Origin of the sequence: Sphingomonas sp. BK345, from assembly GCF_014193845.1 — a bacterium.
In the GTDB taxonomy this organism is placed as follows: domain Bacteria; phylum Pseudomonadota; class Alphaproteobacteria; order Sphingomonadales; family Sphingomonadaceae; genus Sphingomonas.
Window position 1 is genome coordinate 1 of the sequence record NZ_JACHZX010000003.1, and the last position, 115343, is coordinate 115343.

A 115343-nucleotide genomic window follows, 5' to 3' on the forward strand; every position below is an offset into this window, starting at 1 on the left:
GTCTGCTAACGACCCTCGTGCACCTTGCATGCACAAGACCCGCAGACCACCGTCCACATGTCCCTTCATCTCAACCTACAATGTCAAAGAGCCGCCGACGAAGAAACCGGACAACCGAACCTCCCCCACCCTTCGATCGGGGAGACCGCTGTCCTTCCTATCTGGCGACCGACCCAGAAGCGCCGCCTCAGCAGCACCCCCCGTCCGGTGAAGCGGCATATATGGAGGGCGTTCCCACCGGTCAAACACTTTTTGCAATTTTGTGTCGCCAGCCACCGATAACGGCAGAAAACCTCGCCTTCTCAGATACGGTGCAGGAGTGAAGCCGCGGCGAATCACCGTGGGTGGCGACGCCGCCCGACCGTCCTGCCGCGCCATTCAGGCCTGTTGAATGTAGTCGCGCATCGCGGCCGCCTCGGCCTCAATTCTTTCGATCCGATATTTAACCAGGTCGCCGATCGAGACGATGCCGCGCAGTTCGGCGCCGTCTACCACGGGAAGATGGCGGATACGCCGCTGCGTCATCAGCGAGAGAGCCGCAAGCACCGCGTCTTCCGGCGCCGCGGTGACCGCGGGCGCCGTCATCACCTCCCCCACGCGCGCCTGCAATACACCGCTGTCGCCACCGGCGAGCAACCGCACGACATCGCGCTCGGAGAACATGCCGCGCACCAGATCGTCCGCGATCACCGGCAGCGCGCCGATCCGGTGCTCCGCGAGCAGCGCGATCGCGCCCGCGACCGTCGTCTCCGGGCTGACCGCGACGAGCGTGGCGCCCTTGTCGCGCAGGATGGCTGCGATCGTCATGACCTCTCCTTCGTCGGGCGGCCCCGACGCGGGTGACCGCTCCTCACCGCATCATCCTCTCTTCCGAGGGCAATGCAAGCGGCTGGGTCGGGTGTGGCGAACCCGGCCGCGCGGCGAGCCGGACCGCGACGCCGCGGCGCAGAAACGAAGAAGGGGCCGGCATCCCTTTGGATACCGACCCCTTCCCATCACCTGGCGCAGGCGGCCATCACTCGGCCGGCGAGGCCTCCGCCGCGGCGCGAACACGCCGACGGCGCGGCTTGGCGACCGGCTCGTCACTGTCGACCGGCTCGACTGCGGCACCGAGCGCGGGCGGCAGCCGGTCGATGCCGAGCTCGGGCTCACGCTCCGCTTCTGCCGCGGCGCCGTTCACAGCGGTGCCCTCGGCCATGGCTTCCTCGCGCGGCTTGCGCCCGCGGCGACGGCGCGGTGCGCCCTCATCGCTCTCGCTCGCAGCCACGTCGTTCACCGATACGCCGGTCTCACGCGGCGCGGCGTCGGCGTTCTCAGCGACCTCGCGCTGCGGGCGACGCTCGTCGCGCCTGCCCTCCCGGCGCGGCTCCCCCTGATCGCGTGCCTCGCGGCGCCCCTCGTCGCGCCGACTTTCGTCGCGACGCCCTTCCTCGCGGCGCCCTTCGTCGCGGCGGTTGCCATCGCGCTCGCGCCGCGGCTCCGCCTCGCTGACGCGCTGCTGCTCGTCGGCGCGGACTGGCTCGCCCTCGTCGCCGAAATCGTCACCGTCGTCGAAGCTGTCGAAATCGTCGCGCTGGCGCCGCTGATACGGCTGGTCGTCGGAACGGCCGCGCTGATCGGCCAGCACCCGGAAATAATGGTCCGCGAACTGGAGGTAGTATTCAGTGTTGACGCGGTCGCCGGCCATCTGCGCGTCGCGCGCCATGTTGCGGTACTTCTCCAGCAACTGAGCCGCGTTGCCGCGGGCTCGGCTGTCGATCCGATTACCGCTGTCACGCTGCCCCTGGCCACCGCCACCCTGACGCTGCTGGCCACCACCACGGCCGCGACGGCGACCGTTCTGACGGTTGTTGATCAAATCACTGTCCTCGTCCTGGAACCAAAACCGGCACTTGCTCCCGATGCAACGGGTTGCAGTCGTTCCCCGGCGCCGCGCGTGCCGGGCACCGCAGGCCTGCCATGCCGCCGGACTGCAGCGGCTGATGACGAAGGGAGGGCCGTGCGCCCATCCAACACAACAAATGTCGTTGAGTTCGCGTGCCCCGACGCAGTCTGTAACGGCTCAGGATGCGTTCTCAAAGCGAAATGTGGTGGCGCCGCGCCCCGAATCAAGCCGTGACGACGAGGCAGCGGTCACGGCCGGCGAGGTCAGGCCGCATTGCGACACTCAGCCCGACGGCGCGGAACAGCGCGGCGGCGCTCTCGCCCTGATCGGCCCCGATCTCGACGCAGGCGACACCGCCGGGCGCGAGCAGCGGCGGCAGCTGCGGTGCGATCGCACGATAGTCGTCGAGCCCGTCGGCCCCCGCGAACAGCGCGGCCGCCGGCTCATGGTCGCGCACTTCGTCGGGAAGATCCGCCCCGGCGGCGACATAGGGCGGGTTGGCGAGGACGAGGTCGAAGCGCTCGGCGATTCCGGCGGCCCAGTCACCCTGTCCGAACGCCGCGCGATCCCCGAGCCCGAGCGCGGCGGCGTTGGCACGGGCCTGGTCGAGCGCGGCAGCGGAACGGTCGATGCCGAGCCCGGTCGCACCTGGCCACTCGGCGAGCGCGGCGAGCAACAGCGTGCCGGGGCCGGTGCCGAGGTCGAGCACGCGCGCGGGTGATCGGTCGGCGAAATGCGCCAGCGCAGCCTCGATCAGTGTCTCGCTGTCGGCACGCGGGATCAGCGCGCCGGGGCCGACCGCCAGCTCGATCGTCCAGAAGGCGCGCGTGCCGGTGATATAGGCGACCGGTTCGTGGCGCGCACGGCGCTCGACCAGCGCGGCGAAGCCGGGCGGGGCGGTCCAGTCGTCGAGCGTGAGCAGCAGCCGCTCGCGCGTGATGCCGAGCGCATGCGCCAGCAGCAGCTCGGCGTCGAGCCGCGCGGTGTCGGAGAAAGCGAAGCGCGCCGCGGCGTCGCGCAGCGCCTGGCGGGCGGCGGTCATGGGCGCCTTCTTGCCGTAACGTGCTCCTGCGAACGCAGGAGCCCACATCCACGGGGTACGGCGCACGTGACCCTGGGTTCCTGCGTGCGCAGGAACACGGAGATGGGTTCACGCGCGGGCGCGAAGACGCGAAGCGAGAGGCAGATGTTCACGCGGAGGCGCGGAGGCGCAGAGCGGGAGCGTCCGGCTGCGCGGACGGCGCTTCCACCACGATCCGGGTACGTAGCGCGTGCGCCACCCCGCCCGCCCCTGCTCCGCGACTCCGCGCCTCCGCGTGCGATCATCGTCGCGTCTTCGCGTCTTCGCGTGACCATCAGCTCGGGGTGCCGCGCGCCGGACGGCCCGACGCCACGCTTGCCCAGGCCCAGGATCGGCGAGCGCGTGTCGCGCCGAGCCGCGCTACGCCGCATCCAGCGTCGCCAGCCGCTCGGCCTCGTCCTCCGCCACCAGCGCGCCGATCAGCTCGTCCATGTCGCCCTGCAGGATCTCGGGCAGGCGATGGAGGGTCAGGTTGATGCGGTGATCGGTCACGCGCCCCTGCGGAAAATTGTACGTGCGGATCCGCTCGGAGCGATCGCCAGAGCCGACCATCGCCTTGCGCGTGCCCGAGCGCTCGCTCGCCAGCCGCTCGCGCTCGGCCTCGTACAGCCGCGTGCGCAGCACCTTGAGCGCCTTGGCCTTGTTCTTGTGCTGCGACTTCTCGTCCTGCTGGATCACCACCAGCCCGGTCGGCAGGTGGGTGATCCGCACCGCGCTGTCGGTGGTGTTGACCGACTGGCCGCCCGGGCCCGACGAGCGATAGACGTCGATGCGCAGGTCCTTGGCCTCGTCGATCTGGACGTCGACCTCCTCCGCCTCGGGCAGCACCGCCACCGTCGCCGCCGAGGTATGAATCCGTCCGCCGCTCTCGGTGACGGGGACGCGCTGGACGCGGTGCACCCCGCTCTCGAACTTGAGCCGCGCGAACACACCCGCGCCGGTGACGCTGGCGACCACCTCCTTGTAGCCGCCCGCGTCGCTGTCGGAGGCGGAGATCAGCTCGACACGCCAGCCCTGCCGCTCGGCGTAGCGCTGGTACATGCGGAACAGGTCGCCCGCGAACAGCGCCGCCTCGTCGCCGCCGGTTCCGGCGCGCACCTCGAGCATCGCCGAGCGCTGGTCGGCGGCGTCGCGCGGCAGCAGCGCGAGTGCGAGCCGGCGGTCGGCGTCCGCCAGCGCGGCGCGGTTGTCGCGCAACTCCTCCTCCGCCATCGCGCGCAGCTCGGCGTCTGCGTCCTCTGTCATGTAGGAGAGGCTCTCGGCTTCCTGCCGCAGCCGGCGCACCTCGCCCGCGGCGAGCGCGACCGGCTCGAGCTCGGCATATTCCTTCGAGACCTGGACGAAGCGGTCGCCGTCGAGCGCGCCGCTCGCCATCATCGCGGCGAGCTCGTCGCGCCGCGCCTCGATCTGCCGGATACGGTCGAGCGAGATCGCGGTCACAGAGGAGAGGCCCCCTCCCCTTCAAATTCACCTAGGATGGGGAGCAACTTATCCCTGACGTACTCATCACGGTCGAAACGGGCGCTAAGCTGTTGTAAGTAGTATCGCGAGACGCCCTGCCTAATAAAGAGAACTCCATCCAGACCACGCTTCTTCGCAGTTTCCGTCTGCTTCTTCGCATTGCCGCGAAACGAGCGATCAGTCACGATATCTGCGCTACGTAAGAGACGCGCCACCCTCGTCGCCTCTTTCTCGAGATCGGCGACATCAGCCACGACAGCGATGCGGACGGGGAGCTCGTCAGCGTCCTCCAGCAGCATCGCCAGCCGCTCCACGCCCGCGGCCCAGCCCACGCCCGCGGTCGCCGGACCGCCGAGGCTCTCGACCAGCCCGTCGTAGCGTCCGCCCGCCAGCACCGTGCCCTGCGCGCCGAGCCGGTCGGTGACGAACTCGAACGCGGTGTGGCGATAATAATCGAGCCCGCGCACCAGCCGCGCGTCGCGCTCCCACTTCACCCCCGCGGCGTCGAGCCCCGCGGTCACCGCGTCGAAGAAGGCGCGCGCCTCCGCGGTCAGATACGCGTCGATGTCGGGCGCGCTGTCGGCGATCGGGCGGTCACGCGGGTCCTTCGAGTCGAGGATCCGCAGCGGGTTCTTCTCCAGCCGCGTCAGGCTGTCCTCGCTCAGCTCGCCGCGGTGCGCGTCGAAGTGCGCCACCAGCGCGGCGCGCCACGCCTCGCGCGTCTCGGCATCGCCGAGCGTGTTGAGCTTGAGCGTCACGCCCTCGGCGATGCCGAGCTCGTGGAGCAGCTGGTCGGCGAGCGTCAGCAGCTCGACGTCGGCGGCGGGCTCGGGCGCGCCGAGGATCTCGGCGTCGATCTGGTGGAACTGGCGGTAGCGGCCTTTCTGCGGCCGCTCGTAGCGGAACACCGCGCCCGAGGTGACCAGCTTGAGCGGCGCATATTGCTGCCAGCCGTTGCTGATATAGGCGCGCGCGATCCCGGCGGTGAACTCGGGGCGCAGCGTCAGCATGTCGCCGCCCTTGTCGGGGAAGGAATACATCTCCTTCGACACCACGTCGGTGGTCTCGCCGATCGAGCGCGCGAACACCTGCGTGTCCTCGAACACGGGGATCTCGATACGCTCGAAACAGTAGAGGCGGCGCACGCGATCGAACGCGTCGAGCACGCGCGCGAAGCGGCGCTGCTCGCCGCGGAAGATGTCCTGGGTGCCGCGGACACGGGCGGGTGGCTGGATACGGCTCATGATGGGTCGGCGTATCTAGGCGAGCGGCCGCGCGAGCGCTAGCCAATCGTCGCATGAGCACCGACCCGTCGCGCGACTCCGCCGCCCACCCGCTCCCGCCGCGCTGGTGGGGGATCGGCCGCAAGCTGGCGCCGCCGCGGTTCGTGCTGTTCGTGCTGGTCTTCGCGGGCGCGCTCGCCGCGGCGATCCCGCACCTGGGCAAGGGACGCGGGGTGATGGCGGCGTTCGACATCGCCGCCTTCACCTTCCTGGTCTCGCTGGTGCCGCTGTTCCGCCACGACACGCCCGCGCAGATGCGTCGCGCCTCGCGCGCCAACGACGCCAATCGCGCGCTGCTGCTCGCGGTGACCGGCGCGGTGTCGCTGGCGATCCTCGTCGCGGTCGACTCGGAGCTGAAGGGCAATGAGAGCGGCGCGGGCAAGCTGCTGGTGATCGGCACGCTCGTGCTGGCGTGGCTGTTCTCGAACATGATCTACGCGCTGCATTATGCGCATCTGTTCTACATGCCGGCAAAGGCGGGCGGCGACTCGAAAGGGATCGACTTTCCCGGGACGAGCGCGCCCGATTACTGGGACTTTCTCTACTTCAGCTACACGCTGGGCATGACCTTCCAGACCTCGGACGTGACGATCGCCTCGGCGCCCGTTCGTCGCGTGGTGCTGGGACAGTGCCTCGCCGGCTTCGTCTTCAACCTCGGGGTGATCGCTTTCAGCATCAACGTCTTGGGCTCCAGCTGAGTCGCCCGGCGGTTTGTGGTACCGCTACCGTTATCGCATTGACGTCGGCCCGCTGACGTGGAAACATCCGCCTCAACAACCTGATGGGGTGGGAGAGGATATGCGCGTCACTCACGGACGCCGCGCGCCCGGAGCGCGCGCATGATCGATCGTCGTCAGGCACTCGCCGGCGTGGTCGCGGTCTTCGGTGCGAACCTGTTCGCCCCGCTCGCCCGCGCCGCCGCCTACCAGCCCAACCCGGTGATCAACACCGGTCCGCCCGCGCCGGTGTTCACCGCCGCGCAGCGCGCGACCGTCGCGGCGCTCAGCGAGCGCGTGCTGCCCACCACCGATACGCCGGGCGCGATCGCGGCGGGCGTGCCGGAGTATATCGAGCATATGATGGGGGACTGGGCGGTCGACGACGATCGCGCCACGATCCTCGGCGGCCTCGCCGCGATCGACGCGCGCAGCATGGCCGACTATAAGGTGCCCGCCGCCAAGGCGACCGCGGCACAGCAGGACGCGCTGCTGACGCTGGCGATGAACGACCAGCTGACCGGCGGACTTCCCTTCTTCACCGCGTTTCGCCAGCTCGTCATCTCGGGCTATTATACTTCCGAGGTCGGGATCACGCAGGAGCGGCACTATCTCCCGGTCCCCGGCGACTATGACGGCGCGTACCCCTACGCCAAGGTCAAGCGCATCTTCTCGTCCTGAGCCGCTCGGCGGCCAGCGCCGCCCCGGCCTATCCGACCCTCGATACCGCGGACTAGAACATCATGGCAGCAACTGATCGCTTCGACGCCATCGTCATCGGCTCCGGCGTGAGCGGCGGCTGGGCCGCCAAGGAGCTCACCGAGAAGGGACTGCGCGTCCTGATGGTCGATCGCGGCCGCATGGTCGAGCATGGCGAGGATTACCCCTTCGACGGCAAGCCCGCCTATGAGGTGCCAGCGCGCGACAAGATGCCCGCCGCGCTCGCCAAGCGCGACTATTTCGCGCTCAACGGCTGGGTCTCGCCCGCCACCCAGCCCTTCTTCATCAACGATCGCCTCAACCCCTACGACTATGACGCGCCCAACAAGTTCAACTGGGTGCGCCCCTCGGTGGTGGGCGGCAAGTCGCTGACCTGGGGCCGCTGGAGCTTCCGCTGGAGCGACGCCGACTTCACCGCCAACAAGCGCGAGGGCGTCGGCACCGACTGGCCGATCCGCTACGACGACGTCGCGCCCTGGTACGAATATGTCGAGAAGTACATCGGCGTGTCGGGCGGGAAGGAGAACCTGCCCTATCTCCCCGACAGCGAGTTCATGCCGCCGTTCCCGATGAACGTCGCGGAGGTGTGGCTCAAGGAGCGGCTCGAGCGCGAGTTCCCGGGGCGCAAGCTGATCAACGCGCGGCTCAGCAACATCACCCAGGACAAGCCCGAGCAGAACCGCTCGCGCTGCCAGAAGCGCGCGCAGTGCAGCCACGGCTGCAGCTTCGGCGCCTATTTCTCGACGCAGGCGGTGACGCTCCCCGCGGCGCGCGCGACCGGGCGGCTGACGCTGCGCTCGGACACCTGGGCGACCAACCTCGAATATGACCCGCAGCGCAAGCGGGTGACCGGCGTGCGGCTGGTCGACGCCAACACCGGACGTGCCGAGGTGGTCAACGCGCGCATGGTGTTCCTCTGCGCCTCGGCGATGAGCTCGATGCACGTGCTGCTCAACTCGCGCCCGGCGGACAGCGAGCGCAGCTGGTTCCACTCCAACGGCGCGCTCGGCAGCGGCGTGATGGACCATATCTTCCGCGTCGGCGTCTCGGGCGAGATCCCGGGCATGACCGACCTGATCGAGTACGGGCGGCGCCCCGGCGGCGTCTATGTCCCGCGCTTCCGCAACCTCGTCGCCGAAGAGCTGCCGTTCAAGCGCGGCTACGGCTATCAGGGCCAGGCGTTCCGCCAGGCCGCCGCGCCCGAGGGCTTCGGCGCGGGGATGAAGCACGGCATGCGCGAGTACGGCCCGTGGCGCTTCTCGATGGGCGCGTTCGGCGAGTGCCTGCCGTACGACGACAATCGCGTGATGCTTAACTTCAGCAAGAAGGATCGCTTCGGCACCCCGCTGCTGCGCTTCGACGTGACGTTCCGCGACAATGAGATCAAGATGATGGACGACGCGCTCGAGCAGGGCCAGCTGATGCTCAAGAAGGCCGGGCTGACCAACGTCACCGGCGGCCGCGGCAAGCACGTCCCGGGCGAGGCGATCCACGAGATGGGCGGCGCGCGCATGGGGCGCGATCCCGGCACGTCGGTGCTCAACGGCTTCAACCAGGCGCATGACGCGCCCAACCTGTTCGTCACCGACGGATCGCAGATGGCGTCGGTGTCGTGCGTCAACCCGTCGCTGACCTTCATGGCGATGACCGCGCGCGCCGCCGACCATGCGGTCAAGCAGATGAAGGCCGGGATGATCTGATCGGCGCGGGGCGGCCGCGCGCCGCTCCGCCGCCCCGAACCGTCACCCTCGCTGACCTTTTTTCTGCCCCAGGGCTGGACGAGCGCCGCGCGTGCTCGCTACGCCCGATGTGACAACAGCACATCGGGACGCCGCCATGATCCGTCGCTATGCCGCAGCCGCGCTGCTGGCCTCCACCGTCCTCTCGCCGCTCGGTGCCGCCGCGCAGGTACCCGCCGGCAACAGCGCGCCGCAGCCCGTGCCCTTCGAGGACACGATCCCCGCGCCGCGCGACACGCCCTATCCCGGCACGATCCGCCTCGCCGTCGACGCCACCGACACCACGCGCGGTATCCTCAGCGTGACCGAGACGATCCCGGTGGCGCAGCCGGGCCATCTTGTCCTGCTCTTCCCCAAGTGGCTGCCGGGTGCGCACAGCCCGCGCGGCGAGATCGAGAAGCTCGCCGGCCTGATCGTCACCGCGAACGGGAAGCGGATCGAGTGGACGCGCGACCCGGTCGACGTCTTCGCCTTCCACCTCGATGTCCCCGCCGGCGCACGCAGCGTCGAGGCCAAGTTCCAGTTCATCTCCGCCACTGCCGCCAACCAGGGCCGCATCGCGGTGACGCCGACGATGATCTCGCTCCAGCCCAACTCGGTCAGCCTCTATCCCGCGGGCTGGTTCACGCGGCAGATACCGATCCAGATGACAGTAAAGTACCCGGACGGCTGGACCGCCGCGGGGGCGCTCAAGGCCAAGGCGACCGGCTCGACCTACGCCTATGAGACCACCAACTACGAGGTGCTGGTCGACAGCCCGATTCTCGCCGGACGCTACGGCAAGAGCTGGCCGCTCTCCCCCAAGGTCAACCTCAACGTCTTCGCGGACGATCCCGCCGAGCTCGCCGCGACGCCCGAACAGATCGCGGGGCACCAGCGGCTCGTCGACCAGGCAGTCAAGACCTTCGGCGCGCAACATTACGATCACTACGAGTTCCTGCTCTCGATCACCGACCAGCTCGGCGGCATCGGGCTGGAGCACCATCGCTCGAGCGAGAACGGCGTGACACCTGGCTATTTCACCAAGTGGGACGAGGGCCCCGGTCGCCGCAACCTGCTGCCGCACGAGTTCACCCACAGCTGGGACGGCAAGTTCCGCCGTGGCGCGGACCTGTGGACGCCCGACTTCCGCACCCCGATGCGCGACTCGTTGTTGTGGGTGTACGAGGGCCAGACGCAATTCTGGGGCTATGTGCTCCAGGCCCGCTCGGGGCTGGTGAGCAAGCAGGACACGCTCGACCAATATGCCGCGATCATGGCGCTGTACGACAGCCAGCCGGCGCGACAGTGGCGCGACCTGGTCGACACCACCAACGATCCGATCATCTCGTCGCGCCGCCCCAAGGGCTGGACCAGCTGGCAGCGCAGCGAGGACTATTACAACGAGGGGCTGCTCGTCTGGATGGACGTCGACTCGCTGCTGCGCGAGAAGTCGGGCGGCGCCAAGTCGATCGACGATTTCGCCCGCGCCTTCTTCGGCGTGCGCGACGGTGACTGGGGCGAGCTGACCTACACGTTCGACGACGTCGCCAAGACGCTCAACGGCATCGTGCCGTGGGACTGGGCGGGCTATCTCCGGCGCCGCCTGACCGAGCATGCCAAGGGCGCGCCGATCGAGGGTTTCACGCGCAACGGCTACAAACTGACCTATAGCGAGACACCGACGCCCTCGTTCAAGGCCGCCGAGGCGAGCGCGCACAGCACCAACCTGACCTACTCGGGCGGGCTGGCGCTCGACGCTGCGGGCAATCTCACCGGCGTCACTTGGGGCAGCGCCGCCTTCGACGCGGGCCTCACCGTGGGCGATCAAGTCGTCGCGGTGAACGGCGACGCTTACTCGGCCGACAAGCTCAAGGCCGCGATCACCGCCGCCAAGACCAACGAAACGCCTATCCAGCTGATGGTTAAGGCCTCGGATAGATTCCGCAGTGCAGCGCTCGACTATCACGGCGGGCTGCGCTACCCGCGGTTGCAGAAGATCGGCACCGGCGACGGTGGCCTCGATCGTCTCCTGACGCCCCGCTGACCCGCGGGGCGTTGCCGCAAGTAAGGGGAAGCGCATGCGTATCGATCTCATTCCCGTCGGCAAGGATCCGCCCGACGATCTCAACGTCGTGATCGAGGTGCCCACCGGCGGCGAGCCGGTGAAGTACGAGTTTGACAAGGCGTCGGGCGCGCTGTTCGTCGACCGCATCCTGCACACGCCGATGCGCTACCCGGCCAATTACGGCTTCGTGCCGCACACGCTCTCGCCCGACGGCGACCCGCTCGACGCGCTGGTCGTGGCGCGCTCGCCGTTCATCCCGGGCTGCGTCGTGCGCGCGCGCCCGATCGCGGTGCTCAACCTCGAGGACGAGGCCGGCGGCGACGAGAAGCTGGTCTGCGTGCCGGTTGACTCGACCTTCCCTTATTACGCCAACGTCGGCGAGAAGGACGATCTGCCCGAGATCGTCTTCCAGCAGATCGAGCACTTCTTCACCCACTACAAGGACCTGGAGAAGAAGAAGTGGGTGCGCATCGGCACTTGGGGCGGCCGCGAGGAAGCGCGTCGCATCACGCTGGAGGCGATCGCGCGCTACAACGAGGCGAAGGCCGAGGGCGAGGAGCCGCACGACCACGACGTGCCCGGGCGCGACTGAGCGGCGGCGAGCAACAGGCGGGGGCGGGGGCTGAGCGGTCGCTCGGGTCCGCGCCGCTCTCGTCGGTTCTCTTTCTTCCGCTCGCTGCTCCTCCCGTCATCCCCGCGCAGGCGGATCCATAGCCGCTGACGCTGCGACTCCATCGAAGACCCGCGCGTCTGGATCCCCGCCTTCGCGGGGATGACGGTTCGGGTGCGAGGCGAGGAGGTATCGAGCATACGGCGTCGTCCCGCGAGACGATCGCTTCGCCCGAAGGTGACCTATCCCGCGGCGCGTCGTCCCGCCGCTGAACCTAGCATCGCCCACTGCCGCATCGCGTCCGCGTCGTCATGAACGTCCTCGGGCGCGCGGCGATAGTTGATCGACGCGCTCCTGCCCGCACGCGCGTAGCGGAAGCGCTCGCACCCGGCCGCGTCCCACGCGGCGTCGCTCGCGGCGTCGGCCTTGAACCACAGCGCGCCGTCTCCCGTGACCAGCGCGAAGATCACGCCGTCGAGGTAGAGCGCCGCCCCGCCCATCATCCACTGGTGCGTCACCTTACCGAGCGGCGACATCGCCTCCGCGACCCAGTCGACGAGGCCGCGGTCGAGCGTCACGCGCCCGATCCGAGCAGCTTCAACCCGGCGATGCACGACACCGCGCCGAGGATCAGCAGCAGCCGCAGCGGAGTCGCCGGCTCACCGTACCAGAGGATGCCGATCAGCACCGTGCCGAGCGCGCCGATACCGGTCCACACCGCATAGGCGGTGCCCATCGGGATCGTGCGCACCGCGCCTTCGAGCAGCAGCATCGACAGCGACACCGATACAAGGAAGCCGAGCGTCCAGCCGAGATGGCGGAAGCCGTCGACGTTGCGCAAGCACGTGGTGAAGCCGACCTCGAACAGACCGCCCGCGATCAACCAGATCCAGGCCATCTCAACCGCGCCCCGCGAGCCTCACCAGCGCCTCGCCCTCGACCCGCTGCGTCGTCCACTGGTCGAGCGGCACGGCACCCTTGGCACGGTAGAAGTCGATCGCCGGCGTGTTCCAGTCGAGCACGGTCCACTCGAAGCGCGCGCAGCCGCGATCGAGCGCCACGCCCGCGAGCGCGCGCAGCAGCGCCGCGCCCGCCCCGCTGCCGCGCGCCTCGGGCGTGACGTAGAGATCCTCGAGCCACAGCCCGCGCCGGCCGGTCCACGTCGAGTAGGTGAAGAAGTACAGAGCGAAGCCGATGGCCTCGCCCTCGCACTCGGCGATCAACGCTGCGGCCGCCGGATCGCTTCCGAACAGCGCCTCCGCCATCATCGGCTCGGTCGCCGCGACCGCGTCGGGCTCGCGCTCATAGGTGGCGAGCTCGCGCACGAAGCGCAGCATGGTCGGTACGTCGGCGGGCGTGGCGGGGCGGATCGAGACAGTCATGTCGCTCCCTCTAGCGCGCCGCGCGGCACCGCGCGACGCCTCGCGGCGTAGAGGCAGGCGCCGACGATCACCGCCGCGCCCGCCAGCGTGGCGGTCGCGACTCGCTCGCCGAACACCGCCCAGCCGAGCAGCGCGGCGTAGACGAAGGACGTGTACTCGGTCGTCGCTAGGAAGCCGGTCTCCCCGTGCGCATAGGCCCAGCCGAGCAGGAACAGCGAACCCGTCGCCAGTGCCGCCGCGACCGCGATGTGCCACCAGTGCGTCACCGGCGGCACCGTCGCCAGCCAGGGCGCGGCCAGCCCGAGCAGCGCCGCGAGCACCGCCGACTGGACGAAGGCGATCTCGCGCGCGTCGGCGGCCTGGCTCTGCAGCCGCGCGACCACGAGGTTACAGGCGTAGAGGACCGCCGACGCCAGTATCGCGCCGGCACCGTGCAGTCCGTCGGGGCCGAGCGCCAGCCGTGCGTGTCCCGCCAGGATCACGCCGACGCCGGCGAGCGCCACCAGCGAAGCCACGACCACGCGCGTGCCGACGCGCTCGTGCAGGAACAGCGCGCCGAGCAGCAGCGCGAGCAGCGGGGCGACGTAGGTGAGCGCGATCGCCTGTGCCATCGGCACCCGCGCCAGCCCCCAGAAGAACAGCAGCGCCATCGCGGTGGTGATCGCGCCGCGCAGCACGTGCAGCCGCAGCGCGCGCATCGTGGGCCGCCGCCCGCCGCCGAGCCGCCACACTGCGCCGCCCATCAGCGCGGCGACCAACGCGCGCCACAGCAGCGCGTTGTAGACGCCGAGCGCGAGCGTCAGCGCCTTCATGAAGGCGTCCATGATCGAAAACAGCCCGATCCCCGCCGCGGCCACCGCGAAGGCGAGCGCGGGCGAGAGCGCACGCGCCGCGGTCAACGGATCAGACGCACGTCGATGTCGCAATTGAGATCAGCCCATCGTCGGTCCGACGTCATCACCGGCAAGGCCAGCCTTTGTCCCAGCGCCAGACAGACGCGGTCGCCGAGTGACAGGCCGAGGTGGCGGCTGAGCGGTCGCAGTCTCGCCGCTCGGATCGCATCGTCCGATCCGTGCTCGACGAGCTCGATCGGCCGGTGACGTAGAATGCCGAGTACCATCTCGGGCGCGAGATCGTGCTCCGTCACCTTCGTTAACACCTCGGTGAGATTAACCGCGGAAAGGAGGAACGCTCCGTCGTCGTTCGCCAGAAGCTCGCAGCCCGGCTCGTCGAGAAGGTAAGCAAGGACACCGACGCGTCGACGACCAATCTCACTCGCCCCAGTCCTGCCGCCGCTCATTGAGAAATCGATCGACGCTATAGCCCTCCATCGCCTCGCGTAGCCGCGCGAGCGCTGTCTCCGGATCATCACGGCGCAGCGCGATCCGCTCGCCGTCGCTCTCCAACGCGACGGTGTCGCCGTCCTTGATCCCGAACTCTCGACGCAGATCCGCGGGGATAACGATCGTGCCGCCCGCGATCACCTTCGCATGATAGGTCATGTCAGGCCCTCCAGGACCTGACCTATAGCATCGGACCTATTCCGCCGCGAGCGCCGCCGCCGCGTTCGCCGCCTCGATCTCGGCGGCTTTGGCCTCGACCAGCCGAACGATATGCTCGACCATATCGGCATCCTGGACGTGATGGTCGGTCACGCCGGAGAGATACACCATGTGGCGCCCGTTGCCGCCGCCGGTGATCCCGATATCGGTCTCGCGCGCCTCGCCCGGGCCGTTGACGACGCAGCCGAGCACGCTCAGCGACATCGGCGTGCGGATATGCTGGAGCCGCTCCTCCAGCGTCTGCACCGTGCGGATCACGTCGAAGCCCTGACGCGCGCAGCTCGGGCAGCTGACCACGCGTACGCCGCGGTTGCGGATGCCGAGCGCCTTGAGGATCTCGAAACCGACGCGCACCTCTTCCTCGGGCTCGGCCGAGAGCGAGACGCGGATCGTGTCGCCGATCCCGAACCACAGCAGCGAGCCCATGCCGATCGACGACTTCACCGTGCCGCCGATCAGCCCGCCCGCCTCGGTGATGCCGAGATGGAGCGGGCAGTCGACCGCGTCCGCCAGCTGCTGATAGGCCGCCACCGCGAGAAACACGTCCGACGCCTTCACCGCCACCTTATATTCGTGAAAGTCGTGGTCTTGGAGCAGCTTGATATGATCGAGCGCGCTCTCGACGAGCGCCTCGGGGCAGGGCTCGCCGTATTTCTCGAGCAGGTCCTTCTCGAGGCTGCCCGCGTTGACGCCGATGCGGATCGCGCAGCCGTTGGCCTTGGCGGCGCGCACCACCTCCGCGACCCGCTCGGACGAGCCGATATTGCCCGGGTTGATCCGCAGGCACGCCGCGCCCGCGTCCGCCGCCTCGAGCGCGCGCTTGTAGTGGAAGTGGATGTCCGCGACGATGGGCACCGTGGCGGCGCGCACGATCTGGCGCAGCGCATTGGTCGAGGCGACGTCGGGGCAGCTGACGCGGACGATGTCGGCGCCGGCGTCCTCGCAGCGGCGGATCTGGTCGACCGTGGCGCGCACGTCCTCGGTGGGGGTGTTGGTCATCGTCTGCACGGTGACCGGCGCGCCGCCGCCGACGGGAACGTTGCCGACCATGATCTGGCGGCTCTCTCGGCGCATGATGTCGCGCCACGGACGAATGGACATGGCGCCTCATATACATGCGCGACGTGACGGTTGAAAGGCGGCGGCTCGTTACGGCGCGGTGTTCGAGGATCGCCGCGGCACGGCTGGACCACCCCGCCTCGCGTAACCGCCACGTTAATGCTAGTCGCGCCGCGATGCAGCGGCATTACGGCCTCGACTGGCTCCGCATCGGGGCGTTCGCGATCCTCATCCTCTACCATGTCGGGATGGTGTTCGTGCCATGGGACTTCCACGCCAAGCTGCCGGGGGCCTGGTGGGTGGCGGTGCCGATGATGGCGTCCAATCCGTGGCGGCTCGCGCTGCTGTTCCTCGTCTCGGGCTATGCCAGCCGTGCGCTCATGATCCGCAACAAGAAGCCGTGGCGGTTCGCGCGGCAGCGCTCGCTGCGGCTGCTGGTGCCGCTCGCCTTCGGGGTGGCCGTGATCGTGCCGGTACAGCCCTGGGTCGAGCTCGGCGAGAAGTTCGGCTATCCGCACGGATTCCTGTACTTCTACTGGCACGATTACTGGCGCTTCGGGATGGTCGGGCCGCTCCTGCTGCCAACCTGGAACCATCTGTGGTTCGTCGGCTATCTCTGGATTTACACGCTCGTGCTGGCACTTGCCGCCGGACTACTGCCCGCCGCCGTCACCGCGGCGGGGCAGCGCGGCTTCGCCTGGGTGATGCGCGGGCCCGCCCTGCTGGCGCTGCCGATCGCCTGGATGGTGCTGGTCAACTTCGTCCTCTTCCCGGGCGCACGCGAGACCCACGCGCTCGCCGACGACTGGGTCGCGCACGCGAGCTACTTTCCGGCCTTCCTGTTCGGCTACGCGCTCGCCTGCGCGCCGGCCACGCTGGCGGCCTTCGTGCGCCAGTGGAAGCCCGCGGCGGCGCTCGCACTGGCCGCCTACGCGCTCGTCGCGGGCATCGAGATCCGCTGGCCCGGCAACACCATGCCCGCGCCCTGGGGCAATATCTTCTCGATCGCGCGCGCGGTCGAAGGCTGGAGCGCGGTGACGGCGCTGATCGGCTATGCCGACTCGCACTGGAACCGCGACCAGCGCTGGCGCCCGATGCTGACCGAGGCGGTGTTCCCTTTCTACATCGTCCACCAGTCGATCATCGTGCTCGCCGCCGACGCGCTGCGCCCGCTGGCGCTGCCGGGTTGGGCCGAGTTCGCGCTGCTGGTGGTGGCGACGGTGGCGGGCTGCTGGGCCTTCTACCTGGTCGGCCGCGCGATCGGGCCGCTGCGCCCGCTGATCGGGCTGCGCCGGCACGCCTCGCGCCGCACCCATGTCGACCCTCGCCCCGCGCTGGTGTGAGCCGGGTCAGCAGCCGCGCGGCGGCGCGCGCAGCAGCACGCGCCCGGCGAGCGCACCCGTCGCCCTGCCGTTCAGCAGCGCCACGCGCCCGTTGACCAGCACCGCGGCAACGCCTGCGCTGGGCACGCGCGGATGGAGGTAATCGGCGCGAGGCGCGTAGCGGGCCGGATCGATCACCGCGACGTCCGCGGCATAGCCAGCGCGCAGATAGCCGCGTCCCGCCAGCCGGTAGATGTCGGCGGTCGCCCCGGTCGAGCGCCGCACGAAGTCGGCCAGGGTGATCACGCGGCGCTGGCGGACATAGGCCTGATATTTCCGCGGGAAGGTGGCGAACTGGCGCGGGTGGCCGTCCGACCCGTCCGAGCTGGTCACCACCCAGGGCTGGCGCATGATGAGGTCGACGTCGCGGTCGACCATGTTGAAGCTCGCCACCGCCGCTCCCGCGGGATCGGTGCGCGCGGCGTTGGGCACGCGCAGGATGCGGAGCGCGGCGTCGATCGGGTCGACCCGCCACGCCGCCGCCACCTGCGCGAGCGTCCGCCCGGTCCAAGGCTGGCCCGCGCTGGTCAGCAGCAGCGAGGCCGCGCCGCCGCGCCGGCGCAGGTTGGCCTGCATCTCGGGCCGGATCCGCGCCATCGCCGCGAGATCGGCGAGGCGCGCGATCATGGCGCGGTAGCCGCCGTCGAGCGCCCAGCCCGGCACCAGCGCGGCGTCCACCGCCGAGCCCGAGGCGAGCCACGGATATTGGTCCGCGGTGACGTCCTGCCCCGCGCGCCGCGCCGCCTCGATCAGCGCGACGAGCGCGGGCGCCTGGCCGTGGACCGCGACGCCGAGCGCCTTGAGATGCGCGATATGCACCGGCATCGCCGCCTCGCGCCCGATTCGCAGCGCCTCACGGGTCGAGGCCATCAGCCCGATCGAATAGTCCGATTCGTCGCGCTGGTGCGTGTCGTATAGGCCGCCGCGCGATCCCGCCTCGCGCGCCACCGCGATCACCTCCTCGGTGCTGGCGTAACGCTGCGGTGCGTAGAACAGCCCGGTCGAAAAGCCGGCCGCGCCCTGGCACATCGCGCCTGCCACCAGCGCGCGCATCTTGGCGAGCTCGTCGGCGTCGGGCGCGCGCGCCGACGCGCCCAGCACCCGGCGCCGCACCGCGCCGAAGCCGACGAAAGGCACGGTGTTGGTGCCGATCCCCTTGGCGGCGAGCGCGCGCGCGTCGGCGACGACGTCGGGCGTGCCATAGCCGTCAACCCCGGTGACGATCGTCGTCACGCCCTGCGCGAGCCAGGCGACGTTGGTACGGACCGCGGCGTCGGGCGAGCGCAGGTAGGTGTCCGGATGCGTGTGCGCGTCGATCAGCCCCGGCGTCACCAGTTTGCCGCGCGCGTCGATCACGCGCCGCGCCGCGCCACGCCGCGACGGGCCGACATAGCTGATCCGGTCACCGGTCACCTCGACGTCGCCGCGGAAGGGCGGCGCGTCGGCGCCGGTGTAGACCGTGCCACCGCGGATCGCGACGTCGGGCAGCGCCGGCGCCACCGCGGGTGCCGCGCCGACCAGCAGCAGCGCGAGCAGCGCGCGCCTCACCGCGCCCCCGCGGGCAGCAGCGTCCGCCGCGTGGCGACCTGCGCGTCGACCGCGGCACGCCCGAACAGCATCGGTAGCATGCGCGCCGCGATCCAGGGCGCGTACTGGTCGCGGTAGTGCGGCGAGGCCGGCGCGTTCGACTGGCCGGGCAGGTTCAGCATCAGCGAGCGGTCCCATCCCCCGACGTCGATCACCTGGAGATAGCTCGCCCCGCCACGCGTGCGCCAGTCCGGCCCGTCGCCGAGCCAGCGCGCCATCACGGTATAGCCGTCCCCGCCCGAACCGCCTCCCTCGATCACCGGGAAGGCCGCGGCGATCGCGGGGATGCGCGATAGCGGGTGGCGGATCGTCACGCGATGGAGCCGGTCCCAGCGCCACGTCCGCGCGTCGGGCCCCATCAGCACGACCGCCCGGTCCCAGGCGCTCGCCAGCGCGGCGGCGAGCAGTGCGTCGCGTGCCGCGACCGGGGCGGCACCGAGCCGCTGGTCGGGCCGCGCGAGCAGGTCGAGCAGCACCGAGGGCGCGATCTCGGTGACGAGATGGCGCGCGCGCGCGGGCACGAGCGCGGCGAGCAGGCGCTGGCCGAGCTCACGCCACAGGATCTCGAACAACGCCGCGGCGGCGCTGTCGCCGTCGACGCGCGCGTCCCAGCCGCGCAGCAGCGTCGCGGCCGGCGACCCTCCTGTGGGCAGCAGCGCGAGCAGCTGCCGTGCCGGCGCGGAGAGCGTGTCGTGCTGGAGCGCCACGCTGTCGGCGAGCGTGTGCCACGGCTGCGCGGCAAGCACCGCGGCGATGCGCTCGTAGCGATAGGGATCGCGGAAGGAGTGCGCGGGCACGCGGTCACGCGGCCAGCCGGCGGGGAGATTGTTTTGGTTGGCGGAGGCGAACCAGCCGGCGGGCGGGTTGTAGACGCTCGGCAGGACGCGATAATCGCGATAGCCGGTCCAGTCGTAGCGGCCGTCGCCCGGCACCGGCAGCAGCCCGTCGCCCCGCCGGCGCTGCGGCACGAAGCCGATCACCTGCCAGCCGTGGTTCCCTGCCACGTCGGCGTAGTGGAAGTTGGTCGGCGAGGGATGCAGCGTGAACGCCTCCTTGAGCCCCTGCCAGTCGCGCGCGAGATTGATCGCGATCATCGCGAAGGCGCCGCTCGCGCCCGGCTGCATCGCGATTGAGGCGAGCGCGGTGGCGCGGCGCTTCGCCGGATCGTGGCTCACTACCGGGCCGTGGACCGAGTGGCGCAGCGTCGCGCGGTGCGGCGGGGCGCCCTTGACCGGGATCGTCACTGCGCGCGTGTCGAACGCCTTCCACGCGCCGGCGTGGCGGTAGCGCTCGGGGTCGCTCGGGTGGAGCTCGAGGACGAACAGGTCCTCCTGATCGATGTGAAAGTTGGTGCGGCCAAAGGCGAATCGGTCGGTATGACCCTGCATGATCCCGGGCAGGCCGGGCGCGCCACCACCGATCACGTCGAGCCCGGGCGCGCTGAGATGCGCGACGTGGCGCGGGCCGAAGCCGCCGAGTCCGAGATGCGGGTCGTTGGCGAGGATCGCGCGTCCGGTGGCGCTGCGCGAGGGCGCGATCGTCCAGGCGTTGCTGCCCGCGTTGGCGGCGTCGAGCCGCTCGCCGCGCGTCGGCGTGTCAGGGCCGAAGGGCAGGCCGCCGAGATTGAGCGCGCTGAGATCGTCGTCGCTCACCGCGGCGACGTCGAGCCCCTCGGGCACGCGCAGCACCGCGGCGGGGCGAAGCGGCGCCATGATCGCGTCGAGATCGAGCCGACCGAGCGCGGCGAGCTGCGCGCGGCGCAGCTCGTCGTCGGTGTTGCCCGCCGACGCGCCGCGCGCGAGCACGAAGTCGCGCACGTCCCAGCGCAGCGGCGTGACGCCGAGGATCCCGTATTCGGGCGGCAGCAGCGCGAGGTCGTTGGTGACCTCGGCGATCCGCGCGTTGATGCCGGCGACATAGGCGCGCGCGCAGGCCAGCACCGCGGCGGGGATCCGGGCGAGCTCGGCGGCGAGGTCGCCGCGATAGTGGAACAGCCGCGCGGTGGCGTCGTGTGGCGCGAAGTCGGCGCCGAACGCCTCGGCGAGCCGGCCGAGCTCGCGGCGGTGCGCGAGATCGATCTGGAAGAGACGGTCGCGCGCGACGACATAGCCCTGGCCGAAGAAGGCGTCGGGGATGGTCTCAGCGCGGATATGCGGCACGCCGTAGACGTCGTCGACGATCTCGACCGGAGCGGTGAGACCCGCCGCGGGGGTGTGGGTCGACGATGGCGCGGCCTGCGCGCGCGTGCGCCACGCGGGGGCGAGCGCGAGCGTGGCGGCGCTGCCAAGCAGGAAGGAGCGACGGTCGAGCATTGGGTCTCCCTGTCGTGCCAGCGGCGAGCGGGCTGACGCTACACGCGCTGGGTAGGCAGCGCGACACGCGATCGATGGCGGGGGGCATAGGTCGCGGCTATGGCGTTTCGCGGCGCGGTAGCGCGTCTGGCCCGCGCAAGAAGCTGTCCGTGCTCCCGCGCATGCGGGAGCCCAGGAGCGTCTGGCGTCATGCGCCATTGTTCTGCTTGGCGCTGGGTTCCCGCGTTCGCGGGAACACGGTCGACGCGGAACGCCGCCCGATGTCCCACGCGCGCCCGAGCATGCCACAGCAGGCCCATGCCCCACGTCTATGCCACTCACAACGCTGCGAAAGGACGAGGCGCTTGACGCTTCCCGCCGCGCCGCTTCACCTTCGGCAGCGATACCCGACATGCCCGGCGCTCGAACGACCGCGGCCGCGGGGGTCGCGCAGGAGGCGACGGCGGGCCGCGCGGTCCGGCCGAACGCAGCGGCCCTTACGGGTCATAGGGGGCAGAGATGACAGTACGGCGGCACATCGGACGCGGCGCGCTCCTGGCGGGATGGGCCGGCGGCGCGCTGCTGGCGGCGCTCGCGCTCCCCGCGGCCGGGCAGACCGCGCCCGCGGAGCAGACGCCCCCCGCGGGCGAGCTCGCCACGGCGCAGACCGAGGCCGCCGCGCCGGAGGGCGGCGCCGACGTGGTCGTCACCGGCTCGCGCGTGCTGCGGAGCGGCTTCGAGGCGCCCACCCCGCTAACCGTGCTGAGCCAGGAGGAGATCCAGAACGGCTCGCCGAGCAACAACATCGCCGATTTCGTCAACCAGCTGCCCGCGCTCGCCGGCTCGACCCGCCCGGCCAACTCGCGACTCAACCTCAGCAGCGGCCAGGCCGGGATCAACGCGCTCAACCTGCGCAACCTCGGCGAGACGCGCACGCTGGTGCTGCTCGACGGTCGCCGCTCGGTCGCCTCGACCATCACCGGGCTGGTCGATGTCAACACCATCCCGCAGGCGCTCGTGAAGAGCGTCGAGGTCGTCACCGGCGGCGCCTCGGCGGCCTATGGCTCGGACGCGGTGGCGGGTGTCGTCAACTTCGTGCTCGACAAGGAGTACGAGGGGATCAAGGTCAGCGCCGACAGCGGCGTGACCGACAAGGGCGACGGCTATAATTACTCGCTCGCGGTCACCGGCGGGCTCAGCTTCGCGGGCGGGCGCGGGCACCTCGTCGTGAACGCCGAGCTGGCGCACCGCGACGGCATCTTCCAGGTCGACCGCGACTGGAACGCGACCGGCTATGTCCGCATCCAGGACCCGAGCTGGACCGCGACCAGCACCACCCCGCAATTCCTGATCCGCCGCCAGGTGGGGGCGGTCAACTCGACCCCGGGCGGAATCGTCACCGCCTCGTCAGGGGGCACCGCCAACAGCCTGCGCGGCTATTATTTCGGGGCCGGCGGCGCGGTGCAGCGGTATAATTACGGCGCGCTCACCTTCCCCGCGCCCGGCGGCAGCGCGGCGCCGACGCTGACGCAGGGCGGCGACTGGCAGGTCAACGACACCGGCCGCCGCATCGGGCTCGACCCGGAAGACGACCGTCACGGCGTGTTCGCGCGCGCCGGCTTCGAGGTGGCGGACGGCATCGAGCTGTTCGCCGAGGGCTCGTACAATCGCCAGCGCGTGTTCTTCAACGCCGGCCCGAACCTCTCGACCGGCATCACCTACCAGCGCGACAACGCCTTCCTCCAGAATACGCTCGGCCCAGCGCTGCTGAGCGGGATCAACACCGTCACGGTCGCGACCTCCTCGGCCGACCTGCCGTTCCGCGCAGTCGACAATCGCCGCGAGGTGCAGCGCTACGTCATCGGGGCGGAGGGCAAGACCGAGGCGTTCGGCCGCCCGGCGACCTGGAACGTCTACGGGCAGTACGGCCGCGCCGACCTGCGCGAGCAGTTGCGCAACGTCATGAACCTGGCGCGCATGAACGCCGCGACCGACGCGGTCTTCGCCGGCGGCACGATCGCCTGCCGCGTCAACACCGACGCCAACCCCGCCAACGACGCGCCGGGCTGCGTGCCGCTCAACCGGCTCGGCGTCGGCGTCGCCGATCCCGCGGCGGTGCGCTTCGTCCTCGGCGATCCCTATCGCGACGAGACGGTGGAGCAATGGGTCACCGGCGCCAACGTCGCGTTCAATCCGTTTGCCACCTGGGCGGGCGACGTCAGCCTCGCGCTCGGCGCTGAATATCGCCGCGAGAAGATCACCGGCTTCGTCCCGGCCGAGTTCCAGCCCGTGGTCACGCAGACCAGCACCGCCAATGCCTGGTCGGTCGGCAACTACCTGCCCACCAACGGCAGCTACGACGTGAAGGAGGCTTATCTCGAGACGGTGGTGCCGCTCGGGCTCGGCCTGGAGCTCAACGGCGCCGCGCGCGCGACGCGCTATTCCACCGCCGGGTACGTCACGACGTGGAAGGCGGGCGCGACGTGGCGGCCGATCGAGGACATCCGCTTCCGCGTCACGCGCTCGCGCGATATCCGCGCGCCCAACCTCAACGAACTGTTCCAGGCCGGCGCGGCCAACAGCGACTCGGTGCGCAACCCGGCCTACACCAGCGACGGCGCCAACGGCCCGGCCAGCTTCGGCTATTCCGCCACCGCCACCGGCAACCTCAACCTGCGCCCGGAGAAGGCCGATTCGTGGAACGCCGGGGTGGTGCTGACGCCGCGCTGGGTACCGGGCCTCAACCTGTCGGTCGACTATTTCCGCATCGACGTCGACGACGCGATCAGCAGCTTCAGCGCGCAGAACATCATCGACCTGTGCCAGCAGGGGCAGCAGCAGTTCTGCGGCGCCTTCGCGCAGGACCCGGTGCGCTCGACGCCGACGCAGCCGTACCTGCTGTTCCGCACGCAACCGTTCAACGCCGCCCGTCAGCTCGTCCGCGGGGTCGACATCGACGCCTCCTATCGCGTCGCGCTCGACTCGCTCGGCGTCTCCGCACCCGGCGCGGTAACGCTGCGCGGCGTGGCGACACGCTACATCGACAATCTGCTCGATACCGGCGTGCCGGGTCAGGTGGTGCTCAACTCGGTCGGCGTGAACGGCGGCCAGGCGAGCACGCCGACCTGGCTCTACCGTGTCAGCGCCGGCTATGACGGGCCGGGCTTCTCGATCACCGGGATCGGACGCGGGGTGAGTGCGGGCCGCTACGCCGCCAACGGGATCGAGTGCCAGACGACCTGCCCGCTCTCGACGACGCAGTTCCCGACCTATGATGACAACCACGTCTCCGGGCTGTTCTACGCCGACCTCAACCTCACCGCCAAGGTGCCGATGGCGGGCGCCGAGGCGCAGCTGTTCATCAACGTGACCAACGTTTTCGATCGCTGGCCGCTGCTGCTGCCCGAGACGGGCCTGGCAGCGAACAGCACCTACAGCGACCTGCTCGGCCGCGCCTTCCGGATCGGCATCCGGATGCAGACGCGCTGAGACGATACGGGGCCACTCGCGCATGGCCCCGCTGCCCCCGCCCCGCTAGGCTCGCGCCCGAGAAGCGACGAATCACGGGAGTGGGCGATGGACCGGAACGACCCTGGGTTGCGCGACGCCGCGGTGCGGCTGTACGACGACTTCACCCACGAGCATCGCGATCGCCGCACCTTGCTGCGCCAGATGACCGCGCTGGCCGGCTCGGCCGCGGCGGCGGAGGCGCTGATCCTTGGCATCGCCGCCAGCCCGGCCGCGGCCGCGCACGTCGATCCCGCGGACAAGCGGCTGATCACGCGCAAGGGCGGTTTCAAGCTCGCCGACGGCAGCAGCGTCACCGGTTACTTCGCCGCGCCGCGCAAGGCCGCGGGCAAGCTTGGCGCGGTGATGGTGATCCACGAGAACCGCGGGCTCCAGCCGCACATCGAGGACGTCGCGCGCCGCATCGCGCTCGCCGGCTTCTTCGCGCTCGCGCCCGATTTCCTGTCCAGCGCGGGCGGCACGCCGGCGGACGAGGACAAGGCGCGCGAGCTGATCGGCCGGCTCGACTATGACGCGACGATCACCACCGCGGTGGCGGTGGTGAAGCGGCTCGGCCAGCGCGCCAGCGGCAACGGCAAGGTCGGCACCGTCGGCTTCTGCTGGGGCGGCGCGCTGGTCGACCGGGTCGCGCTCGCCGCCGGGCCGGCGCTGGCGGCGGGGGTGAGCTACTACGGTCCTGCCCCGGACCCCGCCGAGGCGGCCAAGCTCCAGGTGCCGCTGCTGCTCCATTACGCCGGCAAGGACACACGCGTGGCGCAGACCGCCGAGCCCTGGGTCGCCGCGCTGCGCGCCGCCGGCAAGCCGTTCGAGGCCTTCACCTACCCTGGGGTCGACCATGCCTTCAACAACGACACCTCGGCGGAGCGCTACAACAAGGCCGCAGCCGATCTCGCCTGGCAGCGCACCACCGCCTTCCTCCACCAGCATCTGGACACCTGACCGATGACGCTCACCTTCTTCACCCACCCGCGGTCGCGCAGCCGCAGCGCGCGCTGGATGCTCGAGGAGATCGGCGCTCCCTATGATTCGGTGATGATCGACTTCGACAGGAAGCCCGCCGCGCTGCTCGAGGCCAACCCGCTCGGCAAGGTGCCGGTGATCGTCCATGACGGGCAGGTGGTGAGCGAGGCGGCGGCAATCTGCGCCTATCTCGCCGAGGCGTTTCCCGAAGCGGGGCTAGCGCCGCGCGGCGACGAGCGCGCGGCCTATTATCGCTGGCTGTTCTTCACCTCGGGGCCGCTCGAGGCGGCGATGGTCGACAAGGCGCTCGGCGTGCAGGTGCCGCCCGATCGTGAGGGGATGGTGGGCTATGCCAGCTTCGCGCGCGCGGTCGACGCGTTCGAGCGCGCGCTGGAAGGGCGCGACTATGTCGCGGGCGACCGCTTCACCGCGGCGGACGTGTTCGTGGGTAGCGCGGTAGGGTTCTTCACCGGCTTCGGCCTGCTCGAGCCGCGCGAGACCTTCATGGCCTATCTCGACCGCGTCCGCGCGCGTCCGGCGTGGCAGCGCGCCAACGACATCGACGACGCGCTGCTGAAGGGAAAGTAGGGCGGCGCGTTGCTTCCTGGGTGATCCCCAGCGAAGACCGGGGTGCAGGTGGGAAGACGCTCGTAGGAGTCGACAGCAGCCCCCAACCCCCGGCCTCGCGCCGGGATCCATGCCGCCGCATACCCACCGGCTGGGGCGAACGCGGAGAGATGGATTCCGGCTCAAGGCCGGGATGACGAGGAGTAGCGGAGAGTGTGAGAGGCCCTCCCCCTCATCGGGAAGCGGGCCTCTCATGCTCAGCGATAGTGGCGCCGGTCGTGCTTGTCGTAGCGCACCCGCGCGCTCAGCGCGTCGAAGCGGCGGTCGAGGTCGCGGCGCTCCGACGCCGACAACCCGTCGCGGCGATAGCGGCCCTCGAGCGCGGCGAGCTGGCGCGACTCCTGCCGCAGCCGGCGCGCCTCGTTGCGGTTGAGCGCGCCCGAGCGGATGCCCTGGTCGATGCGCTGGTCGAGCCGCGCCTGGCGCTGGTTGATCGACTGCCACGGCACCGCGCTGGCGATCCCCGGCACCACCACGGCGGCGAGCCCGAGCCCGGCGATCACGGTCTTGAGACGGTTCATGTCACGCTCCTTTTCACTCGGCCGCGGCGTCGCGGCCAGGTGATGAGAGAGATAGGCCGTCTCCTTCGCGAAAGTGTGCCAGCGCCCGCGTGAAGGTGTAACCGACTGTCGCGCCGGCACGCGCTCCGTTCAGTTTCGCGCCGCGATCTCCACCAGCGCGCGATCGATCGCGCGCGTCGCCGAGGCGTCGTCGGCCATGTCGTTGGCGAGCGCGGAGAAGATCAGCGTCCGCCCGCTCGCCGCGACGATGAAGCCGGAGAGCGCATTGGCCGCGTTGAGCGATCCCGTCTTGGCGAACACCTTACCTGCCAGCGGCGTGCCCGCGAAACGCCGCGCCAGCGTGCCGTCGACCGCGCCGACCGGCAGCGTGTCGCGGAACGCCGCGCCCCAGGGCTGCGCCTGCGTCCAGCGCAGCAGCGCCACCGCCGCGCGCGGGGTGATCCGGTCGTAATTGGACATGCCCGAGCCGTCGGCGAACTCGGCCGCGGCGCGCGCCACGCCGGCGCGGTCGAGCAAGGCGCGCACCGCGGCATGCCCGTCCGCCACCGAGCCGCTGCCGCGCACCGCGCCGACGCGGCGCAGCAGCAGCTCGGCGTGGAGGTTCTGGCTCGCCTTCATCGTCGCGCGCAGGTCCTCGGCGAGCGGCGGCGGTGTCAGCCGCGCGAGCACGGTGGGTTCGGACACTCGCGCGACGGGCGCGCCGCCGCGTCGTGCCGGATCGTCGGCGTCGGAGAGCGGACGATGCCGCACCACCACGCGCCCGGTGACGCGCACCCCTGCCGCACGCAGGAGCGCCGCGAGCCGCCACGCCGCGCGGTGCGCCGGATCGTCGACCGCGACCGACAGCGTCGTCGGCGCACCCGCGGGAACGGTGCCGACGACGCGGAGCAGGTCGCTGCCCGGCAGGCGGGTCGCGCCGAACGACGCCCGCGCACCGCCCGTGACGACGCGCGACTCGACTCGATAGTAACCGTCGCCGCTCACCGTCGCGGCGGCGCCGTCGCGCGCGCCCGGCGTCACCGTCACCGCGACGACATCGTCGTCCACCGTCAGCGCCGAGATCGCGGTGCCGTAGCGCCCCGCCATGTTGTTCCAGCTCATTCCCGCGGGCCAGCGCTCGTCCGGGAAGGCAGTGTCGTCGCCGATCACGTCATGCACGACGCGGGTGCGCGCCGCGACCGCCCGCGCCAAGTCGGCGAGGCAGTCGACGCGGCAGTCGGGTGCGCTCGACAACCGCGCGTCGCCGTGCCCCGCCAGCACGACGTCGTGCCCCTCGAGCCGGACCGTCGCGCCGCCCGCCATGTCGGGCGCAGCGGTGTCGAGCGTGGTGAAGGCCGCGGCGGCGGTGAAGAGCTTGGCGTTGGAGGCGGGGACGAAGCGCTCGTCGGCGCGCTCGGCGACCAGCTCGCGCCCGTCGGCGTCGACCACCAGCAGCCCCAGTCGCGTCCCCGGCGGCAGCTCGCCGGGTGCGGCGGCGAGCAGCGCCAGCGCGAGCAAAGCACGCCTCATCGCCCCTCGATCACGTCGGACAACAGCGCGAGAAACTCGCCCGCCAGTGCGCTGGGCGGTCGGTCGAGCAGGTGGATGGCATGGACGTCAAAGGTCAGCGGCGGCTTGAGCGAGCGCGTCGCCAGCCCCGGTTGCATGGCGGCGTCGGCGGTGAAATTGTCCACCACGGTCAGCCCCACGCCCGCGCGCACCAGCGCGGCGGCGATGTAGAAGGTGCGCGCGGAGGCGATGTCGTCGAGCTCAAGCCCGAGCCGCTCGAGCTCGTCGGTGAACAGCCGACCGATCGGCCCGCTCGCCGCCAGCGTGATGAAGGGATGGCCCGCGATCCGCGCCAGCTCGATCCGCGGCGGCGCGGCGGGCAGGTCGTGCTCGCGGTACAGCACCACCAGTTCGCCCTCGCCGAGCCAGCTCTGACCCAGCGGCGCGCCGCGCGGCACCTCGTTGGCGATCGCGATATCGCACTCGCGCTCGTAGAGCTTGCGCAGCAGGTCGTCGTGGTGGACGGTCTGGAGGTCGAAGCGCGCGCGCGGGTGGCGGCGCAGGAAGCGCGCCACCGCGATCGGCAGCACGCCCAGCGCGAGGCTCGGCAGCGCCGAGATCCGCAGCGTCGTCCCCGCGCCGGCGCGCAGGTTGCGCCCCGCCTCGCGCAACGCGCGGACGCGGTCCTGGATCTCCGCCACGTCACCGAACAACGCGTGCGCGTCCTCGGTCGGCACCAGCCGGCCGCTGACCCGCTGGAACAGCTCAAAGCCGAGCAGCGACTCGGCGTGGCGCAGCGTCTTCGACACCGACGGCTGCGACACCGCCAGCGCGCGCGCCGCGGCACTGACCGAGCCGTTGACATAGACCGCGTGGAAGATCTCGATATGCCGCAGATTCATCGACATGCCGTCTAGCCCGCGGGGGGCGGCGCGGCCAGCGCGGCGCGTTCCTCGGCGCGCGCGACCAAGGCGGTGACGGTGAGATTGGCCGAGGCGGAGGGCACCGTGCGCGTCATGTCGAGCAGCCGGTCGAACGGCAGCACCAGCCCGACCACCAGCGCGGTCTGCTCCGCGCTCACCCCTACCGCGGAGAGCATCGCGGCGAGCATGAACAATGACGCCGACGGCACCGGCGCGGTGCCGAAGGCGGCGAGCGCGCCGGTCAGCCACATCACGACCAGCATCGTCGTGTCGGGCACCACGCCGAGCGACTGGAGCGCGAACTGGCCGAGCAGCCCGACGTAGAGCGCGGTGCCGTCCTTGCCGACGCTCGCGCCGAGCGGCAGCACCGTGCCCGCGATCGCGCGCTCGATCCCGAGCCGGTCGGTGGCCACACGCAGCGCCACCGGCAGTGTGGCGGAGGAGGAGGCGGTGGAGAAAGCGACGACCAGCGCGTCGGCGCTGCCGCGGAAGAAGCGCGCCACGCCGCGCCGGGCGACGAGGCGGAGCAGCGCGGCGTGGACGGCGATCTGCACCAGCGAGCCGAGCACCACCGCGAGCGCGAGCCAGCCGACATGGACGAACACCGCCGCCCCGCCGCTCGCCACCGCATTGGCGACCAGCGCGGCGACACCGAAGGGGGTCAGCTCCATCACCCCGCGCACGACCTGGAGCAGCACCGCGGCGAGCCCCTGGAGCAAGGCGGTCACCGGCCGCCCCGCGTCGCCCGCGACGACGCTGCCGGTGCCGAGCAGCACCGCGACGAGGATGATCGCGAGCATGTCGCCGCGCGCCAGCGCCTCGACGATGTTGGTCGGCACGATCGCGAGCAGCTGCTCGGCCGGCGTCGGCGGCATGCCGAGCGCGTGCGGCGCCACACCGGCGAAACGCACACCCGCGCCGGGCCGCAGCAGCAGCCCGCAGGCCATGCCGAGCGCGACCGCCACCAGCGTCGTGACGGCGAACCAGCCGACGGCACGACCGCCGATCGGCCCGAGCCGACGCGGGTCGCCGAGCGCGGCGATCCCCGCGGCGATGGTGACGAGCACGACGGGCACCACGAGCATGCGGATGAGCCGCACGAACAGCTCGCCGACCAGCCGGATCGCGGCGGCGCCCTCGGGCCAGAGCGCGCCGAGCAGCACGCCGAGCGCCAGGCCGCCTAGGACGCGCTGCCACAGCGGGACGGCGAACCAGCGCGCGGTCATGGGCGAGGCTGGTCGGAAGCGCGTGCGACGCTCACGCGCGCGGGCGCTCTCGATCCCGGCCGCCGCTCCTCACGCGCCACCCCAGAACCCCGCCGCTGGCGGCGACAGGAGGCCGTCGGAGTCGCTCACCCCGTCGGGATAGTCCTTCGCCAGCCACAAGGGTCCGTCCAGGTCGACGAAGGCCGCGTCGCCGGCGAGCAGCAGCGCGGGCGCGATCCCAAGCGACGAGCATACCATGCAGCCCACCATCAGCCCGAAGCCGCGCGCCTCGGCCGCACGCGCCAGCGCCAGCGCGGCGGTGAGCCCCCCCGCCTTGTCGAGCTTGACGTTGACGTGGGTGTAGCGGCCGGCGAGCCGATCGAGATCGTCGATCGTGTGCAGCGACTCGTCGGCGCACACCGGCACGCTCGGCCGCCGCGCGGACAATGCCTCGTCCTCCCCCGCGGGGAGCGGCTGCTCGAGCAGGTCGACGCGCTGGGCCACCAGGAAGGCGTCGAGCCCGGCGAGGTCGGCGGCGCCCCAGCTCTCGTTGGGGTCGACGATCAGCCGCGCGTCGGGCGCGGCGGCGCGCACCGCGGCGATCTGCGCCTCGGGCGCGGCGCGGTCGACCTTGACCTTGAGCAGCGGCGCGCGCGCGTGCCGCGCCGCCACCGCCGCCATCGCCGCGGGTTCGTCGATCGCGATCGTGATCGCCGAGGCGACCGGCGCCGCCGTCGCGACCCCGGCGAGTGCCGCCACGCTGCTGCCCGCGACGCGCGCCTCCAGGTCCCACAGAGCGGCGTCGAGCGCGTTGCGCGCCGCGCCGGGCGGCAGCGTACGAGTCAGTTCGTCGCGGCCCGCACCGCCTTCTACCAGCGGCGCCGCCCGGGCCAGCGCGGCGAGCGAGTCCGCGATCGTCTCGCCGTAGCGCGCGTAGGGAACGCCCTCACCGCGGCCCACGTGCGCGCCCTGCGTCACCGTCACCGTCACCACCTCGGCCGCGTTCTTGCTGCCGCGCGCGATGCGGAACGGCGCGCGCAGCCGGTAGGAGTCGTGGCGGGCGGTCAGGGTGCGAAACATGCGAGCATCTCGTCGGCGATCGGCGAAGCGCCGAGACGATAGGGGTCGGTGCACGGCAAGGCCAGCCGCGCGGCAATGTCTTCGCAGAGCCGCTGCGCCGCCGCCTCGTCGAGCGCCGCAGTGTTGAGTGCGACCCCGACCGCGCGCACGTCAGGGCTGGTCAGCCGCGCCACCGCGAGATTGGCGGCGAGACACTCCTCGAGCGCCGGCAGCGCATAATGCGGCAGGCCGCGCATGTGCGCGCGCGACGGATCGTGACACAGCAGCAGCGCGGCGGGCTGCGCGCCGTGGAGCAGCCCGGTCGACACGCCGGCGAACGACGGGTGGAACAGCGAGCCCTGGCCCTCGATCAGGTCCCAGCCGTCGTCCGCGCGCGCGGGCGCCAGCGCCTCGATCGCGCCGCTGATGAAGTCCGCCACCACCGCGTCGACCGGCACGCCCTCACCCGCGATCAGGATGCCGGTCTGGCCGGTGGCGCGGAAGTCGGCCGTGATACCGCGCGCGCGCAGCTCGTCGCGCAGGCAGAGCGTGGCGTACATCTTGCCGACCGAGCAGTCGGTGCCAACGGTGAGCAGCCGCTTGCCGGCGCGGCGCTTGCCGTCGCCGACGCGCAGGTCGCGCGGCGGATCGCGCACGTCGTGCAGCTCGACCCTCGCCGCCGCCGCCGCCGCGACCAGCCGCGGGTGATCCCGCAGCCGCTGGTGGAGCCCCGCGGCGACGTGCAGCCCCGCCGCGATCGCGGCGAGCGCGTCCTCGATCAGCTCGGGCGCGAGCGTGCCGCCGGCATTTGCGATGCCCAGCACCAGCGTGCGCGCGCCCGCCGCACGGGCCGCTGCCGGGTCGAGCCGCGGCAGGCCGAGCGTCAGCGGGCAGTCGTCGTGGCGCCACTCGCCGACGCAATCGTCGCGGCGAAAGGCGGCGAGCCCGCGCGAGGTCTTGATCCCGACGGCGTCGTCGGAATGGCCGAGGTACAGCAGATAGGGGGCGGGGATCATCGCGCACCTGCTCGCGGGAAGGGAGCAGCGAGCCTAGCGGCGCCGTGCCGCGCCGCCAGTGTCGTGCGCGGCGCGGCCCATAACGCGCGGCTATGCGGCGAATCGGATACGCCCTCGCGCGCCTCAGTCGCCGAAGGTGCCGGCCCGATACAGCAAGGTGATCGCGACACGCCGGTTGCGCGGGTCCTGCGGGTTGTCCGCCACCATCGGCTCGCGATCGGCCACGCCCTCGATCCGGTTGAAACGTGCCTCAGGCAGCCCCGCCAGCGCGAGCCGGCGACGCGTCGCCTCGGCGCGACCCGATGACAGCATCCAGTTGTTCATCGCGCGCGGATCGCCCCAGGCGAGGCTGTCGGTATGACCGCGGATCATGATCGGGTTGGGCATGTCCTTGATGCCGCGCGCCACCAGCCCGATCAGCTCGGCCGCCTCGGGCTCGAGCGTGGTCGTGCCGAGCGCGAACATCGAGTAATCGGCGTCGTCGACCAGATCGATGCGCAGCCCCTGCGGCGTCATCGTGAAGCGGATGTGCTTGGCCAGCCGCGCCAGCTCCTTGGTCTCCGCGATGCGCTTCATCACCTCGTCGCGCAGCTTGGCGAAGTTCTTGGCATCCTCCTTGGTCGCCTGTGCGGCGCTGCGCAGCGAACCCTTCGGGCCGAAGCCCTTCACCTCGGCGTTCTGCGGCGTCGAGGTGACGATCGCCACCGCGCGGATGTCCGACATGCCCGCCTTGGGGCCCATCTTCATCTTGGAGGTGAGCGACTCGCCGCCGAACAGCCCGTTGCCGCCGATGCCGACGCGCTTCTTGTCGATCAGCGTCGGCGCGAAATAGTCGGCGATGCCCTTGCGCTGCTTCTCGGTGGTGGCGCCGAGCAGCCACAGCAGCAGGAAGAAGGCCATCATCGCGGTGACGAAATCGGCGTAGGCGACCTTCCACGCGCCGCCGTGGTGGCCACCGCCGCCCTCGATGTAGATCTTCTTGTAGATGATCTTCGGCGGGACGTTCGCGCCGTGCGGGGCCTTGGCCATGGCTCAGTCGCTCCCCGCCTTACTTGCCGCGCAGGCCGTCGAACACCTCGGCGAAGCCGGGCTGGTTCTTGTGGTCGATCCCTGAGCGCGCCGCCTCGATCACCAGCGGCTGCGGGTGGCCGTGCAGCGAGGCGATGATGATCTGCTTGACGACATGGTAGATCGCGCCGTCCGCCGCGATCACCTGCTGGAGCCGGCTGGCGAGCGGGTTGACGATGCCATAGGCCAGCAGCACGCCCATGAAGGTGCCGACCAGCGCCGAGCCGATCATCCCGCCGAGCACCGACGGCGGCTTGTCGATCGAGCCCATCGTCTTCACGATGCCGAGCACCGCGGCGACGATGCCGAGCGCCGGCAGCGCGTCGGCGAGGCTCTGCAGCGTATGGTGCGGGCCCTCGACCTCGTGGTGATGGGTCTTGATGGCGTTGTCCATCACGTCCTCGACCGCGTGGACGTCGAGCGTGCCCGACGACACCACGACCAGGCGCAGCGTGTCGGCGATCAGATTGACCAGCGTGTGGTCCTTGAGCAGCTTGGGATATTCCGCGAACACCGCCGACGACTTCGGGTCCTCGACGTGCGGCTCGAGCGCGATCGGGCCTTCCATGCGCAGCATCTTCATCAGCTTGGAGACGAGGAAGATGACGTCGAGATAGTCCTGCTTCTTGTACTTGGGACCCTTGAAGACCTTGGCGATCCCGCCGCCCATGGCCTTGAGCTCCTTGCCCGAGTTGCCGATGATCAGCGCGCCGGCGGCGGCACCGCCGATGATCAGCATCTCGTGCGGGATCGCCTCGAACACGGGGCCGAGCGCACCGCCGGTGATGGCGAAACCGCCGAACACCATGCCGAGAAGGATAACCAGGCCGATACCCGCGAACATGCGATTCCCCGAAGACAGCTAATGTCTGAGGTCGCTGGTTAACCGTGCAGCGGTGGAGAAGTGGTTACCATGCCAGCGCTTCGCGGCAGAGCGAGGGTCAGCGTGGCCGCGGAGACACGGGATGATGCGACCGGAGAAGCGAGGCTAATCGCTCAGGCCTTCTCGAGCGTGCACTGCAGCGGGTGCTGGTTCTGCCGGGCGAAATCGATCACCTGGCTGACCTTGGTCTCGGCGACCTCGTAGCTGAACACGCCGCAGACGCCGACGCCCTTCTGGTGGACGTGGAGCATCACCTGGGTGGCCTGCTCGGTCGACATGCGGAAGAAGCGTTGCAGGCAGAGAACGACGAACTCCATCGGCGTGTAATCGTCGTTGAGCATCAGCACGCGATAGGGCGTGGGCTTCTTGGTGCGCGCGCGCGTGCGAGTCGCGACGCCGAGACCGGTCCCGCCGTTCTCCGGGTCATTGTCCTCACCCACCATGCGCGGGTCGACCGTCATCGAAGAATCATGCTGCTGCATCGCCACGCGGCGGGATATGGCATCGACTCGGGCGAGGGCAAGCCCGCGGCGCAGGGAATCGCCGCCGCGGAGGTGACAGCCGAACGCGACCGGGCGGCCGCGTCGCCGCGACCGCCCGTCCGTACCGCTGAACGCGGGATCGTGCCGTGTCAGGCGACCGATTTGATCTTCTCGGCCGCGAGCGCGAAGCGGTTCTGCAGCGGCTTGGCGACGTCGCCCGCCAGCTTCAGCGTCGCCTCGGTCGAGCGCGAGGCCTCCTTGACCATCGCGTCGAACGCGCCGCGCCAGTAATCGGCCTGGAGCTGCATCAGCTCGGTCGGCGACTTCACCGAGGCGAAGGACTGGACCGTGGTGGCGGTGCTGTCGAAGCGCTCGCGCACGAACGCCGCGGCCTCATGACCCATCGCCTCGAGGCCCTGCGCCACGATCCGGCCCGACTCGAGCATCGCCTCGACGTTGCCCTTGCCGAAATCGGCCATGTCCTCGGCTACCTTGCGGCCCTTCTCGAAGGTCGAGCGGGCCTGCTCGCCCGTCTTGGCGAACGCCGAGCGGGTCTCTTCCTGTGCCTTGTCGGCGAACGACGTCATCGTGTCGGTCATCTCGCGTTCCTTCGCTGCGATCGGGGCCGCGGCTTCTGCCGGCGGCATCGGGCCGGCGGTCTGCTCCACCGGCGGCTGGGGCTGACCGGCGGTGTCGTCCGCCGGCAGGGTGGCCGCGTCGACCAGCGCCGGCGCGGATGACGCCGCCACGGCGAGCGCCGGTGCAGCCGTCGAGGAAGCCGCCGCGGCGGCAGGCTGGGAGCGCTTGGGCGCGCGCACGCGCCGGGCCGACGATGTCTCCGCCACGGCAGTCTCCGTCGCGGATGGGGTCTCATCCACCATCAGGATCGCTCCTCTTGTTGCGCTGCACAATAGTGTCGATCGTCACGACAATCAAGGATTTTGTGCGATGCGGCAGTGTCGGCGTCGATGCGGTTGATCGCGGCGGCAGCGAGGCGCACTAGCGTCCGCGATGAACCTCCTGCCACCGCTGCTCCGCCCACGCCGCCGCGGCATCGCCTCGGTCAACTCGGAGGTACGCGACGGCATCGTCCCGGCCGGCGACTCGGTGGCGACCACCGCCGACCATGACGGCGGCGAGCCGCACAACCCGCGCTACCGCACCGTCGCGCTGATCATCGCCTGCGCGATGTTCATGGAGAATCTCGACGCCACCGTGCTCGCCACCGCGCTGCCGACGATGGCGCGCGACTTCGCGGTGCGCGCGCCCGAGATGAGCGTCGCGCTCACCTCCTACCTCGTCGCGCTGGCGATGTTCATCCCCGCCTCGGGCATGGTGGCGGACCGGTTCGGCGCCAAGAACGTGTTCCGCGCCGCGATCGCCGTGTTCGTGCTCGGCTCGCTCGCCTGCGGGCTCGCGCCGACGCTGACGACGATGGCGCTGGCGCGCTTCGCGCAGGGGATCGGCGGCGCGATGATGATGCCGGTGGGGCGGCTGGTGCTGCTACGCTCGGTGGCGAAGCGCGACATGGTGTCGGCGATGTCGTGGCTGATCATGCCCGCGCTGATCGGCCCCATCATCGGCCCGCCGGTGGGCGGCTTCATCGTCGATTATCTCGACTGGCGCTGGATCTTCTGGCTCAACCTGCCGATCGGCGTCATCGGCATCCTGCTGGTCGGGCGCTTCATCGTCGACGTGCGCGAGCCCGCGGTGCATCGTTTCGACTGGCCGGGGTTCGTGCTCTCCGCGGTGGCGCTCGGCTGCCTGTTGTTCGGCTTCGAGCTGGCCAGCCGTCAGGGCGAGGGTTCGCTCGCCGCGACGCTGATCGCGGTCGGCGCGGGCGCGGCGTGGCTCTACTGGCGCCACGCGCGGCGGACGGACCATCCGATCCTCGACCTCTCGCTGATGCGCGTGCCGACCTTCCGCCTGTCGGTACTGGGCGGCTCGCTGACGCGGATCACCCAGGGCGCGCAGCCGTTCCTGCTGCCGCTGCTGCTGCAGCTCGCCTTCGGGCTAAGCGCGGCGCAGAGCGGCTCGATGACGCTCGCCACCGCGATCGGCTCGTTCGGGATGAAGGGCGTGGCGCCGCGGCTGCTGCGCCGCTTCGGCTTTCGCACCAGCCTCGTCTGCCTGGGGCTGCTCGCCACCGCCAGCTACGCCCTGTGCGGGCTGTTCCGCCCGGACTGGCCCCTGCCCGCGCTCTTCGCGGTGATGCTGGTATCGGGCTTCCTGATGTCGTTCCAGTTCACCGCCTACAACACGATCGCCTATGACGAGATCGCGAAGGAGCGGATGAGCGCGGCGACCAGCTTCTACTCGACCTTTCAGCAGCTGATGCTGTCGCTCGGCATCTGCGCGGGAGCGACCGCGCTGCACGTCTCGATGGCGGCGGCCGGGCGGACGCGGCCCGACTTCCCGGACTTCACCGCGGCCTTCTGGACGGTGACCGCAATCTCGTTCTGCGCGCTGTTCGTGAACCTGCGCTTCGATCCGAAAGCGGGGGCGGAGATCAGCGGGCGGAGGTGATGGGAGCGGTGCGCCGACCATCCCGAACCACCCCGGCGAACGCCGAGGTCTAGCTGGGATAGCGGTCGTGAGATCCACCTACCTCCCCCACCGGGACCACGGCGTCCGCTGGGCTGGTGCCTGGGGAAGCATCAGCATCTCGCCTTGCTTCCGGCGGCGGCTCACCAGCCTCAAGGCATGACCGTCAGTCCCACCGCCCTTATTCCACCTGGGCCCCGGCCTTCGCCGGGGAACAGAAGAGAAGCGGCGACCTCTTCACATGTCCGGCTCGATGCCCCGCTCCAGCCGCCCGCGCGCGTAACCCAAGCCCCGCCTGATGCCGTCGTCGAGCGCGATCGTCGGCCGCCAGCCCAGCTCGTCGCGGATGCGCGACGAGTCGCTGTAGCGCTCCGCCACGCCGACCGGCTTGCCGGTCGTGCCGATCACCGGCGCGTCATAGCCTTCGATCGCCACCATCCGCGCGGCGAGGTCGAGGAAGCGCGTCGGCGTGCCGGTGCCGATGTTGAACGCGCGCGCGTCGCTCACGCCGCGGCACACCAGCACGCAGGCGTCGCAGGCGTCGTCGATATGGACGAAGTCGCGCGTCTGCTCGCCCGAGCCCCAGACGCGGACCGGGTCGCGCCGCGCCGCCACCCGCAGCGCGATCGCGGGGAAGGGATAGACCACGTCCTGGTCCTCGCCATAGCCCGAGAACGGACGGACCACGCCGACGCTCAGCCCGTATTTCTCGTGCGCGATGCGGCCGAGATATTCGCCGGTCAGCTTGCTCCAGCCATAGGTGTAATCGGGCAGGCCGAGCCGCTTGTCGAAGGAGATGTCGTCCTCGCGCAGCGCGCGGCTCTCGCCGGCCTCTTGCAGGTCGATCGGATAGGCCGCGCTCGACGAGGCGTAAAGAATCCGCTCGGGACGCGCTTTCTTGGCCGCCCAGAGGAAGAAGCTGCTGTCGACCGCCAGGTCGATGCCGACCGCGAGCGGGTCGTTGTCGATCACGTTGCGCCCGCCGACCACCGAGGCGAGATGGTAGATCTCGTCGAAGCGCGGCAGCGGCGCGAGCCCGAGCGGCGGCGTCATCCCCAGCTCGGCCTGCGCCACCGCGACGAAATCGGCGCGGATCAGCCGCACCTGCTGGTCGAGCCCGACCAGCTCGTGGCGCTGCACCCCGCCCTCCTCGCCGAGCGCGCGGAGCCGCGGCACCTCCCACTCGGCCGGCGGCTTGCCGGTGGAGAGATCGTCGATGATCCACAGCTCATGCCCGCCCTCGCGCGCGAGCCGCGCGACCAGGTGCCGGCCGACGAAGCCGCAGCCGCCGGTCATGAGGATACGCGCCACGATGGTCTCCCGAGCTGTCGTTCACCACCCCGGCCGTTACCGGGATGGCAGCGATGTGGGGCGGACGTGCCACCCCGGCCCAGCTCCCGCAACCCACCCCCTTGTGTTGCCTGAAAGCCACACCATCTCTCGGGAAAGAACAACAGGGCGTCACGATGAACCTCGAGAAATTCACTGACCGCGCCAAGGGCTTCCTCCAGTCGGCGCAGACCGTCGCGATCCGCATGAGCCACCAGCAGATCGCGCCCGAACATCTCCTCAAGGCCTTGCTCGAGGACGAGCAGGGCATGGCCGCCGGCCTGATCAAGGCTGCCGGCGGCGACGCGCGCCGCGCGGTTGCCGAGACCGACCTCGCGCTGTCCAAGCTGCCGTCGGTCTCCGGCCCGGGGGCGCAGTCCTCGCCCGGCCTCTCCAACGACGCGGTGCGCGTGCTCGACCAGGCCGAGCAGATCGCGCAGAAGGCGGGCGACAGCTATGTCACCGTCGAGCGGCTGCTCGTCGCGCTGGCGCTGAGCCTCAACACCGCCGCGGGCAAGGCGCTCCAGGCCGCGGGAGCGAAACCCGAGGCGCTCAACCAGGCGATCAACGGCTTGCGCGGCGGCCGCACCGCCGACACCGCCGGCGCCGAGGACCGCTACGACGCGCTCAAGAAGTTCGCGCGCGACCTCACCGAGGCGGCGCGCGCGGGCAAGCTCGACCCCGTGATCGGGCGCGACGAGGAGATCCGCCGCACCATCCAGGTGCTCGCGCGCCGCACCAAGAACAACCCGGTGCTGATCGGCGAGCCCGGTGTCGGCAAGACCGCGATCGTGGAGGGGCTCGCACTGCGCATCGCCAACGGCGACGTGCCCGACGGGCTCAAGGACAAGACGCTGATGGCGCTCGACATGGGGTCGCTGATCGCGGGCGCGAAATATCGCGGCGAGTTCGAAGAGCGTCTCAAGGGCGTGATCGACGAGGTCAAGGCGGCCGAGGGCGCGATCATCCTCTTCATCGACGAGATGCACACGCTGATCGGCGCGGGCAAGTCCGAGGGCGCGATGGACGCGGGCAACCTGCTCAAGCCCGCGCTCGCGCGCGGCGAGCTCCACTGCGTCGGTGCCACCACGCTCGACGAATATCGCAAGCACGTCGAGAAGGACCCGGCGCTCCAGCGACGCTTCCAGCCCGTCTTCGTCGGCGAGCCCACGGTCGAGGACACGATCTCGATCCTGCGCGGGCTCAAGGAGAAATACGAGCTGCACCACGGCGTGCGCATCACCGACGGCGCGCTGGTCTCGGCGGCGACCCTGTCGAACCGCTACATCACCGATCGCTTCCTGCCCGACAAGGCGATCGACCTGATGGACGAGGCCGCCAGCCGCATCCGCATGGAGGTGGAGAGCAAGCCCGAGGAGATCGAGTCGCTCGATCGCCGCATCCTGCGGCTCAAGATCGAGCGCGAGGGGCTCAAGCGCGAGACCGACGCCGCCAGCCTCGACCGGCTCGAGACGCTGGAGGACGAGCTCGCCAACCTCGAGCAGCAGTCGGCCGAGCTGACCGCGCGCTGGCAGGCCGAGAAGGACAAGATCGCGGGCGAGGCCAAGCTCAAGGAACAGCTCGACGCCGCGCGGCTCGAGCTGGAGCAGGCGCAGCGCCAGGGCGATCTCGCCAAGGCGGGCGAGCTCTCCTACGGGCGCATCCCCGCGCTCGAGAAGCAGCTCGCCGAGGCGGCCGGGGCCACGCAAGGCGCGATGCTGCGCGAGGAGGTCACCGCCGACGACATCGCCGGCGTGGTCAGCCGCTGGACCGGCGTGCCGGTCGATCGCATGCTCGAGGGCGAGCGCGAGAAGCTGCTGCGCATGGAGGAGGTGCTCGGGAAGCGCGTGATCGGCCAGGCCGAGGCGGTTCGCGCGGTCTCGACCGCGGTCCGGCGCGCGCGCGCCGGCCTGCAGGACCCGAACCGGCCGCTCGGCTCGTTCCTGTTCCTCGGGCCGACCGGCGTCGGCAAGACCGAGCTGACCAAGGCGCTCGCCGAGTTCCTGTTCGACGATCCCAGCGCGATGGTGCGGATCGACATGAGCGAGTTCATGGAGAAGCACGCGGTGGCGCGGCTGATCGGCGCGCCGCCGGGCTATGTCGGCTATGAGGAGGGTGGCGTGCTCACCGAGGCGGTGCGGCGCCGGCCCTATCAGGTGGTGCTGTTCGACGAGGTGGAGAAGGCGCACGGCGACGTGTTCAACGTGCTGCTCCAGGTGCTCGACGACGGGCGGCTGACCGACGGGCAGGGCCGCACGGTCGACTTCTCGAACACGCTGATCATCCTCACCTCGAACCTCGGCAGCCAGTATCTGGCGAACCTCGACGAGGGCCAGGCGGTCGAGGCGGTCGAGCCGCAGGTGATGGAGGTGGTGCGCGCGCACTTCCGGCCCGAGTTCCTCAACCGGCTCGACGAGGTGATCCTGTTCCACCGGCTGGGCCAGGCGCACATGGGGCCGATCGTCGACATCCAGGTGGCCCGCGTCGGCAAGCTGCTGGCGGAGCGCAAGGTGGCGCTCGAGCTCACCGACGCGGCGCGGGCGTGGCTCGGGCGGGTCGGCTACGACCCGGTGTACGGCGCGCGCCCGCTCAAGCGCGCGGTGCAGCGCCACCTCCAGGATCCGCTCGCCGAGCTGATCCTGCGCGGCGAGGTCAAGGACGGCGCGACGGTGCGGGTCGACGAAGGCGACGGCAGGCTGGTGCTCGAGGTGGCGTGAGAGGCTGAGCCGGTCCTTGAGAGAAGGCGCAGATCCTCCCCGCTCGCGGGGAGGGGGACCGCCGCGCGTCAGCGCGGTGGTGGAGAGGGCTCTCCGCTCACGAACCGGCTCGTTCGCGAGGAGCCCCCTCCGTCAGCGCTACGCGCTGCCACCTCCCCGCGAGCGGGGAGGATCAGGGTGTGCCATCCTCCCACGTCTTCTCGCGCAGGTTGAGGTGGCTCAGCTTCCGTCGCGCCAGGCGCGGACCTAAGAAGCGGTAGAAATACCAGTCCTTCGCCGCCGCCGGGGTGAGATGGTAGAGCAGCCGCTCCGCCAGCGTCCAGCGCACGCGGCGGCGGTCGCCGCGGCGATCCGAGGGTATGCACCACAGGTCGTACGGATAGACCACGCGTCCCTGCTGCACCACGCGCTGCATGATCTCGTGGTCCATCAGCACATAGGGCCAGTGGCGCTCGGCATAGCCGCCGGCCGTGAGCAACGCGGCGGTGCGGAAGGTCTGGCCGAAGCCGCCGGTGTGGGTCTGCTTGGGCCACAGCCGGCTCACGATCTGGTTGTGCCGCCGCTTGCGGCGCGCCTTCGCCGGCTCGAGCGGCACGTCGGTCGCCATCGCGGCGACCACGCGCGGATCGGCGTGCAGCGCGGCCTCCGCCGTCGCGAGATAGTGCGGCGGGTAGAAGGTGTCGGCGTCGCCGAACGCGACGAACTCGGTGGTGATCGCCGTCATCGCGCGCTCCAGCGCCACGATCTTGCCCGGCCGCGGCTCGCTGAGATGGACGAGCTCGATGCCGTCACTCGCGAAGGCGCGCGCGATCGCCGCCGAGGCGTCGGTCGAGCCGTTGTCCACCAGCACCAGCCGGAACGGCCGGAGCGTCTGCGCCGCCAGACTGGCGAGCGTGTCGGCGAGATACGCTTCCTCGTTGTAGTAGGCGATCACGAAGGTCCAGCGCATCAGCGCGCCTCCGCCAGCCGCAGCAGCGTGCGGCACACCGGGGCGCTCGAGCGCGGCCCGTGGGTCGCCAGCACGTGCGCGCGCGCCGCCCTCCCCATCTCCGCCATGCGCCGTTCGTCGCGCAGCAGCGCCGCCACCAGCGGGCGATAGTCGCGCTCGGTCACCCGCAGCCCGCAGTCGTCGGGCAGCACGTCGGCGCCGATCCGGTCGGCGAAGGCCACCACCGGCCGCGCGCACGCCATCGCCTCCGGGATGGCGCGCGGGAAATAGTCGCGCCGCCCGGCGTGGAAGAACAATCCGGTCTGCGCCAGCAGGTCGGGGATGCGCGCGTGCGGCACGTGGCCGAGCCAGTCGATCGCAGGGTAGCGCCGCTTCATCACCGTCTCCTGCGGCCCCCCGCCCGCGACCGCGACGCGATGCTGGCGCGACAGCGCCCCCACCTCGGCGAAGCTCTTCCACCGCGTCACCCGGCTGACCGAGAACAGGTCCCAGGCGCGCTCGGCCGCCTGGGGCCGGAACAGCTCGGTGTCGATCGTCTTGGGCAGCCGCTCCATCCGCTCGCGCGGGATCGCGCGGCGCAGCCAGCCGCCCGCGGCCAGCGCCTCCTCCTGCACCGCGCTCTCGGTCAGCAGCAGGCTGGCGTGCGGCACCAGCCGGCTCCAATAATCGCCGCCGACGATCAACGCGAAGCGCCGCCGGTCGGGGCGAAGCGCGCGATCGTAGAGGCGATAGCCCGCGCCGCCGTTGGTGCCGATCAGAACGAACAGATCCGCCGGATCCGCGCGCGCCGCCGCCACCATCGCGTCGCTGTAATGATCGCGCGACTTCGCCCCGCCGCCGCTGCGCGCGAAGAGCCGGATCGTGTAGGGCAGCCCGATCGGCGCCGCCGGGCGATGCTCGGCGGTCGCCTCGGCCACGCCCCACAACTCGACATCCACCCCCATCGCGGCTAACAGCGCGGGCATCCGACGGTCGCGATTGTCCCATCGCAGCCACTCCGCCGGATCGGCGACGCCGTGGTAGGTCGGATAGGTGAGGACGAAGATGATGCGTGTCATGGGCCCGGGTCGCACGCCCGTACCAGCGCCGACGCGCGCTGCCTAGGTTGAGGCCCGTGAACGATTTTCCTTTTGCCGCCCGCCCCGTCGACCGGCCCTTCGACGACACTGGCCCGCGCGTCTCCTGCCTGATGGTCACCGCCGACCGTCGCCGCCTCACCGAACGCTCGGTCGACTGTTTCCTGGCGCAGACCTATCCCAACCGCGAGCTGGTGATCGTCGACGATGGCAGCGAGGACTATGCCCCGATCCTCGCGCGCGTGCCGGCCGACCGGCTGATCCACCACCGCCTCCCCAAGAACCCGGCGACGACGCTGGGCGAGCTGCGCAACCTCTCGCTCGATCTCGCGCGCGGCGCGCTGATGGCGCATTGGGACGACGACGATTGGTTCGCGCCGCAGCGGCTGGCGCGCTCGGTCGAGACGCTCGGCGACAAGGCCGCGGTATGGGCCGAGGCGACGCTGATGCATCTCGACGATCCCGCCTGGCTCGATCGACCCTATCTCAGCTGGTTCAAGGGCGGCGCGCCGAGCACGATCGTCCACCGCCGCCGCGACGACATCCGCTACCCCAAGGAGCGCAAGGGCGAGGACAGCACCTTCCGCGACGCCTGGCTTCGGCTCGGCACCGCGCTGATCCCGCGCGCCGAGGCGCATCTGCTGATCCGCTGCTTCCACGGCAGCAACACTTGGGACCGCGGCCACTTCGAGCGGCGGCTGGCGCTGCGCCCGGCGCAGATCGTCGAGTGGAAGCTGCGCCAGTGGACCGGCACCACCGCGGGCTATTCCGCCTTCCGGCTGACGGCCGAGCAGCGCGCCGCGTTCGACACCTATGTCGCGCAGTCGCGCGCGTTGGGGCTGTTTTGAGCGAGACGGACGCGCCGCCCGCCAGCGGGTGGCGGGCGTGGGGCGAGCGACCGTGGGTGCGCCGCCTTGGCTGGGTCGCACGGTTGCTGTTCTTCGCCGGCATGGTCACCTGGATGGTGCTCAAGGTGAACGCGATCGGCTGGAGTCAGGTCGCCCGCTCGCTGCCGACCAACCCGCTCTTCTACCTGCTGTTCGTCGTCACCTTCCTGGTGCTGCCCGCGTCCGAGATCGCGGTGTTCCGCACCATCTTCGCGCGCCCGCTGCCCGGCGCCTTCCCAGTACTGGTGCGCAAGCGCATCCTCAACAGCGCGCTGGTCGGTTACTCCGGCGAGCTCTACCTGTTCGTGTGGCTGCGGCGAGTCATCGGGCTGCGCAGCAAGACGATCGCGATCGGGCTCAAGGACAATGCGATCCTCTCGGCGGTGTCGTCGGGGCTGGTGACACTGCTGCTGCTGCTCGGCTTCGCCGCGGCGGGCAACGGGCGGCGCATCGCGGCGTGGCTCGACCCCGGCCCGGCGCTGCTGATCGCGGGCGGCGTCGGCGCGGTGTTCCTCGCGCCGCTGCTGTTCCGCCTGCGGCGCCAGCTGATCGCGATGCCGCTGGCGCTCGCCGCGCGCGTGCTGGCGATCCACGTCGCGCGGATCGCGGGCGTGGTGCTGCTCCAGGCGACGCAATGGGCCGTGGTGCTGCCGCAGGAGCCGTGGAGCGTGTGGCTGGTGTTCCTCACCGCGCAGATGGTGATCTCGCGGCTGCCGATCGTGCCCAATCGCGACCTGCTGTTCCTCAGCGCCGCGCTGGAGATGAGCGGCACGATCAACGGCCCGCGCGAGGCAATGGCGGGGCTGCTGCTCGCCGGCGGCGCGCTGACGCAGGGGAGCAACCTGGTCTTCTATCTGCTGACCGCGCTGTGGAAGCAGCCGGAGGTGGAGAGCCGCGAGGCGCTGGCGGCGGAGGAAGAGGAGGAGCGGACGGCCTAGCTCGCCGCGCCTGCCGTCGTCAGCGCCCCACCGCCGCCACCTCCGCCGGCGTCCAGCCGCCGCCCATCGCCTGGTACAAAGCGACATAGCTCGTCAGCCGGTCGGCGCGCGCCTGCACCAGCGATAGCTCGGTGGTGAGCAGGGTGCGCTGCGCGTCGAGCTGCTCCAGATACGCCGAATAGCCGGCGCGATAACGGTTGGTCGCATTCTCCAGCGCGCCGCGCGACGCTGCCGCCTGCGCCGCCAACGCGTCGGCCTGCTCTCCCGTGCGGCGCACCCCGACGAGCGAATCGTCCACCTCGCGGAACGCCACCAGCGCGGCGCGGCGATAGCCATAAGCAGCTTGGTCGCGCCGCGCGGTGGCGATGCGCTCCTGCGCGCGCAGCCGCCCGCCGTCGAAGATCGGCCCCAGCACACTCGCGCCGAGCGAGAAGATCACCTCGGGCTGCGCCAGCGCGGTCGAGAGGACGAGGTTGCCCGCGCCGGTCAACGACAGGTTGGGCAGCATCGCGGCGCGCTGGCTGTCGAGCGTGCGATCCGCCGCCACCAGCGTCTGCTCGGCCTGGTAGAGGTCGGGGCGGCGGCGCAGCAGCTGAGCGGGCAGCCCGCCCGGCAGCGGCGGCGTCGCAAGCTGGTCGAGCGCCAGCCCGCGCGCCACCGCGCGCGGCGAGTCGCCGGTGAGCAGCGCCAGGGCATTCTCCTGCCGCCCGATCGCCAGCTCGGCGGCAGGGACAAGCTGCTGCGTGCCCGCATATTCCGCCTGCGCCTGGCGGTACTCGAGCCGCGAGGCATAGCCGGTCTCGTACCGCCGCCGCGCGATCCGCAGCGCCTCGGCGCGCGCCGCCAGCGTCTCGCGCGCGATCGCCAGCCGCTGGTCGAGCGCGCGCAGCGTGACATAGCCCGAGGCGGCGGTGGCGGCGGTGGCGAGCCGCACCGTGTCGCGCGCCGCCGCGGTGGCGAGCAGCTGCGCGCGCGCGGCGCGGCTCGCCTGGCGCAGCCGCCCGAACAGGTCGAGATCGTAGCTGAGCTGGACGCCGGGCTGCACCGCGGTCGAGCGCGCGGTGGTGCCGAGCGCGCTGATCGACTGGCCCTGCGTCTCGGGCACGGTGCCGCCGAGCTGCGGCGTGAGCTGCGCGCGCGCGAGCGCCTCCGCCGCGCGCGCCTCCTCCACCCGCGCGGCGGCGGCGAGCACGTCGAGATTGTTCGCCAGCGCGCGCTCGACCAGCGCGGTAAGCACCGGGTCGCCGAAGCCCTGCCACCACGCCGCGTTCACCGTCGACGCGTCGGGCGCGGTCAGCGCGCTGCGCCACGCCGGCGGCGACGTGACGGTGGCGTCGGGCGGGGCGGCACGGCGCGGACCGGGCAGCGCGCAGTCGGCGAGGAGGAGCGGGAGGAGCAGCGCGCGGACGACGCTACGGGGGGATAGGCTGTATGCGGCTTGCCCCGCCCCCGTCGTCATCCCGGGCTCGACCGGGGATTCATGCCGCGGCGCGCGGTTGCACTGCCTCTCCTCCATCCTGCCGTCATCCCGGACCTGGTCCGGGATCCACCGGTCCGCGCGATCGCCGGCCGCCGAGTGCGCGGGACCGTGGATCCCGGACCACGTCCGGGATGACGGTGGAGCGCAAGGTGACGGCGGCGCCCAGCGACCAGCACCAACGCCCCCGCCATCGTCGGCCACGTCCGCACCGTCCTTATTCGGGCCACCGCCCCTCATCGCGGCGCCGGCGTGCCGGCGGTGTCAACGCGCGCCTGCACCGACATGCCCGGGCGCAGCCGCGCTGCCAGCACCTGCCCCGAATCGATCCGGATCCGCACCGCGATCCGCTGCGGCACCTTGGTGAAATTGCCCGTGGCATTGTCCGACTTGAGCACCGCGAACTCGCTCCCCGCCGCGGGCGAGATGCGCTCCACCCGGCCGGACAGCCGCGCATTGGCGAGCGCGTCGACGGTGAAGCTGGCACGCTGGCCCACCGCGATGCGCGCGGTCTGCGCCTCCTTGTAGTTGGCGATCACCCAGGTCTCCGCGGGCACCAGGAACATCAGCTGCGAGCCCGCGGTGACGTACTGGCCGACGCGCACCCCGACCTCGCTCAGCCGCCCCGCCTCGGGCGCGCGGATCACGGTGTTGGCCAGGTCGATCCGCGCCAGCCGCAGCGCCGCCTGCGCGCCCGACACGCCCGCCTCCTGCCCGCCGCGGCCGACCGCGACGGTGCGGATGTCCTGTCGCGCGATCTCGCGCGCGGCCTGCGCCTGCTGGAGCTGCGCCTGTGCCTGGCGCAGCGTGGCGAGCGTCTGGTCACGCTCGCGCAAGCTCACCGAGCCGTCGGTGACGAGGTCGTTGACGCGGTTCATGTCGGCCTGGGCGCGGAGCAGCTGCGCGCGCGCGTTGGCCAGCGCCGCCTCCTGCCCGCCGAAGCTCGCCTCGCGGCTGGCCGCGGCCTGGACGCTGTTGGCCAGCGTCGCCCGCGCGTTCTCGACCTGCGCCTGTGCCTGGTCGACGCGCTGCGCGTAGATGCGCTGGTCGACCACCACCAGCGGCTGTCCGGCGCGGACCGACTCGAAGTCGCGCACCAGCACCTGCGTGACATAGCCCGATACCTGCGGCGCGATCACCGTGGTACGGCCGCGGACATAGGCGTTGTCCGTCGACTCATAGTCGCTGGTGAACGGCCACATCCGCCACGCCGCGAGCACGGCCAGCACGCCCGCGACCGCGAGCAGCGTGATCAGCAGCGTCGCGGTGCGCGACAGCCGCGGCGGGCGCCAGCCCGAGCCCGACGGCACGGCCGCGGCAGGTGCCTCGGCGGCGCGCTCCTCCGTGACGGGGCTGGCAGCGACGGGCGAGCGGGGGTCGGTCATGCGATACTCACGCGGCGCGCGCGCCACTCGCGGCGCAGCAGGAGAAAGAGAAGGTACAGGAAGGTCAGCGCGGCGAGGACCGCGATCAGCCGGAACATGTCGTCATAAGCGAGGACGTTCGCCTCGCGCGTCGCCGCCTGCGCGAGCAGCGCGCCGCCCTCGGCCGAGCGCAGCCCCGTATCGCCGACCACGCGCGCCACCCCGCTTGCCCCGGCGGCGAGCCGCGCCTGGACTTGGGGGTCGGTCGGGTCGACCAACTGCACCAGTGCGGCGCTGTTCGCCTTCTCGCGGACGATCTGATAGGTGCCGAGGATCGCCGCTCCGGCCAGGCCGCCGATCGAGTTGAGCACGCCGAACAGCGCGATGAAGCTGATCACGTGCCCGGTCCCTTCCTTCAGCGCGCGGGTCATGCCGAACAGCAGCGATGGGCCGAGGAAGAAGGCGCCCGCGAAGGCGATCACCGCCTGGGTGAGGTACAGCTGCGGCGCGCGCGTCAGGCTGGTTGAGGAGGAATCGACCCAGGCCGCCACCGCCACCAGCCCGATCGCGAGCATCACCGGATGCGCCAATCGCTCGACGTCGAGCGTCACTGCGCTGACGATGAAGCCGGCCGCGGTGGCGAGGAAGATGATCGTGAAAAACGTTCCCAGCTGGTCGTTGTTCTGCCCCAGCACGGTGAGCAGCCCGACCGCGCCATAGGTCTGTTCGGACAGCACGATCCGCGCCATCAGCGTGACCACCGCGAAGCGCAGGATATCGGCGCTGCCGAGCCAGCGCGTGTTGATCAGCGGGTTGGCGCGGTGGTGCTCGATGACCAGCGCGGCGGCGAGCATCGGGATCGCGGCGAGCAGCGCCCAGCCGATCCAGCGCGCCTCGGTCCACCACACGTAGCGGCCCAGCCCGAGCACCGCGGCAAACAGCGCCATCGCCCCGGCGTAGAGCGCGAAGGTGACGAAATCGAGCTTCTCGAACGCGGGCTGACGCGTCGTTGGCGGCAGGCGGAACACCGTCACCGCGGCGAGGCTCAGCGCGGCGAGCCCGAGCTCGAACAGGTACAGCGTGCGCCATTGGCTCATCGCCAGCAGCTCGGGCGAGAACAGCCGCGCCAGCGGCGTCGCGCACTGCGGCGCGCCGATGCCGAGCACGATCGCGCGCAGCCGCCACTTCGCCGGGACCGCCTGCATGAAATAATACAGCGCGAAGGTGGAGAGCGGCGCCGCCGCCAGCCCGCTCGCCGCGCGCACCGCGATCGCCGAGGCGAAGCCGTGGACGAACAGGTGCGCGAAGGTAACCGCGACATAGATGCCGATGAACAGCATCGCGAACGGGCGGAGCCCGAACTGCTGGCGGAACTTGATCAGCAGCAGGTTGATGCTGACGTTGGTCATCACATAGACCGTCGGCAGCCAGGCGATCTCGGACGGGTCGAGCCCCAGCGCGCCCGCCAGCGTCGTCGTGTTGGCCGCCACCAGCGCATTGCCGAACCCCCCGGTGAGCCCCACCAGCATGCCGACCAGCGCATAGGTCAGCCGGCGGCGCAGCGGGTGCTCGGGCGAGCCGGGCGAGCCGGGCATCGCCGGGCGCTCGTGCGGGGCGAACTCCCAGCGTTCCTCGCTCACGAAGTCGCGCAGCCGCGTCAGCACCGCCATGGCGTCGTCCCGTGCACCCCCTTCACGGCCTGTGGCCGGCCGATGACGGGTAGGACGCATCGGGCGCCGGCAAGTTCATCCGAGGCGAAGACCTTGCTCCACTCTGTCCGTGATCCCGGACGTGTTCCGGGATGACGGCAGAAGAGGCGCGGACGGACCTGACCGCCGCCCGCGGCGCGCCTCACTCCACCCAGTCGAGCCCGATGTCGCGATAGACGCCGCGGTCCTCGTCCCAGCCCGGCTTCACCTTGACGTGGAGGTAGAGGTGCACCGGCCGGTCGAGCAGCACCGCCAGCTCCGCCCGGGCGCGCGCGCCGATCTCGCGGATGCGCGCGCCGCCCTTGCCCAGCACGATGGCGCGCTGGGTCACGCGCTCGACCAGGATCTGCTGGTGGATCTCGGCCGAGCCGTCCTCGCGCTCGCTGAACTTCTCGGTCTCGACCACGCTGGCATAAGGCAGCTCGGCGTGGAGCTGGAGGTAGAGCTGCTCGCGCGTCACCTCGGCCGCCAGCGCGCGCTCGGACGCGTCGGATACCTGGTCTTCGGGATAATGCCACGGCCCCGCGGGCATCGCCGCCGCCAATGCGCGCTTGAGCTGGGGCAGCCCGTCGCCGGTCTGCGCCGAGACGAAGAAGGTCTCGGCGAAGGGCAGGAGCGCGTTGAGCTTCTCCGCGTGGATCAGCAGCTTGGGCTTGTCGGCGAGGTCGACCTTGTTGAGCACGAGATAGATCGGCTCGCGCCGCTCCTTGAGCGACTCGACGATCTCGGTCACCTTGGGGCCGAGCCCGCCCTTGCCGTCCACCACCAAGGCGATCACGTCGGCGCCCTCGGCGCCGCCCCAGGCCGCCGCCACCATCGCGCGATCGAGCCGGCGGCGCGGCTCGAAGATGCCGGGCGTGTCGACCAGCAGCAGCTGCGTCTCGCCCTCCAGCGCCACGCCCATCAGCCGCGCGCGCGTGGTCTGCGCCTTGGGGCTGACGATCGCCACCTTCTGACCGACCAAGGCATTGACCAACGTCGACTTGCCGGCGTTGGGCGCGCCCACCACAGCGACCAGGCCGCAGCGCGTGGCGGGCGAATGTTGCGAATGTTGAGTCACCGGCGCGTTGTCGTCCACGCCGCTCACTCGCCCGCGATCGCGCTCTTGAGCCGCGAGAAGAAGCCCTGGCTCTGCGGGCATTCGTCACCCGTCTCGGTCTCGCGGAACTCCTCCAGCAGCGCGCGCTGGCGCGTGCTGAGCTTGGTCGGCGTCTCCACCTCGACCTGGATCACCAGGTCGCCGGTGCCGCGCCCCTGCAGCACGGGCATGCCCGCGCCGCGCTGGCGCAGCTGCTTGCCCGACTGGATGCCCGCGGGGATCTTGACCTCGTGGCGCTTGCCATCGAGCCCGGGGATCGACAGCGTCCCGCCCAGCGCCGCGGTGGTGAAGCTGATCGGCGCGCGCGCAAACAGCGTCGTCCCCTCGCGCTCGAAGATCGCGTGCCGCTTGACGTGGAGGAAGATGTAGAGGTCGCCCGGCGGTGCGCCGCGCGCGCCCGCCTCGCCCTCGCCGGTGAGCCGCACGCGCGTGCCCTCGTCGACACCGGGCGGCACGTTGACCGCGAGCGTCTTGGTCTTCTCGACCCGGCCCTCGCCGCGGCAGTCGGCACACGGGTCGGTGATCACCTCGCCCGAGCCGTGGCACAACGGGCAGGCCCGCTCGACCACGAAGAAGCCCTGCTGCGCGCGCACCTTGCCGTGGCCGTGGCAGTGCTGGCAGGTGTGCGCGTGGGTGCCCGGCTTGGAGCCGGTGCCGTTGCAGGTGTCGCACGCGGCGGAGATGTCGACGGTGATCTCCGTCTCCTTGCCGTGATACGCCTCCTCCAGCGTGATCTCCATGTCGTAGCGCAGGTCGGCACCGCGGCGCACCTGCCGCCCGCCGCCGCGCTGGCCGCCCATGAACTCGCCGAACACGCTCTCGAAGATGTCGGAGAAGCCGGAGAAATCCTGCGCGCCCGCGCCGCCGCCGCCGCCGTTCCTGAAGGCGGCGTGGCCGAAGCGATCATAGGCCGCGCGCTTCTGCGGGTCCTTGAGGCAGTCATAGGCCTCGCTGACCGCCTTGAACTTGGCCTCGCTGTCCTTGCACCCGGCGTTCTTGTCCGGATGGTATTTCATCGCGAGCTTGCGATACGACGATTTGATCGTCGCCGCGTCCGCGGTCCGCTCGCACTCGAGCAGCTCGTAATAGTCGATCTCGGTCATGCAACGCCCCCGCGCCCGTCGCCGTCACCCCGGCCCAGGCCGGGGTCCAGTGCCGCGCGCGGTCTCGTCTGCGGCGCTGGATACCGGCCTGCGCCGGTATGACGGGAAAGGTTCATGTCAGTTCACTCCGGCGCGGATCACGCCTTGTGATCGTCGACTTCCGAGAATTCGGCGTCGACCACGTCGTCCTTGGGCGCATCGGCCTGCGCGGTCTCGCCCTGCGGCGCGGCCTCGCCCTGCTGCTGCTTCTCGTAGATCGCCTGGCCCAGCTTCATCGCGACCTGCGCGAGTGCCTGGCTCTTCTCGTTCATCTGCTCGGGATCGTTCGACTCGACCGCCTTCTTGGCCGCGTCGACCGCCCCCTGGATCTCACCGCGGAGCGACTCATCGACCTTGTCGCCATTGTCGGCGAGCTGGCGCTCGGTGGTGTGGATCAGCGACTCGGCGTTGTTCTTCGCCTCGGCCGCGGCACGGCGCTTCTTGTCCTCCTCGGCGAAGGACTCGGCGTCGCGCACCATCTGGTCGATGTCGGCGTCGGAGAGACCGCCCGAGGCCTGGATGCGGATCTGGGTCTCCTTGCCGGTGCCCTTGTCCTTGGCCGAGACGTTGACGATGCCGTTGGCGTCGATGTCGAACGTCACCTCGATCTGCGGCACGCCGCGCGGCGCCGGCGGGATGCCGACCAGGTCGAACTGGCCGAGCAGCTTGTTGTCCGCCGCCATCTCGCGCTCGCCCTGGAACACCCGGATCGTCACCGCCTGCTGGTTGTCGTCGGCGGTCGAATAGACCTGGGTCTTCTTGGTCGGGATCGTGGTGTTGCGGTCGATCATGCGCGTGAACACGCCCCCCAGCGTCTCGATGCCGAGCGACAGCGGGGTGACGTCGAGCAGCAGCACGTCCTTGACGTCGCCCTGGAGCACGCCCGCCTGGATCGCCGCGCCCATCGCGACCACCTCGTCGGGGTTCACGCCGGTGTGCGGGTCCTTGCCGAAGAACTGCTTCACGATCTCGCGCACGCGCGGCATGCGCGTCATGCCGCCGACCAGCACCACTTCGCTGATCTCATTGGCGGAGACGCCCGCGTCGGCCAGCGCCTTCTTGCACGGGTCGAGCGTGCGCTTGATCAGGTCCTCGACCAGCCGCTCCAGGTCGGCGCGGGTGATCGTCTTGACCAGGTGCTTCGGGCCGTTCTGGTCGGCGGTGATGAAGGGCAGGTTGACCTCGGTCGACTGCGCCGACGACAACTCGATCTTCGCCTTCTCCGCAGCCTCCTTGAGGCGCTGCAGCGCGAGCTTGTCCTTGGTGAGGTCGATGCCCTCGTCCTTCTGGAAGCCCTGCGCGAGATAGTCGACGATCTTGTTGTCGAAATCCTCGCCGCCGAGGAAGGTGTCGCCGTTGGTGGCCTTCACCTCGAACACGCCGTCGCCGATCTCGAGCACCGACACGTCGAAGGTGCCGCCGCCGAGGTCATAGACCGCGATCGTCTTGCCGTCCTGCTTGTCGAGGCCATAGGCCAGCGCCGCCGCGGTCGGCTCGTTGATGATGCGCAGCACCTCGAGGCCCGCGATCTGGCCGGCGTCCTTGGTCGCCTGGCGCTGCGCGTCGTTGAAGTACGCGGGGACGGTGATCACCGCCTGGGTGACTGTCTCGCCGAGGTAGGACTCGGCGGTCTCCTTCATCTTCTGCAACGTGTAGGCGCTGATCTGCGACGGGCTGTAATCCTTGCCGCCGGCGTTGACCCACGCGTCACCGTTCGAGCCGCGCACGATCTTGTACGGGACCAGCTCGGTGTCCTTCTTGGTGACGGGATCGTCGAAGCGGCGGCCGATCAGGCGCTTCACCGCGAAGATCGTGTTGTCGCCGTTGGTCACGGCCTGGCGCTTGGCGGGCTGGCCGATCAGCCGCTCGCCGTCCTTGGCGAAGGCGACGATCGACGGCGTGGTGCGCGCGCCCTCCGCATTCTCGATGACCTTGGCCTTGCCGCCTTCCATCACGGCCACGCACGAGTTGGTGGTGCCGAGGTCGATCCCGATAACTTTTGCCATGAGTGCTTTGCCTAGCCCCTGCGTTGACGTGTAATGTTGCGGCGGCGCCCCGTTACGGCAGCGCAACCGCGATGACGAAGCGCGATATAGGTGCGCGGTCGCGCCCCGCAAGATTGCGGCGGCGGCGTGGCGGGCGGGGCCGGGAACGATTGCCTGACTCGCGCGTGTCACGTAGGGAGACCCGATCATGCAGACCGCCCGCATCTACCAGCGCCCGAAGAACGCCATGCAGTCGGGCAAGGCCCGCACCGATCACTGGCAGCTCGAGTTCGAGCCGGGCGAGCCCAAGAAGGCCGACGCGCTGACCGGCTGGGCCGGCAGCGGCGACACGCGCGACCAGATCAAGCTGGGCTTCCCGACCTGCGAGGCGGCGGTGGCCTATGCCGAGCAGCAGGGGCTGCGCTACGTGGTCATTCCGACGCCGACCAAGACGCTGAAGCTGCAGAGCTACGCGGACAACTTCCGGTAGGGTCGGGGGCTAGCTCTGCTTCGCTGCTCGCGCCCTCCCGCGACTGGGAAGTATCTAACGTCTAGTTCGATGCGGGCGGCCTCATCGTCGAAAGCGGCGCGCTTCTCTCTCCATCATCCTCGCTTCCCTGCCGCCCTCCTCCAACCGACCGTCATCCCCGCAAAGGCGGGGATCCAGACGCGCGGACTTCTCGATAGAGGCGCGACCTCAGCGTTTATGGATCCCCGCCTTCGCGGGGATGACGGAAAAGTTGGTTCCTTCGGCGCTTAGGAAGTGGTCGAGCACTAGGTCACCACCTGTCCCGTCGTGCCAGGCAAACGCGACCGCAACCTTCTTATTGCTCACCCAGCATCGCCTCGGGCCGCACCACCCGGTCGAACGTCGCTTCGTCCACCAGCCCCAGTTCCAGCCCCGCCTCGCGCAGCGTGAGCCCGCGCTCGTGCGCGTGCTTGGCGATCTTGGCGGCATTGTCGTAACCGATCTCCGGGGCGAGCGCGGTGACGAGCATCAGCGAGCGCTCGACCAGCTCGCCGATCCGCCCCTCGTTGGCGCGTAGCCCGTCGACGCAGCGCAGCGCGAAGCTCTCGCATCCGGTCGCCAGCAGGTCGATCGAGCGCAGCACCGCGGCACCCAGCATCGGCTTGAACACGTTGAGCTCGAGATGCCCCTGCGCGCCGCCGACGGTGACCGCGACGTGATTGCCGATCACCTGCGCCGCCACCATCGTCAGCATCTCGCACTGCGTCGGGTTGACCTTGCCCGGCATGATCGAGCTGCCCGGCTCGTTGGCGGGCAGGTCGAGCTCGCCGAGGCCACTGCGCGGCCCCGAGCCGAGCAGGCGGATGTCGTTGGCGATCTTGGTGCACGCCACCGCCAGCGTGTTGAGCGCGCCGGAGAGGTGGACGAGCGGGTCGTTGCTCGCCAGCGCCTCGAAGAAATTCTCCGCCGGCGCGAACGCCACCCCGGTGATCGCGGCGAGTTCGGCGGCCACGTCGCGCGCGAAGCCCTTGGGCGCGTTGAGCCCGGTGCCGACCGCGGTGCCGCCCTGCGCGAGGCGGTCGGTGCCCTGCTCCACCGCCGGCTCGATCCGCCGCAGGCAGCGGTGCAGCTGGTGCGCGTAGCCCGAGAACTCGTCGCCGAGTGTCAGCGGGGTGGCGTCCTGGAGATGGGTGCGACCGATCTTCACCAGCCCGGCCCATTCGCGCGCGCGCGCGTCGAGCGAGGCGTGCAGCTTCTCCAGCGCGGGGATCAGCCGCTGCCGCACCGCGAGCGAGCAGGCGACGTGGAGCGCGGTGGGGAAGCTGTCGTTCGAGGACTGCCCACGGTTGACGTCGTCATTGGGGTGGACTGGTGACTTGCCGCCGCGCTGTCCGGTGAGGATCTCGTTGGCGCGACCGGCGATCACCTCGTTGACGTTCATGTTGCTCTGCGTGCCGCTGCCGGTCTGCCAAATCACCAGCGGGAACTGGTCGTCGAGCAGCCCCTGCGCGATCTCCTGCGCCGCGGCCTCGATCGCGTCTGCCTTGTCCGCGGCGAGCCCGTGGCGGCGGTTCACCCGCGCCGCCGCCTGCTTCACCAGGGCGAGCGCGCGGACGATCTCGATCGGCATGCGCTCGCGCGCGCCGAACGGGAAGTTCTCCAGGCTGCGCTCGGTCTGCGCGCCCCAGTAAGCGGTGGCGGGCACCTCGATCGCGCCGATCGAGTCGGTCTCGGTGCGCATGGCGGCGGGTTCGTTGCGGGCGTCGGTCATGGCGGCTCAACTCGCCGGCGGCCGCGACGTTGCGCGACACGTCAGCGTCGCCGACCCGCTGCGACGCGCGAACTTCGGCACGGGCGGCCTCGCGCCGCCGCGGGAATCCGCACGCCGGGTCACCGTAATGTCATCGCCGAGAGCGTGATCCGCCAGCATTTCCGCGACTTTGAGGTCGGGCAGCCGCGACGCTGGCGCGATCCCCCGACGCGATTATCCTAGGATGACGAGACGTCCGACCGCCGGACGCAGGAGAGGCCCATGACCGTCATCCCCGCCGCCGCGCCGCCCGCCGCGCCGCGCCCTTTCTACCAGCATCTTTATGTCCAGGTGTTGATCGCGATCGTCGCGGGCGCGCTGCTCGGCCATTTCCACCCGACGCTCGGCGCCGCGCTCAAGCCGCTCGGCGACGCCTTCATCAAGCTGGTGAAGATGGTGATCGCGCCCGTCATCTTCCTCACCCTGGTGAGCGGCATCGCGGGACTGGGCGAGCTCCGCTCGGCCGGGCGGATCGCGCTCAAGGCGTTCGGCTACTTTCTCTTCTTCTCGACGTTGGCGCTGGTCGTCGGGCTGATCGTCGCGAATGTCGTCCAGCCCGGCGCGGGCATGAACGTCGATCCCGCCACGCTCGATACCGGCGCGGTGAAGGACTATGCCGCCAAGGCGCACGAGACCTCGCTGATCGGCTTCCTGCTCGCGATCATCCCCACCACGCTCGTCTCGGCGCTGGCGCAGGACAATATCCTGCAGGTGCTGCTGGTAGCGATCCTGTTCGGCGTATCGATCAGCCTCGTCGGCGAGCCGGCACGGCCGGTGCTCGACCTGGTCGAGCGGCTCAACCTCGTCGTCTTCAAGGTCGTCGCGATCCTGATGCGCGCGGCGCCGATCGGCGCGTTCGGCGCGATCGCCTTCACCGTCGGCAAATATGGCGCGGGCAGCCTGGTCAATCTCGGCGGGCTGGTGCTGACCTTCTACGCCACCTCGCTGATCTTCGTGCTGGGCGTGCTGGGCGTGGTGGCGCGGCTGCACGGCTTCTCGATCCTGCGGCTGATCGCCTATCTCAAGGGCGAGCTGCTGCTGGTGCTCGGCACCTCCTCGTCCGAGCCGGCGTTGCCGGGGCTGCTCACGAAATTGGAGGCGGCCGGGTGCGATCGCGGCGTGGTCGGGCTGGTGGTGCCGACGGGCTATTCGTTCAACCTTGACGGCACCAACATCTACATGACGCTGGCGGCGCTGTTCATCGCGCAGGCGTGCAACGTCGACCTCACGCTCGGCCAGCAGCTGCTGCTGCTCGCGGTGGCGATGCTCTCGTCCAAGGGCGCGGCCGGGGTGACCGGCGCCGGCTTCATCACGCTGGCGGCGACGCTGTCGATCGTGCCGAGCGTGCCGGTGGCGGGCATGGCGCTGATCCTCGGGGTCGACCGCTTCATGAGCGAGTGCCGCAGCCTGACCAACTTCGTCGGCAACGCGGTGGCCGCGATCGTGGTGGCGCGGTGGGAGAACAAGCTCGACCGCATGCGACTCGACTCGGCGTTGCGCGGGGACGGGGCGCTGTCAGGCACGGCGCCGCTCGCCGCCGAGTGATCGTGAGACCAATGTTTACCAACCACATCATTTAATCTGCATCATAAGCGAAGCAACATATTGTCTCTGATGAACCAGAGGGCGCAATGTGATTACCGTGCCAGGAATCTGCCGCTAAGCTGAACTCCAGGTGACGAAAAGATCAGCTACCAACCATATTGGGTAAAAGGCACCTGTGCGACAGTCGGACCTTACCGTATAATGTACTCATTCCGCTGAAAAAGGCCTTGCGGGGGTCGGTGGGTTGCGCGGGCTATGCAGGGAGCTCGTGCAACCATTGGGAAACGCCGACACCCGTCTGTCTTTTTCCGGGAATGATTGTCTTGACGGCGATGGTTACTGAAGGTGAAAGGACCAGCACGGTGCCGAATTACGCGACGGCCGCGCGACGTCAGACTGACATGCCCCCGGCTCATGCCAGCGTTCGTCTCTCGATGCCCATTCATCAGAAGGTGCGGCTGATCGCCGAGCTGCATACCGGCATCAATGTCGCCATGCTGCGGCCGCTGCGCGGCAACGTCGATCGTCTGCTCGTCCTGGCGCTGCTCATGCGCACCGCGCTGACCAAGCCAGAGCGCGACGGCGCGATCTCGATCCACTCGGCGGCGCTGTCGCTGGGGCGACCGTTCGAGACGGTGCGCCGCCACATCGCCGCGCTGATCGACTCGGGGCTGTGCCATCGGATCGATGCCGGCGTCACCATGTCGCCGCGCTTCTGGCGGAGCCGCTTCATCAAGGCCAAGCTGCGCTACGCGCACGATTGCTTCATCCGCTTCGTGGCCGATGCGACGGCTGCGGGCGCGATCGAGCTGCCGACGATGCGTTCGGTCGGCCATTTCACCGAGATCGACGGGGTGTGCGGGCTGCTCGACCTGGTGCTGGCGCTGGTCGATCAGAACCGCAACCTGTTCCCCGAGGCGGTCGACACCGCGATCTTCTCCGCGATCCTCCACGCCAACACGCAGCGCTTCGCCGCCGAGGGCGGCACGCTGGCGGCGCGCGGCGAGAGCGGCGCGAGCTTCCGCCAGAGCCATGCCGTGCGCGTCGCCGCGATCGCGCGCGCGCTGTCGCTGCCCGACACCACGGTACGCCGCCGCATCGCCGCGATGACGGGCCCGAGCGGGCCGCTCATGCGCACGCGCTCGGGCACCTTGGTCGACCCGGCCTGGCTCGAACGTGCCAGCGCGATGGCATGCGAGGCGCGTCACGGCTCGATGCAGCTGATCCTCAACCGCGTCGCCGCGGCGGGCTTTCCCTTCCACGCGCCCGCCTCGGCCTATCTGGGCGGACGACCGGAGAGCCCGCGGATCGACTGAGCGGCGCGCTCAGCCGCGCGGCGGACGCGGCGCCAGCGCGGAGAGCACGCCGCGCATCGTGCGGACCTCCTGGCTGTTCCAGCCGGGCTTGGTCAGCATCGTCCGCAGCGTGCGCCGCGACGCCGGCGCACGGTCGAGCGGGAAGAAGTAGCCCGCCTCATCGAGCAGCGCGTCGAGCTGCGCGATCATGCCGTCCAGCTCCTGTTGCGGCGCGGGCGGGGCGAGCTCGGTCTCGGGCGGGCTGGCGAGCGCCTGCCCTTTCGACCATTCATAGGCGACCAGGATCACCGCCTGGGCAAGATTGAGGCTGCCGAACCCGGGGTTGATCGGCACGGTGACGATCGTCCGCGCCACCGCGACGTCATCGGTCTCGAGCCCCGATCGTTCGGGGCCGAAGAGGATCGCCGACCGGCCCGCATCGGCGTGGATCGCGCGCGCTGCCACCTCCGGGGTCACGACGGGCTTGGTGACGCCGCGCTTGCGCACCGTGGTGGCATAGACATGGGCGCAGTCGGCGACCGCCTCGGCGACGCTATCATACACGAGCGCGCGCTCGAGCACGACGTCGGCGCCCGACGCGGCGGGGCCGGCTTGCGGATTGGGCCAGCCGTCGCGTGGGGCGACGAGGCGCAGCTCGGTCAGCCCGAAGTTGAGCATCGCGCGCGCGGCCTTGCCGATATTCTCGCCGAGCTGCGGGCGGACGAGGACGATGACGGGGGGCGGGGCGGAGGTCGAAAGCCTGTCCTCCTGGTTCATCGCCTGCTCCTCGTCCGTTCGATCCGAGCCAGCGTCGAGCGAAGTCGAGACGCGTGGTCGAGGACGCGCCGCCTCCGCGATCATTTCCCAGTCGGCGCGGAACAACGCTTCCTTCTTCTTCCGCGACCAGTCCTTTATCTGAAGTTCGCGCTCCAGCGCCTCCGCGCGTGTGGGGAAGTCCTGCGACCACATCAGCTCGACCGGCCGGCGGTCGTGCGTGTAGCCGGGGATCGTGCCCGCCTGATGCTCGGCGACGCGGCGCTCCAGATCCTCGGTATGGCCGGTGTAATAGGTGCGGTCGGCGCAGCGCAGTATGTAGACGTGGAAGCTCATCGCTGGCCTATGTTCTCGACGGACGCATCTCGGCAAGCTCGATGCTGCTCGAACCGAACGGAAAGGGGAAGCGGGCCGAGCAACGATCGCTCTCGGCCGCGGCGGCAGGCTCCCGACCTTACCCCTCGCGCCCCGCCTCCTCGACGCTGCCGGCGAACTCCTCGAAGTCGCGCGCCTCGCTGAAGTCGCGGTAGACACTGGCGAAGCGGATATAGGCGACCGAGTCGAGCCCCTTGAGCCCGTCCATCACCATCTCGCCGATGCGCTTGGCCGAGACCTCGGCGTCGCCGCTGGTCTCGAGCTGGCGCTGGATGCCGCTCACCAGTTTCTCGAGCTGGATCGGCTCAACCGGGCGCTTGCGCGCCGCGATCGCGACCGAGCGGAGCAGCTTCTCGCGGTCGAACGGCTCGCGGCGATGCTCGCTCTTCACCACGGTCAGCTCGCGCAGCTGGATCCGCTCGAAGGTGGTGAAGCGCGCGGCGCAACCCTCGCACTGACGCCGGCGCCGGATCGCCGCCCCGTCGTCGGTGGGGCGGCTGTCCTTCACCTGGCTCGCGTCATGGCCGCAGAACGGGCAGCGCATCTCAGTCCTTCACCCGTCCCGCTAGGCGGCGCTCACAGTCCGCTTTTCTTACCCTTGTGATAGGCATAGGCCGCGCCCGCGATCGCGCCGAACACCGGACCGATGAAGGGCACCGGGATCGCCACCACCGCGCCGAGCGCGCCCCATTTGGCCATGCTCTTGCCCAGCCCGGGCGTGCCCTGCACGTTGCTCTGCACCTCGCGGGCCTTCTCGTCGATCGACGCCATCGGCGAACCTCCTTATTGGTAGATCGGGAAGCGCGCGCACAGCGCACGCACGCGGTCCCGAACGCTCGCCTCGACCTGCGGGTCCCCCGCCTCGCCCTTCTGCGCCAGCCCGTCGAGCACGTCGGCCACCATGTTGCCGATCTCGCGGAACTCGCCCGTGCCGAAGCCGCGCGTGGTGCCCGCGGGCGAGCCGACCCGGATGCCGCTGGTCTTCACCGGGGGCAGCGGATCGTTGGGGATGCCGTTCTTGTTGCAGGTGATGCCCGCGCGCTCCAGCGCCTCGTCGGCGTCGCGGCCGGTGACGCCGAGCGGGGTGAGGTCGACCAGCGCCAGGTGCGTGTCGGTGCCGCCCGAGACCAGGTCGGCGCCGCGCTCCTTCAGCGTCGCCGCGAGCACCTTGGCGTTCTCCACCACCGCGGCGGCATAGCCGCGGAACTCGGGGCGCAGCGCCTCGCCGAACGCCACCGCCTTGGCGGCGATGACGTGCATCAGCGGGCCGCCCTGCAGCCCGGGGAACACCGCCGAGTTGATCTTCTTGGCGATCGCCTCGTCGTCGGTGAGGATCATGCCGCCGCGCGGGCCGCGCAGCGTCTTGTGCGTGGTGGTGGTGACGACGTGCGCGTGGCCGAACGGGGTCGGGTGGACACCGCCCGCGACCAGACCGGCGAAATGCGCCATGTCGACCATGAAGGTCGCGCCGACCTGGTCGGCGATCGCGCGGAAGCGCGCGAAATCGATGTGGCGCGGATAGGCTGAGCCGCCCGCGATGATGACGCGCGGCTTGTGCTCGGCGGCGAGCCGCTCGACCGCGTCATAGTCGATGAGATGCGTCTCGGCGTCGACGCCGTACTGCACCGCGTTGAACCACTTGCCGCTCAGCGCCGCGCGCGCGCCATGGGTGAGGTGGCCGCCGGCGTCGAGGCTGAGCCCCAGGATCGTGTCGCCCGGCTTGGCCAGCGCCAGCATCACCGCGCCGTTGGCCTGCGCGCCGGAGTGCGGCTGGACATTGACGAAGCCGCAGCCGAACAGCTGCTTGGCGCGATCGATCGCGAGCTGCTCGACCTCGTCCGACGGGTGGCAGCCCTGGTAATAGCGCTTGCCGGGATAGCCTTCGGCATATTTGTTGGTGAACACCGAGCCCTGCGCCTCGAGCACCGCGCGGCTGACGATATTCTCGCTCGCGATCAGCTCGATCTGGGTCTGCTCGCGGGTGAGCTCATGCTCCACGCCGGCGAACACCGCCGGATCGGCCTCGGCGAGGCCGCGATCGAAGAAACCGCTCGGCGCCGTGCTGAGCTGGTGGGCGGGGTTGGTGCTCATACGGGCTCCTTGAGCATGTCGACGCGGGCGGCGTGGCGCCCGCCGAGGAAATCGGTCGCGAGAAAGGTGGCGACGCACTGCTTGGCCATGTCGAGGCCGATCAGCCGCGCGCCCAGCGCGATGGCGTTGACGTCGTTGTGGCTGCGCGCGAGCGCGGCGGAGTAAGGCTCCGACACCAGGGCGCAGCGCACCGCCGGGTTGCGGTTCGCCGCGATCATGATGCCGATGCCGGAGCCGCACAGCGCGATGCCCCGCTCGACCCGGCCCGAAGCGAGCGCCTCGGCGAGCACCCGGCCATAGTCGGGATAATCGACGCTGGCGGTGCCGTCGGTGCCGAGGTCGGTGACGGCATGGCCCTGCTCGTTGAGCCAGGCCTTGAGCTCCTGCTTGAGCGCGAAGCCGGCATGGTCGGTGGCGATGGCGACTCGCACGGGATCACTCCTCCGGGCGCGGGCGGACGATCGCCCGCGATCCTCGCCGGGTGCCCCCCGGGCGCGGCGCAGTCAAGCGCGAATGGACCGGCGCGCGGCTTACCCCTTCTTCGCCGCGATATAGCGGTCGACCTGCTCCTCCAGCACGCCGAGCGGCAGCGCTCCCTGGCTCAGCACCGCCTCGTGGAAGTCGCGAATGTCGAACCTCGGCCCGAGTTCGCGCTCGGCGCGCGCGCGCAGCTCGGCGATCTTGAGCTGGCCGACCATGTAGCTGGTCGCCTGCCCCGGCCAGTTGAAATAACGGTCGACCTCGCGCGCGATATCGGTGTCCGAGACCGAGCTGTTGGTGCGGAAATAGGCGATCGCCTGATCGCGCGTCCACCGCTTGGCATGGATGCCGGTGTCGAGCACCAGGCGGATCGCGCGCCACACCTGCAGCGACAGCATGCCGAAGCGATCGTATGGCGTCTTGTACACGCCCATCTCGTCCGCCAGCCGCTCCGAATAGAGGCCCCAGCCCTCCATATACGCGCCATAGCCGCCGAACTTGCGGAACTTGGGCAGGTCGGTCAGCTCCTGCTGGCGCGCGATCTGGAAATGGTGCCCGGGCGCGCCCTCGTGCGCGGCGATGCCCGCGACCTGCACCTTCTGCGTCTGGTTCATGTCGACCAGGTTGACGTAATAGATGCCGGGCCGCGTGCCGTCCGCCGAGGGCGGGTTGTAGAAGGCGGTGGAGGCAGTGCCCTCGCGCCACTTCTCCACCGCGCGCACCTCCAGCGGCGCCCTGGGCAGCACGCGGAAATAGCGCGGTGCCGCCGTCATCACGCCGCCGATCACCGCGCGCGCGTCGCCGAGATACTGTTCGCGGCCGGCCGCGGTGTTGGGATATTTGAGCGACGGGTCGGTACGGACCTTGTCGAAGAACTGCTCCAGCGTGCCGGTGAAGCCGACCTGGCGCTTGACCGCCTCCATCTCGCCGCGGATCGCCGCCACCTGCTGGAGCCCAAGCTGGTGGATCTGCTCGGCGCTGAGATCGGTGGTGGTCGATTCGCGCAGCCGGTCGGCGTAATAGGCCGCGCCGTCGGGCAGGTGCCAGGCGCCGTAATTGCCCGTCGCCTTGGGCGCGATCTCGTCCAGCGCCGCGATCAGCACGGTATAGCCATGGCGGAACGGGCCCTTGAGCGCGGCGGTGGCGTCGGCGAGCAGCTGCGCCTTGGTCGCGGACGGGGCGTCGAGCGCGGCGACCTTCTTGCGGAAATCGGCCAGCAGCGTCGAGTCGGGGCCGGCGTCGAACGGCGCGCCGGTAACCACCTTGAGCGCGTCGGCGCGGGCCGGGGCGAAATTGACCTGGTTGGGGATGATGCCCTTGGCCGCCTGCGCGCGCATCGTTCCGGCGACCTCGCGCATCACGCGCTCGGTGTCGCGCAACCGGGCGACATAGGCCTGCGCGTCGGCGACGCTGTCGACCCGGTGATTGTTGATCAGCAGCACCGGGATCGCCCCCGCCGGGCTGCCGTTGGTCGAGACCGGGAAGCGCAGCTGGCGGAAGCGGAACGAGGCGCGATCGCGCGCTACCTGTTCCTCGAACAGCCGATAGCTGACCCGCGCCGACTCGCCGAGCTGCTCGGGGCGGAAGCGCCGGTGCAGCTCGGCGAGCTGGCGCTCCTCGAGCGCGCGCGCGCGCACCTGCGCGGCGTCGGTATAATCGTCGAGCCGGTCCTCGCCGGTCTTGAGCCCGAGCTGGGTCTGGCCCTCCGGGCTGAGCGCGAGCTGCTCGTCGAACTTCTGATCGAGGAAGGCGAGCAGCGCCCGGTCGGCTGCCTGTGTCGCAGCGGCGGGCGCCGCCGTCGGCGCCGTCTGCGGCACGGGCGCGGCGGCGACCAGCGCGAGGGTCGACGTCAACAACAGCGCGGCGTTCAGGCGCATTCACTCTCTCCCGGTGCGACACGCCCTCATGTCGCGCGCGCCCGGGCGGCGCAACGGTCGCGTGTCAGGGCTTCTTCGGCAGCAGCAGGTCGACCACCTGCTTGAGCGGGTCGAGCGGCCCCGGTAGCGGCTTCTTGGCGGCATCGTCCGCCGCCTTCTGCGCCGCCTTGGCCGCGTCGTCGGCGGCCTTCTGCGCGTCGCGTGCCGCCTTCTCCTGCTCCCTGGCGGCGTCGGCCGCGGCCTTGGCGGCCTTGTCGGCCGCGTCCTTCGCCGCCTTGTCCGCGTCCTTGGCCGCCTTGTCGGCGTCGCGGGCCGCCTTCTCCGCGTCCTTGGCGGCCTTGTCGGCGGCGGCCTTGGCGGCCTGATCGGCGGCCTTCTGCGCCTGATCGGCGGCCTTGGCGGCATCCTGCGCCGCCTTCTGTGCGGCGAGGTCGGAGAGGGCCTTGGCGGCGTCGCGCGCGGCCTTCTCGATCGCTGCCTGCAGCGCCGCGGCGGCGGCGTTGCCGGCGCCCTTGGCGGCGCTCTCCGCCTGCGCCTGTGCCTGTGCGGCCTGCGCCGCCGCCACGGCGGCGGCGGCCTGCGCCGCCTGCGCCTGGCTCGCCGCCGCCGCCTGGGCCGCGGCGTCGCCCGAGGCCTGTGCCGCGGCCTGCTGCGCCACCATCGCGGCCGCCTGGGTCGCCGCGTCGGCCGCCGCCTGCCGCGCGGCCTCGGCCGCGCGCGCGGTCGCCGCCGCGGTCGCCTCGGCCTGCACCTGCGCCGCCGCGGTCGCGGCCTGCTCGGCCACTGCCTTGGCCTGTGCCTCGGCCATCGCCGCCTGCTCCGCCGCGACCTGCTGCTGCGCGGCCAGTGCCGCCCGCGCCGCCTCCGCACTCGCCTCGGCCTGCGCGGCGGCGGCGGCGCGTGCCGCCGCGGCCTGCTCCTGTTCCACGCCGGCCTGGGCCGCCGCGAGCGCGGAGGACTGCGCCGCGGCCTCGGTCGCACGTGCCTGTGTCGCCGCCTCTACCGCGGCACGCTCGGCGCCGGCCTTGGCATCAGCCGCAGCGGCACTCTCCGCGGCGCTCTTCGCCGCCGCCGCGCTCGCACTCGCCTGTTCGGCACGCGCGCCGGCAACTTCGGTGGCCATCTCGACCGCCTTGACCGTGGTAGTGGACGCCTCGGTGGCGGTGCGGGTCGCGCTCGCCACCGCCGCCAGCGCCGCGCTGGCGCCGCCCGCCGCGGCGGTGGTGCCCTGGACGAGCCCGCCGGTGGTGTCCGCCAGCGCCACCGGGGCGGCATAGACCGTCTCGCTCACCGCGACGACCGTCGGCGCGTCCGCCGCCGGCGCGACGCTCGCGACGGCCGGCTCCGCCGTGATGGCGGGGGCGGCGGCGGCGAGCGCCGGTGGCGCCGCCTGGTCGACGGGGGCGGCCGCGGGCTCCGACGCCGCGGCGGTCTCGGCCGCGACCGGCAGCGCCGGTACGGGCGCTTCCTTCGGCCGCGCCGGCGACTCGATCACGCGGCGCACGCCGTCGCGCTCGATCGCCATGCGGAAGCGGTCGTCGGCGCCGACCTGCGCCACCGCTCCCGGGGTGAGCAGTTCGTGGGCGCCGCCGTCGCTGGTGGCAACCTCGACCGCGCCCTCGATCACCTGCAGCGCGCTGCCGGTGCCGCCGACGCTGACGCTGAAGGTCGTGCCCTTCACCACCGCGGCGAGGTACGGCGTCTGCACCTCGAAGTGCGGCGTCATCTTCTTCTTGATCATGAAGACGACGTTGCCGAACTCCTCGACGATCCGCGTCATCCCCTTGGCCTCGGTCGCGGCGGGCAGCGTCAGCCGCGAGCCCGGCGCGACCAGCATGAATTCGGTGCCGCGCACCAGCACCGCGCGCGCGCCCTTGGCGGTGGTGACGGTATCGCCGGCGGCGATCGCGCTGCCGCGCGTGGCGACCTTCGACACGCCCGCGCGCGTCACCTGCACGTCACCCATCGCCTCGCTGATCCGCCAGCCGGCGGGGCCGGCACTCGCGGGCATCGCGAGCCCAGCGGTGGAAGCGGCGAGCAGCGCCAGGATCGGCTTACGCATGTTATTCTCCCTCGGCCCGCCAGGCGCGCCGACTCAGCCGAGTAGAAGGAGAGCGTTGCGAACAACTTAGAGCAAATGGTTAGCGAAATGCCGCGGTCATCGTAACCAAATCGGAACCCGCCCCCGCCTAGGCCGCGCCGCGATAACAGGGGCGTCCGCATGCGAGCTACATCCACGATCCGCCTGGCGCTGCTGGGCAGCGCCGCACTGGCGGGCGCACCCGCCGCGGCGCAGACCGCGCTCGACCGCGCCGATCCGACGATCGCGGCGCGCGCGCTGCCGCGTCCCTCGCTCGAGCAGCCCGAGCGCGCGCGCCCGACCGAGGTCGACGCCGCCAGCCGCGCCGCCGCGGGCACGACGCTGACTCCGCCGGTGCGCGCGGTGCGCGTGCTCGGCGCGGAGAGCGTGCCCGAGTCGGCCTATGCCGCCGCGGTGGCGCCGGTGATCGGCCGCACGCTCGACCGCGCTGCGCTGGCGACGCTCGCGGGCCAGGTGGCGGGCGCGGTGCGCGCGCGCGGCTATCCCTTCGCCACCGCCTCGGTCGCGGCGCAGCCGATGACCGACGGCGTGCTCGCGGTGGAGGTCGAGCTCGGCCGCATCGATGCGGTGCGCGTGATCGGCGCGCGCAGTGCCGCCGCCGACACGCTGCTGGTCCACGCGCTCACCGGGCGCGGCGCGGTGACGCAGAAGATGCTGGAGCGCGCGCTGCTGCTGGTCGGCGACGTGCCCGGCGTGCGCGTGACCGACACGCGCTACGTCCGTCAGGACGGTTTCGGCATCCTGCTGGTGACGATCGCGAGCGACCGCGCCAGCGCCTATGCGCAGCTCGACAACCGCGGCAGCGCCGAGGTCGGCCCGGTGCGCTCCACCCTGCTCGCCAGCCTGCGCGGGCTCGCGGGGGACGGCGACGAGCTGTCGCTGATCGTCGCGCAGACGCCGTTCGAGCCGAGCGAGTTCGCCTTCCTGCGCGCGCGCTACGCCGCACCGGTCGACTCGGCCGGTTCGGTACTGGCGGTGGCCGGCTCCGTGGCGCGCTCCAACCCGGGGGCGGCGCTGGCACCGCTCGACGTGGTCGGGCGCAGCGGCGACCTGTCGGTGAGCTACACACGCGCGCTGGTGCGCACCCGCGCACGCAGCCTGTGGGGCCAGGCCGAGCTGCGCGCGGTGACGGTGACCCAGACGCTCCGGGGCGCGCGGCTGCGCCGCGACCGGCTCGCCACCGCCACCGCCTCGCTCAACGGCCAGGCGGCCGTCGCCGGCGGCACGTTGCGGGGCGAGCTGGCAGGCGTGGTCGGGCTGCCGCTCGCCGGGGTGAGCCATGCCGGCGACGCGCTGCTGTCGCGCGCCGACGGCGACGCGCGCTTCGTGCTGGCGACCTGGCAGATGGACTACACGCGCCGGCTCGGCGGGCCGTTCAGCGCGGTGCTGGCAGGCGCGGCGCAGCTCGCCTCGCGCCCGCTGCTCGCCACCGCCGAGATCGGGCTGGGCGGCCCCGGCTTCGCGCGCGGCTATGACTATGCCGAGCGCACCGGCGACCAGGGCGCGATGGCCTCGGCCGAGCTCCGCGCCGACGCCGGGCGCGTGCTGCCCGGCGTGATCGACCGCGCGCAGGGCTATGCCTTCGTCGACGGCGGGCATGTCAGCAACCTGCGCGACGGGTTCGGCGGCGGGACGCTGGCGTCGACTGGGCTGGGCGTGCGCGCTGGGGCGGGTCGGCTCGACGGCATGGTCGAGGTCGCCTTCCCGCTCAACGCCGATCGGTTCGACACCGGCAACCGCCGGCCGCGTATCTCGCTGCGGCTGTCGCGGGTGTTCTGATGCGGGGCGGGGTGGGACGCGAGAAGCATCTGAAGGCTCGTGGGGTGATGGACCATCTCCTTGCCCCAGCTACCACCCCGACGGACGCCGGGGTCCAGTTGGGTGACGTCGCTTGCACGTCACGGCGGTTCGCCCAACTGGACCGCGGCGTTCGCCGGGGTGGTGCGTGGCGGAGGGCGGACCGCTTAGATCAAGTTGCCCTTCTCGCGGGCGGGGATGGAGCGACCCTCTTCATCACCTGCCAAGCCGCCGCCGCATGCTGATCCCCCGCCCCCGCGCCCTGCTGCGTCACCGCCGCGCGCTCGCGCTCGCCGCGGCGCTCACGCTCGCGCTGCTCACCGCGCTCAGCGGGCTGGGCGCGCGGATCGATCGGCTGCTTGACCCGCCGCGCGCCGCCGCCTGGGTGCGCGCGCCGAGCGGGCAGGTCGTTGTCGTCGAGATGGACGCCGCCAGCGTCGCCGCGATCCGCGAGTGGCCCTGGTCGCGCGACCATTATGCGCGCGCGGTCGATCGGCTCCGCGAAGCGGGCGCCGCCTCGATCACCTTCGACGTCGACTTCTCCTCCGCCGGCCCCGGCGCGGGCGATGTCGCGCTGGCGCAGGCCATCGCGCGCGCGCCCGGCCTCGTCGCGCTGCCCACCTTCGCGCAGCGCGCGCGCCTGGGCGATCGCCGCACGATCGACTCGCTGCCGCTGCCCGCGCTGCGCGCCGGTGCCGCGCTCGCCTCGGTGAGCATGCAGCCCGACGCCGACGGCATCGTCCGCCGTGCGCCGTTCGGCACCATTACCGCGGGCACGCCGCGGCCGTCGCTCTCCGCGCTGATCGCGCATCGCTCCGGCGCGGCCGACAGCTTCTTCCCGATCGACGGCGGGATCGACCCGACGCGGCTGCCGCGGCTGAGCTTCGTCGCGGCGCGTGACGGCCGCTTCGACCCGGCGGCGGTGCGCGGGCGCGACATACTGATCGGCGCCACCGCGATCGAGATGGGTGACCGCTACGCCACGCCGCACTGGGGCGTGATCCCCGGCGTGGTGGTGCAGGCGCTCGCCGCCGAGACGCTGCTCGCGGGCGTGCCGTCGGAATGGAGCAGCGCGCTGCCGCTGCTGCTCGCGCTGCTGCTCGCCGCACCGATGCTGTGGGTGCGGCGCGGCCCGGTCGCGGCGGGACTGGCGCTGGCCGCTCCGGTGGTCCTGTTCGCGCTCGCGGTCCGGGCGCAGGTCGCCGACCAGGCGGTGTTCCCGCTGGCCCCGGCGCTGGTGCTGGTCGTCGCGGCCGGGCTGGCGCGCGTCGCGCTCGATCTCGCACGCCGCTTCGAGCGCCAGCGCCGCGTCGACGAGGACACCGGCCTGCCCAACCGCCGCGCGCTGCTCCACGACAGGGACTCCGCCGCGCCGACGCCGCTGCTGGTGGCGTCGCTCGGCAACGCGGACGCGCTCATCACGCTGCTGGGCGAGCGCGCCGGGCACGACCTGCTGCTGCGCGTCGCCGACCGGCTGCACGCGACGGTGGGCGCCAGCGTCTATCGCGTCGGCGAGCGGCTGCTCGCGGTCAACGCGCCGGGCGAGGACATCGAGGCGCTGGTCGCGGCGCTGCGCGCGACCTTGATCGAGCCGGTCGAGATCCTCGGCCGCCGCGCCGACGCCGCGGTGCATCTCGGCGTCTCGGCGGGCGAGGGCACGATCCATGACCGGCTGGTGAGCGCGACCCGCGCCGCCGACGAGGCCGCCGCGGCGGGCGCGTTCTGGCGCCACGCGCACGTCGACGCCGATGCGCTGGAGCGGCGACTGGTGCTGATGGGCGAGCTCGACCAGGCGATCGCCAACGGCGAGATCGAGGTGCATTACCAGCCCAAGCTCGCCCTCGCGACCGACCGGGTCGCCAGCGCCGAGGCGCTGGTGCGCTGGCGCCACCCGACTCGCGGGATGATCCGGCCCGACCTGTTCATCCCGCTCGCCGAGCAGGCCGACCGCATCGGCGCGCTGACCCTCCACGTGCTCGCGCGCGCGGTCGCCGACCTCGCCGACTGGCGCGCGCGCGGGCACGACGTCTCGGTCGCTATCAACCTCTCCGCGATGCTGATCGCCGAGCCGGCGTTCAGCGCCGCGGTCGACGCCCTGCTCGACTCGGGCGCGGTGCCGGCCGACCGGCTGATCTTCGAGGTGACCGAGTCCGCCACGCTGGCCGATCCGGAGCGCGCCGCCGCGCAGCTGCGCCACTTCCGCGCCAAGGGCGTTGCGATCTCGATGGACGATTACGGCACCGGCCAGTCGACGCTGACCTATCTGCGCGAGCTGCCGCTGTCCGAGCTCAAGATCGACCGCAGCTTCGTCCAGCATGCGCATCTCAACCCGGCGGACGCGCTGATGGTGCGCTCGACGATCGACCTCGCGCACGGGCTCGGGCTCAAGGTGGTGGCGGAGGGGATCGAGGAGCCCGGCTGCCTCGCCTTGCTGCGCGACGCCGGCTGCGACCTGGTGCAGGGCTATCTGATCGGCCGCCCGATGGTGGCGGACGCCTTCGTCGCGACGCTGGAGCAGCGCGCCGCGGCGTGAGGCGGGCGGTGCGGCGCGCGGGTGGGGCGACCGCTCACCCCAGCGCGCGGCGGTACAGCGCGAGCGTCCACGCCACGCTCTGCAGGAACAGCGCCGGATCGTAGCGCGGCCCCTCGTCGCGCAGGAAGGCATGCGGCGCGTTGACCTCGTGCCACTCGTAGCGCGCGCCCACCTCCTCCAGCCGCCCACGGATCGCCTCGCGCCCGGCGAACGGGACGTGCGGGTCCTGCCGCCCCCAGACGAACATCGTCTCGGCCTCGAGCGCGTCCATGCGCGCGAGGCTGTCGTCGGCGCGGCCCTCGCCCAGCGTGCCCGAGTGGATGTCGGTGGCGTAGAAACAGGCGGCGGCGCCGACGCGCCGGTCGAGCGCGGCACGATAGGCGAGATGCCCGCCGAGGCACACACCGAAGGTGGCGAGCCGCCCGTCGCACGCCGGGTGCGCCGCCAGCGCGGTGAGCGCGGCGCGCGAGTCGGCGTCGTACTGTGCGACCGGCTTGGTGAACTTGAGCGCGTTGCCCCGGTCGGTGCCGGGCTGGTCATAGGCGAGCACCGTGCCGGCGGGCTCATACTCGTGGTACACCTCGGGGACCGAGACGACATAGCCGTTGCCCGCCAGCAGGGTCGCCAAACGACGGATCGGCGCGGTCACCTGGTAGATCTCGGAGAAGAACAGCACGCCGGGGAAGCGCCCGTCGATCGCGGGGCGGAACAGATGGGTGCGCATCGTGCCGGCGCCGGGCACCGCCACGTCCTCATATTCGTCGCTGCGCACGATCATGGTCGCTGTCCCCTGGCTGTGGCGCGCCGCTGTGGCAGCGCGGCGGCGGCGGGGCAAGGCGGGGTTGGGGGTGGCGTGGCCGCAGTGAGCGCGCAGCGCAGGTGCGTCACGGGACGCGGCGCGGGGCTGCCTCACCCCTCTTCTTTCGTCATCCCCGCGAAGGCGGGGACGTGGATACTCGCTTGAAGTGCGCCGATCGTCGCGCGGTGGAATGCCTCGGCGGCAGTTTGGAAGTCGAGGCATTGTCCAGGTTCGTCGTTGAGGCGCCCGACGGCAGGGCAAGAACATGCGTGCCGCTACACTTACAGCGAGATGGTACGCAGCCGTGCCATGATCGAAGGACGTGAGCTGACCCTCACACCGGGAACGTTCCCATATCCCATTGTTCTCGCGGCGTGCGCCTGCGATACCTCCCCGCAAACAACGCCAGCGGAGGGGAACAGCGTGCGACCGATTGTGATGGGGCTCGCCGTCGCGGCGCTGTCCGCCCCCGCCGCCGCGCAGGCGCCCGCCACGCCCGAGCAGCTCGCCCAGGCGCGCGCGGCCGTCGGCGACACGGTCGCGCGCCCGCAGTCCCTCGTCCTCGCCGACGTGCCGCGCGCGACCGGTAAGGCACGCGCGCTGCTGAACGGGCGCGACCTCGCCGGCTGGCACCCGTGGCTGGGCTATCCCGACCCGTCGGTGACCTATCGCGACCGGCCCGGCGCGACGCCGATCGGCACGACGCGCGACACCGCCGGCGACTTCGCGATCCGCCCCATCGACGGCCGCCCCGCGCTGTGGGTCAAGGGCGAGACCTGGGGCGCGCTCGTCCACGACGCCGACCTGCGCGACTACCACCTGCGGCTACAGTATCGTTGGGGTGCCAAGCGCTGGGCGCCGCGGCTCGGCCAGCCGCCCAACAACGGGCTGCTCTACCACACCCATGGCACACCCGGCGCGGTGTTCGGCACGTGGCAGCCCTCGGTCGAGTTCGAGATCATGCAGGGCTCGACCGGCATGGCGGTGGCGGTGGGGCGCGACGTGCGCCTGCGCACCACCGCCGCGCTCGACCCGTCGCTGGTCTCGCCGCCGGTGCGCTATCGCCAGGACGGGCGGCCGGTCGAGATCGTCAACGGCACGCTGATCTGGAACGTCGAGAACGCGCGCGACGCGGAGAAGCCGGCGGGGCAGTGGAACACGCTCGACCTCTACGTGCTCGGCGACCGCGCGGTGCACGTCGTCAACGGCGTGCCGGTGATGGTGGTGGAGGGGCTGGCGACGGTCGACGCCGCGGGGAAACGGACCGCGCTGACGCATGGCAGCGTGCAGCTCCAGTCGGAGGGCGCCGAGACCTGGTTCCGCGATATCACGGTCGAGCCGATCGACCGGCTGCCCAGGGTCGTGGCGAAGAAGTGAGGCGCAGTAACTCCTCCCCGCTCGCGGGGAGGGGACCGCGACGCATAGCGTCGTGGTGGAGGGGGGTCCTCTGCGGATCCCGGCGTCCGCGGGTCTCCTCAACGACGCGCAGCGAGCGAGGAACCCCCCTCCACCACCGCGCTAGCGCGCGGCGTGGGGGCTTTGGCGCGCCCCCGGCACGCCAAGACCATGTCCGGGGAATACGATCTCGCCCGCGCGCCCCCTGCCCGTGCCGGGGAGGATCGTTGCCGCAACTCACGCTGTCCTAAACGCCCGCAGCTGTGCCACATGGGCGTCATGCCCCTCCCCGAGCCCGACCGCCACCCGCGCCCCGCACGCCGCCGACTCAACGTTCACACCCGCCGCGACTCGCGCCAGCGACTCAACATTCGCAACATTCGCGGGCTAAGCGCATGACACAGAGCGACGTCCTGATCGTCGGTTCGGGCGCGGCCGGGCTCACCGCGGCGCTCAACCTGGCCGACCGCTTCACCGTCACCGTGCTCGCCAAGGGCGCGCTCAACGAGGGCAGCACCGCCTGGGCGCAGGGCGGGATCGCCGCGGTGCTCGAGCCCGGCGACACGTTCGAGCACCATGTCGAGGACACGATGGTCGCCGGCGCGGGGCTCAACGACCGCGCGATCGTCGAGTTCGTCGTCGAGCGCGCCCCCGCCGCGATCGCGCGGCTGCGCGCGCTGGGCGTGCCGTTCGCCGAAGAAGGCGGCGCGCTCCATCTCACGCGCGAGGGCGGTCACTCGCATCGCCGCATCGTCCACGTTGCCGACGCGACCGGCTGGGCGGTGCAGGAGGCGCTCCAGCGCGCCGCCGAGGCGCATCCCAATATCACGCTCGTCCCCGACCAGGTCGCGATCGACCTCGCCACCAGCCGCCACGAGGAACGCTACTCGGGCGCAGGCAACGTCTGGGGCGTCTACGCGATCGACCGACGCACCGGCGCGGTCGAGGTGCACACCGCGCGCGCGACGATCCTGGCGACCGGCGGGGCGGGGCGGACCTATCTCTTCTCCACGGCGCCGCGCGGCGCCACCGGGGACGGGATCGCGATGGCGTGGCGCGCCGGCGCCCGGGTCGCGAACATGGAATTCATGCAGTTCCACCCGACCTGCCTGTACCATCTCGAGGTCAAGAACTTCCTGATCACCGAGGCGGTGCGCGGCGAGGGCGGGCATCTGATCAACCCCACCACCGGGCGGCGCTTCATGCCCTGGTACGACGACCGGCTGGAGCTCGCCCCGCGCGACGTGGTGGCGCGCGCGATCGACGCCGAGATCAAGCGCTACGGGCTCGACTTCGTCCACCTCGACATCAGCCACATGCCCGCCGACTTCGTGCGCGCGCACTTCCCCAACATCCACGAGAAGCTGCTCGGGCTCGGCATCGACATGACGACCCAGCCGATCCCGGTGGTGCCGGCGCAGCATTACACCTGCGGCGGGATCGTGGTGGACCGTGACGGCCGCACCGACCTGCCCGGGCTCTACGCCGCGGGCGAGTGCACCCAGTCGGGGCTGCACGGCGCCAACCGGCTCGCCTCCAACTCACTGCTGGAATGCTTCGTCTTCGGCGAGGCGGCGGCGCAGCATATCGCGCAGCACTGGGACACGCTGCCGCCGCCCCCGGCGGTACGCGGGTGGGACGAGAGCCGCGTCACCGACTCCGACGAGGAGGTGGTGATCAAGCAGAACTGGACCGAGATCCGCCGCTTCATGTGGAACTATGTCGGGATCGTCCGCACCACCAAGCGGCTGGAGCGCGCGCAGCACCGCATCGACCTGCTGCGCAGCGAGGTGGAGGATTATTACGGCCACTTCCGCGTCACCCCCGATCTGATCGAGCTGCGCAACCTGCTCCAGGTCGCCGAGCTGATCGTCCGCTCGGCGCTGCACCGGCACGAGAGCCGCGGGCTGCACTTCACGCTCGACTGGCCGGACACGCTCGCCGAGGCCGCCGACACGGTGCTGGTGCCGCGAGCCTGACACGTGACGGTCGAGCGCCCCACCGTTCGTCGCGCCGACAAGGGTGATCGTCGCAGCGGCGAGTCGCAGCACTTTGTGTCCGCGCCATTATTGTCCACAGACGCGAGTCAAGCGGGGTTGGTGGCGGCGGACATGGGTAGTAAGACTTTCGGGCGCCGGGCCGCGATCATCGCCTGGTCGCTGCTGATCGCGGGCTGCGGCGCCGGGGCGGGCTCCGCGCTCATCCCCGCGGCGCCCCCCAAGCCGCTCGTCTCGATCCCGGTGCCGCTCGCCGTCGTGCCGCCGCCCCCGCCGCCGCGTCGCTCGGCCGCGCCGCGCGCGCTCCAGGCACGGGTCGAGCAGCTCATCCGCAATTTCCCGGGCAAGGCCGGCGCGGCGATCGTCGCGGTGGACGAGGACTGGGTGGTGCAGCAGGGCGGCGATCTCAGCCTGCCGCAGCAGAGCGTCAGCAAGACCTGGGTGGCGATGACGGTGCTGTCGCAGCGCGACGCGGGGAGGCTCACGCTCGACGATCCGGTGCTGGTCACGCGCGACGACCTCACGCTGTTCCACCAGCCGATCGCCGGCCTGGTCGGCGCCAACGGCTATCGCACCACGGTGGGCGGGCTGCTGACGCGCGCGCTGACGCAGAGCGACAATACCGCGAACGACCGGCTGCTCACGGTAGTGGGCGGCCCGGCCGCGGTGCGGCGCTTCATCGCCCAGCACCAGCTCGGCGCGATCAAGTTCGGCCCCGGCGAGCGGCTGCTCCAGAGCGGCACCGCGGGACTGACCTGGAGCCAGTCGATGGCGATGGGGCGCGGCTTCGAGGCGGCGCGCGCCCGGCTCGACCCGGCGGTGCGCCGCGCCGCGCTCCAGCGCTACATCGACAACCCGCCCGACGGCGCCGCGCCGGTGGCGATCGCGGGCGCGCTGGCGCGGCTGGCGCGCGGCGAGCTGCTCAGCGAGACCTCGACGCGGATCCTGCTCGACACGATGGCGGCCTCGCGCACCGGCCACGCGCGGTTGCGCGCCGCGACGCCGCCGGGCTGGAAGGTGGCGCACAAGACCGGCACGGGGCAGGATTTCGGCGCGCGCAACGCGGGCTTCAACGACGTCGGCCTGCTCACCGCGCCGGACGGGCGGCGCTACGCCATCGCGGTGATGATCGGCGACACCGCCGCGCCGATGCGGATGCGCCAGCAGCTGATCCAGAACGTCTGTGCCGCGCTCACCGGCGCGCAGCCGCGCGCAGTGGGTGGCGACGAGGACGGGACCTGAGGGAGCAATGGAGGGCGCCCTATCCTCGCGCTACCCACCGTCATCCCGGACTTGTTCCGGGATCCAGGCGGCCGCGAACTCAGCGGCTTAGGGATAAGCGGCACGGTGGATCCCGGAACAAGTCCGGGATGACGGAGGATGACGGAAGGGTCGTGCAAAGGTCCCGCCCTTAGCCGGGCCGACGAAGACCGGGGCCTTACCCCGAAGCACCGACCTTCACCGGCGACACGAGGTCTCCCCACAACCCCGGTTTCCCACACGGCCAAACCGGTTTAGGGCAGCGCGATGCCGCACCTCTATCTCGTCGACGGATCGGGCTACATCTTCCGCGCCTATCACCGGCTGCCGCCGCTGACCAACAAGCACGGCGAGCCCGTCGGTGCGGTCTACGGCTATACCACCATGTTGTGGAAGCTCGCCGACGAGCTGCACAAGGCCGACGGGCCGACGCACATGGCGGTGATCCTCGACAAGAGCTCGTCCACCTTCCGCAACGAGCTGTACGACCAGTATAAGGCGCATCGCCCGGCGCCGCCCGAGGATCTCGTCCCGCAGTTCCCGATGATCCGCGACGCGACGCGCGCCTTCTCGCTGCCGTGCATCGAGGAACAGGGCTGGGAGGCGGACGACCTGATCGCCAGCTACACCAAGGCCGCGCTGGCGCAGGGCTGGCAGGTGACCATCGTCAGCTCCGACAAGGATCTGATGCAGCTGATGACCGATCCCTCGGTCGACATGCTCGACACGATGAACAACCGCCGGCTCGGCCCCGAGGCGGTGGTGGAGAAGTTCGGCGTCGGCCCCGACAAGCTCGGCGACGTCCTCGCGCTGATGGGCGACAGCGTCGACAACGTCCCCGGCGTCCCCGGGGTCGGCCCCAAGACCGCGGCCAAGCTGATCGTCGAGCACGGCGACGTCGAGGCGGTGCTCGCCGCCGCGCCCGAGATGAAGAAGGGCAAGCTGCGCGACAACCTCATCGAGCACGCCGAGGCGGCGCGGATGAGCCGCAAATTGGTCGAGCTGGCGTGCGACGTGCCGCTGCCCGACACGCTCGACTCGCTCGCGCTGCCCGCCGAGGGCATCCCGCAGGCGCCGCTGCGCGCCTTCCTCGAGCATCACGGCTTCCGTTCGCTGCTCACCCGGCTCGGCGAGGTCGCCGAGGCGACCCAGCCCGAGACGGTCGGCGCACCCGCCGAGGACGACGAGCCCGCCTGCGACCACGACGGTTATGAGACCGTGGTCGACGAGGCCGCGCTCGACCGCTGGATCCAGGTCGCGCGTCACCAGGGCTGGGTCGCGATCGACACCGAGACCACCGCCAAGGACCCGATGTTGGCCGAGCTGGTCGGGGTCAGCCTCGCGCTCGCGCCCAACCTTGCCTGCTACATGCCGCTCGGCCACGGCGGGAGCGACATGTTCGCGGAGAAGCCGGTGCAGCTCCACCGCGACGCCGCGCTGGCCAAGCTCAAGCCGCTGCTCGAGGACGCGAGCGTGCTCAAGATCGGGCACAATCTGAAGTATGATCTGATCGTGCTCGGGCGCGCCTATGCGGCGGAGGGCGGTGTCACGCTCGCGCCCTATGACGACACGATCGTGATGAGCTTCGACCTCGACGCCGGTCGCCACGGCCATGGCATGGACGAGCTCGCCGCGACCCACCTCTCGCACAGCTGCATCGCCTACAAGGACGTGGTCGGTACGGGGAAGAAGGCGCTCGGCTTCCACGAGGTCGATCTCAAGGCGGCGACGCGCTACGCCGCCGAGGACGCCGACGTCACGCTGCGGCTGTGGCGCCGCTTCAAGCCGCGGCTGCCGATCGAAGGCTCGACGCGCGTCTACGAGATGGTCGACCGGCCGCTGGTGGCGGTGATCGCGCGGATGGAGCGCCACGGCATCAAGGTCGATCGCGAGCGGCTGGCGCAGCTGTCCGACGAATTCTCGCAGCAGATCGCTGGCCTGGAGACGCAGGTGCACGCGCTCGCCGGCGGTCCGTTCACGATCGGCAGCCCCAAGCAGCTCGGCGACGTGCTGTTCGAGCGGATGGGGCTCAAGGGCGGGCGCAAGGGCAAGAGCGGGGTCTATTCCACCGACGTCAACGAGCTGGAGCGGCTGGCGGCCGACAAGGACTCGCCGGGTGCCGAGATCGCCGCACGCGTGCTCGACTGGCGCCAGCTCACCAAGCTCAAGAACACCTACACCGACTCGCTGCAGGAGCAGATCCACCCCGACACCGGTCGCGTCCACACCAGCTACTCGCTGACCGGCGCGCAGACCGGGCGGCTGTCGTCGACCGATCCCAACCTCCAGAACATCCCGATCCGCACTGAGACCGGGCGCCAGATTCGCGACGCCTTCGTCGCCGACGCGGGTAACGTCATCCTCGCCGCCGATTACTCGCAGATCGAGCTGCGCCTCGCCGCGCACATGGCCGACGTGCCGCAGCTCAAGGAAGCGTTCGCGCGCGGCGACGACATCCACAGCCTCACCGCGCAGGAGCTGTTCGGCGAAGTGACGCGCGACACGCGCGCCTCCGCCAAGACGATCAACTTCGCGATCCTCTACGGCATCTCGCGCTGGGGGCTGGCGGGGCGGCTCGATATCTCCGCCGACGAGGCGCAGGCGATGATCGACCGCTATTTCGAGCGTTTCCCCGGCATCAACCGCTATATCGCCGAGACGCTGACGCAGGTGCGCGAGCGCGGCTACACCACCACGCTGTTCGGGCGGAAGACGCACTTCCCGCGCATCCGCAGCAAGGTGCAGCACGAGCGACAGGGCGCCGAGCGCGCCGCGATCAACGCGCCGATCCAGGGCACCAGCGCCGACATCATCAAGCGCGCGATGGCGCGAATGGAGCCGGCGCTGGCGGAGGCCGGGCTCGGCCATGTGCGGATGCTGCTCCAGGTGCACGACGAGCTGGTGTTCGAGCTGCCCGAGGGCGACGTCGACGCGGCGCGCCCGGTGATCGAGCGCGTGATGGCGTCCGCGGCCGAGCCGGCGGTGACGCTCGACGTGCCGCTCGGAGTCGAGATCGGCGTCGGCGCGAGCTGGGGGGCCGCGCATTGAGGGGGCGGGTTGACGAACAATCCTCCCCGGCACGGGGAGGGGGACCAGCCGCAGACTGGCGGAGGGGGGTGGCCGCAGGCGGTGCGCTCGCGGAGAGCCCCCTCCACCACTCGCCCTCGGCGAGCGGTCCCGTTCCCCGCGAGCGGGGAGGATCGTTTACAGCCGAGCGTGTCGTCTCGCGGCCACAAGCGCCCGCCCCCACTCAGCCGGGCGCCGCATGACCGCGCCCGACCAGCCCGACGACATCGCCGCGCTCGCCAAGGGCGGGCGCACCAACGTCGCGGGGTTCATCCTCAAGCTCGGCGCGCGCATCCCCTTCCTGTTCATCGCGGGCCATCTCTACGGCGCCGCGCTGGTGGGGCGGTTCGCCATCGCGGTGGTGGTCGTCGAGCTCGCCGCGCTGGTGGCGACGCTCGGGCTCAAGCGCGGGCTGGCGCAGGCGCTGTCCTCGGCCGAGCGGCCGCACAATCACGTCGTGTTCGACGCGCTCGCGCTCGCGCTGGTCGCCAGCCTGATCGCCAGCGCGGTCCTCTGCGCCTTTCCCCAGGCGATGTACCCGAACTCGGCGATCGGCGGGCTCGACCGCTTCTTCCCGCTGATCATCCTGGCCCCCGCGCTGAGCGACGTCAGCCTCGCCGCGCTGGCCTATCGGCACGACGTGAAGGCCAGCGTCACCGCGCGCGCGATCGTCGAGCCGTGGACGCTGTCGATCTTCGCCTTCCTCTTCTCCTTCTTCACGCTCAAGGACGGGCTGGTGCTCGCCTATGTTGCGTCGATGGTGGCGGCGCTGACCGCGAGCATCGTGCCGCTGCTGCGCAGCTACGGCGTGCCGAGCGGCTGGTCGCCGCACCTCAGCGTGCTGTGGCAGATGGCGCGCGCCAACACGCCGCTCGCCGGGGCGGACGCCTTGGAATGGGGCAGCCGCAACGTCGACCGGCTGATCCTGGGCACGTTGTTCGCGCCCAACGTCGTCGGCATCTATTACATGGCGCAGCAGGTCGCCTCGCTGCCGCAGCGGCTCAAGACCAGCTTCGACCCGATCCTGGGGCCGGTGGTGACGCGGAGCATCGCGCGCGGCGACCTCGGCGCGATCGCGCGGCAGGTGCGTCAGGTGGCGTTCTGGATCATCGCCGCGCAGCTCGCGCTGGCGCTCACCGCCTCGATCCCGCGCAAGGCGGTGATGGCGACGATCGGCCCGCAATTCACCAGCGGCGCGGCGGCGATGGTGTTCCTGCTGTTCGCCGAGGTGTGCGCCTCCACCGGCGCGGTCGCCGAGTCCGCGCTGGTGTACCTGGCGCGGCACCGCAACCTACTGATCTCCGCGACCATGCTGGTGATCCAGATCGCTCTGTCGTTCGCCTTCATCCTGCTGATCCGCGACGCCGGCTATGGCATCACCGAGCAGGCCGCGGGCGCGCCGGTGGCGCTCCTACTGGTGCTGCTGCTCACCTCCTTCGTGAAGGCGCGCGTGCTGGGGCGGCTGCTCGGCGCCCCGGTATCGCCGATGCGCTGGCCGTTGCTGTGGGCGGCGCTGGCGGGGGGCGCGGTGGGCGGCGCGTTCACGCTGCTGCCGCCGGGATGGCGCTGGATGCAGGTGTCGGTCGGCGTGGTGGCGACGATGGGCGCCTACCTCTTCGTGATCTGGCGCTACGCCTTCGGGCCCGAGGATCGCGCGCTCTTCAACAAGATGCCGACCGCCGAGGAAGCGACCCTGCCCAACGAGGGCAGCTTCATCCGCTAGCGCGGCGTGGCGGCCGGGCTATTCCAGCAGCGCCCAGTGCAGCTCGCCCTGGCCGAGCGCGCGGCCGTCGTGGCTCAGCACCGCGACGGGGCGGATCGGGCGGCCGTCGCGCACGTCGACCAGCACCGGGGAGGCGGGGTAGCCGGTCTCCCAGCGCTCGCCCCATTGCCGCAGCGCCACCATCGTCGGCAGCAGTGCCCAGCCCTTGTCGGTGAGGCGGTAGACCACCTTTCGGCGATCCTCGGGCACCGCGCCGCGTTCCATGATGCCGTGCGCGACGAAGCGCGCCAGCCGGTTGGCCAGGATGTTGCGCGCGATCCCCAGCTCCTGCTGGAACTCCTCGAAATGCTGCAGCCCGTTGAACGCGGCGCGCAGGATCAGGAAGGCCCAGCGCTCGCCCATCGCCTCCAGCGCGGCGGGCAGGCTGCATTCGGTCAGATTCTCGCGCAAACGCCGCTGTTCCACACGCCACTCCGTCGCACGACGCTAACCCGCCGGCCGCGCCCGCGATAGCCGCGCGACGTGGCAAGCAACACGCCGACACGTTTTTTTCGGCATCGTTGTTGCATTGTCACCGTGGATGTAAGCACATTGGATAGGTGCTGAGGCAATATGAACTGATCGATCGCGTGCTCGCCTATGATCCCGAGGCGGACGAGGCGATGTTGAACCGTGCCTATGTCTTCTCCGTCAACGCGCACGGCACGCAGAAGCGCGCCAGCGGCGATCCCTATTTCAGCCACCCGATCGAGGTCGCCGGCATCCTGACCGAGCTGAGGCTCGACGACGAGACGATCGCCACCGCGATCCTCCACGACACGGTCGAGGACACGGTCGCCACGCCCGAGGAAATCGAGCGGATCTTCGGCGGCAACGTCGCGCGGCTGGTCGACGGCGTCACCAAGCTCAGCAAGATCGAGGCGCAGACCGAGAACGAGCGCGCCGCCGAGAATCTGCGCAAGTTCCTCCTCGCGATGTCGGGCGACATCCGCGTGCTGCTGGTGAAGCTGGCCGACCGGCTGCACAACATGCGCACGCTCCACTTCATCCCCAAGCCGGAGAAGCGCCGCCGCATCGCCAAGGAGACGATGGACATCTACGCCCCGCTCGCGGAGCGGATCGGCATGTACGAGTTCATGAAGGAGATGCAGACGCTCGCCTTCGAACAGCTCGAGCCCGAGGCCTATCAGTCGATCACCAAGCGGCTCGAGCAGCTCAAGGAAGGCTCGGGCGGCGACCGCATCGCCAAGATCGGCTCGGGGCTGAAGCTGCTGCTCGGCCGTGCCGGGGTCGAGGCGCAGGTGTCGGGGCGCGAGAAGCATCCCTATTCGATCTGGCGCAAGATGCAGGAGCGTCACATCAGCTTCGAGCAGCTGTCCGACATCATGGCGTTCCGCGCGATCGTGCCGACCGAGGAGGATTGCTACCGCGCGCTCGGCATCATCCATCGGCGCTGGCCGATGGTGCCGGGGCGGTTCAAGGATTATATCTCGACGCCCAAGCGCAACGGCTATCGCTCGCTCCACACCAGCGTGATCCATGCCGAGAACCGCCGCATCGAGATCCAGCTGCGCACCCCAGCGATGCACGCCGAGGCGGAGTTCGGGCTGGCGGCGCACTGGGCGTACAAACAGGCGGTCGGCGGCGCCGCGGCGCTGCGCCCCGACTCGCAGCAGGACTGGATCAAGGACCTGGTCGAGATCCTCGACACCGCCGCGACGCCCGAGGAGCTGCTCGAGCATACCCGCATCGCGATGTACCAGGATCGCATCTTCGCCTTCACCCCCAAGGGCGAGCTGATCCAGCTGCCCAAGGGCGCGACGCCGATCGACTTCGCCTACGCGGTCCACACCGATCTCGGCGACCAGGCGGTGGGCGCCAAGATCAACGGCCGAGTCGTGCCGCTGTCGACCGTGATCGAGAATGGCGACCAGGTGCAGGTGCTGCGCTCCAAGGCGCAGACGCCGCAGCCCGCCTGGCTCAAGGTGGCGATCACCGCCAAGGCGCTCGCCGCGATCCGCCGCCATCTGCGCAACACCGAGCGCGAGCAGACGATTGCGCTCGGGCGCAAGCTGTTCGACGATATCGTTCAGCGCCTCCCTGCCGCGCTGGCGGACAGCGCGCGCGACGAGGCGCTCAAGCGGCTCAAGCTGCCGGACGAGGCCGCACTGTTCCAGCAGATCGCGCGCCGCCACCTCTCCGACGCGCAGGTGATGGAGGCGCTGATGCCCGGCTCGGCGGGCGCCGACGTGGCAGAGGCGCCGCCGCAGTCGAGCGCGATCTCGATCGAGGGTCTGGCCCCGGGTGTCGCGTACGAACTCGCGGAATGCTGCCACCCGGTGCCGGGCGACCGCATCATCGGACTGCGCCGCCCCGACGCCTCGATCGAGGTGCACGCGATCGACTGCGGCGTGCTCGCCGACCTCGCCGAGCGCTCCGACGACGAGACCGACTGGATCGACGTGCAATGGGGCGACGCGACCGAGGGGGCGACGGCGCGCATCTCGGTCGAGGTGCGCAACGAGCCCGGCGCGCTCGGCATGCTCGCCACGATCATCGGCCAGCACAAGGCCAACATCATCAACCTGCGGCTCGACAACCGCGACTCACGTTTCCACACCAACGTGATCGACGTCGAGGTGCACGACGCGCACCAGCTGATGCGGCTGCTCGCCGCGCTGCGCGCCGCCGAGGCGGTCAACGCGGCGGAGCGGGTGTGAGGGTCGGGCGGCGTACAGCCCGTGCACGACGACCACGTCTTCCGTCATCCTGAACTCGTTTTCAGGGTCCACCGCGTCGCACATGCCGGAGCCGGAGCCGGAGCGTGTGCGGAAGGGTGGATCCTGAAACGAGTTTAGGATGACGCTTGTAAGAGCTGCGCGCGAGTGGCGCAGAAGCCGTCGTCGGGGCTGCCGGCCACTCGGCGCGGGAGCAACACGCCCCGCTATCTCCCCAGATCGGTTCACCCGCCGGCGCCTCCCCGCTGCAACCGCGCGCCGGCTGTGGCATTGATGCCGTGACGGGAGGACCAGCCATGTACCGACAGCTCATGCTCGCCGCCGCGCTGGTGGCCGCGGCACCCGCGACCGCGCAATCGATCTCGCAGCAGGACCGCGCCACCGGCGCGCAGGCCGACCCGCAGCTCGTCAAGGAATTCGGCGGGCGCTACAGCGGCCCGCAGGTGGCGCTGGTCGAGCGCGTCGGGCGGCGCGTCGCGGTCCAGTCGGGCCTCTCGAACGCGCAGAGCGACTTCACCATCACGTTGCTCGACTCGCCGGTCGAGAACGCCTTCGCGATCCCCGGCGGGTACGTCTATGTCACGCGCCAGCTGCTCGCGCTGATGAACTCGGAGGCCGAGCTCGCCTCGGTGCTGGGGCATGAGGTAGGGCATGTCGCGGCGCGCCACAGCGCCTCGCGCAACCGCACCGCGACGATCGGCGGTGTGCTCGCGGGCGTGGTCGGCGCGGTGGCAGGCAACGGCGCGGCGGGGCAGCTCGCCAGCACGGTCGCGCGCGGCGGCGCGCAGCTCTACACGCTGCGCTACGGCCGCGAGCAGGAATATGCCGCCGACGCGCTGGGCGTACGCTACATCACCGCGGCGGGCTACGACCCTTATGCCGCGGCCGACATGCTCGCCTCGCTCGACGCCGAGACCGGGCTCCAGTCCGCGGCGGCGGGGCGCAGCGGCCAGCAGCTGCCGAGCTGGGCGTCGACCCACCCCAACGGCGCCGACCGGGTCCGCCGCGCCGCGCAGCTCGCGCAGCAGACCGGCAAGCCGATGCTCGACCCGCCGCCCGAGGACACCGCCTTCCTGCGCGCGCTCGACGGACTCGCCTATGATGCGAAAGGCTCGGGCAAGCGCATCCGCATCCGCACCGTCAAGGCGGGGGACACGGTCGACACGTTCGCGCGCCAGATGGCGTATGACTCGCTCCGGCGCGAGCGCTTCCTGACGCTCAACGCGCTCGACGACGACGTCCGGCTCACACCGGGCCGGCTGGTAAAGGTCGTGACGAAGGAGTGACGGTAAGCTATGGCGGGGACCCATGTTCCCGCCCGCGCCCCCGCCTGCGATCACGCCGCCGGCCGCCGCTCTCCCCGACCTACCGCCGTCGCTCGCGATGGCGCGGCCCCGCCCCGCACTGTCGGTGGTGGTGCCCTGCTACAACGAGGAGGCGACGCTGCCGCTGCTCCACGCGCGCGTCAGCGCCGCGGCGCGCGCGGCGGTGGGCGACGACCATGAGATCGTGCTGGTCAACGACGGGTCGCGCGACGGCAGCTGGACGGCGATGCAGCGGCTCGCCGCGGCGGACCCGCGCGTCGTCGCCATCAACCTGTCGCGCAACCACGGCCACCAGCTCGCCCTGACCGCCGGGCTCGACCTGTGCGCGGGCGAGCAGATCCTGATCATCGACGCCGACCTGCAGGACCCGCCCGAGCTGCTCGCCGACATGCGCACCGTCATGGCGCGCGACGGCGCCGACGTGGTCTATGCGGTGCGGCGCAAGCGCGAGGGTGAAACCTTCTTCAAGAAGGCGACCGCGGCGGCCTTCTACCGCGTGCTCGACCGCGTCACCGACACGCCGATCCCGCTCGATACCGGCGACTTCCGGCTGATGACTCGGCGCGCGCTCGACGCCTTGCTGTCGCTACCCGAGCAGGCGCGCTTCATCCGGGGCATGGTCGCCTGGGTCGGCTTCCGCCAGGTGCCGTTCGCCTATGATCGCGCCGAGCGGCACGCCGGCGAGACCAACTACCCGCTCGCCAAGATGATGCGGCTGGCGCTCGACGCGGTCACCGGCTTCTCCACCGCGCCGCTGCGCTGGGCGAGCCATCTGTCGGTGATGCTGGCAGGCTGCTCGCTGCTGCTGCTGGTCTATATCGGCTATGGCTATTTCAGCGGCGAGCGGGTGCAGGGCTGGACCTCGACCATGTTGGTGGTGGTGGTGCTGTCGGCGATCCAGATGTTCGTGCTCGGCATGATCGGCGAATATCTCGGCCGGCTCTACATCGAGGCGAAGCGGCGTCCACTGTACCTCATCGCCGACGTCGCGGGCACACCGGGCAGTCGCGCCACGCTCGGCTTCCAGGCGACGGTGCCGGGGGAGCGGGTGGGGGCGTGAGGGGCGGGGTATGGGTTTGATTCAGACCGCAACCTCTTGCGTCATCCCGGACTTGTTCCGGGATCCACGGTTCAGCGCCGACAACGGCTCGGGAGTACGCGGCACGGTGGATGCCGGAACAAGTCCGGGATGACGGCAAAGAATAGGTGACGGTGTCCCCGGTCCGACGTTCAGCAAGTCCCCCTCCCCTTGCAGGGGAGGAGTGTAGCGTCCCCTACGCCGCCTCGGCGTCCAACCCGTACGCCGTGTGGAGCACGCGCACGGCGAGCTCGGTCTCGTCCTCGTGGATCAGCACCGAGACCTTGATCTCGCTGGTCGAGATCGCCTGGATGTTGATCCCGCGCGCGCCGAGCGTGGTGAACATCGTGCTCGCGACGCCGGCGTGGCTGCGCATGCCGACGCCCACGACGCTGATCTTCGCCACGCGCGTGTCGTGGATCAGCTCGCCGAAGCCGATCGCCTCGCGCGCCTGGTTGAGCGCCTCGATCGAGCGCGCCAGGTCGGCGGCGGGCACGGTGAAGGTCACGTCGGTGGCGCTGGTGCTGCTCGCGCCGTTGCTCGCGCTCTGATGCGCGATGTTCTGGATGATCATGTCGACGTTGATGTTCGCCGCCGCCAGCGGCTCGAAGATGCTCGCCACCGTGCCGGGCTGGTCGGGCACGCGCGTCAGCGTGATCTTGGCCTCATTCTTGTCATGCGCGATGCCGGTGATGAGCTGGCGTTCCACGTCGTCGATCTCCTCTTCGCCCACGATCATCGTGCCGGGCAACGTGTCCGCCATCGGTGCGTCCGCGTCGGTGAACGACGACAGCACCTGGACGCGGACCTTCTCCTTCATCGCCAGCCCGACCGAGCGGGTCTGGAGCACCTTGGCGCCGACCGAGGCGAGCTCGAGCATCTCCTCGTAGGTCACCTTGGCGAGCTTGCGCGCGCGCGGCACGATCCGCGGATCGGTGGTGTAGACGCCGTCGACGTCGGTGTAGATGTCGCAGCGGTCGGCGCGGATCGCCGCCGCGACCGCCACCGCCGACGTGTCCGAGCCGCCGCGCCCCAGCGTGGTGATGCGCTGCCCCGGCGCGACGCCCTGGAAGCCTGGGATCACCGCCACCGCGCCGGCCGCGAAGCTATCCTCCAGCGCGTCGGTGTCGATCGTGTCGATGCGTGCCTTGGCGAAGGCGGTGTCGGTGCGGATCGGCAGCTGCCAGCCGAGCAGCGAGCGCGCTGGTACGTCGATCGCCTGCAGCGCGATTGCGAGCAGCCCGCTGGTGATCTGCTCGCCCGCGGAGACCACGACGTCATATTCGCGCGGGTCATACAGCGGCGAGGCCTCGCGGCAGAAGCCCACCAGGCGATCGGTCTCGCCTGCCATCGCCGAGACCACCACCGCCACCTGGTTGCCGGCGGCCGCCTCGCGCTTCACCCGCGCCGCGACCGAGCGGATGCGCTCGATGCCGGCCATCGAGGTGCCGCCGAACTTCATGACGATCCGCGCCAATGCCGTGTCCAAACGCCTTGGGTGAAGAGGGGCGTCCTGATAGGAAGCGCGCATGACCGACGCAAGCGTAACAACCGCAACCACTTCGCCGCTGCATGCCTCGGTGGTGGCCAAGGAGGCGACCCATTTCGGTCGGCTGGCGCGCGACTGGTGGGATCCGTCTGGGTCGTCGGCGATGCTGCACCGGCTCAACCCGGTGCGGCTGCGCTACCTGCGCGCCGCGGTCGACCGTCACTGGGACCTCGACGACCGCTCGTTCGCGCCGCTGGCGGGGAAGAGCGCGCTCGACATGGGCTGCGGCGCGGGGCTGCTCGCCGAGCCGCTGGCGCGGCTGGGCGCGGCGGTGACCGCGGTCGACGCCGCGGCGGAGAGCATCGCGGTGGCACGCGCCCATGCGTCGCGGCGGGGGCTGACGATCGACTATCGCGTCGGCGGGATCGAGGCGGTGGCGGGCGAGACCTTCGACCTGGTCGCCTCGCTCGAGGTGGTCGAGCATGTCGCCGACGCGCGGGCGTTCGTGGCGGGGCTAGCGGGGGCGGTGGCGCCGGGCGGGCTGCTGGTGATGAGCACGCCCAACCGCACCTGGCTGTCACGCGCCGCGCTGGTCGAGGCGGCCGAGGTGCTCGGCCAGATCCCGCGCGGCACGCACGATTGGGACAAGTTCCTGACGCCGGACGAACTGGGCGCGATGATCGCGGACGCTGGATTGCGGGTGGTCGATGTGACCGGGCTGACGCTGGGGACAAAGGGCTTCGCGCTGGGTGGTTCGACCGCGCTCGATTATTTCGTAACGGCAGTAAGGTAGCCGATCCTCCCCGGTACGGGGAGGGGGACCGCCGCGCGCAGCGCGGTGATGGAGGGGGCTCTCCTCACGCGCATCGGCTCGTATGCGAAATCCCCCCTCCACCAGCCTGCGGCTGGTCCCCCTCCCCGCGAGCGGGGAGGATCTGAGACACCGACGGCGTCGATCTCACCTTACCCGCGCCGCTTGCCCGCCTCGCCTCGGGCAACCCACTGCTGCCCGCTACGCCGGCACGCCGCGCTGACCACCGGAAAATCGAGGTCGGTATTGCGCGCGAGCACGTCGGCCATCGCTGCCTCGCATTGCTGTACCGTCGCGTAATGCGCGGGCGCGACGCGCGCCTCGGCGCAGGCGCTCGCGCCGTCGCCGCAACCCAGGATCGCCATCACGTAGAACACCGCGTCCATTACCGCCTCCGTTCGTCGTGAAAAACGATCGCTGCGGCGCGGCGTTCCGATTCTGACGCGGCGGTTGACGCTCCCGTTCCGGCACACGACATCTCAGACACATGCCTCCCGATCGTCCCGCCGCCCCCGGCACGGAGCGTCCGCTGCTGCCGACGCTCCGCCGCTTCCTCCCCGATCTCTGGCCGAGCGACTCGCCGGGGATGAAGCTGCGCGTCGCGGGCGCGCTGACGCTGGTGGTCTTCTCCAAGCTGGTGCAGGTCTATGGCGCGCCGTTCGCGTTGCAGGGCGCGGTGGACGGCATGGCGGTGCCGACCACGCCGGTGACGCTGATCGTCCTGCTGATGGTCGGCTACGCCGCGGCGCGCTTCGGCACCACCTTGTTCGACAACCTGCGCAACACCGTGTTTGAGAAGGTCGGGCAGGAGGCGACGCGGCGGCTGGCGGCGCGCGTGTTCCGCCACCTCCACCGGCTCTCGCTGCGCTTCCACCTCGAGCGCCGCACCGGCGCGGTCACCAAGGTGGTCGAGCGCGGCACCAAGAGCATCGACACGATGCTCTACTTCCTGCTGTTCAACATCGCGCCGACGATCCTCGAGCTGGTGCTGGTGCTGGGCATCTTCCAGGTCAAGTTCGGCTGGCCGCTGGTCGTCGCGACACTGGCGATGGTGGCGCTGTACATCTGGTTCACGCGCGTCGTCACCGACTGGCGCTCATCGCTGCGCGAGCGGATGAACGACCTCGACACTGGCGCGGTGGCGCATGCGGTCGACTCACTTCTCAACTTCGAGACCGTCAAATATTTCGGGGCGGAGGAGCGCGAGGCCAAACGCTACGACCGCGCCATGCACGCCTATGCCGAGGCCGCGGTAAAGAGTGAGAACAGCCTCGCCTGGCTCAACGTCGGCCAGGCACTGATCACCAACCTGATGCTCGGCGCGGGCATGGCCTGGGTCGCTTGGGGATGGAGCCAGGGGCGCTTCACCGCGGGCAACGTCGTCCTCGTGTCGACGCTGCTGTCGCAGCTGTTCCGCCCGCTCGACCTGCTCGGCATGGTGTATCGCACGATCCGCCAGGGCGTGATCGACATGGGCGCGATGTTCGACCTGATCGACACCGCGCCCGAGGTGGTCGACGCACCCGACGCCCCTGCCTTGGCGGTGCGCGACGCGCATGTCCGCTTCGAGGGCGTGGCGTTCGGCTATGACGCGGGCATGCCGATCCTCAAGGGGATCGACCTCGACGTCCCCGCGGGCACCACCTGTGCGGTGGTCGGCCCCTCGGGCGCGGGCAAGTCGACGCTGGCACGGCTGCTGTACCGCTTCTACGACGTCGACCAGGGCCGGATCACGATCGACGGGCAGGACATCGCGCGCGTGCGGCAGGATACGCTGCGCGCCGCGATCGGAATCGTCCCGCAGGACACGGTGCTGTTCAACGACACGATCGGCTACAATATCGCCTATGGCCGCGAGGGCGCGAGCGAGGCCGAGGTCGCCGCCGCGGCGCGGGGCGCGGCGATCGCCGGCTTCATCGAGCGCCAGCCTGAGGGATATAAGACGCGCGTCGGCGAGCGCGGGCTCAAGCTGTCCGGCGGCGAGAAGCAGCGCGTCGCGATCGCGCGCACCCTGCTCAAGGACCCGCCGCTGCTGATCCTCGACGAGGCGACCAGCGCGCTCGACAGCCGCACCGAGGGCGAGATCATGGAGACGCTCGCCGCGATCGAGCGCGGGCGCACCACGATCGTGATCGCGCACCGGCTCTCCACCATCGTCCACGCCGACCAGATCGTGGTGCTGGAGGCGGGACGCGTGGTGGAGCGCGGCAGCCACGCCGAACTGCTCGCGCGCGACGGGCTCTACGCCGCGATGTGGGCGCGTCAGGCGGCCGAGAGCGAGGAGGCCGAGGAGGCGCCCGTCGCCGTGGCGTGAGCTGCGTGGCGCGCCATCCTCCGCCTGCTATCCGACGTGCTCCCGCGCGAGCAGGAGTCCAGGGTCACAGGCGTACCGCGTCCGTCCCCGGCTCCGGCATTCGCCGGAGCACGAGCTACCGTTAAGCCAGCGACGACCTAGGCCGTATCGACCTTCACCTTCATCCTCCGCTGCGAGGGGAAGTGGCAGGCCGCAGGGCTGACGGAGGGGTGACCCGCTCGGCGAGCGCCGGCGGACCTACGACCGGCGACAACCCCTCCGTGGCGCTACGCGCGCCACCTCCCCTTGCAGGGCAGGATCGATCGGCTGCGCTGAAGGTCGATAGTGCCTAGGCTGCCCGGCGCTCGTCGCCGCGCAGCGTTAGCACCTCGACGCCGCTGGCGGTCACCGCCACCGTATGCTCGAACTGCGCGGAGAGCTTGCCGTCCTGCGTCACCACGGTCCAGCCGTCGTCGCGCGTGTCGACGCGGCGGCTGCCCTGGTTGAGCATCGGCTCGACCGTGAACACCATGCCCTCGCGCAGCATCGGCCCGGTGCCGGGGCGACCGAAGTTGAGCACCTGCGGTTCCTCGTGCATCTCGCGCCCGATGCCGTGGCCGCAGAACTCGCGCACGACCGCATAGCCGTGCTTCTTGGCGTGGCGTTCGATCGCCGCGCCGACGTCGCCGAGCCGCGCGTCGGGGCGGATCGCGCCGATCCCCTGCCACATCGCCGCCTGCGCCACCTGCACCAGCCGCCGCGCCGCGGGTGCCACCGCGCCGACGGCGTAGGTCTTGCTGGAATCGGCGATATAGCCGTTCTTCTCCAGCGTGATGTCGAAGTTGACGATGTCGCCGTCGCGGATGATCTCGGCGGCGTCGGGGACGCCGTGGCACACCACCTGGTTGCGCGAGGAATTGAGCACGTATGGGAAGCCGTACTGCCCCCTGCTCGCGGGGCGCGCCTGCAGGTCGACCGTGATGTAGCGCTCGACCAGGTCGTTGACCGCGAGCGTCGACAGGCCGGCGAGCGGCTGGCGGTCGAGCATCTCGAACACCGCGGCGAGCAGCCGGCCGGAGACCCGCATCAGCGCCAGTTCGTCGGGCGTCTTGACCATCTCAGGCGGCGACCGCGCGCAACTGCGCCGACTCATACTGGCGGCGCACGATCTCGTTGAAGCTGAGCGTCGGGTTGGCCTCGGCGAGCATGCCGATCGTCATCCAAAACTCGGCCTGGGCGTTGATCGAGCGGCACATCACCGCGCTAGCACGGCGTGCCTCGGCGTGCAGCTCGTCCCCGATCTTGACGATACCCATCGATCCGGTCCTTCGGTGGTAAGCTATACGAAGCGTATATGGGGCATAGCGTCGTTTGAGAAGGGAAGTGACGGTCGGACACGCCAACGAGGATGGCGTAACCACCCTCACATCGTGTTCGCTTGTCCCCCGCCGTTCGTTCCAACAGGCGGAATTTGGTCGCGACGCGCGGTTGGAGCGGATCGCCGGGCTGCTCGACTGGGCACCGATCGAGGGGCTGGTGCGCGGATGCGGCAGGGGCCGGCGGATCGTCCGCCGTAGAAGGCGGTGGCGACGGTGAAGGCGCTTTTGCTCCAGCAATGCTACGGGCATTCCGATCCCGGCTGCCGCTTTGGCAGACCGCAACAAGCTGATCCGCCGCGTCCGTACCGCCGTCGAGCGCAGCTTCGCGCGCCCCGAGACCGGCCCTCACGGCCTCACCCGGATGCGATACCGCGGCCTTCATCGCGGCGGTCTGCACCTCAACCTCGCCGCCATTGCCGACAGTCTGCGACGCGCTACCGCCTGGTTCAACGCTCTCCGAGCACGAGCTCGCGCGCCTGCCAACCAGGCATCCGACCAGAAACTGCCCCCTTGCCACTACTCCGCCCAGCATAACCGATTAAGGCGCCATCTCGAAGAGGTCTCGCCGGCGCGGGCATGACCAAGCGCGCCGGGAGCAGCGTTGGCGCCGCACCCTGCCAATCTTTGGCCAATCCCGCCGTACCACACCGGTGAAATCCGCCATCCCACTGACCGGATTATCAGAAAACCGCGCATTTCTGCCGATTTTTTCGCTTGGCACGCCCCCTGCAAAGTGGCTGGCATCGGACCGGATCGCCCGGCCGAGACCCACCAGGGAGACTTACCATGACCGCTCGTTTCGCCGATCTCGCCCGCCCGCTCGCCACCGTCATCGCCGCGTTCACCGTCGCCGCGATGATGGTCGGCGCCGCCGTCCCCGTCCTGCCGATCGCCTGAGCGGAGCCGTGACGATGACCCGCCTACCCTCGCTGCCGCACGCGCTGCTGCTCACCGCCGCCAGCTTCGCCACCACCGCGCTGCTGATCTACGTCGACGTCGCGAGTGCCGTGATCGCCTGATCACGGCACCGCGCCGCGCACCAGGCGTTGCCCCGTCATGCATCGCGACGCCGACACCACCCTCGACCGCTTCGTCGCCGCGCAGGCGACCAGCTATGCCCAGGCGCTCGCCGAGCTTCGCGCCGGCGCCAAGCGCAGCCACTGGATGTGGTACATCTTCCCGCAGATTGCCGGCCTCGGCCACAGCGACATGGCGCGGCGCTACGCGATCCGCGACCTGGCCGAGGCGCGCGCCTATCTCGCGCACCCGCTGCTCGGGGCGCGCTATGCCGAGAGTGCCGCGGCGCTGCTGGCGCATCGCGGCAGCGACGCCGCCGCGATCATGGGCGGGATCGACGCGATCAAGCTGCGCTCGTCGCTGACGCTGTTCGACTGCGCGGGCGCACCGGCCGCGGTGCGCGAGACGCTCGACGCCTTCTTCGACTCACCCGATCCTGCGACGCTGCGGCTGCTCGAGCACTGACCTCAGGTCATGCCGCGGTCCAGCGCCCGCCGAGCGCGCGGAACAGGTCGACCTGCGCGTCCGCGACCAGCTGATCCTGCAGCGCCAGCGCGGCCTGGGCGTCGGCGAGCGTGCGCTCGGCGTCGAGCTGCGACAGGCTGTCGATCTGCCCCTCGCGGCGCTGCGCGCGCGTGATCCGCGCGGCGCGATCGGCCTGGCCCAGCGCCTGCTGGAGCGCGGCACGACGCTCGAGCGAGCGCGCGTAATTCGACAGCGCCGTCTCGGTCTCGCCCAAAGCGGTCAGCATCGTCCCGTCGAAGCTGGCAAGCGCGGCGCGCGTGTCCGCCTCGGCGCCGGCGACCCGCGCGCGCGCCTTGCCGGGGTTAACCGCCCAGTTGAGCAGCGGCCCGAGCAGGAAGTTGAGCGGCCCCGCGCCGAACAGATTGCCGAAGCCGGTGCTGGTCTGCCCGACGGACCCGCCGAGCGTGATGCGCGGGTAGAGGTCGGCAGTGGCGACCCCGATCCGCGCGGTGGCGGCGGCGAGGCGGCGCTCGGCGGCGCGCACGTCGGGGCGGCGCGCGAGCAGCGCCGCGCCGTCGCCGACCGGGATGGCCTGCTCGATCCGCAGCGCGGTGGCGCGCTCGCCCGCCACCGGCGGGAGCTCCTGCGGGGTGCGCCCGGTCAGTGTCGCGAGCCGGAACAGCGCCGCCTGGCGCTCGGCGACGAGCGAGGGGATGTCGGCGCGGCGCTGGTCGCGCAGCGCGGCGATCCGTGCGGTATCGAGCGGGGTGGTCAGCCCCGCCTCGGCGCGGCGCTCGGTGGTGCCGACCTGTCGGTCGAGCAGCGCGACGATTCGCTCGGCCACCGCGATCCGCGCCGCCGCGGCGGCGGCGTCGGCATAGGCGCGCGTGGTGTCCGCCACCACCGCGACCCGCACCGCGTCGGCGTCGGCCGCGGCCGCCGCGACGTCGCCGCGCGCCGCCTCGACCCCGCGCGAGACACGGCCGAACAGGTCGACCTCGTAGGAGACGTCGAGCCCGCCGTCGATCAGCCAGGTCTCGCCGCTCACGCCGGGCGGGCGCTGCGCCTGCGAGAAGCGGTTGTAGGTGCCGCTGGCGCCGAGCGTCGCCTGCGGGGTGCGATCGTTGCGCACCTCGCGCAGCGACGCGCGCGCGCGCTCGAGCCGCGCGGTGGCGACCCGCACGTCGGTGTTGGCGGCGAGTGCCGCCTCGACCAGCCCGTTGAGCACGGGATCGTCGTACAGCCGCCACCAGTGATCGTCGGGCGCGGCGGCGAGCGTCGGGCCGCCGGCGCCGAGGAAGGGAGCGGCCGCGCTCGCCGCCGTGGCGGGGGCGCGATAGTCGGGGCCGGCGGCGCAGGCGGCGAGCGCCAGCGTGGCGGTGGCGGCGAGCCAATGCTTGATCATCGTCTCTCTCGTTTCCGTAGCAGGAGTCACTCGGCGGGCTGGAGCGCGGCGTCGTCGTCGCGCCGCGCCGATCGGCGGCGGGCGAGCCGCGCGCCGAGCGCGCGGCACACCACGTAGAAGGTCGGCGTGAAGATCAGCCCGAAGCCGGTCACCCCGATCATCCCGAAGAACACCGCGGTGCCCAGCGCCTGGCGCAGCTCGGCGCCCGCGCCGGTCGCGATCAGCAGCGGCACGGTGCCGAGGATGAAGGCGAAGCTGGTCATCAGGATCGGCCGCAGCCGCACCTGCGCCGCCTGCACCGCGGCCTCGACCGGAGTGAGCCCGTCGCGCTCCTCCGCCTGCTTGGCGAACTCGACCACCAGGATCGCGTTCTTGGCCGCGAGCGCGATCAGCACGACCAGCCCGATCTGCGTCAGCACGTTGTTGTCCATGCCGCGCAGGTTCACCCCCGCCATGGCGGCGAGCAGGCACATCGGCACGATCAGCACGATCGAGAGTGGCAGCAGCAGGCTCTCGTACTGCGCGGCGAGCACGAGGAAGACGAACACCACCGCCAGCGCGAAGACGATCCCGGCGGTGTTGCCCGCCGCCTTCTGCTGGAAGGCGATCCCGGTCCACTCGGCGCCATAGCCCGAGGGGAGCGTGTCGTGCGCCAGCTTCTCCATCGTCACCAGCGAGCGGCCCGAGGAATAGCCCGGCGCGGTGTCGCCGTCGACCTCGACCGCGGGGTAGAGGTTGTAGCGGGTGACGCGATACGGACCGGTCCGGTCCTGGAAGGTGGCGACCGAGCCGATCGGCACCATCGCGCCCGAGGCCGAGCGGGTCTTGAGGTTGGCAATGTCCGCCGGGGTCGAGCGGAACGGCGCGTCGGCCTGGGCGGTCACCCGGTAGGTGCGGCCGATCAGGTTGAAGTCGTTCACGAAGGCGCTGCCGAGATAGACCTGGAGCGCCTCGAACACGCGCGCCGGGGGCACGCCGAGCAGGTCCGACTTGGCGCGGTCGACGTCGGCGAAGATGCGCGGTGTGGCGGTGTTGAAGAAGGTGTAGACCTGCGCCAGCCCCTCGGTCTGGTTGGCGGCACCGATCAGCTTGCCCGCCTCCGCGCCGAGCGCCTGGTAGCCCGCACCCTGGCGGTCCTGCACCATCAGGCGATAGCCGCCGGCCGAGCCGATGCCCTGGATCAAGGGCGGGGGCACGACGAGGATGCGCGCCTCGTCGATGTCGCCGGTGACCTCGCGCGTCTTCTGCATGATGCCGGCGAAGGTGACGCCGAGCTTCTCGCGCTCGGCGAAGGACTGGAGCGGCACATAGGCCGCGGCGGTGTTGGGGGCGAGCGTCTGCGACGGGCCGTCGAAGCCCGCGAGCATGACGACGCCCTTCACCCCCGCGAGCGGCAGGATGCGCTTGGCGACCTTCTGCACCACCGCGTCGGTGCGCTCGACCGAGGCGCCCGCGGGCAGCTGCACCACGGTGAGGAAATAGCCCTGGTCCTGCGCCGGGATGAAGCCGGTCGGCGTCGCCCAGAACAGCGCCACGGTCGCGGCGATGAGCCCGGCATAGACCGCCATCATCCGCTTGGGCGCGCGCACCAGCTTGGCGGTGAGCTTGGCATAGCTGAGACTGAGCCGCTCGAACGCGCGATTGAACGAGTCGCCGGCCGAGCGCAGCGCGCGGGTGACGCGGTTGCCCGAGTCGTGCGACTCGTGCGGGCGCAGCAGCAGCGCGGCGAGCGCGGGCGAGAGCGTCAGCGACACCACCAGCGAGATCACCGTGGCGGTGGCGATCGTCACCGCGAACTGCTGGTAGAAGGCGCCCGAGAGGCCGGTGAGGAATAATGTCGGCACGAACACCGCGCACAGCACCAGCACGATCGCGACCAGCGCGCCCGAGACCTCGTCCATCGAGACCTTGGCCGCCTCGAGCGGGGAGAGCCCCTGCTCGAGGTTGCGCTCGACGTTCTCGACCACGACGATCGCATCGTCGACGACGATGCCGATCGCCAGCACCAGCCCGAACAGCGAGAGCGTGTTGAGCGAGTAGCCGACGGCGGCGAGCACCGCGAAGGTGCCGACCAGCGAGACCGGGATGGCGACGATCGGGATGATCGCGGCACGCCACTTCTGGAGGAACACCAGGATGACGAGCACGACGAGCACCATCGCCTCGAACAGGGTGTGGATGACCGCGTCGACCGACTGCGCGATGAACTCGGTGGGGTTGTAGATCACGCGATATTCGAGGCCCTTGGGGAAGGACTTGGACATCGCCTCCATCTCGGCGGTCACCTTCTCGGCGGCGGCGAGCGCGTTCGAGCCGGGGCGCTGGAACACCGCCGCGATCACGGTCGGTTGGCCCGAGAGATAGGTGTTCGAATTATAGTCCTGCGCGCCGAGCTCGACGCGCGCGACGTCGCGCACGCGCACCTGGCGGCCGCTGCCGTCGGTGCGGATCACCACGTCGGCGAACTGGTTGGGGTCGACCAGCCGGCCCTGGGTCTCGACGTTGAGCTGGAAGGCGTTGCCGTTGCCATAGGGCGGCTGGCCGAGCGAGCCCGCCGCGACCTGGACGTTCTGCGCGCGCAGCGCCGCGACGATGTCGCCCGCGGTGAGGTCGAGCGCGGCGGCGCGGCCGGGATCGATCCATACGCGCATCGCATAGTCGCGGCTGCCGAACAGGCGGACGTCGCCGACGCCGTCGATGCGCGCGAGGCGGTCGCGCACCTGGGTCAGCGCGTAGTTGGAGATGTAACCGCGATCGAGCGACTTGTCGGGCGAGATCAGGTTGACGACCATGAGGAAGTCGGGGCTGGTCTTGCGCGTCACCACGCCGAGCCGCTGCACCTCCTCGGGCAGCCGCGGCACCGCGACCGCGACGCGGTTCTGGACCAGCACCTGCGCGGCGTCGAGATCGGTGCCGATCTTGAAGGTGACCGTGATCGTCAGATTGCCGTCACCGGTCGACTGGCTCGACTGGTACAGCATGTTGTCGACGCCGTTGATCTCCTGCTCGATCGGCGCGGCGACGGTCTCCGCCACCGTCTCGGCCGAGGCACCGGGGTAATTGGCGGTGACCGTCACCGTGGGCGGCACGATGTCGGGATATTGCGCGACGGGGAGGCCCCAGTAGGCGATCGCGCCGACGATGGTGATGATCACCGCGATGACGCCGGCGAAGATCGGGCGGGTGATGAAGAAGCGCGAGAGGCGCATGGCAGGCTCCCCGAGTACGAGGATGGATGGGGGCCGCTGGGGAGCGGCTAACGTGTCGGTATGGTCGCCCTCACCCTTCCGCGGCTTCGCCGCTGCGTCCCTCTCCCACTGGGAGAAGGAAAGGTAAGGGTGATCCGCTAACTCACGATGTGAAGGTCGCCTCGCCGGTGATCGGCGCCGCGCCCGGCGGGGCGTCGCCGCCGCTCGCCGGCGCGATCGTGCCGGCGCGGACCTGCACCTTGGTGCCCGGCATCGCCATCTGCGTGCCGCTGATCACGACGCGGTCGCTGGGCGAGAGCCCGCTGCGCACGATGCGCAGCCCGGCGAGCACCGGGCCGAGCGTCACTGGCTTAACCGCGACGGTACCGTCAGGAGCAACGGTCAGCAGCGTCTTACGCGCCTGGTCGGTCTGCACTGCGGCGTCGGGGACCAGCAGCGCGCGCGTCGTCGCACCCGAGGCGAGCCGCATGTTGCCGAACATGCCCGGGGTCAGGAACTGGTCCGGGTTGCGCAGCACCGCGCGGCTGCGGATTGTGCCCGAGCGCGAGTCGAGCCCGTTGTCGGTGAAGTCGAGCCGGCCGTGCCAGCGATAGTCGGCCTCGTCCTGCAGCCGCACGTCGACGTCGGGCGCCGAGACACCCGCGGCGCGCGCGCGCTTGTTCTTGAGGAAGAGCGCTTCCGAGCCGTCGAAGGCGAAATAGATCGGATCGAGCGCGTTGATCGTGGTCAGCAACGTGCCGCTGGTGTCCCCACCCGCGACGAGATTGCCCGGATCGATGCGCCGGTCCGAGACGCGCCCCGCGATCGGCGCGCGCACCTGGGTGAACTCCATGTCGAGCGACCGTGCACGGACCCGCGCCTCGGCGGCGGCGAGCTGTGCGCTGGCGGCGCGGACGCGCGCGGTGAGCTGGTCGAGCTCGCCCTTGGAGACCGCGTCCTCGGCGACGAGCCGGCCGGCGCGGTCGAGGTTGGCGCGCGCGAGCAGCAGGTCGCTGCGCGCGGTGGCGACACCCGCCTGCGCCTCGGCGAGCGCGGCGGCGAAGGGGCGCTGGTCGATGGTGAAGAGCAATTGCCCGGCGCGGACGGTGGCGCCGTCGGTGAAATGCACCGCGCTGATCGCACCCGAGACGCGCGGGCGCACCTCGACCGAGCGGCTCGGCTCGAAGCGGCCAACGTAGTCGTCCCACTCGGCGACGGTGCGCTGGAGCGGCGGCGCGACGGTGACGGTGGGGGCCGGCGGCGCGGCAACCGCGGGCTGCTCGCGGTGGAGCAAGGTGGCGGCGCCGATCACCGCGACGAGCGGGACGCCGATCCAGGCGGCGCGCCGGGCGGTGCTGGCGCGCTGGGCGGGCGCGGCCTCGACCGAGGCGGCGGGGTCGATGATGGTGTGCATGTTCATGCGCGCGTCTCCTCGACGAGGGGAGGACGGATCAGGCAGGCGCGATCGGCCATGAAGACGAATCCTGTGCGATGGGCGGCCGACCGCGTCCCGGCGCGCGGGGTACGCGGCGCGTCGGGCGAGGGCGGACGTGTCCGGTCGCGCGGGCGGGTGCCCGACGAGCGGCTGGGGAAAGATCGGTACGCGACGCCGGTCCCGGTCAGGACGCGGCACACTCGTTGATGGAAAGAGGATCCATGGCGGCTCCGTCGATCGCACGGGGGCACGCGGCCACCGTCGTTTCGATACCGTCTGGTATAGAAAGCGAGCTGACGTGGGTCAACCGGCTTTTTTGTACCGCACGGTAGTTTTCTTTGTCGAGACCCAATGTGCGGCTTGTGAGCGCGATCGCTGGCGGCGGGTGCGCGTCGCGCCGGGCCGTCCGCCTCAGCGTTCGGCCGGGTCGGACACCAGCTCCGCGGCAGTCGAGCGCCGCACCCCAGCGCGGCCGCGACGCTTGAGCTCGGCCTTGAGCGACTCGGGGCGGGGCGCGACGAGGAAGCCGAAGCTCACCGTGCCGTGCTTGGTCTCGACCACGTGGTGGAGCCGGTGCGCCTGGATGATCCGCTTCATATACGCCGACTTGGGCAGATAGCGCGTCGGCAGCCTTTTGTGGACGATCACGTCGTGGAAGCCGAAGTAGATCGCGCCATAAGCCGCGATCCCCGCGCCGATCCAGGTGAAGCCCGGCCACCAGCCGAGCTGCACCCCGCCCAGGATCATCACGAACGACGGCACCGCGAAGATCGCGGCGTAGAGGTCGTTGAGTTCCCAATTGCCTGGGCGCGCGCGATGGTGGCTGGCGTGGAGGAACCAGCCCGGCCCGTGCATCACCCAGCGGTGCATCGCATAGGCGAAGCCCTCCATCAGCGCGACGGTGACGAGAAACAGGAGAAGGGCAGCCCACCAGGACATGCGCGACGATATAGCCATGGCGCGCGCGTCTCGCTACGTCGCAGCGCACCATGACCGACGATCTTCGCCCAGACGCGCTTACGTCCGCCGCCCTCGAGTCCAAGGCCTGGCCGTACGAGGAGGCGCGCAAGCTGCTCAAGCGCTGGCCCGACGGCAAGCCAGGCGGCGACCCGATCCTGTTCGAGACCGGCTACGGCCCCTCGGGGCTGCCGCATATCGGCACCTTCAACGAGGTGCTGCGCACGACGATGGTGCGCAACGCCTTCCACGCTTTGTCCGACCAGAAGACGCGGCTGATCGCGTTCAGCGACGACATGGACGGGCTGCGCAAGGTGCCCGACAACGTGCCCAACGGCGCGATGCTGGCCGAGCATCTCGGCAAGCCGCTGACGCGCATCCCCGACCCGTTCGGCAAGTTCGACAGCTTCGCCGCGCACAACAACGCGATGCTGCGGCAGTTCCTCGACCGGTTCGGGTTCGAGTACGAGTTCGTCTCCTCGACCGATTATTACACCGGCGGGCGCTTCGACGACGCGCTCAAGGGCGTGCTGCGCCACTATCAGGGCATCATGGAAGTGATGCTGCCGACGCTTCGGGCCGAGCGCCGCGCCACCTACTCGCCGGTGCTGCCGGTCAGCCCGACCACCGGCGTGGTGCTGCAGGTGCCGGTGGAGGTGGTCGACGCCACGGCGGGAACGATCGCCTTCACCGACTCGAGCGGCGAGCGGATCGTCCAGTCGGTGCTGGGCGGCCAGGCCAAGCTGCAGTGGAAGGTCGACTGGGCGATGCGCTGGGTCGCGCTGGGCGTCGATTACGAGATGGCGGGCAAGGACCTGATCGACTCGGTGGTGCAATCGTCCAAGATCGCGCGCGTGCTGGGCGGCCGCCCGCCCGAGGGCTTCAACTATGAGATGTTCCTCGACGAGAAGGGCGAGAAAATCTCCAAGTCGAAGGGCAACGGGCTCAGCCTCGACCAGTGGCTCACCTACGGGCCGGAGGAGAGCCTCGCCTTCTTCGCCTATCGCGAGCCCAAGAAGGCCAAGGCGCTGCACTTCGGCGTGATCCCGCGCGCGGTCGACGATTACTGGCAGTTCCGCGGCAATTACCCGACTCAGCCGATCGCGCAGCGGCTCGGCAACCCGGTGCACCACATCCACGACGGGAAGGTGCCCGAGGAGACGCTGCCGATCACCTTCGGGCTGCTGCTCAACCTCGTCGGCGTGATGGGCGGTGACGCGACGCGCGAGCAGGTGTGGGGCTATCTCGCCAACTACGTGCCCGACGCCTCGCCCACGACCTATCCCGCGCTCGACCGCCTGATCGGTCATGCCTTGGCCTATGCGCGCGACTTCGTGGCGCCGACGCTCCACCGCCGCACGCCCGTCGGCGTGGAGGTGCCCGCGCTTCAGCGGCTCGACGCCGAGCTCGCCGCGCTGCCCGACGGGGCGAGCGCCGAGGACATCCAGAACATCGTCTACGAGATCGGCAAGGCCTCGTTCGGCGAGGCGGGCGGCTTCGCCGAGCTGCGCGACTGGTTCAAGGCGCTGTACGAGACGCTACTCGGCACCAGCCAGGGGCCGCGGATGGGGAGCTTCATCGCGCTGTACGGCGTGGAGAACAGCCGCCGCCTGATCGCCGAGGCACTGGCGCGGGGGTGAGTCAAAGCTGAGCTACCCCGCCGGCGCCGCCTCCGCCCGCGCCGCGCCCGCGGCGGCGGCGGCCGCGCCCGTGATCGCGGCCGACTCGAGCGTGTCGAGCGCGGCGCGTGCCTCGACGTAGCGCCGCGCCGCCGCGATCCAGTTGCTCGCCTCGCCCGCGCCGGGCAGCCGCTCGACCTCGGCCAGCGCGGTCTCGACGTTGCCCGTGCCGAGCTGGCGCCTCGCGCGCGCCAGCCGGTCGGACGGCAGCGGTGAGGGGGTGCCGGCGCGGTGGATCACCACCAGGCTGCGCAGCTCGCTACCGATCCCGGCCCACCAGTCGCTCTTCTGCGCCAGCAGCGTCGGCGCCGCGGCGGTGAGCCCCTCGCGCAGGTCCTCCAGCGTCACCGGTGCGCGCGAGTCGCGGATCACGCCGTTGACCTCGCGCGGGAAGGCCGCGCCGAAGCGGCGGCGCAGCTCGCCCTCGAGATAGCCGAGCCCGACCCCGCGATCGAGCGCGCGCCGCGCCGCGAAGGTGATCAGGATCGCCTCGGCGCGCCCGGCATTGCTCTCCGCCTGCGCGCTCTCGCCGTCGATGCGCGCCGCGCGCGCCTCGAGGTTGGCAAGTTGCGCCGCGAGCGCGGCCTCGCGCAGCGCCAGCGTCGCGACATCGGGGGTGATCGGCGCCGCCGTCGGCACGGCGGCCGGGGCAACGGCGGGCGCGCCGGCGCGGCCGAACAGGCCGGGCGCGTTGCGCGAGGCATAGGCCATCAGCCCGAGCCCGATCGCGAAGGCGATCACCGCGATCACCAGCACCGGCCCCATCCGCGATCGCTGCGCGCCCTGCGCCGTGTCCATCCCGTCGCTCACTCGCGCTTCCTCGCCGCCGAGCATCCTTATCCCCGCGCGCGGGTCACGGGTCAATCGCGAGCCCGGCGGCGCATTCCACCAGCGCGAGGTCGGTCGGCGCACGCGCCGCCGCACCCGCCTGCCAGCCGGCCCCCGCCGCGGCGAGCACCGCCTCGCTCAGCGCGGCGACGCGGACCCGCTCGCGCGGCAGCGCGGCGGTGAGCGCGGCGAAACGCGCCGCCGCGCGCGGCGAGTGAAGCAACACCACCGCGTCGAGCGCGGCGGCGAGCGCCTCCGCCGGCGGTGTCACCCCCACGCTGGCGTAGACCGTCACCGAGGGGAGCGCGAGCTTAGCCGCCCGATCGCGACCGGCGAGGTGGAGCAGGCGCGGATAGGCCCGCGCCAACGCCACCGCGCCCGCCGCGTCGCCGCTGCCGATCAGCGCCACCGTGAGCCCCGCCGCCCGCGCCGCGCGCGCGGTCGCCGCGCCCACCGCCACCACCGGCAGGGTAGCGAGCCGCGCCAGCCCGGCGCCAGCGTGACGCACCGCGTTGGCGCTGGTGATCAGCAGCGCGTCATAGTCGCGCACGTCGGGCACCGCCCAGGCACGCGGCTCGACCTGGAACAGCGGCAGCGCGCGCGCCTCAATCCCCGCCGCGGCGAGCGCGGCGCGCGTGTGCGCGTTGCCCGGCTCGGGGCGAAGCACCAGCGCGGCGCGTGGCATCGCCTCTCAGCCGAACAAGGCGCGGATCGCGGGCGGCGCGCGCTCGAGCAGCTCGGCGGCGAGCCGCGCGCCCAGCGCCACCGGATCGTCGCCGCGCGCCTCGCCCGACACATGCTCGGCGCCGTCGGGGCTGAGCAGCTCGGCGCGCAGCCGCAGCAAGTCGCCGTCGTACACCGCCAGCGCGGCGACGGGCGAGTGGCAGTCGGCGGCGAGCGCGGCGAGCAGCGCGCGCTCGGCGTCGACCGCGCGATGCGTCGCGGCGTCGTCGATCGCGGCGACGGCGTCATGCGCGGCGCCCTCGGCGCGGGTCTCGACGCCGACCGCGCCCTGCGCCGGCGCGGGCAGCATCTGGTCGAGCGGGATCGCCGCGCCGGTGTCGTGGCGCCCGAGCCGCTCGAGCCCAGCCGCCGCCAGCAGCGTGGCGTCGACCTCGCCCGCGGCGAGCTTGCCCAGCCGCGTGTCGACGTTGCCGCGGAACAGCAGGGGCCGCAGATCGGGACGCAGCCGGCGCAGCTGCGCGGCGCGGCGCGGGCTGCTGGTGCCCACCGACGCGCCCTCGCGCAGCGCCGAGACGCTGGCGGCGCCGATCAGCCGGTCACGCACGTCGGCGCGCGGCAGCATCGCCGCCACGGCGATGGCGGCCGGGCGCAACGTCTCGACGTCCTTCATCGAGTGGACGCAGGCGTCCACCTCGCCGGCCAATAGCGCGCGGTCGAGCTCGCGCGTCCACAAGGCCTTGCCGCCGATCTCGGCGAGCGCGCGGTCCTGCACCCTGTCGCCGGTGGTGCGGATCACGACGATCTCGATCGACTCCCAGCCGTGCGCCGCGCGCAACGCGTCGCGCACCATACCCGCCTGGGTGAGCGCCAGCGGCGAGCCGCGGGTGCCGAGCTTGAAGACATGGGGCAAGGGAGCGGTGATCCGGGCGGCAGCTTCGAAGAAGCGGTCGTTAGAGGAACCCGGCCCGGCTTCACAAGCGGATCGCGACGAGCCGCGGTATACGACGTCGTCGGCATCGCACCTTCGACAACGGCGCGCGCAGCCGCTAGAGCGCGCGCATGCTGATCCTCGGGCTCGAATCCTCGTGCGACGAGACCGCCGCCGCGCTCGTCACCGGTGACCGCCAGGTGCTGGCGCATCGCCTCGCCGGGCAGGAGGCGGCGCATCGGCCGTTCGGCGGCGTGGTGCCCGAGATCGCGGCGCGCGCGCACGTCGAGGCGCTCGAGCCGCTGGTCGCCGCCGCGCTAGCCGAGGCGGGCGTGACGCTAGCGGACGTCGACGCGGTCGCCGCCACGGCCGGTCCGGGGCTGATCGGCGGGGTGATGGTCGGGCTCGTCACCGGCAAGGCGCTGGCGCACGCCGCGGGCAAGCCGCTGATCGCGGTCAACCACCTCGAGGGCCATGCGCTGAGCCCCCGGCTCGCCGACGCTGCTCTCGCTTTCCCCTATCTGCTGCTGCTCGTCTCGGGCGGGCATTGCCAGCTGCTGCTGGTCGAGGGCGTGGCGCGCTACCGCCGGTTGGCCACCACGATCGACGACGCCGCGGGCGAGGCGTTCGACAAGACGGCCAAGATCCTCGGGCTCGGCTTTCCCGGCGGCCCCGCGGTGGAGGCGGCGGCGCGCACCGGCGACCCGCGCGCGGTGCCGCTGCCGCGCCCGCTCAAGGGCTCGGCCGAGCCGCATTTCTCCTTTGCCGGGCTGAAGGCGGCGGTGGCGCGCATGGCGCCGCTCCACCCCGCGGCGGACGTGGCGGCAAGTTTTCAGGCGGCGGTGGTCGACTGTCTGCTCGACCGTACCCGCCGTGCGATGGACCGCGCCGCGGACGCCAGCGCGCTGGTGGTGGCGGGCGGGGTCGCCGCCAATGGCGCGGTGCGCGCGGCGCTCGAGGATCTCGCGGGCGAGCGCGGGCTGCGCTTCGTCGCGCCGCCGGCGTGGCTGTGCACCGACAATGCCGCGATGATCGCCTGGGCCGGCGCCGAGCGCCTCGCCGCCGGACTGACCGACCCGCTCGACGTCGCCGCGCGCGCGCGTTGGCCGCTCGACCCGGACGCCGAGAAAGTGCGCGGCGCGGGGGTGAAGGCGTGAGTGTGGTCGGCGTGATCGGCGCCGGCGCCTGGGGCACCGCGCTGGCGCAGGTGGCGGCGAGCAACGGCCATGACGTGCGGCTGTGGGCGCGGGACCCCGCGCTGGTGGCGGCGATCAACGCGACCCACGAGAACGCCGCCTATCTGCCCGCTGCCGCGCTGTCGCCGCGGATCAGCGCGACGACCGATCTCGCCTGGGTGGCCGAGGCCGAGGTCAACCTCATGGTCACCCCGGCGCAGGCGATGCGCTCGGTTCTGACGGCGCTGCCCGCCCGCGCGCAGCCGCTGGTGGTCTGCTCTAAGGGGATCGAGGCGAGGACTCACCTGCTGATGAGCGAGGTCGCCGCCGCGGAGCATCCGGACTCACCGGTGCTGGTGCTGTCGGGCCCGACCTTCGCGCACGAGGTCGCGCGCGGGCTGCCCACCGCGGTGACCTTGGCCGGCGAGGATGCCGCGGCGCGCGCGCGAGTCGCTGACCTGATCGCCGCGCCGCATTTCCGTCCCTATGCCAGCGCCGACGTGATCGGCGCCGAGATCGGGGGCGCGGTGAAGAACGTGCTCGCGATCGCCTGCGGCGTGGTCGAGGGTGCGGGGTTGGGGCAGAACGCTCGCGCCGCGCTGATCGCGCGCGGCTTCGCCGAGATGACGCGCTTCGGCCTCGCCAAGGGCGCGCGCGCCGAGACGCTGGCGGGCCTGTCGGGGCTGGGCGACCTGGTGCTGACCTGCTCCTCGACCGCCTCGCGCAACTTCTCGCTCGGCGCGGGGATCGGTCGCGGCGAGCCGGTGCGTGCGCTGCTGGCCGAGCGCCGCACCGTGGCGGAGGGCGCCCATACCGCGCCGGTGCTGCACGAGGCCGCGGCGGCGGCGGGCGTGGAGATGCCGATCACCGCGGCGGTGTGTGCGCTGCTCGACGGCGCCCCGGTGCGCGCGGTGATCGACGCGCTGCTGGCGCGGCCGCTCCGCGAGGAGGGTTGAGGCGGCCGGCGGTCGCTTCTTTCGGCGAGCGATGGTGAGCTGCGGTGCCGGAGCTCATCGCTCCCCCGTTCAGGCAAACGCTGCGAGATCCACGTCATCCGGCCTTGAGCCGGAATCCATGGCTCCGCGAAAGCAACGGCTTAGGCGTTTGCGGCACGATGGATCCCGGCTCAAGGCCGGGATGACGATGGTGGGTGGCGCGATCACCTTTGGGCAACGATCCTCTTCCGGGGAAGGATCGGCTGCATGACAGTCCGTCTACTCCCCACCCCGACGCTGGTGATCATGCCTCATGATCATGCCCATCCCCATGCTCCTGCACGCCGTGCAGCGCCTCGAGCACGTCGTCGGTGCGCGCGGGATCGCCGATCGCGAGCACGTGGCCGGCGCTGGCGCTGGTGAGCGGGTCGCCGTTCCAGTCGCACATCCGCCCGCCCGCGCCCTCCACCACCGGCACCAGCGCGGCGAAATCATAGAGTTGCAGCCCCGACTCGCACACCACGTCGAGGTGCCCGCTCGCCAGCAGCCCGTAATTGTAGCAGTCGCCGCCATAGACCGGCCCCTGCCGCGGCGCGCCGCCACTCGCCGCCACCAGCGCCATATAATGCGGTACGTCGCCCTCGGCGAAGAGGTGCGGGCTGGTGGTGGCGACGATCGCCCCCTCCAGCGCGGCGCAGGCGCGGGTGCGCGCGGGTGCGCCGTTGAGCAACGTCGGTCGGCCGGTGACGCCGATCCAGCGCTCGCGCTGCACCGGCTGGTCGATGATGCCGAGGATCGGCCAGCCGTCCTCGACCAGCGCGATCAGCGTGCCGAAGATCGCGCGCCCCGCGGTGAAGCTGCGCGTGCCGTCGATCGGGTCGAGCACCCACTGCCGCCCGGTGACGCCCTCCTTGGTGCCGTGTTCCTCGCCGACGATGCCGTCGCCCGAGCGCTCGGCGTCGAGCAGGCGGCGCATCGCCTCCTCGGCCTCGCGGTCGGCGCGGGTGACGGGCGAGCGGTCGGCCTTGAGCTCCAGCCCGGCCGGCTGGCGAAAATAGGGCCGGATCACCGCGCCGGCGGCGTCGGCGAGGCGGTGGGCGAGCGCGATGTCATCGGGGCGGACGGGCATATACCCTGCCTATCGCGCGCGGCGGCGCTAGGCTAGAAGCCACGGCCATGGACGCGATCGTGGCTATCTCACTGTCGGCGCTGGCGATGACGCTCATCGTCGGGGTGCGCTACCTGCTCGCCAGCGGCGGCTTCGCGCTGGCGACTCGGTGGCGCCACCGCGACCTCTACGCCGGGCTCGACCCGCAGATCCGCCGCGAGATCGGCTGGAGCCTTGCCTCGGCCGCGATCTACGGCGTGCCCGCCGGCGTGCTCGCTTGGGGGTGGCAGGCGCATGGCTGGACGCGGATCTACGAGGACGTCCACGCCTATCCGCTCTGGTACCTGCCCGTCTCGGTGCTGCTGTACCTGGTCGCGCACGACGCCTGGTTCTACTGGACGCACCGCTGGATGCACCGCCCGCGCGTGTTCAAGCTGGCGCACGCGGTCCACCACGCCAGCCGCCCGCCGACCGCTTGGGCGGCGATGGCGTTCCACCCGATCGAGGCGGTGAGCGGGGCTGTTGCCATTCCGCTACTGGTCCTCGTGATTCCGATCCATGTCGCCGCGCTCGGTCTGGTGCTGACGATCATGACCCTTATGGGAGTAACCAACCATATGGGTTGGGAAATCTTCCCGAAGTTCATGTGGGGGGGGCGCCTCGGCGGCTGGCTCATCACGGCCAGCCATCATCAGCGGCATCATGAGCGGTACGGGTGTAATTATGGTCTCTACTTCCGCTTCTGGGACCGTCTCTGCGGGACGGACGACGGGCTCGGTGATTTCACGCGGTCGCACCAGCAGGCGCGCGCGCGCGCTGCTCGCGGCGCTGGTGGCGACACCGCTGGTGAGCGCGGCACCGGTGGGCTCGCTCGACGTGTCGATCGCGCAGATGCGCTCGGCCAAGGGCATGATCCGCGTGTGCCTCACCGCTGACCCGGCGAACTTCCCGCGCTGCGTCGACGATCGCGACGCGGTGACCCGCTCGATCCCCGCCGGGCAGCACAGCCTGCGCTTTGCGGCGCTGCCGCGCGGTGACTATGCGGTGGCGGTGATCCACGACGAGAACGGCAACGCCAAGCTCGACACCTTCGCGGGCATCCCCAAAGAAGGCTTCGGCTTCTCGAACAATCCCGCGATCCGCTTCGGGCCGCCGCGCTTCAAGGCGGCGCGCTTCACGCTGGCGAGTGATGCAGAAGCGCAACAGGTGAAGATGCACTACATCCTCTGACGATCCGGTGCGGGAGCTAATCTGATCGCGATCAGTTACGCGCCCGACATCAGAACATCAGGGGTTCCACATCGTGCGCGTTCTCTCTCACGCGGTCCTCGCCGCCGTGCTCGCCGGCGGCGGCCTGCTCGCCGCACCGACGGCGCTCGCCCAGGCGCAGAGCGTTCCGGCCGAGCCCAACCCGACCCCCGACCCGGGCGTGGTGGGTGACACGATTACGGTGGCGGTCGCGGGCGCCTATCTGCCCGATTACGAGGGGTCGAACGACTATCGCCTCGTCCCTGGTCCGGCGGCGATCGGCTCGTTCCACAATTTCTCGTTCACGGTGCTCGGCAACCGCGCCTCGGTCGACCTCATCCCCAACCCGAGCGGGCCGAGCTGGGACGTGCAGGCTGGCCCGATCGGCGTGGTCAATTTCAACCGCAGCAACAACAAGTCGATCGACGACGCGCGCGTCCGCGCGCTGGGCGAGCGCGACACCGCGATCGAGCTCGGCGGCTATGTCGGGCTGGGCAAGACCGGCGTGCTCACCAGTCCGTACGACAAGCTCTCCGCCTCGCTCAGCTATCGCCACGACGTCAGCGGCGTGCACCACAGCGGCATCTGGAGCCCGTCGGTCAATTATTTCACCCCGCTCAGCTTGAAGGCCGGCGTGGGCCTGTTCGCCTCGGCCGAGAAGGTCGAGCGCGGCTTCGCGCGGACCTATTTCGACGTTGACGCGGCGCAGTCGGTGGCGAGCGGCTTGCCGCAATACCGCACGCGCGGCGGGTGGAAGCATTATACCGTCGGGATCGCGGGCACCTACTCGCTCACCGGCAACCTGCTGCGCGGCTGGAAGGCGATCGGCGGCGTGACCTACAAGCGCATGCTCAACGACTTCGGCGACACGCCGGTGGTGTCGGTGGCGGGCTCGCGCAACCAGTGGCTCGCCGCGCTGGGGATCGGCTACACCTTCTGAGGCAGCCGGGCTTCTGCGGGGAATGCGCATCCGCCACCTCTCACCTGCGTCCTCCTGAAGCTGTTTCAGGATCAACCCGACCGCATGCCCAGGACGAGAGGCGCTTGCGGGTCGGTGTATTCTGAAACGAATTCAGGATGACGGCAGGTGAATATTGCACCGTCACGCGGATGCCGGAGCCCAGGAGTCCCGATCGATGCGCTCAGTCGCACTGGGCTCCCGCGTGCGTGGGTGCGACGTCCCCTGGAAATCAGGCGATGTGCACCGCCTTGGTGATGAGGTGCGCCGCGATCCCCTCGGGCCCGTCTTCCGAGCCGAAGCCGCTGTCCTTGACGCCGCCGAACGGCGCATCGCCCCAGCTCAGCCGCACGGTGTTGATCGCGACCATGCCGGCCTCGATCTCGTCGCCGAGCCGGTTCTGCAGACGGCCGTTCTCGGTGAAGCAATAGGCGCCCAGGCCGTAGGGCAGGCGGTTGGCCTCCGCGATCGCGTCGTCGGCACTGCCGAACGAGCCGATCAGCGCTACCGGGCCGAACGGCTCCTCGTTCATCGCGCTGCTCGACAGCGGCACGTCGGCCAGCACCGTCGGCGTGAAGAAGAAGCCCTCGCCCCCGCCGCGCGCGCCGCCGGTGAGCAGCTTGGCGCCGGCGCTCACCGCCTGCTCCACCAGCCCGGCGATCGCCTCGGGGCGGCGGGGATTGGCCATCGGCCCCATCTGCGTTGCCTTGTCGAGCCCGTCGCCCAGCTTCAGCGCCTTGGTGCGCTCGGCGAAGCCCTGCGCGAACCGCTCGTAGATGCCCTGCTGGACGTGGAAGCGCGTCGGCGCCACGCAGACCTGACCGGCGTTGCGGAACTTGTGCGCCACCAGCGTGTCGAGCGTACGCTCCAGGTCGCAGTCGTCGAACACCAGCACCGGGCCGTGCCCGCCGAGCTCCATCGTGCTCTTCATCACCGTGTCGGCGGCGAGCTTGAGCAGGTGCTTGCCGACCGGCACCGAGCCGGTGAAGCTCAGCTTGCGCGTCACCGGCGAGGCGAGCAGGTGGCGCGACACCGCGTCGGGTACGCCGAAGACGAGCTGCGCGACGTCGCCGGGCAGCCCCGCGTCCTGGAAGCAGCGCAGGATCGCCACCGCGGCACCGGGGGTTTCCTCGCTCGGCTTGAGGATCACCGAGCAGCCCGCCGCGATCGCGGGCGACAGCTTGCGCACCGGGTTCATCACCGGAAAGTTCCAGGCGCAGAAGGCCGCGACCGGGCCGACCGGCTGGTGCAGCACCAGCGAGCGCGTGCCGGTCGGGCGCGGCAGCACGCGGCCGTAGATGCGCACCGCCTCGCCAGCGTGGAAGTCGAGCAGCGCCGCGGTCGCCAGCACCTCGCCCTTGGCCTCGGCGAACGGCTTGCCCTCCTCCAGCGTGGCCAGCCGCGCGAGCGAGTCGGCGCGTTCGCGCACCAGCGCGGCGGTGCGCGACAGCACCGCGGCGCGCTCCTGCGGCGCGGTCGAGCGCCACGCGCGGAAGCCGCGCTCGGCCGCCTCGAGCGCGCGGTCGAGGTCGGCGGCGGTGGCGAGCGGGACGTGGCCAACCGCCCGGCCGTCGGCGGGGTTGAGCACCTCCTGCGTGTCGCGCCCGTCGGTGATCCACTCGCCCGCGATATAGAGGCCGAGTGGGGTGTCGTAGGGGGAGTCGGTCATGGTCGCTTCCGTCCGCGTGAGAGGATGCGCGCGGTATAGCGTCGCGGCGCGCGCGGGTCAGGCCAGCTCGTCGGGGGCGCGGCTCGGTCTGACGTCCCCGCTCAACCTTCCGACAGCGCGCCCGCCGCGACCACCGGGCCGGTCGGTGCGGCGCCCGGCGACCCGCCCGGCGGCTCAATCGACACCGCCAGCGTCGTGCCCGCGCGCAGCAGCACGCGCTGCGCCTGCGCGACCACCAGCCGGGTCGGCCGCCCCCCATCGAGCAGCCCGAGCGCGACCGGCGCGCCGCCCTCGGCGATCGCCCAGAGCTCGGCGCTGCGGCCGCGCGGCACGGTGGCGGCGGCGATCCGCACCTCGCCGCTGGTGCGGTCGACGGCGGCGGCGAGCGGCGCGCGGCCCGGCGCCTCGGCACCCGCTGGCACGACGAGCGCGGCGAGCAGCGGCGCGGCAGCAGGGCGAGTCGGCGCCGGGACAGGCGGCGGCGGCGGCGCGCGCAGCGGGCCCACCACCAGCGCGAGCACCGCGGCGGCGAGCCCGGCGAGCGCGAGCGAGCCCCGGCGGCGCCAACCCGCGCGCGGCGCCGCGCCGGGAACGTCGATCGCGGCGAGCACGCGCGCCTCCAGCCCGGCCGGCGGCGACGTCTCGGGGAACGCCAGCGCGAGCGGCGCGAGCCATTCCTCCCAGCGCGCCACCTCGGCGGCAAAGGCGCGGTCAGCGGCGAGTCGCGCGCGCGCCGCGGCCAGCTCGGCGCCGTCGAGCACGCCGAGCGCCAGCTCGGCAGCGAGGGCCTGATCGTCAGGCGTCATCGGACAGGCACTCGCGGAGCCGCAGCAACGCGCGGCGAATCAGGCTCTTCATCGTGCCCAAAGGCGTGCCGTCGCGCGCCGCCAGCTCGGCGTAGGTGACACCGTCGTAGAAAGCGGTGCGCACCGCGTCGCGCGGCCTCGGCTCGAGCGTCTCGAGACAGTCGACGATCCGCGCGCGCTCCTCCTCGGCGAGCAGCGCGGCCTCGGCGCGCGGCGCGGGGTCGACGGGCTCGGCCGCGCTGCCCGGCTCGGCCAGCGGCGCGGTGGCGTGCTGGCGGCGCCGCCAGTCGATCGCGCGGTGGCGCGCGATCGTCGCCAGCCACGTGATCGGGCTCGCCCGGCCGGGCTCATAGCCGCCGGCGCGGCGCCACACTTGCACATAGACGTCCTGCAACACGTCCTCCGCGGCCTGTCGCTCGCCGCAGATACGCAGGCAGATGCCATACAGCTTCGCCGAGGTGAGGCGATACAGCCGCTGGAAGGCGTCGCGGTCCTCCATCGCCACGGCCAGCAGGACACGCACCAGCTCGGCGCGCTGCGCCGCCGCGTCGGAAGGCGCCGCGGTCACGGCTTGGCAGCGCCCGAATATTCCGCCACTCGCTGCATCCTTCGCGTCGCTCCGTCGTATCTGCCGTAACCTGACGTCGGTTAGGAAGTGTGGCAAGCACGGCGCGTCGGGACAACTAGGAAAGGGCCTGTCATGCCGGATCGCCAGCCGTCGATGGAGACGCTCGAGGCGCGCGCGCGGCGCCGCGAATCGCGCCGCGACTTCTTCACCCATGTCGCCGGCGCGGCCGCGATCGGGGCCACCGCCTTCGCCGCCTCGGCACAGGCGCAGACCTCGCCCAGCCCGACGCCCACCGCCACCTTCACCGAGGCGGACGTGCTCAACTTCGCGCTGAACCTCGAGTATCTCGAGGCGAACTTCTACTCCTTCGCGGCGACCGGCGCGGCGCTCGCCGCGGCCGACACCAGTGGCAACGTCGGCACCGCCGGGACGGCGACGGGCGGACGCGCGGTGAGCTTCCAGGACCCGCTCGTGGCGCAATATGCGCGCGAGATCGCGGCCGACGAGCTGGCGCACGTGCGCTTCCTGCGCAGCCAGTTCAGCGACACCACGCGCGCCGCGCAGCCCGCGATCGATCTCAGCGTCAGCCCCACCAGCGCGTTCAGCGTGGCCGCCCGCGCCGCCGGGCTGATCCAGGCCGGGCAGAGCTTCGACCCTTACGCCACCGACGAGAACTTCCTGCTCGGCGCGTTCATCTTCGAAGACGTCGGCGTCACCGCCTACAAGGGCGCGGCGCCGCTGATCAGCAACAAGGTCTTCGTCGAGGCCGCGGCGGGCATCCTCGCGGTGGAGGCCTATCACGCCGCGATCATCCGTTCGGTGCTGTACCGCAAGGGGCTGGCGACGCCGTCGCTCCAGTTGATCGAGGCGACCACGGCGATCTCCGACGCGCGCGACACGCTCGACGGCAAAACCGCGACCACGGATGCGGTGCGCGGCATCGCGGCCGAGGACGACCAGGGCATCGCGCCGACCACGACGAGCGACGGCACCGTGTCGAACATCGTGCCGCTCAACGAGAACGGCATCGCCTACAGTCGCACGGCCGGGCAGACGCTCAACATCGTCTACCTCAATGCCGCGGCGGTGAGCAGCGGGGGCTTCTTCCCCGCCGGCGTCAACGGCAACATCAAGACGAGCGCGGCATCGGCCTGAGGCGCGTGCGCGCCCCCGATCGCCTTTCCCGTATCGCCCTGACAGAGGGACCGTCATCATGATCAAGGATTCCGTCTTCGCCGCGCTCGAGCTCGCCAACGAGCGGCGCGCCGAGCGCCGCCGCTTCCTCAAGCTCGCCGGCGCCGGTGCCGCCGCGGCGGGTGGCCTCGGCCTGCTCTCCGCCTGCGGCAGCGACGACAACAACGACACGCCGACCCCGACGCCGTCGCCCACGCCGACCTCCACGGCCAGCGGCGTCGCCACCGACGTCGGCATCCTCCAGCTCGCGCTCAACCTCGAATATCTCGAGGCGCAATTCTACTCGATCGCGGCGTTCGGCCGGCGGCTGCCCGACGCGAGCCTGACCGGCGCGGTCGGTACGCGCGGCGACGTCACCGGCGGCCGCCAGGTGACCTTCACCGATCCGGTGATCGCCTCCTACGCGCGCGAGATCGCAGGCGACGAGATCGCGCACGTCACCGCGCTGCGCGCGGTGCTCACCGCGGCGGGATCGACGCTGGTGATCGCGCAGCCCGCGATCAACATCGACGGCGGTGCCACCGGTGCCTTCACCGCCGCGGCGCGCGCCGCCGGGCTGGTCGACAAGAGCAGCGGCACCTTCGATCCCTACGAGAGCGATCAAAACTTCCTGCTCGCGGCCTTCCTGTTCGAGGATGTCGGCGTCTCCGCCTACAAGGGAGCGTCACCGCTGATTACCAGCGCGACCTATCTTGAGGCGGCCGCCGGCATCCTGGCGGCAGAAGCCTATCACGCCGGACTGATCCGCACCGAGCTGTTCTCGCGCGGCGAGACCGCGCGCGCGGCGGCGAACGCGATCGCCACGGCACGCGACT

Annotated in this window: 95 protein-coding genes (1 of these 95 running past the window's edge); 37 read left to right on the top strand and 58 right to left on the bottom strand. The window is 71.2% G+C overall.

Annotated elements, in window-relative coordinates:
- Positions 1-378 precede the first annotated feature (378 nt).
- The 5 genes from FHY03_RS09420 to hisS all read right to left on the bottom strand — a co-directional run bounded on the left by FHY03_RS09420 (position 379) and on the right by hisS (position 5671).
- On the bottom strand, positions 379-807 hold the full coding sequence (locus FHY03_RS09420; RefSeq protein ID WP_183930443.1) for a CBS domain-containing protein: 429 nt from the start codon (positions 805-807) through the stop codon (positions 379-381).
- Between the two features lie 208 nt (positions 808-1015).
- Positions 1016-1858 (bottom strand): DUF4167 domain-containing protein, encoded by an 843-nt coding sequence (locus FHY03_RS09425; protein ID WP_183930445.1) that lies wholly within the window; start codon positions 1856-1858, stop codon positions 1016-1018.
- Positions 1859-2108: 250 nt separating this feature from the next.
- The gene (gene prmC / locus FHY03_RS09430) at positions 2109-2927 is read right to left on the bottom strand and encodes a peptide chain release factor N(5)-glutamine methyltransferase (protein ID WP_183930447.1); all 819 of its coding nucleotides are present in this window, start codon (positions 2925-2927) and stop codon (positions 2109-2111) included.
- Positions 2928-3326: 399 nt separating this feature from the next.
- Positions 3327-4406 carry a peptide chain release factor 1 gene (prfA, locus tag FHY03_RS09435; protein WP_132908222.1) on the bottom strand — a complete coding sequence of 360 codons (1080 nt, stop codon included), beginning with the start codon at positions 4404-4406 and terminating at the stop codon, positions 3327-3329.
- The gene (gene hisS / locus FHY03_RS09440; RefSeq protein WP_183930449.1) at positions 4403-5671 is read right to left on the bottom strand and encodes a histidine--tRNA ligase; all 1269 of its coding nucleotides are present in this window, start codon (positions 5669-5671) and stop codon (positions 4403-4405) included. The genes prfA and hisS overlap by 4 nt, the downstream gene beginning before the upstream one ends.
- A 53-nt stretch (positions 5672-5724) precedes the next feature.
- Here hisS and FHY03_RS09445 point away from each other — a divergent pair, with 53 nt between their 5' ends.
- From FHY03_RS09445 to ppa, 5 genes are all read left to right on the top strand, one after another.
- Complete coding sequence (locus tag FHY03_RS09445; RefSeq protein ID WP_183922902.1) at positions 5725-6408, top strand: DUF1345 domain-containing protein; 684 nt, start codon at positions 5725-5727, stop codon at positions 6406-6408.
- 141 nt (positions 6409-6549) lie between these two features.
- Positions 6550-7107: a gluconate 2-dehydrogenase subunit 3 family protein gene (locus FHY03_RS09450; RefSeq protein ID WP_183922900.1), complete on the top strand. Its 558-nt coding sequence runs from the start codon at positions 6550-6552 to the stop codon at positions 7105-7107.
- 62 nt (positions 7108-7169) lie between these two features.
- Positions 7170-8846 carry a GMC oxidoreductase gene (locus FHY03_RS09455; protein WP_183922898.1) on the top strand — a complete coding sequence of 559 codons (1677 nt, stop codon included), beginning with the start codon at positions 7170-7172 and terminating at the stop codon, positions 8844-8846.
- A 136-nt stretch (positions 8847-8982) separates the two neighbouring features.
- A complete protein-coding gene (locus FHY03_RS09460) occupies positions 8983-10911 on the top strand; it encodes a M61 family metallopeptidase (RefSeq protein ID WP_183922896.1) in 1929 nt (642 codons plus the stop codon).
- A gap of 34 nt (positions 10912-10945) precedes the next feature.
- Positions 10946-11524: an inorganic diphosphatase gene (ppa, locus tag FHY03_RS09465; protein ID WP_132908226.1), complete on the top strand. Its 579-nt coding sequence runs from the start codon at positions 10946-10948 to the stop codon at positions 11522-11524.
- Positions 11525-11784: 260 nt separating this feature from the next.
- Here ppa and FHY03_RS09470 read toward each other — a convergent pair whose 3' ends face one another.
- From FHY03_RS09470 to ispG, 7 genes are read right to left on the bottom strand one after another with little or no spacing between them, the layout of a single operon-like run.
- On the bottom strand, positions 11785-12120 hold the full coding sequence (locus tag FHY03_RS09470; RefSeq protein ID WP_183930451.1) for a TfoX/Sxy family protein: 336 nt from the start codon (positions 12118-12120) through the stop codon (positions 11785-11787).
- Positions 12117-12440: a multidrug efflux SMR transporter gene (locus tag FHY03_RS09475; RefSeq protein WP_183922893.1), complete on the bottom strand. Its 324-nt coding sequence runs from the start codon at positions 12438-12440 to the stop codon at positions 12117-12119. Before FHY03_RS09475 ends, FHY03_RS09470 begins: the two co-directional genes overlap by 4 nt.
- A gap of 1 nt (position 12441) precedes the next feature.
- Positions 12442-12924 carry a GNAT family N-acetyltransferase gene (locus FHY03_RS09480; RefSeq protein WP_183930453.1) on the bottom strand — a complete coding sequence of 161 codons (483 nt, stop codon included), beginning with the start codon at positions 12922-12924 and terminating at the stop codon, positions 12442-12444.
- Entirely contained in the window at positions 12921-13823 is a 903-nt protein-coding gene (locus FHY03_RS09485) for a DMT family transporter (protein WP_183930455.1), read from the bottom strand. The genes FHY03_RS09480 and FHY03_RS09485 overlap by 4 nt, the downstream gene beginning before the upstream one ends.
- A complete protein-coding gene (locus FHY03_RS09490) occupies positions 13820-14224 on the bottom strand; it encodes a type II toxin-antitoxin system VapC family toxin (protein ID WP_183930457.1) in 405 nt (134 codons plus the stop codon). The genes FHY03_RS09485 and FHY03_RS09490 overlap by 4 nt, the downstream gene beginning before the upstream one ends.
- A complete protein-coding gene (locus FHY03_RS09495; RefSeq protein WP_183922885.1) occupies positions 14196-14426 on the bottom strand; it encodes an AbrB/MazE/SpoVT family DNA-binding domain-containing protein in 231 nt (76 codons plus the stop codon). The genes FHY03_RS09490 and FHY03_RS09495 overlap by 29 nt, the downstream gene beginning before the upstream one ends.
- Before the next feature lie 36 nt (positions 14427-14462).
- Positions 14463-15587 (bottom strand): flavodoxin-dependent (E)-4-hydroxy-3-methylbut-2-enyl-diphosphate synthase, encoded by a 1125-nt coding sequence (ispG, locus tag FHY03_RS09500; protein WP_183922883.1) that lies wholly within the window; start codon positions 15585-15587, stop codon positions 14463-14465.
- A gap of 134 nt (positions 15588-15721) precedes the next feature.
- Between ispG and FHY03_RS09505 the strand changes: the two genes are divergently transcribed.
- Positions 15722-16888: an acyltransferase gene (locus tag FHY03_RS09505; RefSeq protein ID WP_183922881.1), complete on the top strand. Its 1167-nt coding sequence runs from the start codon at positions 15722-15724 to the stop codon at positions 16886-16888.
- Positions 16889-16894: 6 nt separating this feature from the next.
- On the opposite strand, the gene FHY03_RS09510 is transcribed toward FHY03_RS09505, so the two are convergent.
- Positions 16895-18475: an amidohydrolase family protein gene (locus FHY03_RS09510; protein ID WP_183930459.1), complete on the bottom strand. Its 1581-nt coding sequence runs from the start codon at positions 18473-18475 to the stop codon at positions 16895-16897.
- On the bottom strand, positions 18472-20826 hold the full coding sequence (locus FHY03_RS09515; RefSeq protein ID WP_183930461.1) for a penicillin acylase family protein: 2355 nt from the start codon (positions 20824-20826) through the stop codon (positions 18472-18474). The genes FHY03_RS09510 and FHY03_RS09515 overlap by 4 nt, the downstream gene beginning before the upstream one ends.
- Positions 20827-21324: 498 nt before the next feature.
- On the opposite strand from FHY03_RS09515, the gene FHY03_RS09520 reads away from it, so the two are divergent.
- The 3 genes from FHY03_RS09520 (at position 21325) to FHY03_RS09530 (ending at position 25881) form a co-directional block, all read left to right on the top strand.
- A complete protein-coding gene (locus FHY03_RS09520; protein WP_183930464.1) occupies positions 21325-24294 on the top strand; it encodes a TonB-dependent siderophore receptor in 2970 nt (989 codons plus the stop codon).
- A gap of 87 nt (positions 24295-24381) precedes the next feature.
- The gene (locus tag FHY03_RS09525) at positions 24382-25272 is read left to right on the top strand and encodes a dienelactone hydrolase family protein (RefSeq protein ID WP_183930466.1); all 891 of its coding nucleotides are present in this window, start codon (positions 24382-24384) and stop codon (positions 25270-25272) included.
- A gap of 3 nt (positions 25273-25275) precedes the next feature.
- Entirely contained in the window at positions 25276-25881 is a 606-nt protein-coding gene (locus tag FHY03_RS09530; protein WP_183930468.1) for a glutathione S-transferase family protein, read from the top strand.
- Positions 25882-26117: 236 nt separating this feature from the next.
- On the opposite strand, the gene FHY03_RS09535 is transcribed toward FHY03_RS09530, so the two are convergent.
- The 10 genes from FHY03_RS09535 to FHY03_RS21325 form a co-directional block, all read right to left on the bottom strand.
- Positions 26118-26441, bottom strand: a complete 324-nt coding sequence (locus FHY03_RS09535) for a hypothetical protein (protein WP_183922869.1) — start codon at positions 26439-26441, stop codon at positions 26118-26120.
- A gap of 129 nt (positions 26442-26570) precedes the next feature.
- Complete coding sequence (gene dacB, locus FHY03_RS09540; protein WP_183930469.1) at positions 26571-27950, bottom strand: D-alanyl-D-alanine carboxypeptidase/D-alanyl-D-alanine-endopeptidase; 1380 nt, start codon at positions 27948-27950, stop codon at positions 26571-26573.
- Positions 27947-28831, bottom strand: coding sequence for a LysR family transcriptional regulator (locus tag FHY03_RS09545; protein ID WP_132908869.1), 885 nt, complete (start codon positions 28829-28831; stop codon positions 27947-27949). Before FHY03_RS09545 ends, dacB begins: the two co-directional genes overlap by 4 nt.
- 11 nt (positions 28832-28842) lie before the next feature.
- Positions 28843-30078: a dicarboxylate/amino acid:cation symporter gene (locus tag FHY03_RS09550; protein WP_183922865.1), complete on the bottom strand. Its 1236-nt coding sequence runs from the start codon at positions 30076-30078 to the stop codon at positions 28843-28845.
- Positions 30079-30147: 69 nt separating this feature from the next.
- Positions 30148-31137 carry an N-acetyl-D-Glu racemase DgcA gene (gene dgcA / locus FHY03_RS09555; protein ID WP_183922863.1) on the bottom strand — a complete coding sequence of 330 codons (990 nt, stop codon included), beginning with the start codon at positions 31135-31137 and terminating at the stop codon, positions 30148-30150.
- Entirely contained in the window at positions 31122-32132 is a 1011-nt protein-coding gene (gene dgcN / locus FHY03_RS09560; protein WP_183930471.1) for an N-acetyltransferase DgcN, read from the bottom strand. Before dgcN ends, dgcA begins: the two co-directional genes overlap by 16 nt.
- Before the next feature lie 123 nt (positions 32133-32255).
- On the bottom strand, positions 32256-33161 hold the full coding sequence (locus FHY03_RS09565; RefSeq protein ID WP_183922859.1) for a flagellar motor protein MotB: 906 nt from the start codon (positions 33159-33161) through the stop codon (positions 32256-32258).
- 19 nt (positions 33162-33180) lie between these two features.
- The gene (gene motA, locus FHY03_RS09570) at positions 33181-34044 is read right to left on the bottom strand and encodes a flagellar motor stator protein MotA (RefSeq protein ID WP_183922857.1); all 864 of its coding nucleotides are present in this window, start codon (positions 34042-34044) and stop codon (positions 33181-33183) included.
- Positions 34045-34196: 152 nt separating this feature from the next.
- Positions 34197-34544, bottom strand: coding sequence for an ATP-dependent Clp protease adapter ClpS (gene clpS, locus FHY03_RS09575; RefSeq protein WP_183922855.1), 348 nt, complete (start codon positions 34542-34544; stop codon positions 34197-34199).
- Positions 34545-34714: 170 nt separating this feature from the next.
- Entirely contained in the window at positions 34715-35410 is a 696-nt protein-coding gene (locus FHY03_RS21325) for a phasin family protein (RefSeq protein ID WP_183930473.1), read from the bottom strand.
- A gap of 166 nt (positions 35411-35576) precedes the next feature.
- On the opposite strand from FHY03_RS21325, the gene FHY03_RS09585 reads away from it, so the two are divergent.
- Positions 35577-37091, top strand: a complete 1515-nt coding sequence (locus tag FHY03_RS09585; RefSeq protein WP_183930475.1) for a DHA2 family efflux MFS transporter permease subunit — start codon at positions 35577-35579, stop codon at positions 37089-37091.
- A gap of 255 nt (positions 37092-37346) precedes the next feature.
- Here the strand turns inward: FHY03_RS09585 and FHY03_RS09590 are convergent, their stop codons facing one another.
- Positions 37347-38420: an NAD-dependent epimerase/dehydratase family protein gene (locus FHY03_RS09590; RefSeq protein ID WP_221190116.1), complete on the bottom strand. Its 1074-nt coding sequence runs from the start codon at positions 38418-38420 to the stop codon at positions 37347-37349.
- A gap of 155 nt (positions 38421-38575) precedes the next feature.
- Here FHY03_RS09590 and clpB point away from each other — a divergent pair, with 155 nt between their 5' ends.
- Positions 38576-41155, top strand: a complete 2580-nt coding sequence (gene clpB, locus FHY03_RS09595; protein WP_183930477.1) for an ATP-dependent chaperone ClpB — start codon at positions 38576-38578, stop codon at positions 41153-41155.
- A 172-nt stretch (positions 41156-41327) separates the two neighbouring features.
- Here clpB and FHY03_RS09600 read toward each other — a convergent pair whose 3' ends face one another.
- Together FHY03_RS09600 and FHY03_RS09605 are read right to left on the bottom strand one after the other, a co-directional pair.
- Positions 41328-42104 carry a glycosyltransferase family 2 protein gene (locus tag FHY03_RS09600; RefSeq protein WP_183922847.1) on the bottom strand — a complete coding sequence of 259 codons (777 nt, stop codon included), beginning with the start codon at positions 42102-42104 and terminating at the stop codon, positions 41328-41330.
- A complete protein-coding gene (locus FHY03_RS09605; RefSeq protein ID WP_183930479.1) occupies positions 42104-43162 on the bottom strand; it encodes a glycosyltransferase family 4 protein in 1059 nt (352 codons plus the stop codon). The genes FHY03_RS09600 and FHY03_RS09605 overlap by 1 nt, the downstream gene beginning before the upstream one ends.
- 56 nt (positions 43163-43218) lie before the next feature.
- Here FHY03_RS09605 and FHY03_RS09610 point away from each other — a divergent pair, with 56 nt between their 5' ends.
- Together FHY03_RS09610 and FHY03_RS09615 are read left to right on the top strand one after the other, a co-directional pair.
- Positions 43219-44028, top strand: a complete 810-nt coding sequence (locus tag FHY03_RS09610; RefSeq protein WP_183930481.1) for a glycosyltransferase family A protein — start codon at positions 43219-43221, stop codon at positions 44026-44028.
- A 56-nt stretch (positions 44029-44084) separates the two neighbouring features.
- The gene (locus FHY03_RS09615; protein WP_183930483.1) at positions 44085-45005 is read left to right on the top strand and encodes a hypothetical protein; all 921 of its coding nucleotides are present in this window, start codon (positions 44085-44087) and stop codon (positions 45003-45005) included.
- 19 nt (positions 45006-45024) lie between these two features.
- On the opposite strand, the gene FHY03_RS09620 is transcribed toward FHY03_RS09615, so the two are convergent.
- The 6 genes from FHY03_RS09620 to dnaK all read right to left on the bottom strand — a co-directional run bounded on the left by FHY03_RS09620 (position 45025) and on the right by dnaK (position 53802).
- Positions 45025-46464: an efflux transporter outer membrane subunit gene (locus FHY03_RS09620; protein ID WP_183930485.1), complete on the bottom strand. Its 1440-nt coding sequence runs from the start codon at positions 46462-46464 to the stop codon at positions 45025-45027.
- Positions 46465-46718: 254 nt separating this feature from the next.
- The gene (locus FHY03_RS09625) at positions 46719-47867 is read right to left on the bottom strand and encodes an HlyD family secretion protein (RefSeq protein WP_183930487.1); all 1149 of its coding nucleotides are present in this window, start codon (positions 47865-47867) and stop codon (positions 46719-46721) included.
- Entirely contained in the window at positions 47864-49516 is a 1653-nt protein-coding gene (locus FHY03_RS09630; RefSeq protein ID WP_183930489.1) for an MFS transporter, read from the bottom strand. The genes FHY03_RS09625 and FHY03_RS09630 overlap by 4 nt, the downstream gene beginning before the upstream one ends.
- Before the next feature lie 181 nt (positions 49517-49697).
- Positions 49698-50633 (bottom strand): GTPase Era, encoded by a 936-nt coding sequence (era, locus tag FHY03_RS09635; protein ID WP_409314192.1) that lies wholly within the window; start codon positions 50631-50633, stop codon positions 49698-49700.
- Positions 50634-50638: 5 nt separating this feature from the next.
- A complete protein-coding gene (gene dnaJ / locus FHY03_RS09640; protein WP_183930491.1) occupies positions 50639-51757 on the bottom strand; it encodes a molecular chaperone DnaJ in 1119 nt (372 codons plus the stop codon).
- A 137-nt stretch (positions 51758-51894) separates the two neighbouring features.
- A complete protein-coding gene (gene dnaK / locus FHY03_RS09645; protein ID WP_183930493.1) occupies positions 51895-53802 on the bottom strand; it encodes a molecular chaperone DnaK in 1908 nt (635 codons plus the stop codon).
- Positions 53803-53989: 187 nt separating this feature from the next.
- On the opposite strand from dnaK, the gene FHY03_RS09650 reads away from it, so the two are divergent.
- Complete coding sequence (locus tag FHY03_RS09650; protein ID WP_183922820.1) at positions 53990-54271, top strand: ETC complex I subunit; 282 nt, start codon at positions 53990-53992, stop codon at positions 54269-54271.
- 334 nt (positions 54272-54605) lie between these two features.
- On the opposite strand, the gene fumC is transcribed toward FHY03_RS09650, so the two are convergent.
- Complete coding sequence (gene fumC / locus FHY03_RS09655; protein WP_260158873.1) at positions 54606-56021, bottom strand: class II fumarate hydratase; 1416 nt, start codon at positions 56019-56021, stop codon at positions 54606-54608.
- A gap of 261 nt (positions 56022-56282) precedes the next feature.
- On the opposite strand from fumC, the gene FHY03_RS09660 reads away from it, so the two are divergent.
- Positions 56283-57605, top strand: coding sequence for a dicarboxylate/amino acid:cation symporter (locus FHY03_RS09660; RefSeq protein WP_183922818.1), 1323 nt, complete (start codon positions 56283-56285; stop codon positions 57603-57605).
- 434 nt (positions 57606-58039) lie between these two features.
- Complete coding sequence (locus tag FHY03_RS09665) at positions 58040-58921, top strand: hypothetical protein (protein ID WP_183930494.1); 882 nt, start codon at positions 58040-58042, stop codon at positions 58919-58921.
- Between the two features lie 9 nt (positions 58922-58930).
- Here the strand turns inward: FHY03_RS09665 and FHY03_RS09670 are convergent, their stop codons facing one another.
- The 7 genes from FHY03_RS09670 to FHY03_RS09700 form a co-directional block, all read right to left on the bottom strand.
- Positions 58931-60010, bottom strand: coding sequence for a TrmH family RNA methyltransferase (locus FHY03_RS09670; protein WP_183930495.1), 1080 nt, complete (start codon positions 60008-60010; stop codon positions 58931-58933).
- A 118-nt stretch (positions 60011-60128) separates the two neighbouring features.
- Positions 60129-60593, bottom strand: a complete 465-nt coding sequence (gene nrdR / locus FHY03_RS09675; protein ID WP_183922812.1) for a transcriptional regulator NrdR — start codon at positions 60591-60593, stop codon at positions 60129-60131.
- 32 nt (positions 60594-60625) lie between these two features.
- Entirely contained in the window at positions 60626-60820 is a 195-nt protein-coding gene (locus FHY03_RS09680; protein ID WP_183922810.1) for a hypothetical protein, read from the bottom strand.
- Between the two features lie 12 nt (positions 60821-60832).
- Positions 60833-62140, bottom strand: a complete 1308-nt coding sequence (gene glyA / locus FHY03_RS09685) for a serine hydroxymethyltransferase (RefSeq protein ID WP_183930496.1) — start codon at positions 62138-62140, stop codon at positions 60833-60835.
- On the bottom strand, positions 62137-62571 hold the full coding sequence (gene rpiB / locus FHY03_RS09690) for a ribose 5-phosphate isomerase B (RefSeq protein ID WP_183922806.1): 435 nt from the start codon (positions 62569-62571) through the stop codon (positions 62137-62139). The genes glyA and rpiB overlap by 4 nt, the downstream gene beginning before the upstream one ends.
- 99 nt (positions 62572-62670) lie before the next feature.
- Complete coding sequence (locus FHY03_RS09695; RefSeq protein WP_183930497.1) at positions 62671-64497, bottom strand: DUF885 family protein; 1827 nt, start codon at positions 64495-64497, stop codon at positions 62671-62673.
- Positions 64498-64561: 64 nt separating this feature from the next.
- On the bottom strand, positions 64562-66559 hold the full coding sequence (locus FHY03_RS09700) for a FecR family protein (RefSeq protein WP_183930499.1): 1998 nt from the start codon (positions 66557-66559) through the stop codon (positions 64562-64564).
- Between the two features lie 159 nt (positions 66560-66718).
- On the opposite strand from FHY03_RS09700, the gene FHY03_RS09705 reads away from it, so the two are divergent.
- Both FHY03_RS09705 and FHY03_RS09710 read left to right on the top strand, forming a co-directional pair.
- Entirely contained in the window at positions 66719-68377 is a 1659-nt protein-coding gene (locus FHY03_RS09705) for a ShlB/FhaC/HecB family hemolysin secretion/activation protein (protein WP_183930501.1), read from the top strand.
- Between the two features lie 256 nt (positions 68378-68633).
- Positions 68634-70928 carry a bifunctional diguanylate cyclase/phosphodiesterase gene (locus FHY03_RS09710; RefSeq protein WP_183930503.1) on the top strand — a complete coding sequence of 765 codons (2295 nt, stop codon included), beginning with the start codon at positions 68634-68636 and terminating at the stop codon, positions 70926-70928.
- A 34-nt stretch (positions 70929-70962) separates the two neighbouring features.
- Here FHY03_RS09710 and FHY03_RS09715 read toward each other — a convergent pair whose 3' ends face one another.
- Positions 70963-71706, bottom strand: coding sequence for a dienelactone hydrolase family protein (locus tag FHY03_RS09715; RefSeq protein ID WP_183930506.1), 744 nt, complete (start codon positions 71704-71706; stop codon positions 70963-70965).
- A 444-nt stretch (positions 71707-72150) separates the two neighbouring features.
- On the opposite strand from FHY03_RS09715, the gene FHY03_RS09720 reads away from it, so the two are divergent.
- The 5 genes from FHY03_RS09720 to FHY03_RS09740 all read left to right on the top strand — a co-directional run bounded on the left by FHY03_RS09720 (position 72151) and on the right by FHY03_RS09740 (position 81168).
- Positions 72151-73104 carry a DUF1080 domain-containing protein gene (locus FHY03_RS09720; RefSeq protein ID WP_311721356.1) on the top strand — a complete coding sequence of 318 codons (954 nt, stop codon included), beginning with the start codon at positions 72151-72153 and terminating at the stop codon, positions 73102-73104.
- 413 nt (positions 73105-73517) lie between these two features.
- Positions 73518-75101: an L-aspartate oxidase gene (gene nadB / locus FHY03_RS09725; RefSeq protein WP_183930508.1), complete on the top strand. Its 1584-nt coding sequence runs from the start codon at positions 73518-73520 to the stop codon at positions 75099-75101.
- A gap of 132 nt (positions 75102-75233) precedes the next feature.
- Positions 75234-76361 (top strand): serine hydrolase, encoded by a 1128-nt coding sequence (locus FHY03_RS09730; RefSeq protein WP_183922792.1) that lies wholly within the window; start codon positions 75234-75236, stop codon positions 76359-76361.
- A 285-nt stretch (positions 76362-76646) separates the two neighbouring features.
- Complete coding sequence (gene polA, locus FHY03_RS09735; protein WP_183930510.1) at positions 76647-79427, top strand: DNA polymerase I; 2781 nt, start codon at positions 76647-76649, stop codon at positions 79425-79427.
- A gap of 217 nt (positions 79428-79644) precedes the next feature.
- A complete protein-coding gene (locus tag FHY03_RS09740; protein WP_183922788.1) occupies positions 79645-81168 on the top strand; it encodes a lipopolysaccharide biosynthesis protein in 1524 nt (507 codons plus the stop codon).
- Positions 81169-81186: 18 nt separating this feature from the next.
- Here FHY03_RS09740 and FHY03_RS09745 read toward each other — a convergent pair whose 3' ends face one another.
- On the bottom strand, positions 81187-81570 hold the full coding sequence (locus tag FHY03_RS09745) for a helix-turn-helix domain-containing protein (RefSeq protein ID WP_183922998.1): 384 nt from the start codon (positions 81568-81570) through the stop codon (positions 81187-81189).
- 197 nt (positions 81571-81767) lie between these two features.
- On the opposite strand from FHY03_RS09745, the gene FHY03_RS09750 reads away from it, so the two are divergent.
- The 3 genes from FHY03_RS09750 to FHY03_RS09760 all read left to right on the top strand — a co-directional run bounded on the left by FHY03_RS09750 (position 81768) and on the right by FHY03_RS09760 (position 86291).
- Positions 81768-83888, top strand: a complete 2121-nt coding sequence (locus FHY03_RS09750) for a bifunctional (p)ppGpp synthetase/guanosine-3',5'-bis(diphosphate) 3'-pyrophosphohydrolase (protein WP_183922786.1) — start codon at positions 81768-81770, stop codon at positions 83886-83888.
- 314 nt (positions 83889-84202) lie between these two features.
- Positions 84203-85192, top strand: coding sequence for a M48 family metalloprotease (locus tag FHY03_RS09755; RefSeq protein ID WP_183922783.1), 990 nt, complete (start codon positions 84203-84205; stop codon positions 85190-85192).
- Between the two features lie 97 nt (positions 85193-85289).
- Positions 85290-86291: a glycosyltransferase family 2 protein gene (locus FHY03_RS09760; RefSeq protein ID WP_183922996.1), complete on the top strand. Its 1002-nt coding sequence runs from the start codon at positions 85290-85292 to the stop codon at positions 86289-86291.
- A gap of 214 nt (positions 86292-86505) precedes the next feature.
- Here the strand turns inward: FHY03_RS09760 and FHY03_RS09765 are convergent, their stop codons facing one another.
- Positions 86506-87786, bottom strand: coding sequence for an aspartate kinase (locus tag FHY03_RS09765; RefSeq protein WP_183930512.1), 1281 nt, complete (start codon positions 87784-87786; stop codon positions 86506-86508).
- A gap of 52 nt (positions 87787-87838) precedes the next feature.
- On the opposite strand from FHY03_RS09765, the gene ubiG reads away from it, so the two are divergent.
- Positions 87839-88591, top strand: a complete 753-nt coding sequence (gene ubiG / locus FHY03_RS09770; protein WP_183930514.1) for a bifunctional 2-polyprenyl-6-hydroxyphenol methylase/3-demethylubiquinol 3-O-methyltransferase UbiG — start codon at positions 87839-87841, stop codon at positions 88589-88591.
- Between the two features lie 170 nt (positions 88592-88761).
- Here ubiG and FHY03_RS09775 read toward each other — a convergent pair whose 3' ends face one another.
- Entirely contained in the window at positions 88762-88995 is a 234-nt protein-coding gene (locus FHY03_RS09775; protein ID WP_183922779.1) for a hypothetical protein, read from the bottom strand.
- Between the two features lie 101 nt (positions 88996-89096).
- On the opposite strand from FHY03_RS09775, the gene FHY03_RS09780 reads away from it, so the two are divergent.
- The gene (locus FHY03_RS09780) at positions 89097-90923 is read left to right on the top strand and encodes an ABC transporter ATP-binding protein/permease (RefSeq protein WP_183930516.1); all 1827 of its coding nucleotides are present in this window, start codon (positions 89097-89099) and stop codon (positions 90921-90923) included.
- A 328-nt stretch (positions 90924-91251) separates the two neighbouring features.
- Here FHY03_RS09780 and map read toward each other — a convergent pair whose 3' ends face one another.
- A complete protein-coding gene (map, locus tag FHY03_RS09785; RefSeq protein WP_183930518.1) occupies positions 91252-92019 on the bottom strand; it encodes a type I methionyl aminopeptidase in 768 nt (255 codons plus the stop codon).
- A 1-nt stretch (position 92020) separates the two neighbouring features.
- The gene (locus FHY03_RS09790; RefSeq protein WP_183922776.1) at positions 92021-92218 is read right to left on the bottom strand and encodes a ParD-like family protein; all 198 of its coding nucleotides are present in this window, start codon (positions 92216-92218) and stop codon (positions 92021-92023) included.
- Between the two features lie 1119 nt (positions 92219-93337).
- Between FHY03_RS09790 and FHY03_RS09795 the strand changes: the two genes are divergently transcribed.
- The gene (locus FHY03_RS09795; RefSeq protein WP_183922775.1) at positions 93338-93763 is read left to right on the top strand and encodes a DUF1810 domain-containing protein; all 426 of its coding nucleotides are present in this window, start codon (positions 93338-93340) and stop codon (positions 93761-93763) included.
- Positions 93764-93770: 7 nt separating this feature from the next.
- Here the strand turns inward: FHY03_RS09795 and FHY03_RS09800 are convergent, their stop codons facing one another.
- The 4 genes from FHY03_RS09800 to FHY03_RS09815 all read right to left on the bottom strand — a co-directional run bounded on the left by FHY03_RS09800 (position 93771) and on the right by FHY03_RS09815 (position 100730).
- Positions 93771-95168: an efflux transporter outer membrane subunit gene (locus FHY03_RS09800; protein WP_183930520.1), complete on the bottom strand. Its 1398-nt coding sequence runs from the start codon at positions 95166-95168 to the stop codon at positions 93771-93773.
- Positions 95169-95194: 26 nt separating this feature from the next.
- Positions 95195-98377 (bottom strand): efflux RND transporter permease subunit, encoded by a 3183-nt coding sequence (locus FHY03_RS09805; RefSeq protein ID WP_183930522.1) that lies wholly within the window; start codon positions 98375-98377, stop codon positions 95195-95197.
- Between the two features lie 142 nt (positions 98378-98519).
- Positions 98520-99776, bottom strand: coding sequence for an efflux RND transporter periplasmic adaptor subunit (locus FHY03_RS09810; protein WP_183930524.1), 1257 nt, complete (start codon positions 99774-99776; stop codon positions 98520-98522).
- Positions 99777-100202: 426 nt separating this feature from the next.
- Positions 100203-100730: a sterol desaturase family protein gene (locus FHY03_RS09815; RefSeq protein WP_183922769.1), complete on the bottom strand. Its 528-nt coding sequence runs from the start codon at positions 100728-100730 to the stop codon at positions 100203-100205.
- Between the two features lie 50 nt (positions 100731-100780).
- On the opposite strand from FHY03_RS09815, the gene FHY03_RS09820 reads away from it, so the two are divergent.
- Positions 100781-102388 carry a lysine--tRNA ligase gene (locus FHY03_RS09820; RefSeq protein WP_183930526.1) on the top strand — a complete coding sequence of 536 codons (1608 nt, stop codon included), beginning with the start codon at positions 100781-100783 and terminating at the stop codon, positions 102386-102388.
- Between the two features lie 12 nt (positions 102389-102400).
- Here the strand turns inward: FHY03_RS09820 and FHY03_RS09825 are convergent, their stop codons facing one another.
- From FHY03_RS09825 to hemC, 3 genes are read right to left on the bottom strand one after another with little or no spacing between them, the layout of a single operon-like run.
- Entirely contained in the window at positions 102401-103237 is an 837-nt protein-coding gene (locus FHY03_RS09825) for a hypothetical protein (RefSeq protein WP_183930528.1), read from the bottom strand.
- 43 nt (positions 103238-103280) lie between these two features.
- Positions 103281-103940, bottom strand: a complete 660-nt coding sequence (locus FHY03_RS09830) for a uroporphyrinogen-III synthase (protein ID WP_183922755.1) — start codon at positions 103938-103940, stop codon at positions 103281-103283.
- 6 nt (positions 103941-103946) lie between these two features.
- Positions 103947-104849 (bottom strand): hydroxymethylbilane synthase, encoded by a 903-nt coding sequence (gene hemC, locus FHY03_RS09835; protein WP_183930530.1) that lies wholly within the window; start codon positions 104847-104849, stop codon positions 103947-103949.
- Between the two features lie 149 nt (positions 104850-104998).
- Here hemC and tsaD point away from each other — a divergent pair, with 149 nt between their 5' ends.
- Both tsaD and FHY03_RS09845 read left to right on the top strand, forming a co-directional pair.
- A complete protein-coding gene (gene tsaD, locus FHY03_RS09840) occupies positions 104999-106024 on the top strand; it encodes a tRNA (adenosine(37)-N6)-threonylcarbamoyltransferase complex transferase subunit TsaD (RefSeq protein WP_183930532.1) in 1026 nt (341 codons plus the stop codon).
- A 2-nt stretch (positions 106025-106026) separates the two neighbouring features.
- Entirely contained in the window at positions 106027-106998 is a 972-nt protein-coding gene (locus FHY03_RS09845) for an NAD(P)H-dependent glycerol-3-phosphate dehydrogenase (RefSeq protein ID WP_183931297.1), read from the top strand.
- A 283-nt stretch (positions 106999-107281) separates the two neighbouring features.
- Here FHY03_RS09845 and FHY03_RS09850 read toward each other — a convergent pair whose 3' ends face one another.
- Entirely contained in the window at positions 107282-108106 is an 825-nt protein-coding gene (locus tag FHY03_RS09850) for an inositol monophosphatase family protein (protein WP_183930534.1), read from the bottom strand.
- A 47-nt stretch (positions 108107-108153) separates the two neighbouring features.
- Between FHY03_RS09850 and FHY03_RS09855 the strand changes: the two genes are divergently transcribed.
- The 3 genes from FHY03_RS09855 to FHY03_RS09865 all read left to right on the top strand — a co-directional run bounded on the left by FHY03_RS09855 (position 108154) and on the right by FHY03_RS09865 (position 110273).
- Positions 108154-109020 carry a sterol desaturase family protein gene (locus FHY03_RS09855; protein WP_183922747.1) on the top strand — a complete coding sequence of 289 codons (867 nt, stop codon included), beginning with the start codon at positions 108154-108156 and terminating at the stop codon, positions 109018-109020.
- On the top strand, positions 108947-109315 hold the full coding sequence (locus FHY03_RS09860) for a DUF2141 domain-containing protein (protein WP_311721357.1): 369 nt from the start codon (positions 108947-108949) through the stop codon (positions 109313-109315). Before FHY03_RS09855 ends, FHY03_RS09860 begins: the two co-directional genes overlap by 74 nt.
- Before the next feature lie 73 nt (positions 109316-109388).
- Positions 109389-110273 (top strand): MipA/OmpV family protein, encoded by an 885-nt coding sequence (locus FHY03_RS09865; RefSeq protein ID WP_311721358.1) that lies wholly within the window; start codon positions 109389-109391, stop codon positions 110271-110273.
- 250 nt (positions 110274-110523) lie between these two features.
- Here FHY03_RS09865 and FHY03_RS09870 read toward each other — a convergent pair whose 3' ends face one another.
- The 3 genes from FHY03_RS09870 to FHY03_RS09880 form a co-directional block, all read right to left on the bottom strand.
- Positions 110524-111960, bottom strand: coding sequence for an NAD-dependent succinate-semialdehyde dehydrogenase (locus FHY03_RS09870; protein ID WP_183930537.1), 1437 nt, complete (start codon positions 111958-111960; stop codon positions 110524-110526).
- 101 nt (positions 111961-112061) lie between these two features.
- The gene (locus FHY03_RS09875; protein WP_183930539.1) at positions 112062-112766 is read right to left on the bottom strand and encodes an anti-sigma factor domain-containing protein; all 705 of its coding nucleotides are present in this window, start codon (positions 112764-112766) and stop codon (positions 112062-112064) included.
- Positions 112756-113334, bottom strand: a complete 579-nt coding sequence (locus FHY03_RS09880; RefSeq protein ID WP_409314181.1) for a sigma-70 family RNA polymerase sigma factor — start codon at positions 113332-113334, stop codon at positions 112756-112758. The genes FHY03_RS09875 and FHY03_RS09880 overlap by 11 nt, the downstream gene beginning before the upstream one ends.
- A gap of 132 nt (positions 113335-113466) precedes the next feature.
- On the opposite strand from FHY03_RS09880, the gene FHY03_RS09885 reads away from it, so the two are divergent.
- A complete protein-coding gene (locus FHY03_RS09885; protein WP_183930541.1) occupies positions 113467-114489 on the top strand; it encodes a ferritin-like domain-containing protein in 1023 nt (340 codons plus the stop codon).
- 58 nt (positions 114490-114547) lie between these two features.
- Positions 114548-115343, top strand: the 5' portion of a protein-coding gene (locus tag FHY03_RS09890) for a ferritin-like domain-containing protein (protein ID WP_183922739.1). Its footprint extends 221 nt past the window's final position; 796 of the gene's 1017 nt are visible here — the first part of the coding sequence; it begins with the start codon at positions 114548-114550; the stop codon falls past the right edge of the window.

Bases quoted from the DNA above. Each gene is read 5' to 3' on its own strand.
- FHY03_RS09885 (WP_183930541.1), top strand. From the start codon at position 113,467: ATGCCGGATCGCCAGCCGTCGATGGAGACGCTCGAGGCGCGCGCGCGG.
- FHY03_RS09795 (WP_183922775.1), top strand. From the start codon at position 93,338: ATGCATCGCGACGCCGACACCACCCTCGACCGCTTCGTCGCCGCGCAG.
- FHY03_RS09830 (WP_183922755.1), bottom strand. From the start codon at position 103,940: ATGCCACGCGCCGCGCTGGTGCTTCGCCCCGAGCCGGGCAACGCGCAC.
- motA (WP_183922857.1), bottom strand. From the start codon at position 34,044: ATGTTCGCGGGTATCGGCCTGGTTATCCTTCTCGGCATGGTGTTCGGC.
- FHY03_RS09525 (WP_183930466.1), top strand. From the start codon at position 24,382: ATGGACCGGAACGACCCTGGGTTGCGCGACGCCGCGGTGCGGCTGTAC.
- FHY03_RS09775 (WP_183922779.1), bottom strand. From the start codon at position 88,995: ATGGACGCGGTGTTCTACGTGATGGCGATCCTGGGTTGCGGCGACGGC.
- polA (WP_183930510.1), top strand. From the start codon at position 76,647: ATGCCGCACCTCTATCTCGTCGACGGATCGGGCTACATCTTCCGCGCC.
- FHY03_RS09455 (WP_183922898.1), top strand. From the start codon at position 7,170: ATGGCAGCAACTGATCGCTTCGACGCCATCGTCATCGGCTCCGGCGTG.
- FHY03_RS09810 (WP_183930524.1), bottom strand. From the start codon at position 99,776: ATGAACATGCACACCATCATCGACCCCGCCGCCTCGGTCGAGGCCGCG.
- dnaJ (WP_183930491.1), bottom strand. From the start codon at position 51,757: ATGACCGAGATCGACTATTACGAGCTGCTCGAGTGCGAGCGGACCGCG.
- FHY03_RS09660 (WP_183922818.1), top strand. From the start codon at position 56,283: ATGACCGTCATCCCCGCCGCCGCGCCGCCCGCCGCGCCGCGCCCTTTC.
- FHY03_RS09850 (WP_183930534.1), bottom strand. From the start codon at position 108,106: ATGCCCGTCCGCCCCGATGACATCGCGCTCGCCCACCGCCTCGCCGAC.
- FHY03_RS09745 (WP_183922998.1), bottom strand. From the start codon at position 81,570: ATGGGCGAGCGCTGGGCCTTCCTGATCCTGCGCGCCGCGTTCAACGGG.
- FHY03_RS09515 (WP_183930461.1), bottom strand. From the start codon at position 20,826: ATGCTCGACCGTCGCTCCTTCCTGCTTGGCAGCGCCGCCACGCTCGCG.
- FHY03_RS09805 (WP_183930522.1), bottom strand. From the start codon at position 98,377: ATGCGCCTCTCGCGCTTCTTCATCACCCGCCCGATCTTCGCCGGCGTC.
- FHY03_RS09820 (WP_183930526.1), top strand. From the start codon at position 100,781: ATGACCGACGATCTTCGCCCAGACGCGCTTACGTCCGCCGCCCTCGAG.
- FHY03_RS09650 (WP_183922820.1), top strand. From the start codon at position 53,990: ATGCAGACCGCCCGCATCTACCAGCGCCCGAAGAACGCCATGCAGTCG.
- FHY03_RS09490 (WP_183930457.1), bottom strand. From the start codon at position 14,224: ATGAGCGGCGGCAGGACTGGGGCGAGTGAGATTGGTCGTCGACGCGTC.
- ubiG (WP_183930514.1), top strand. From the start codon at position 87,839: ATGACCGACGCAAGCGTAACAACCGCAACCACTTCGCCGCTGCATGCC.
- ppa (WP_132908226.1), top strand. From the start codon at position 10,946: ATGCGTATCGATCTCATTCCCGTCGGCAAGGATCCGCCCGACGATCTC.
- FHY03_RS09585 (WP_183930475.1), top strand. From the start codon at position 35,577: ATGAACCTCCTGCCACCGCTGCTCCGCCCACGCCGCCGCGGCATCGCC.
- FHY03_RS09505 (WP_183922881.1), top strand. From the start codon at position 15,722: ATGCAGCGGCATTACGGCCTCGACTGGCTCCGCATCGGGGCGTTCGCG.
- FHY03_RS09780 (WP_183930516.1), top strand. From the start codon at position 89,097: ATGCCTCCCGATCGTCCCGCCGCCCCCGGCACGGAGCGTCCGCTGCTG.
- FHY03_RS09665 (WP_183930494.1), top strand. From the start codon at position 58,040: ATGCCCATTCATCAGAAGGTGCGGCTGATCGCCGAGCTGCATACCGGC.
- nrdR (WP_183922812.1), bottom strand. From the start codon at position 60,593: ATGCGCTGCCCGTTCTGCGGCCATGACGCGAGCCAGGTGAAGGACAGC.
- FHY03_RS09760 (WP_183922996.1), top strand. From the start codon at position 85,290: ATGGCGCGGCCCCGCCCCGCACTGTCGGTGGTGGTGCCCTGCTACAAC.
- dgcN (WP_183930471.1), bottom strand. From the start codon at position 32,132: ATGATCCCCGCCCCCTATCTGCTGTACCTCGGCCATTCCGACGACGCC.
- FHY03_RS09460 (WP_183922896.1), top strand. From the start codon at position 8,983: ATGATCCGTCGCTATGCCGCAGCCGCGCTGCTGGCCTCCACCGTCCTC.
- FHY03_RS09420 (WP_183930443.1), bottom strand. From the start codon at position 807: ATGACGATCGCAGCCATCCTGCGCGACAAGGGCGCCACGCTCGTCGCG.
- FHY03_RS09680 (WP_183922810.1), bottom strand. From the start codon at position 60,820: ATGGCGTCGATCGACGAGAAGGCCCGCGAGGTGCAGAGCAACGTGCAG.
- FHY03_RS09530 (WP_183930468.1), top strand. From the start codon at position 25,276: ATGACGCTCACCTTCTTCACCCACCCGCGGTCGCGCAGCCGCAGCGCG.
- FHY03_RS09605 (WP_183930479.1), bottom strand. From the start codon at position 43,162: ATGACACGCATCATCTTCGTCCTCACCTATCCGACCTACCACGGCGTC.
- FHY03_RS09630 (WP_183930489.1), bottom strand. From the start codon at position 49,516: ATGGCGGTGCTGACGCGGCTGCGCGACTTCGTGAGCGAGGAACGCTGG.
- FHY03_RS09855 (WP_183922747.1), top strand. From the start codon at position 108,154: ATGGACGCGATCGTGGCTATCTCACTGTCGGCGCTGGCGATGACGCTC.
- FHY03_RS09710 (WP_183930503.1), top strand. From the start codon at position 68,634: ATGCTGATCCCCCGCCCCCGCGCCCTGCTGCGTCACCGCCGCGCGCTC.
- FHY03_RS09705 (WP_183930501.1), top strand. From the start codon at position 66,719: ATGCGAGCTACATCCACGATCCGCCTGGCGCTGCTGGGCAGCGCCGCA.
- FHY03_RS09755 (WP_183922783.1), top strand. From the start codon at position 84,203: ATGTACCGACAGCTCATGCTCGCCGCCGCGCTGGTGGCCGCGGCACCC.
- dacB (WP_183930469.1), bottom strand. From the start codon at position 27,950: ATGAGGCGTGCTTTGCTCGCGCTGGCGCTGCTCGCCGCCGCACCCGGC.
- FHY03_RS09815 (WP_183922769.1), bottom strand. From the start codon at position 100,730: ATGTCCTGGTGGGCTGCCCTTCTCCTGTTTCTCGTCACCGTCGCGCTG.
- dnaK (WP_183930493.1), bottom strand. From the start codon at position 53,802: ATGGCAAAAGTTATCGGGATCGACCTCGGCACCACCAACTCGTGCGTG.
- FHY03_RS09695 (WP_183930497.1), bottom strand. From the start codon at position 64,497: ATGCGCCTGAACGCCGCGCTGTTGTTGACGTCGACCCTCGCGCTGGTC.
- hisS (WP_183930449.1), bottom strand. From the start codon at position 5,671: ATGAGCCGTATCCAGCCACCCGCCCGTGTCCGCGGCACCCAGGACATC.
- nadB (WP_183930508.1), top strand. From the start codon at position 73,518: ATGACACAGAGCGACGTCCTGATCGTCGGTTCGGGCGCGGCCGGGCTC.
- FHY03_RS09715 (WP_183930506.1), bottom strand. From the start codon at position 71,706: ATGATCGTGCGCAGCGACGAATATGAGGACGTGGCGGTGCCCGGCGCC.
- FHY03_RS09520 (WP_183930464.1), top strand. From the start codon at position 21,325: ATGACAGTACGGCGGCACATCGGACGCGGCGCGCTCCTGGCGGGATGG.
- FHY03_RS09625 (WP_183930487.1), bottom strand. From the start codon at position 47,867: ATGACCGACCCCCGCTCGCCCGTCGCTGCCAGCCCCGTCACGGAGGAG.
- FHY03_RS09475 (WP_183922893.1), bottom strand. From the start codon at position 12,440: ATGGCCTGGATCTGGTTGATCGCGGGCGGTCTGTTCGAGGTCGGCTTC.
- FHY03_RS09730 (WP_183922792.1), top strand. From the start codon at position 75,234: ATGGGTAGTAAGACTTTCGGGCGCCGGGCCGCGATCATCGCCTGGTCG.
- ispG (WP_183922883.1), bottom strand. From the start codon at position 15,587: ATGTCCATTCGTCCGTGGCGCGACATCATGCGCCGAGAGAGCCGCCAG.
- clpB (WP_183930477.1), top strand. From the start codon at position 38,576: ATGAACCTCGAGAAATTCACTGACCGCGCCAAGGGCTTCCTCCAGTCG.
- FHY03_RS09700 (WP_183930499.1), bottom strand. From the start codon at position 66,559: ATGCGTAAGCCGATCCTGGCGCTGCTCGCCGCTTCCACCGCTGGGCTC.
- tsaD (WP_183930532.1), top strand. From the start codon at position 104,999: ATGCTGATCCTCGGGCTCGAATCCTCGTGCGACGAGACCGCCGCCGCG.
- FHY03_RS09565 (WP_183922859.1), bottom strand. From the start codon at position 33,161: ATGGCCAAGGCCCCGCACGGCGCGAACGTCCCGCCGAAGATCATCTAC.
- FHY03_RS09670 (WP_183930495.1), bottom strand. From the start codon at position 60,010: ATGAGCTTCCACGTCTACATACTGCGCTGCGCCGACCGCACCTATTAC.
- FHY03_RS09450 (WP_183922900.1), top strand. From the start codon at position 6,550: ATGATCGATCGTCGTCAGGCACTCGCCGGCGTGGTCGCGGTCTTCGGT.
- map (WP_183930518.1), bottom strand. From the start codon at position 92,019: ATGGTCAAGACGCCCGACGAACTGGCGCTGATGCGGGTCTCCGGCCGG.
- FHY03_RS09740 (WP_183922788.1), top strand. From the start codon at position 79,645: ATGACCGCGCCCGACCAGCCCGACGACATCGCCGCGCTCGCCAAGGGC.
- dgcA (WP_183922863.1), bottom strand. From the start codon at position 31,137: ATGTTTCGCACCCTGACCGCCCGCCACGACTCCTACCGGCTGCGCGCG.
- FHY03_RS09480 (WP_183930453.1), bottom strand. From the start codon at position 12,924: ATGACTGTCTCGATCCGCCCCGCCACGCCCGCCGACGTACCGACCATG.
- prmC (WP_183930447.1), bottom strand. From the start codon at position 2,927: ATGACCGCCGCCCGCCAGGCGCTGCGCGACGCCGCGGCGCGCTTCGCT.
- FHY03_RS09550 (WP_183922865.1), bottom strand. From the start codon at position 30,078: ATGACCGCGCGCTGGTTCGCCGTCCCGCTGTGGCAGCGCGTCCTAGGC.
- FHY03_RS09875 (WP_183930539.1), bottom strand. From the start codon at position 112,766: ATGACGCCTGACGATCAGGCCCTCGCTGCCGAGCTGGCGCTCGGCGTG.
- fumC (WP_260158873.1), bottom strand. From the start codon at position 56,021: ATGACCGACGCCCGCAACGAACCCGCCGCCATGCGCACCGAGACCGAC.
- FHY03_RS09495 (WP_183922885.1), bottom strand. From the start codon at position 14,426: ATGACCTATCATGCGAAGGTGATCGCGGGCGGCACGATCGTTATCCCC.
- FHY03_RS09545 (WP_132908869.1), bottom strand. From the start codon at position 28,831: ATGAATCTGCGGCATATCGAGATCTTCCACGCGGTCTATGTCAACGGC.
- FHY03_RS09535 (WP_183922869.1), bottom strand. From the start codon at position 26,441: ATGAACCGTCTCAAGACCGTGATCGCCGGGCTCGGGCTCGCCGCCGTG.
- glyA (WP_183930496.1), bottom strand. From the start codon at position 62,140: ATGAGCACCAACCCCGCCCACCAGCTCAGCACGGCGCCGAGCGGTTTC.
- FHY03_RS09620 (WP_183930485.1), bottom strand. From the start codon at position 46,464: ATGACGACGGGGGCGGGGCAAGCCGCATACAGCCTATCCCCCCGTAGC.
- FHY03_RS09870 (WP_183930537.1), bottom strand. From the start codon at position 111,960: ATGACCGACTCCCCCTACGACACCCCACTCGGCCTCTATATCGCGGGC.
- clpS (WP_183922855.1), bottom strand. From the start codon at position 34,544: ATGACGGTCGACCCGCGCATGGTGGGTGAGGACAATGACCCGGAGAAC.
- FHY03_RS09445 (WP_183922902.1), top strand. From the start codon at position 5,725: ATGAGCACCGACCCGTCGCGCGACTCCGCCGCCCACCCGCTCCCGCCG.
- FHY03_RS09800 (WP_183930520.1), bottom strand. From the start codon at position 95,168: ATGATCAAGCATTGGCTCGCCGCCACCGCCACGCTGGCGCTCGCCGCC.
- FHY03_RS09790 (WP_183922776.1), bottom strand. From the start codon at position 92,218: ATGGGTATCGTCAAGATCGGGGACGAGCTGCACGCCGAGGCACGCCGT.
- FHY03_RS09600 (WP_183922847.1), bottom strand. From the start codon at position 42,104: ATGCGCTGGACCTTCGTGATCGCCTACTACAACGAGGAAGCGTATCTC.